This window comes from Aureispira sp. CCB-QB1 (assembly GCF_000724545.1).
Taxonomy (GTDB): domain Bacteria; phylum Bacteroidota; class Bacteroidia; order Chitinophagales; family Saprospiraceae; genus Aureispira.
On sequence record NZ_JHBV01000039.1, the window covers coordinates 1 to 115,343 of the forward strand.

Genomic DNA, 115,343 nt, shown 5'->3' on the forward strand with positions numbered 1-115,343 from the left:
TTTGTATAGATATTGAACACATCTTACAAATATAGTCTTCATTGTCTTTTTTTCTAACTTATCATACAATCTACATCACTACCGGAATGAGATTGTTTATAAAAATAAGAGTATATTTTTCCAAATTCAAATTATAGCTCTAAAAAAGTAAAGAATAATACATTCGTATTCCTAAATAACTAACATCTTGTTTATCATATATAAAACGAAACGACCTTTTATGTTCCTATAAGTTCGTAGCAATAATACTATATAACAAGCAAATTTTTTTTATCTTTATGAATTGGCAAAAGTAGAAGTTTAACAGGATGACTACTTTAAATGCTATTGTAAACCAAAATAGGATAGGGTGGATACCTCTCAAAACATAAATTTAAAGACAAGAGAAGAAATTCTAGAGACTAAGTTAACTTTGCAACAGTTACAATTTAATCGTGTGCTTGAAATTACACAAGCGATTAATAATAATATTGCGATTGCAGACTTGTTTAACCTATACAAAGGGTTGTTAACTTGGGAGATGGGCATAAAAAAGTTTGCTCTGTATACTAGAAATAAGGATGCATGGGTTTGTGCTACATCGGCAGGAATAGAAGAAAAATGTTTGGAAGAAAATATTGAAGCTTATTTGCCTCATTATCAACGTCGACAATCTGTTGATGAACCTAGTCATCCTTTGCTACAACATTTTTCGGTGGTGGTACCTGTTTACCACAAAGAGTATGCAATTGCCTACACATTCTTGGGATCAGATACCTTAGATGATTTAGATTCTCAAGGATATGATCCTATTTCCTTAATTTCAGCAATCACCAATGTCATTGCCGTAGCAATCGAAAATAAGCGTTTGTTTAAGCGTCAACTCGATCAAGAGCGTTTGAAGCGTGAGATGGAATTGGCGGTGCAGGTTCAAAATATGCTTATTCCAAGCGAGCTACCGAATAACGATCAATACGAGTTTGCAGGAATTTATCAGCCGCATGAAGGAGTAGGTGGAGATTATTATGATTTCTTTGAAGTAGGAAGTGGTGAAGTTGCTTTTTGTATTGCTGATATTTCGGGCAAAGGAATTGCTGCTGCTTTATTGATGTCTAATTTTCAAGCAAACTTGCAGACTTTAGTGCACCGAAAATATTTGAGTGTCAAGAAGTTTACCAATCGCTTGAATTCTTTAGTATTACGAACAACGCAAGGGGATAAGTTTATTACCTTTTTTATTGCTAGATACCATGTTCGTAAGAAACGCCTTCGTTACTTGTGTGCAGGGCATAATCCTCCGTTCATGTATACGCAAGGCAAAATCCAACGACTAGATAAAGGTTGTACTATTTTAGGAGCATTCCCTAAAATTCCAGTGATTGAATTTGGAGAAATCTTCTTAGAAGACGATGCTTTGTTCTTGTTATATACAGATGGATTGACCGATTTGCAGAATGAAAATGATGATTATTTTGATGATGATCATGTTGAACAATTCATTCAAAAAAACAGCGATTTGCCTGTAAAAGCTTTTAATGAGAAACTAATGGAAGAAGTCAATACATTTAAGGGAAAAAGAAGTTTTCCAGATGATATTTCTGTTCTTACAGGTCGTTTGTTTGTCAACTCAAGTAAGAATACCGAAGCGTAATTTTGTCCTTTTTTACTAAGGTTTTGTTAACAAAAATCGTCATTTTGGCTATTTGAAATGCTGCTATATAGACGTTTTGGCAGTTTTTTGAACATGGTGCATCCTTTGATTGTTATATAGGTGTAGATAGAATTTTATAGATGTTATTTTTAAAATTCTAATTGTTGACCAATTTAACCTATTATGACAGCGATATTCTTAATTTTTTTCAGTGTTCTTTTTTATCAATTATTGATTAAACCAGCGTTTAATCCAACAACAATTCCTCATACGAATAGTAATTATAGCCGAGTACAGCAAGATGAAAATTTTATGCGTATGTGGCGTAATTTGCAACAATTTCAAGAAGAACGGAAAGAAAGAAAAGAGAAAACTAAGACAAAACAAGCCCAAAAAGAATCAGGTTCTAATAGACGTCCTGAAGGATTTCAAGGAGGAGAGTATATTGATTACGAGGAAATTTAAACTCCTAGTTTAGACAAAAAGAAAGCAACTTCTATATCGAATACAATAAAAGAATAGAGTAGCCTTATTAGATGGATGTATCTGATAAGGCTATTTTTATTTTTTCTGCAAAAAAGCCATTAAGTCTTTCCCCGAAAGAGCAGGAATTTCTTCCATGGGTAAATGTCCAACACCTTCGTAAATGACTAACTCAGGGTTAGGGAGCATTTTTTCAAATAGATAGGCATGTGCGGCACTAATCCAAGCGTCTTCTCTTCCCCACATAACCAAAGTAGGATGTTCAATTTGCTTCAAGAAATCGGTATTGTCTTGAAAAGGGGCATTGACCAAATCAATAAACGCTTGACTATTTCCTTCTCTAGTAAATAAATCAAAATAACGATCTACCAATTTGGTATTTACTTTAGAAATATCATAATAGACTTGTTTGACAAATTGCTCTAAAATAGATTTTCGAACAATAAATTTTAAAACGCGTCCAGCCAGTGGCGATTGAGCTAGCTTGAAGGGCAAAGGCATGGTCTCTCTATCTACAAAGCCAGCAGCATCTATCAAAATAAGCTTGTGAATTCGTTGAGGATAACGGTATGCAAATTCCCAAGCCAACCAGCCTCCAAGGGAACTTCCGCCTAAATGTGCTTTTTTTAGCCCTAGGATATTAAAAAATCGCTTGAGTACGCGAATATGATTTCCTATGGTATAGTCACCCGTACTATTAGGACCTGTTAGACCAAAACCCATCAAATCTAAAGAAATGACTCGATAACGTTTTTGTAGAATCTTGGACCAATCATTAAATGTATGTAGGGACGAAAAGGCACCATGCAATAATACGATAGGAGTTCCTTTTCCCTCGTCTCTGTAGTGCACTAGCATATCGTCAATGACAAGAAATCGAGATTGATCGGTTGTGTATTTGTGAATTAATTCTTGAAATGTCGCCACAGTAATTCGCTTTGTAAAATAGTAATTGATTGTACTTCATTTAAACCAATAAACCTTACATTTGTTTTTGTAATACTTCGTGGCTTTTTACAAAAAAGCTAAAAAAGTATTTTTGGATTAGTTTAACTACGCTACTACAGCGTGGTTTTTACGAAGTAATATTCATTAGTCAATGAAGGAGAAGTGTCACATGATACGACATATTTCTTATTTAGACAATATTGTTTTGATAAATTAGGCGCACTATTCATTAAGTTAGTCAACGAATTAAGCATCGTATTCGATTATTTATTTTATGGACTCTGTTCCATGAGGTTGTTTTGTTAGCTATATAATCAGGCTGATGCAATTTTATCCTGAAACAATGTAAGATCAATAGTTTGTTGAAATTACGCAGTAGCAGCGAACCGAGCTATGCGAGCTCACGACCGCAGGGAGTGACAAAGCTAACTAATAGTGCAGCGCTCACGAAGTAATTAACGACCACAAAGTAGCAGCGCAGCTAACTACTATGAGATACAATAAATCTTAAAATAATTGCCTGCCATAGTTTTGTGAATGGAAGGGCTTATTATAAAATAAAATCTATAGTTCTTGAAGGATGGTGTGAAACTCATTATTGCTTTTAATTCAAGAACTCAAATTATTAAAAATAGAATGAAGGATACATTAAAAATTGTTTCTTATAATTTAAATGGCATTCGTGCCGCTATCAAAAAAGATTGGATCAATTGGGTTGGAGAAAATGATTTTGACATTATTGGAATACAAGAGACCAAAGCACAAGAAAATCAAGTAGACTTAGAGGAGCTAAAGGCACTGGGATTTGAACATTTATACTGGCACTCTGCTGAAAAAAAGGGATATAGTGGGGTAACTATTTTTTCTAAAATAAAGCCAGACTACGTTGAAATAGGAATGGGCGTAGAGCGATTTGACAAAGAGGGGAGAGTGATTCGAGCAGATTTTGGGGATTGGACTTTACTAAACTGTTATTTTCCCTCAGGTACTTCTGGTGATATCCGCCAAGATGTGAAATATGATTTTTTAGATACGTTTTATGATTGGGCTCAAACGTTAAAAAAAGAACGCCCCAATTTAATTATCCAAGGCGATTACAATATTGCACATACCGAAATGGATATTCATAATCCTAAAAGCAATAAAAAAACCTCTGGCTTTTTGCCAGAAGAACGTGCTTGGATGGATAAGTGGTTTTCGGAAGGTGGTTTTGTGGACGCCTTTAGAAAGCAACATACCGATTTAGAAAAATACAGCTGGTGGAGTTATCGGGCTGGTGCTAGAGGCAAAAACAAAGGTTGGCGCATCGACTATCAAGCTGTTGCAAATAGCATGGAGGATCGAATTGTCGCAACAGATTTGCTAAATGATGCCGTTCACTCAGATCACTGCCCTTGTTTACTAGAAATAAAAATATAAAATACATTATTCCGTTTTTTTAAAAAAAAACATCTTGTATTAGTATATATATATTAACTTTTTATTCATAAATTAGCCTTATTAAATAATAATCCATTGACTAGTTAGGGTAATTATTTGATTTCTAATAAGTTATTAATGGAGAGTTGCCAGAGTTTTATTAAGAATTAGAGCAACTCATAATAAGAAACAATTAGAATATGAAAAGTTTAGTTGGGTGTTTTACGGTTTTAGTAATTTTGTTAGGCGCTACGGCTTGTCAAACCACACAAGGATTACAAAAAAAGCTTCCCGATGCTTTGGTATACCAAAAAGCAATAGAAGATGCTATGTACGCTACAGAAGAGAAAGTTTATGACAAATTGGTCGTTATAGACAAGCAGAACAAAGATTTGGTTTGGAAAGAAATTAATGGTGAGGACTATTTGTTAGTCGTAACGTGGAAGCAAAATATTTCTTATTACGAAAAATACTTAGACTCTAGTTTTTATAACACAGGAAACTATCCCATTTGGATTACAACAGCTCCCGAATTGCTGAACAGAATGAAAAAAGACCCAACAACTGATGTTAATCGCCGATTAGTTCAGTTGTTGGGTTTGCCGCCGAATGCTACCTATTCTTATTTTGTCGAATTTTGGGTAAAACCTGAAGATTTATTTCGTCCTTGTCCAGATCCAGAAATTACAGACTCAAAATGCTCTGTTTGTTTTCCTTCAAAAATAGATGAAAAACACATAACGTGGATTAACCAAAGCAGAATTGACCGTTATTACCCTTGTGATTTATACGATCAATACCCTTGGTCACAATTAGGGTATACGTATGACTGGAACCCTAAGAATACTCAACATATAGGACTTAGTGAGTTTGTTATTGGGAAGAATAAAAAAATCGTTGTGCATAAGATTTATACAACGGAAGAATATCTTAAACAGTAGAAAAGGGATATTAAGTAAGTGGGCAGAAAAAAATATAGCTAAAAAATAGGCTTATTTTTAGTGCTAATCTAAGAGGAACAGTGCAGCTTTAGCGGGCTAAAGCAAGATGTTTCGATGAAGAGTAGCGCAAAAAGAAGGTTGTTTTTTATATAGTTTTTTCTGAACGATTACTTATTTATTCTTTTACATAGGTTTCGGCTACCTGCGTAGGCTTTCTATTTTCATCAATCGCAACAAACGTAAACATTCCCGTAATTGCTTTCATCCGACTTTCTTTGTACATTTCTTCTAAGTAAATCTCAACTTGGACTTTGATGCTTGTATTACCAACGTATACGACTTTGGCAACTAACTCTATCAAGGTGCCAGCAGGAATAGCATGTTTGAAATGAATTTGGTCTGAAGTTACCGTAACCATTCGTTTGCGGGCAAATCTTGTGGCACAAATAAAGGCTACCTCATCCATCATTTGCAAAGCTGTTCCACCAAATAAAGTGTTGTAGTGATTGGTCGTATTAGGCAATACTGCCTTGAATATTCTAGTAATAGAATTCTCAATTTTATCTTTTACTGTCATGTGATTGTCTGTTTTTGCCATTTATAATATAATTGGAGAAACTGCGTGTATTAGATTAGGGGAAGACTTTTGCAAAGCTAGTCTTTTTTGTGAAAGAACCCTATTTTTGAAAATTAACTTTGATAACCTTCTATCGATCTAATTCCATTATTCAACAGAAATAGAAACCAAACCAAAAGCTTAAGATGTTGGAACTGAATAAAATTCACCATATTGCAATTATTAGTAGTAATTATAAACGATCAAAATTTTTTTATACAAAACTACTAGGATTAACCATCAAAAATGAAGTCTATCGGGCAGATCGAGACTCTTACAAATTAGATTTGGAACTGAATGGCGAATATATTATTGAATTATTTTCTTTTCCAAAACCGCCCGCACGTTTGTCAAGACCAGAAGCAACTGGATTAAGGCATTTAGCTTTTGAAGTAAAGGATGTGGCGCAAGCCGTTCAGCAATTAGAGGATAATAATATAGAAGTGGAACCTATTCGAATAGACCCTTATACACACAAAAAGTTTGCTTTTTTTACAGACCCAGATGGCTTGCCTATTGAGATTTATGAAGAATAATTGTACCCGTTCTAGCTCTACTGACAGATAGTTGTCAGTGGTCGAGCTTATATTTGTATCGTAAGTTATTATAGTATGCTACTTCGTGGTCGTTGTTTACTTCAGGAGCGAAGCTAACTATTGATTAGTAAAACTAAATTTTAAATGCACTATAGGGGATGATAAGAGAGTTAGATCAGTTTTATGCTAAAAAAGAAGAACCCAATAAAAGTTGCTTGTTGGCTTTAAGAACCATTATTTTGGGACAAGATGAGGCTGTTTCTGAAACAAGAAAGTATGGGATGCCTTGTTTTTGTTATCAAGGGAAAATGTTTTGCTACTTATGGGTAGACAAGAAGACCACAGAACCTTATTTGTTGATGGTAGAAGGAGATAAATTAGAGCATACTGAGTTGGAACAGGGGAGTCGTAAGCGAATGAAAATTCTGAGGGTTAATCCAACAAGAGATTTAGAGATCGAACGAATCCAAGTCATTTTGCAAGATGCCCTAGATTTATATCGAAAGGGAATTGTTAAAATTTAATAACAGGCAATTTGAAAAAAAATCGGAGTATCCTTTTACACGACTACATGACAAAATAGACTTATACATTGCACCTATCAAACTTAATACAGAACTATGAAACCGACCGTTGCTGCTGTTATAAAGGAATTAAGAGCGTTAGCCAATCCAGAAAAAGTTGATTTTAAACAAAAAAAGTTTGGTGTAATTGCTCAGAATGCTTTGGGCATTTATCAAAAAGATTTGAAAGAATTAGCAAAGGAAATAGGCAAAAATAGTGCGTTGGCAAAAGCACTTTTCGAGACCAATATTTACGAAGCAAGATTGCTGTGTAGTAAATTGTTCAACCCAAAAGATTTGACAGAAGATTTGATGGAAAAATGGGTGGTGACGTTTGAGAATTGGGAAATTTGTGACTCTTTTAGCATGGGAGTTTTTGCTCGAAGTCCTTTGGCAATTCCCAAGGCAATCGAGTGGAGTACTCGAACAGAAGAGTTTGAAAAGCGAGCTAGTTTTGCCACGATAGCAGGCTACTGTATGGCAGATAAAAAAGCAGCGAACAGTACTTTTGAACAATTTTTTCCTTTGCTTTATCAAGCTGCAGACGATCAACGTATTTATGTGAAAAAAGCGGTTAATTGGGCTCTAAGAAGTATTGGAAAACGCAATGTGGACTTGAATAAGCGGGCAATAGAAGAAGCTCAAAAAATAAAGCAATTAGAATTTAAATCAGCTCAATGGATTGCTAAAGATGCTTTAAAAGAATTGGAAAAAGAAACGGTTAATATCTTAGATTATCCTAGATCAATTTATAGACCCAAGAAATAAATTGAACGTTGTACACGTATTATTTGCTATAAGGCAGCACAGTCTCTATTAAGGTGTTGATAATTATTTTTTTTGAAACAGGCAGCGCATTGCCCATCAAGGAATAGCCCTCTACATAAGGCATTAATAAGCTAACAATTACCGCTGGTTGGGTACTATAAGGAGCTAGTTGTTGGCATAGCCAATCGTTGTATTGTTGATAATAGGAACGAACCAGTTCTGCTATACTTGGCATTTTAGTTGCCAGTGCCCAAATTTCTCGAAACATAGCACAGCGAGGGCTTGAATTGCCATCTATCAGTGATTCTTCTAATATGATTTCTAATAAATTAGAGAAGGTAATATTATCAGGAAGTATCGCCAAATTTTCTGTTACGACCGCTTCATTTTGACGAAAATAATCTTCAATCGTTGCCTCTAACAAGGCATCTTTGTCCTTGTAGTAATATTGCAAGTTACTTAGCCTTATGTCGGATAGTTTGGCAACTTTCCGCATCGTTAAGCCACCAGCTCCTTCTGTGCAAAGAATTTGAATGGTAGTTTGTATAATTTTAGATGTCTTTTCTGTTCGCTTGCTCATTTCTTTCAATTATGGAAATCATTATGCCAAGTAGTCTGCTAAAAATCGTATTAGGAGGCGGTTGATTTTTAAATGACAGATGCTAAGGTACAAAGTATTTTTGATTAGTTGTTGGTCGTCTTGAACACTTTTGAGAGGTATTATTAGACAAAAGTAAGTATAAATTTGCAAAAGTTGGTCGAATGACCTATGTTTGTAAAAGTTGGTCATTTGACCAACTTTATTTTTGTTCTAATATTTACCAAAGTTTGTCTAGTTAATTAGGCTACTAGATAGGCGATTAACAATAAAAACAATGAATGTATTAATTATTAATGGGCACCCAAAAGAGAAAAGTTATAATGATGCGCTTGCCCATGCGTACGAACAAGGTGCCTTGAGTTCCAATGCAGCTGTAGAAGTCCTGACACTTCGAGATTTGAAATTTAATTTAAGTCTAGAAAATGCTTATGAGAAAGAAATGGATTTGGAGGACGATTTAAAAATGGCGATAGAAAAAATAAAATGGTGTCATCATATGGTTTGGGTGCATCCGTTATGGTGGGCAGGTTATCCAGCTCTTATGAAAGGATTTATAGATCGAGCATTTTTGCCTGGAGTAACTTACAAATACGAAGGTAAATCCATTTTTCCTACCCCCTTGCTTAAAGGAAAAACAGCTCGAATTATTTGTACTGCCGATTCACCAAGTTGGTACAATACTTTGTTATTGGGAGCGCCCGCAACCAAGCAGCTCAAGAAGAATACATTAGAGTTTTGCGGCGTAAAACCTGTTCGTACGAATTTTATTGGACCAATTCGAAACTCTACAGTAGAATTTAGAGAAAAGTGGTTGCAAAAAATTACCAATTTAGGAGCGCATTTGAGTTAATAAAATGTACAAGTAGTCAATTGGCAAATGTTTTTACTTATCTTAAAGCAAGAACCATACTTGAGATGAATGACAAGGCAACAAGCAAGTGCATTGCAAATAAACAACAGAAAAGGTTTTAAGGATAGGAGAGGAATATTGATATTCGTATTGTAAAGATGCCACGCCTTTTGAAAGAATAGTTGGTAGCGGTTCTTGTGGTATAGATAAATAAGTAATCGTTCATAAAAATTTATAGGCAAAATAGAATTCTTTTTGCACTGTTCTTCATCAAAAAATCTCGTTTTAGCCCGCTAAAACTTCAATTCTTTTCTTTGAACAGCACTAAAAACAATTACATTTTTAACTATACTTTTTTCTGTCCACTTACTTACATTGAAAAATTAAACGATATAGACAATGAAACAGTACATTGCAAATGTTGCTTTAGTTGTAAAAGATTACGACGAAGCCATTGATTTTTATACAAAAAAACTGAATTTTAAATTACTGGAAGACACCCAATTGTCAGAGACTAAGCGTTGGGTTGTTGTTGCTCCTCCTGGAGCTAAAGAGTGTTGCCTTTTATTGGCAAAAGCAGCAAAAGTAGAACAAGTAGCTGCTATCGGAAATCAAACTGGTGGTCGAGTTGGCTTCTTTTTGTTTACAGATGATTTTTGGAGGGATTACAAAGAAATGCAGGCGAAGGGAATTCATTTTGTACGAGAAGCGGTAGAAGAACCACATGGATGGGTGGCGGTGTTCGAAGATTTGTATGGCAATTTGTGGGATTTTATACAGCCTAGTCCTCAAAATAAAACTCGTTTGGTTTAACCCAGCTCATAAATAAGGACTTGTATAGGAACACCCCAACGATACAGTAGTATGAAGTTAATTGTTAGTTACCTATTGAAAAAATAGTATTCTGTCTTTTATCTGGTACGAACGGCATGATTCTAGTTCTAATTTAGAATAGAATGGATTAAACCCGTATTGAGATGGAAAAGGAAAATAAAACTATCATAAATAGTCACAGCTCCATACTTAGAAAGGTATTAGCAGTTACTATCCCTATATCATTTTTTGGAGTTTCTTTATGGCTAATTGCATGGATTGCTGATGGGCTAATGCTGCGAAATGCCAAAGAAACTCCTAAAAGCAAACGAGCGGTATTGGCAATACGAGATAGCGTACCCTCTTACGAGCAATTTGGGACAGAAATTTTTACAGAGCCTTACTTAAATGCGTATTACGACGAATCGTATTATTTTACTCAAAAAGGACGTTATGACCAAAAAGAATTGATTCTAGAAAGCCTAGAACGATTGACAAAGGATTATGAGTGTGTGGATATTTTTATTCTAGCGCATACCAATCCTTATCTATATTGGTTCGAAACTTTGCCTAAAAAATTGCGTAAAAAAATACGATTGGTTTATAATACTGGTTGTAAAAATGCCAATCAAGGAAAACGATGGCTAAAATTAGGTGCTCAAGCTTATATTGGTCATAAAGGCAAAACTAGTCTGTCGCCTTTCTTCTATGTTTACTTCTTGAGGCGTTGGGTCAGTGGTTATCGCCTAGACAGAGCTGTAAAGGAATCGAACAAAATAGCTAGGGACGAAATTAACTTGTTTAAGGATAAATTGCCTGACCCTGGTGAAATGGACTATACCGTACAAACTCATGCCCACCTTTTTGGTGTGCCCACCTTGCAAATTGATGAATTATGAGGCATAAGGCACTGCTGCATAAAATTTTGAGAAAAACGCCTTGGGCGTTGCTGTCCTTGCTCATTCAGCTATTCGTTGTATGGGCAGCTTACTATTTGTATATCAATGATTATGGTTATGCTAGTGGTCGTTCTTTTAGTTACTTTTTATCTTTTAGTTATTTTGTGTTAGGAGTTGCAGGAATATTAGGACTTTGTTGCAGTTTGATTGGAATGAGTTATTCCATATTAACAGAACCTTGGTACAAAGTTTTGTTTAAACTACTATTTTATGTGCCTTCTTTATTTTTATCTGTAGTGTGGTGTTATCTATGGTTGGTTTTACTAGCTTGGATATAGGGATATAATTTAGTTTTGTAGGATGATTCTTATATAGAGCAAAAAAGGAGTGATCGTTCGGCACTAAAATACACGAACTACCACACCTTTTTTATCGCTTCATTAGTTAGTTGGATACACCAGACAAATGTTCTTCAAATACAAAATCAAATTTCAAATCAGGATTATGTACTAAGCTACTCTTAAACAAATCAACCTCATTTTGATTGAATCGAATGTCAAGCTTTCCTTCTGTATTGGTATAACAAAGTAGTTTAAGCAAGAAATTTCCTTTAACCACAACATCTTTTTCTTTTACCTTATGGCTATTAGATGAGGATTGAGTGCTTTTTTTAGCAGTTATTTTCTCTTCGTACTCATTAATTACTTTTTCGTAATTTTCTTGCGCTTTTTCAAGGTCTTTGTCTTCTACTTTTAGCGCTATAGTAGTTTCGCCAGAAGAAGAACTACTGCCTTTTCCAACGCCACCATTGCCAACAATGACCCCCTTTGCATCAACTTCTAATTTAAGTGCTAACATAACCTTTGTTTTTACTTCATTGGTTAATGCGGTGCTGAATTCTACAGACCTTGAGTCAATTTCAGAGAGAACCAGTTTCCAACCTTTGTGTAACTGAACAAGTAGCTCTTTAAGTTCAGTTTTGGTGGTTGTAATAGTTTTTGGAGAAGCATCCTTCTTTTTGAACATGTCGTAAAGTTGCAAAATTTTGTTATTGACCGTCAGTAAAGTGTTGATGCGTCCAATAGGCAAAATTTTAATGATCTTACGCAAATAGTTCATTTTTTTAGGAATCGGTAGAATGTTGAGAATATTCTTGATTTTATCAATCTTACGCAAGACCTTTACCCATCTAGGCTCTTCGGTGCCCTTGGTTGGCGTTTCAACAGAAGTTACTACTTCTTTTTGTTTAATATCTAAGGTGGTATCGTGCAATACCGTAATTTCACGAATAAAGTTTTGAGTAACAGTTAGTGCATTAGAGTATTCTGTCGAAAATTTATGTTGAAAATCAGCTTTGGTACTACCATCCAATTTGGCTTTTACACTGGCTCCCAATCCAAAATTAAGTCCCCATTTGCTTTGCTTGGTTTTGCTACTACGTTTATCTTTTACATCATTATAACTTTTGTGCATAAATTCCTGCATAATCTTAAACGATTCTTTGCGTTCCTCTTCCCATTCTTCTGTTTCGGTAGTGCTAAAAACGTGTGTAGCACTTTTAGATTTTTCACTGGTCAAGTCCAACTCATCCATAGCAAGCGCAAAGTCAGATTCTATCGAAAAGAAGCCTTCTTTCTTATTGTATTGCGTAGTATTTTTGATGATAATATCATCAATGAACGACTCTCTTAGAATTTTGTCGGTATTGTCATTAATCAAATACCAATGCCCTTCCTTGTCTTTTTGAAAATTGAATTTATATTTCAAGTTGGCAACCGTCTTAATACCATGTAGCGTACGAGTAACAGCAAGCTTAAAGTAGCGCTCTGTTTGATCATAAACAATATCATTAAAGAGAATTTTCCAATCGGTATCTACCTTTTTAATTACCTCTTCAATATGTTGTAAATGATCTTGATATTTGCCAATAATCTCTTTGCTTTTTGTAATCTTATCTTTGGAATTTTTGAATGCCAACTGGCGATTTTCGGAAATTTTCTTTTTCTCTTCAACTAGAGCTTGATAAGAAGTATTAAAACTATAAATCACGCCGTCCAATAGGCTATATTGAGGTTCTAACTCTTTAAGAGTCTCCATTTTTTGTCGAGAATGCTGCATATTAGCAAGACTATTCAACAACTGCCCAAAGATTTTTTCAGATTTTTCGAAGGCTTGTTTTGTTTCCGTAATCAGTTGTTTACGCTCTTTGATAGCCTCTACAAAAGCACTGCGATTGGATTTTTTGTAGCAAACCTCACGAACCATCTTGAATACCTTTTCTTGAGGATAATCGGTAATTTTTCCACCACCTAAGTTTTTAATAACTAATTTCTTAACTTCCTCGATGTTTAAATTTATAATTGGTAACATGATCAAATGTTATTTTGTAGCGTTTAGTGTTTCGTAAATGGCTTTTAGACGTTTTAAATCGGCTTGAAATTGATTGTGATTGTTGTTGAACTCACCCTCAATGGCTAGTTTAGTTTTTTCAATCCCTTGATCTTTCAACTCGGATTTCAGCTCCTTTTTTAAATCTTTGTCCTCTTCTTTATCTAAATCCAGATTGTTGAGATAATCTCTAATCTCTTGAATATCTTTATTAAATTTAGCAGCTAGCTTTTTGACCTGTTCTGCTGCTTTGTCAATGGTGTAGTCGACTCCTTGTGCTAGTTTTCTATCAACATCCTTTTCAATGTCTTTAAGAATAGAGCGTACTTTTTTAGGTCGAATTGTGTTTGCCTTTAGTTTTGCTACCAGTTCTTTTAGTTCTGTTGCAATACTTTGCGCATTAGCTTTTAGAGTATTTTGAAGGTTTTCTAAAGCAATTTTTTCTGTTTGTAAAGCCTCCTTCTCAATAGTGTTGTCATAGTCGTTGGTCTCAGAGGTGTAGTCGTTAACTTCGTCCAACTGAATGTCCTCATCGCTAGTTGTATTGGTATCTTCCAAATTTTCAGATTTGGGATCTACATTTCCAGTAGCATCCACAAAACGCAACTGAAGTTTAGCCAAAGGAACAACCTCTTTAAAGCTTTTTCGAATTTTTTTGAATTGTTTTTTTGTTTTTCCTTTTTCACAATAAATAAACAACTCGATATGATTTCCATTTTCAGCTGGAGCGGCATAACATAATCCACTAACAGATTGTTTGCTTTGATCTGCAACGGATTTTTTAACATATGACCTCCAACCAGTTAAACGACCAAAGACCATTAAGCAATAGGTTTTGTCTGGACTATCATTGTATTGAGCATTCAGGTCAAAATAAAAGGAAACAGCATTCTCAAAGTTATTGGCAACTTTTGATAATTTTTTAACCTGTTTTAAAAAATTACCCTTAAAAAAACTAAAGGAGCGTTCTTCTTGAGGCGATTTAAAAATTGGTTTCATAAGATAGGTTTGATTAAATTTTAATAAAACAAGCTGCAATATGGAGGAAAGACCTATTGATGCCCTATGCCTATATTACAAGCTTATTTAGCTCACTGAATAAAAGACAATATTCTTTAAACAGTGTTGTTTATAAGTTAACTGGATATGTGCAGTTGATGTTAATATCTCAACTACATAATCTATTTCTAGTATCAAAGAGCAAATATAAATGAATTAATCATTTAAGTCAAATAGAAAAAACAAATTAGTGATAATCCTAGCCTCCAAAATTTTACTAAAAAAAGAATTGCAAGCCAATATAATTAAATGTTTTTCTATGCTATTGCATTGATAAACAGAGCTAGATCTGTTTTTAGAGAATGATTTTTTTGTGATAAAAAAGATAGGTGCAAATAGCTTGAAATTAGGAAAAAAAATAACCTTTTAACATTTTTTGAAAGACAAGGAGAGGTGTATTGGTCTCATGACGAGATTATAGACCATAGAAAGCAAGACTGTAAAAAACTTATTTTACTGCTTTTTAGCAGCCAAGTGTTCCAACAACCATTTGATGGCAGCCTCTTTGTCTCTGAATACTTTTGATGGTTCTGGCGTTTCATTTCGCAATGTTAAGACTCGGCTTCTCATTGTTAATAGTAAATTACCAATGATTTGAGAGGAAAAAGAATGGGTTAACATGGCAACAGCAACAACTTCTACATCTCGATTGGAGGCATATCCTTTTATGATACTTTTTTTTACATAAAAAGAAGGCATATGCATGAGCGCAGCTTTGGGGGCATTGGTAGAATGATGGACTTCATTAGTTGCAGCGATGACTTCGGGAACGCCTTCTAAGCTTAATTCTGTAATATCGTCATTGACTTTTGTTTCAACAATATTATCAGGACGAAGTGTAACGGTGATTTCTTTTGTTTTGCGTTGCATTTTTTTCTATTTTTCTCTGCCCACTTACTTATTTTTTCAATTGACCACTATTTTTAATAGAACTGATAATATCATGGTACTGATGCAGCATTTCGGGAGAAGTTTCGGCTTCTTTGTAAGTGATTGAAATTAAAACCAGTACATTTTTTTTTCGATTGAGCCAGAATTCCCAAAGAAACTCACCTTCTTTAGAAGTTTCTTTGCAGGTTTGTTTCCAGACATTTTCCCTAATCTTAACAGGTTCACTAGTTGGTTCGTAGCGTTCAGTAAACATATTTAGTGTACTGACCATAATTTCATCTGTGACACCTTGTGCAAAGTAATAACTAGCTACAGTCATTGCAGAGCTGTTGTCGCCAGGGTTGATATTTAAGATATTCTTTTCGTAGGTCTGTTGAAGGGTTTCTGGGTATTCCAAAGAATAAAAACCATTGGCACTTTTAAACTCCTTTTTGACAACTTCGGATGCACAACTACTTATAAAAAAACAAAAAATAAAAAGGAATTTAAAATATTGGAACATAATAAAATATTAAAAATGGTATCTAAAAAATAAGTATGTCATTGTAGCATTTTGTAGCTGTTTGATTTTTTGTCCAAACAACTACAAAATAATGTTATTCAAAACGTTTGCTTAATTCTACCAAATCCATAGAAATAAACGTTTTATGTCCATTGGGACCAACATAAGGAACTTGACAGGCAAATAACTCATTAATTAATTGTTGCATTTCAACAGGCTCTAATGGTTTACCTGCTTTGATAGAAGCTTGATAGGCGAGAGAACGTGCAATATTATCATAAAGATCAATTTTTAGATCAATATTTTGCTTGAACTGTTCAATCAATTTGGTAATAATGGTTTGTTCATTTTGTTGGCTTAGCTCACTAGGCAAGCCGTGAACAATAAAGCTATTGGTACCAAACTCTTTAATATCTAAGCCCAACTCATTTAATTGTGGCAGCAAATCTTTGAGCAAGGTAGCATCAGATACCGAAAGCTCTACAGTTTGCGGAAATAGAAGTTTTTGAGTGGTAGCTCGTTTGTTTTCAAATTGATATAAATAGCGTTCGTACATGATGCGCTGATGTGCTGTATGTTGGTCTATCAGCAAGAAACCAGACTTAATAGGACTGACAATATAGCGATTGTGCAATTGATATAAATGCTTGGTTGTGGCACTATCTACTGCTTGTTTAGTAGGGGGAGGTGTCGCAGAGGCTTTGCTAGAGAAAGTCATTTCTTGCGAGTTATCGTTGTCCTCGTGTCGTTCCTCGTCCCCAATAGCAGAAGAAAAGAGTGTTTGTTCCTCTTGTTCTAATTTTTGTCCTTGTTCCAGGGCCTCATTCTCGATATTTTCATACAGTTTCTCCCAATTTTGCAAATTGGAGAGTTCTGTTTCTGATTTTTGACGCTTGTGTTGCGTTGAAAAAGGCTGTTTGGAGGCACTCATTTTAGAACTAAATGTTTGTCCTTCTTGTGCCTCTTTTTTCGAAAAATTAAGATTTAATGCTGTTAGATCTAGGTTAGCATCGTCTAAGTGCTGCGAAATACCACTTTCTACTTCAAAGTCAAGGGTTGGAGTAATGCTGTTTTGAGCCAAAGCATGGCGAGCGGTAACTCTCAAATAATTGTAAACCAAACGTTCGTCTTCAAACTTGATTTCTTGTTTGGTAGGATGAACATTAACATCAATTTTCGCAGGGTCAATTTCAAAAAAAACGACATACAAAGGATAGACTTTTTCAGGCAACAAATCCTCGTAAGCACTTAAAATAGCATGATTTAGATAACCACTTTTGATGTATCGATTATTGACAAAGAAAAACTGATCCCCTCTAGTTTTTTTAGCCGCATCGGGTTTCCCAATATAGCCTTTGATTTTGATAATATCGGTATCTTCTTGGATTGGAATTAAGTTCTTATTGACCTTGTTGCCCAAAATACCGACAATACGTTGTCGCAAATTGGAAATAGGAAGGTGGTATAACTTAGCAGAGTTATGATGCAAAGAAAAGAAAATATCAGGATGAGCTAAGGCCACGTGCTGAAACTCATCGATAATATGTCGCATCTCAACCGTATCAGACTTTAAAAAGTTACGACGAGCAGGGACGTTAAAAAACAAATTTTTAACAGAAATAGACGTACCTGCTGCTGTTTGACAAGGCTCTTGAGTAACAATTCGAGAGCCTGCAATTTTAATTTGTATGCCCAACTCTTCTTGTTGTTGTTTGGTACGCATCTCGACTTGTGCTACCGCCGCAATCGAAGCCATTGCTTCGCCTCGGAAACCTTTAGTTCGGATAGAGAACAAATCTTCTGTTTGGCGTATTTTGGAAGTCGCATGACGTTCAAAACACATACGGGCATCCGTTTCAGACATTCCAATTCCATCGTCAACAACTTGAATAAGCGTTTTACCCGCATTTTTGATGATTAGACGGATGTTTTTAGCGCCTGCATCAATCGAGTTTTCTAGCAATTCTTTGACAACAGATGCAGGGCGTTGAACAACCTCTCCTGCTGCAATCTGATTAGCAATGTGGTCAGGTAATAATTGTATTAAATCTGCCATGTATTGTTTAATGTGGTTAATTATACTCTTCTAAAAGTTCGTATTCTTGGCTTTCTAAAGGAAACCATTGTTTCATTAACTTAGGCAATAAACTATCTAATATAAAATAGCTAGCAACAGACAAAGCAATGATAATCAGCAAAAGTCTAAAAGAGGAAGAACTAGTGAAGCCTTTTCTTTTGTGTTTGCTGTCTGAATATTTATAATTTCCAAACTCTTGGCGAATGCGCATTTTTGTCAAATCGCCATCTGCATTTTGGTTTTGTCTACTTTTTATACGACGTTCTAAAGCTTCTTTGTCAGCGTCATAAAAACGAGGCTTATAGCCAAATTCTCTGGGTTTAAATTTTGTAGTACTATTAAATAACTTTAACATAAGGTCATTTTTTGAACAAAATAATACAATCAAGCATCTAAAACATAGGATTCATACGATGCATTGCAAATAGCAAAATGATAATTATAAAAAACATCATCGCAATTAAAACATAAGCAATCCCTTGTTCTCCACGTCGATTGACAGCTTGTTTTTGAGCAACGGAAGTAGAAGCTGTTGATGTTGCAATAGGTTTACGGGGAGATTTTGTTTTTGTTTTTTTCTTTTGGGGCTTTTTTTCTATTGTGTGTTTGTCTTTTTGTTGTTTCGTTGTCTCCAAAAGCCCATCTTGACGTTGTTTGACGGCAGCTTTTTGAGGTGAATAATCTAAGTTTTTGAGGGCTAGGTTTTTGGTACTTGTCTTGTTAGAATGGCTATTACTAGCTTTGAGTGTTAATGTTAATCGTTCTTGCGTAACATCTATTTCAGAGAGTCGAATGGTTTGAGTACCATTCGAAGCAACCTGCCCAATTAAATTAATTTCAACCAACTCGGCATTTAAAACTTCCCAAGAAATGGTTAACAAGTCGTTTTTTCGGACCGATTTTTTGGAAGCAAAAAAAGAAGCAATGACAGGGGCAGGTCCCGCTAATATTTCATTGACTTCTGCATCCAATTCTTTGCTCAAAGCTTTGTCATACCTAAATCGTTTGTGATCATCACTCAATACTTCATAGGCTTCTTTAATTTTGCCATAATGCATGACAAAAAAGGGATCGTTACCGTTTTCTTTAGGATGAAATTTGAGCGATAGTTTTTGATAAGCTCGTTGAATTTCGGATAGGGTAGCGTTTTTGGAGATGCCTAATATGTAATAATAGTCTTTCACAGAACAAATATACATTTTTTTAAGGGAAGAAGGAAGTGGTTTTTTAAGTAAAACTACTCAAAAGAAAAATTTAATCTAAGCTTAATTCGTTGTCGGTTGTTCTGGCGGGATACCACAAGGCAAGGCAATGCTAGCCAATCGACCAATGAATGCCAAATCATCCCTTAGTTGTTTTCTTCTAAGCTCTTCGGCATAAAAAGCAGCTTGATATTCTAAGTCTACACGAATCTTGTTAAACTTCGTATGGTTTGATTCCATTTTTTGTAACGTTTGGTTCAAGGCTTGTGCCGTTATCGGTTGAGGATTTAGGCGTACTCGAATGGTGGGGGTGACTTTAAAATTAGTTTGGTCATGAAAAGCCTCTTTTCCCTGATAGGCAACAACGACAGCCTGTGCGGTTTGCATTTTTTTATAGAGCAGAAAAGGGTCACCACGATAGCCCTCTTTAAATAATTCTTTATCGGCACTTTTGAAGGCAAAAATACTACTGATATTGGGATCGACACTATAAACGTGTACTCGATCGTATTGTTTGCCATTGGTAACACGAATTTCTAAATCAAACTTATCCAAAGGCTTTAGAGTTTCGGCTACAGTGATCCAACCCATTTTATCTAGCTTGAAACCAAATTTATTCAAACGGTAAGTTGCTCGTTTTTGTAAAACTTTTTGATAGTCTGTTCGTATTTTTTTTGCAGCCTTAGCTTTCTTTTCAAGCTCTTTATCCAATGCTTTTTTGAGTTCAACTAATTGTGTTCTTGTTTTTTTGAGCTGTTGGCTATAATAATTACCTAAATTCTTAACAGAAGGAGGCAAGTCTTTTATATTGCCCAAGTTTTCTCTAGCAAAGGCTTTGAATTGCATCTGATAATCAGAATTGCTGCCTAGTAATTGAGCAACTTTTTCGTCACAACGTGCCATATCCCAATCTAGGTGGTTGATATAAATATCCAAGGCAGCTTGTTCTCTAGCCAAATGGAGGTAGTGCAGGCGTTGTTCAAAAGCTTTGGTGGCAATTAAGGTATTGGCAAACTGTCTTTTTTTGATCACTTTGATGGCACTAGGGTCTATACCTGTGCAGCTTATAATGGAATCTATACCATGGTCAGCATGACTGCCTTCATCTTGAAAAAAATTAAAACTTGTGTTGGGCAAGGCTGGTTTTTTCTGTGAATTTCTATCATGAGGATACATGGCACCAAAACTATAATACAAGCTATCTAAAAGTGCTGTAGTCGCTACTTTATAATTGCGAAAAGGCAAATGTTTTTGTGCGGTATTGGCAAAGTTTGGGGGTAAAAAATCAAGTTCTTCCAGATCAACAGGAATTAAATATTGTTTGGGTGGGGTAGGCTTTAGCCATTGCATTTCTCCTTGAGGATTGCGAATTCCTTCAAAAATAAGCGGATTTTTTAGTTCTGTTTGTCGATTAGTTGCGATATAAACGGGATTACTTTGATTAAATGCGAGTTGTTCACCATCGGCAGTAGCATTGATAAAAAGTGTTGCCCCATTTTTTAAGACAGCATCTTTGTACTGACCACTAATGTTTGACTGAATTTGCTCTTCTAAATTAGCAATATCTGTTACCTCTATGGTAATTTCTTTTTCTACGATACGTCCATTTTTGTCTCGAAATGCTCCCTTGGGAATAGACAAGATGGTGCCGTTGGTAGTTTCTACAACATGATCCTCCAAGCCACTTAGCTTAAAAAATTCACTTTTTTTGAATGTTTCTATAAAAGGGTCGCCAGGGTGGTATTTTATTTTTTCTGTGAAGGCATTTATATCAATGGCAACCTTAGAATCGGTATTGGAGTCATCAGAGTTACAAGCTATAAATGCAATCGTCAGTAGGCAGAATATTAAATATGGTTTCATGAGTATGGATTTTATTATGATTAAGATGAGTGTCGTTCTCTAAAATGTTATTAATAAAGATGTATTTATGATCGTTTTTGGTGCTTTTGGGAATAAGAACTACATCATTTGCAGTTGCACCAACCGTTGATAAATGCCTTTGGCTGCCAACAATTCCTGATGAGTGCCCTGTTCAACAATTTTTCCTTCTTGCAACACCACAATTTTGTCTACATGTTGGATGGTCGAAAGGCGATGTGCAATGACAATCGAAGTTCGATTTTGCATCACTCGAAGCAATGCTTCTTGAACCAATCGTTCGGAAGCAGAATCTAGGGCAGATGTTGCTTCGTCTAAAATGAGGATTGGTGGATTTCTGAGAATGGCCCTTGCAATCGTAATGCGCTGTCGTTGTCCTCCACTTAGTTTATTGCCTCGATCTCCAATAGAGGTTTGATACCCTTGTTCCATTTGAACAATAAACTCGTGGGCATTGGCAATTTTGGCAGCCGCTTCAACTTCTTCTTTTCGAACATTTTCTAAGCCAAATACAATATTATTATAAATGGTATCATTAAAAAGAATTGCTTCTTGAGAAACCATACTCATCAATCCTCGAAGCGCTTTGAGTTGGTAGTTTTTGATATTAATACCATCCAACAAAATTTCACCTTCTGTTAAATCATAAAAACGAGGAATTAAGTCAATTAAGGTTGATTTTCCAGCGCCAGAAGCTCCAACTAAGGCAATCGAGCTGCCTTTGGGAATAGTTAAGTTAATATCGTGTAGGATTGTTCGCTCTTGGTTGTACTGAAAATGGACATTTTTAAAGCTGATTTCTTTGGAGAAATTTTGTATGTTTTGAGCATTGGGCAAATCATCAATACCAATAGGCGCGTTCAAAATGTCGTTGATACGCTCAATTGCTGCGCTTCCTTTTTGAATGGCATAATAGGCACTAGAAAATGATTTTGCAGGATCAATAATATTGTAAAACATACTAATAAACACCACAAATGTAGAGGCTTCAAAGGTACCTTGAAAAACTAGAGAACCGCCAAACATTAAAAGTACGACAACAACCGAAACGCCTAAAAATTCAGTTAGGGGAGAGGATAAATCTTTGCGGCGCATAATGCGTACCATCGTTTGTTCATAATGATGATTTTCTGTTTCAAAGTTATTTTCTTGATACCTTTCTGCGTTAAAAGCACGCACAATTCTAAGTCCTCCTAGTGCCTCGTCCAAAATAGAAAGTAAACGACCTTGAGATTCTTGGGCAGCAGTAGATTTTCGTTTTAATGTCCGAGCAATCCCTCCTATAATCAAACCCACAAATAAGATTAAAATAAATGAAAATCCAGTTAATAAGGGGCTAATATAAAGCATGACAAGCAAAGAGCCTATAATCATGATGGGAGAACGAACAACTGTTTCTACAGATTGCAAGACAGACCATTGAATTTCCTGCACATCAATGGTTATCCTTGACATTAAGTCCCCTTTGCGTTCTTCTGAAAAATAGGAAAGTGGCAAGTACAAGAGTTTTTCAAAAACCGCTTTTCGAATTCTTTTTTCAATGCCATATCGAACCGGTGTCATGACGTACAGTGCCAAGTATCGAAATAAATTTTTGAACAAAAAAGTACCCACTACAATAGCAGAAACTAAAATCAATCCCGCTTCTTTGCCGTTTTCAATGATGTACTGATTCAAACTAGTATTAAAATACTGTTTCCAGCCAGCAATAAAACCTTGTTCCGTTACAGCACTATGTGTTATGGCTTCTGTTGCAAATAAAATGTCTAAAAATGGCTTTAGAACCAAAAAAGAAGCAATGGTAAATAAGGCGGCAAGAATATTAAAAAGCACATTTAGAGCCGCATAAGATTTATAAAATTGTAGATAGTGTAATGTCTTTAGAAAATGCTGCATTCATTTTGGTTTATTAGAAAAGTAATACGCTATAATTTGTGGTGCTATTCTATCGAAATAGAATATTTGAGAATGTACTAAGCCAAAGAACGTTATTTTTTGGTTGGTTAGAGAGAATACGGTCTGGATTTTTTGATTCGGTACTTATTTCGGTACTTTTTTGAAAGCCCAATCAACTTAGTGGATTTGTTGTTCATTACTCCGTTGAAAAATCGTATTAGTTTGATTATCAGTAAGATGTACTTTTGCTAACCTTTGCACTAAAAGACTGATAATCAAACTAATGCAAGATGCTTTTTTACGTTTTTCGTAGGAAAACTAAAAAATCAACGGAGTATTAGTTGTTGTAAGATGAGGAATTAATTGGTTTGGTTTTAATGTTTTGGTTATCATTGTTTTATGTGTTGGTTTCGTTCTCTTTAAATGATTGTAAGTATACTGTTCAAAAAAAATAAAAAAAAAGTAGACGAAAAAGCAACTTTATGAAAACAATTATCGTTTATGGGCATATTCTGATCGTGTTCAGTGTAATTTTATTAAATTAATTTAATTATCCTATGCGTTGAGTTTTATGTAAAAGTTGTTGGTAATTCATTAATAAAAATAACTTTTAGAAACAGTTCTCCCCTCAACGCTTTTATCCTTTTTCTTTTTAATTTTAAACTTAAAATCTAAGTACTATGAAATACTTGGTAATGGTCGCTGCTACGCTTATGTTAAGTGTAGGGCAAGGAAATGGACAGATGGCTACTTCTATTGATGTGGTAGATGTTCCTAAAAAAGTGCTGGCTACTTTTAACAAAAATGGCAAGGTTGAGCAAGTCGATTGGACATTGGAAAAAGAGCAGTATATTGCCAGTTTCTACGATGAAACGAAATTGGTTTTTCTGCAACTTTATTATAATGAAGAAGGCAAATGGTTGAAAACTCAAAAAGAGTTGGAAGAAGATAAGTTGCCAACGCCTATTGCGACTAGTTTGAGCGAAATTTATGGAGAAAATTATGCCATTCTGTTGATTACAGAAGCTTCATATCCAGACAAAGTAGAGTATCAAGTTGAGATTGAGTATTCAGAAGAAATGCTACAATTGTTGTTTGATAAGAATGGCAAATTGCTATCAAAAGTAGCGCTTGAAGAAGAAATTGAAATATTTGAAGATGAGGATTGATGTTATTACTGCTATGTAAATATTAGAACAATATAGAGTAACTGATCGTGTAATGAACTTATTTCGGAATAAAGCAATTTTGTTTTATTCCGATTTTTTATTTTTTTTAATCCGAATTTTAGAATGAAATACTATCCAATTTGCACCTTTAAAGAATTTTATGTAGATGTCTCAGTAGCAAAGAGGGAGCTAACGGAATGGTGGAACTGGAAATTATGGAATCCTTTGTGCCTTGTTGAGACCAACCCTAAAGATGATTCGTTGAAACTTCGGTTTAGTACAGAATTATTCAAAGATATACGTACTGTATGGACCTTGTCTATAAACAGTCTGTCAGAAGATGTTGTTATAACAAGTAGACCTTTAGGGAATGGAGATTTAAATTTGACGTGGAACATAACAATTAAAGGAAAAAATAAGGAACAATTATTAATTAGTACTATTTTGCTAGAGGGTAATTTAGCAGGGCTTTACTACGAGCGTTATGCCGTTTGTTGGACGAAGCTGTTAAAAAATATGAATCGCGATTTTATTCATTATTTGAATCGAAAATATTTAAGTACAACCTTTATGGTAGAGGATGGATGTACGGAGTATTATCCTATTGTGTGAGATTAATATTTCATAGAATTTAATGCTTAAGGTGGTTGTCGATGAACTATATTCCTACTGCGTAGTATTGATTTTGTACATTTTGTTTCATGAGCGTTACGCCATTGATTATTTGAATCTTCTGGAAGGAAATTCGCCAAGTATTAATAACAAAAGCTAGATGAAAAAAACATTTATACAAGCCTTAGCCATTGTAACGATTATGATTTTTAAGCGTTACAAAATCCATCTGTTAAACAACAATCAGATAGAATGGGTAAAAGAAATAGATGTTGCTTTTGTGGATGTTTTGTTAAATTATGTTTATTTTCTTTTGATACTTAGTTTTGCCAAAGGAGCTATTTTCTTTTGGTATCGAAAAAGCAAGAAAATCCCTCAAGAAAGATCTGACAATATTATTTTGGGGGTGAACAATATTCATGCTTTGGTTGTCGGAGTGGTAACTGTCCTAACAGGGCTTGCCTTGATGGGAATTGATGTGAAAGCCTTTTTTGCTTCATTGAGTATCATAGCAGCCGCTATTGCTATTATTTCGAAGGACTATATTTCCAACGTCATAGGAGGAATGCTGATTGCCTTTTCGAATGATGTGAATCTTGGAGATTATATCAAGGTAGGGGGCAACAAAGGGAAGGTAATAGATATGTCGATTACCATGTTTAGTTTGTTGACGGACGATGATGATGTGGTTATTATTCCGAATAATATGGTATATGCTTTGGATGTTATTAATTATACCAAAAGAGCTATAAAAAAGACCAGTATAGAGTTTGAAATAAGTTTAGACGCAATTGCTACAGTGAGTCAGTTAGAAGCAGATTTAATTGCTACTTTAAACGAATTTGACCCTATTATTCAAAGTGATTCTTACAACCTAAAAGCAGTGGGAATTAAAAAAGACTATGTAGAATTTAAGTTTCAATATATTTTAGATATACCCGACCGAGAGAAAGAAAAAGATATTCGAAAGAAAGTAATTCGGAGAGTAGTACAAATTATCAAAAAAGTTGATTCTTCTCTGTAAAGAGACATTGACAGACATATATATTTAGCGAACACACAATTCCATTTTTGGAAAAAAAACAATCATGAACAGAAAAATCCAAGTTATTCAACCAGGCACTTTTGAAGGAGAAAATCATTGGTATCCAAAGGCTTTAAATGCGACCATTCATCCAATGGTTAGCTTTTTTTTGAACCTAGATACTAAGCGAATTATCAATCGTTATTGCCATTTGCATCCCAAAGTGAATCGAGAAAAGCTATCAGAAATTTTAACATACAAATGCAAGCATTTTTTGTGGTGTGGGGCAGATTTAATTAATGCTACTTCTGCGAATGGTTTTAAAAGAATGGTTGTGATTGAAAATAATTCAAGTCCATCAGGGCAAAAATCAATGCCATTGTTGGATGATAACAAGGAAGATGGTTCGTACCGTTTGTTGGTAGAGCGAACATTTAAGCCTTATATTAGAAATAAAAAAGGGAAAGCAAAGGTAGAGGGGAAACTAGCTGTCCTATATGATAAAAACTTCATGGAGGTATCTGGTTATGGACATGTTATCTCTGATGTAATGGGAGAAGAGTGCTTTTTGGTACCTTACTTCTATGGAGAAGACAACAAGCATATAAAAGTAGAGGATGATCAAATGCATTTTCAAACAGAAGATGGTACTTGGCATCCATTAAGAGCTGTTTTTCGCTATGTAACTCAACGTCCTTGGACAAGGTTTCCGTTACATTCTAAAACTAAGATTTTAAATCCAATTGCTGCTTGTTTGGCGGGAGGTCGTAACAAAATGGTTGCTGCCAAAGCTTATGATTTGTACAATGCACAATTAGAGCCTTATGGTTTGCAAATTAATATTCCAGAAACAATATGGGATGTGAATAAAGCTGAAATTCCATTATGGGTAACCAAAATGGGAGGGCATGCGGTTATTAAAATTCCTTATAGCAACGCTGGGCAAGGTGTCTTCACGATTACGAGTGAAGAGGAGTTGGATGCTTTTATGGAAATGGAGTTTGATTATGAACGTTTTATTGTTCAAAGTCTAATAGGGAATTATAATTGGAGTTCGACAGGCAATAAAGGAAAGTTTTATCATGTAGGGACAATTCCCAATCAAAAAGGCGAAACTTTTGTCACGGATATTCGAATGATGGCAAGCAGTACTGTAGATGGTATTCGCCCTTTGTGTGTTTACTCTCGAAGAGCAGCAAAACCGTTGGTAGATCACCTCAAAGAAGGTGCTGAATCTTGGGATATGCTAGGTACCAATTTATCTGTAAAAGAAGGAACTAATGTTTGGTCAAGTGATACCAATCGCCTGATGTTAATGGATCGTCGAGACTTTAATAAATTAGGAATAGGTTTAGATGATTTGATAGAATGCTATATTCAGACGGTATTATCTATGGTTGCTATTGATAAAATGTGTATTAAGTTATATAATAGCAAAGGTAAATTTAGAATGCGTTTGTTCAAATCTTTAAATGACGATGCCACTTTGTTGAATGAAATATTAGAAGGAAATGAAAAAGTATAATTTTTTGGTGTTAACAGAACATACAAAGCACAGCGATCAAAATTCTTTGTATGCATTGGTAGCTGAACTTGCTAGACATGAAGAATCAGGGCAAGTATATGTTGCCAGTCGAGGCAATGCTAAAAATAAGTGTTTTTTTGAAGACAGAACATCGTCTGAAGTAGAAGCTACTCTGGCGACTTCTTCTTTTGCTTTTCAAAGCGATGGAGCTCAGTTCTTAGAGGACACTACGACAATAGACATTCAATCGGTCGATGTTGTTTTTATGCGCTTGCCAAGACCTGCTACGGATGAGTTTTTGGAGCATTTGGTAAGCATAGCACCAAAGCAAGTATTTGTCAATAACCCCAAAGGTATTGTCAAAACAAGTACCAAGGAGTTTTTATTGAACTTCCCATCGGTATGCCCGCCAATGAAGTTTTGCCGATCTGTCATAGATGTGCTCAACTTTGCTTCCAAATATCCTATTGTGCTGAAGCCATTGCGAGAATATGGAGGAAAAGGGGTGGTAAAAGTGCAAGACCATTATGTTTTTGCAGGAGATGGTCGTCCTCAACCTATCAAAGAGTATTTGATGGAAATCAAACAAGAATTGGAAACCAATGGATATTTGGCAATGAAATTCTTGAAGAATGTATCGGAAGGTGACAAGCGCATTTTGGTTGTAAATGGTGAGATTCTAGCGAGTTCTTTGCGCTTGCCTGCACCAGATTCTTGGTTGTGTAATGTTGCACAGGGAGGAACTTCGGTGCCTTCTACTGTTAGCCCAGAAGAAGTGGAAATTATTGAACAAATAACTCCTACGCTATTAAAAGAGGGAATTGTAATGTTTGGTGCAGATACCTTGGTGGGAGATGATGGAAAACGGATCTTGTCGGAAGTAAATACGTTGAGTATAGGCGGTTTCCCACAAGCAGCAGAGCAAACAGGAACTCCTGTCGTTAAAAAGGCAATTAATAATATAATAGCTTATGTCAATAGTCAACAACCTAGGGCTTAAGTTCGTTGCAAACACGCAGTAGCAGCGCAGCTAACTAAAAGCAAAGTGCTCATGAAGTAATCTACAGCGTATTAATTTTACTAAATTAAGAATTTATAGTTAATGGAAGAACCTAAGGTAATTCAGCAATTTAATTTGTCTGATACCCCCCCTAAATCTATTCGACACTATTGGGTCGATTTAATTACGGATGGCATGAACAATCCTATGCGTGTGCCGATTATGGTAGCAAGAGGTAGTCAAGATTTTCCGATCTTAGGACTCACAGCAGCCGTTCATGGCAATGAATTGAATGGCATTCCTGTGATTCAGCGTTTGTTTTCAGAAATAGAGGTAGAGGATTTAAAAGGAACAATAGTGGGAGTTCCTGTTGTTAATATTCCTTCATTTGTACGCAAAAAAAGGCGTTTTAATGATGGAGTCGATCTCAATCATATTATGCCAGGCAAAGCAGATGGAAACGTGAGTCAAGTATATGCTTACCGTTTCTTTCATAAGCTAGTCAAGCATTTCGATTATTTGTTGGATTTGCACACTGCTAGTTTAGGGCGAATCAACTCTTACTATGTTAGAGCAGATATGAAACATCCTGTTACTAGAAAATTAGCGATGCTTCAAGGAGCGCAGTTGATTGTGCATAATCCTCCTTCAGATGGTACATTGAGAGGGGCAGCAGATGAAATTGATATTCCTGCTATTACACTGGAAGTGGGGAATCCCAATACGTTTCAACGTAAGATGATTAAGTCTGGAATTATTGGAGTACACAATGTGTTGTCTTATTTAGAAATGACAGACGACGAAGCAATAATGCCTGAAATTCCAACTGTAGTATGTCAGCGATCTTATTGGATTTATACTGATATAGGGGGCTTGCTGCAAGTGCATGTAGATTTGATGGAAAGAGTAGAGGAGGGAACATTGATTGCTTCGATGCGAGATGTGTTTGGCAATTTGGTAAAAGAGTATTTTGCGCCAGAAGATGGTGTTGTAATCGGAAAAAGTGTTAGTCCTGTGAATCAAACTGGAGGACGTATTTTACACTTGGGCATCGTTAGGAAAAATACATAATCTCAAAAAGAAACAAATAACCCAGTTAAGTGTATCAATAAACTTAACTGGGTTGATAAATTTTATACCTGTATTCTAAAAAAAGTTTTGATTGCTGAATTAAAATGACGAATTTCGCTCTGCCAAATTCAAATGTTTGAATAGGGTGGAAAAATGGATTATTGGATATAGCTATTCTTGCCTTAAGCAAGAAAAGAATGCTCTAAATAGATAAATGAAGAACACGTATACAGACTTAATAGAACAAAGCTATTATTTTCCTCAAGAGGGCTTTGATTTGAACAATGAATATTTGACTTTTCATGGGGTGTCTCTCAAATATTTGATTGAAAAATACGGCACACCCTTTAAATTTATATACCTGCCCAAAATCGGGGACCAGATAAAAAAAGCTCGAAATCTATTTAAACGAGCCATTAAAAAGAACAAATACCAAGGGAATTACCACTTTTGTTACTGTACTAAGTGTAATCACTTTTATCACGTTGTTAGTGAGGCTTTAAAGCATAAGGTCAATTTGGAAACTTCTTCTTCTTTTGATATTGATTTAATTCTGAAATTATACAAAGAGAAAAAACTCAACAAAAAGTGCATCATTCTTCACAATGGTTATAAAACAGATGAATATCTACGAAAAATCCTAGAGCTAAATGAAATGGGATTCGAAAACTCTGTTATCATTTTGGATAGTACCGATGAGCTGACACGAATCGAAGCGATTAGTAAGGAGAATACCAAAAAAATTAAGATTGGCGTTCGAATGGCAATCAATGAGGAAGCTCAATCGGCTTATTATACGTCTCGATTAGGTATTCCACAAAAAGAGATGTTGGACTTTTTTCACAATCGAATCAAAGATAATGACAAATTTGAGTTAAAAATGTTGCACTTTTTTGTCGATTCGGGAATCAAAGATACTTTGTATTATTGGGGAGAATTTCAACGTGCCTTGAGTCTGTACATTGAGATGAAAAAAGATGCGCCCAAATTGTCTTCTTTTAATTTAGGTGGTGGCTTCCCAATTCGAAATCACTTAGGGTTTGAGTATGATTACGAATATATGATCAATGAAATAGTGAGCAATATCAAAGAAGCTTGCGCCCAAGAAGGGATAGAAGAACCTAATATTTTTACAGAGTTTGGAAAGTATACGGTAGGAGAGTCAGGAGCGATTATTTTTGAGGTTTTAGAACAAAAACAGCAGAACGATACAGAAGCTTGGTATATTATTAATAATAGCTTGATGAATACGATTCCTGATGCTTGGTCTATTCACGAAAAATTTATTCTGCTGCCAATCAACAAATGGTCAAACAACTATCAGCGAGTCAATATAGGAGGTATTAGTTGCGATCACTCAGATTACTACAATTCCGAAGATTTTAATCAAGAAATCCTTTTGCCCAAATATCCCAAAGATGATAAGGAGCCATTGTATTTAGGCTTTTTTCATACGGGAGCTTATCAAGATGCGATTAGTGGATACGGAGGCATCAAACATTGCTTAATTCCTTCGCCCAAACAAGTAATTATTGATCGGGATGAGAAAGGAAACTTCATAGATTATGTTTATCGAGAGGAGCAATCTGTTCAAGAAATGTTTAAGATTTTGGGCTATTGAGTGTAGCACAAGACTAGTGTTAATTGAGATTCGTATGGCTTATTCTGTCGTGTTTGGTAATGGTAAAATTTACTAGAATAAGTTAATTGTTTAATGCATTGGTAGTGAGAAATATAGTTAAAATAAAACAGTTTATGAAATATTTAATTTGTTAAGAATAGAAGATTTTTTTCATAAAATCACCCAATTGGCTTGGAAGTGTAAAATATTTTATATCTTGAGCCTATCATGGGTTTTAGGGTTTAGTTTTCTGGTCAAGTTGCTCCTGCAACTTGGCCTTTTTTTTTAATTTAAATAAAAAGGAGACCAGTGAAAATACTACTAACAAAAATAGGGATTTATTGGCTATTGTTACTGGGCTTAGTCCCGATTGTAACAGCCCAAGAAAAAGCCACACCTCCTAAAATCCCTTATGCACCTTATGGAGGCGTATTTACCCCCAAAGGAACCTTGCGAGTACTGCTAGTTTTTGTTACTTATAAAGATAATAATACCGCAAATCCTGCCTTTGAAAATCAAAAAAATCCACTACCTCGTTGGAATTATAGCGAAAATAATAAACTACCCGATTTTGTTAATCCGAAAACAGGAGCTTGCCCCAATTACATTTTTAATTCTGCTTCCGATTTTGAACAAGAAATGGATTTGGTGGCAAATAATTTTTCAAAGGAATTTGCCTTAATGTCTAATGGAAAATTTAAAATGATAGGGGAGGTATTTACAAATGCAGAAGGAAAACCCACAGTGGTAGAAATTGATCCAGCTGGAGGTTATTCGTGGACGCACCTTAATGGACGTGCTGTAGAGGCAATGCAAAAGATAAATCCTAAAATGGATTATTCCCGTTTTGATCAGCGTAAAAACTTACCTAATTTTAAATTTGATAATTCGGATACCACACAACATAAACCAGATAAAATTATAGATTTTGTCGTATTTGTTCATCGCTACAACAAAGGTTGGAATCAAGAACCCAAGCCAGGAATGCGAGGATGGGTTGGTTCAGGAGGTGGTTTTGCATCTACAGGTGTCTTGCCCCAAAATACAGTGAATGGCTATCGGATAGCAGAAGGATTCACGATGACGTATAATTCTGGAGTTTTTATACACGAAGTTGCTCATGTTTTGTTTAATGCACCTCATATAATGGGAGTTAATAATGTTGTTGGGAATTATTTTTATCTGCTGAGTGCTGGTTGGGGGGTTATGGCGCCGAATAGTATCTTTTCTGGGTTTAATGCTTGGGAACGTTGGTATGTTGGATTTATTGATTTGGTAGCAGACATACAGAAGCCAAAAGATGTGGAAGAACAGCCTATTTTTGTCTTGAGAGATTTTTTCACAACAGGTGATGCTATGCGAATCAAAATACCTTTTTCGGGTGGGCAATATCTTTGGCTAGAGAACCATGCTAAGTTGCACGAATTGGATGAACATCCATGGAGTGGCAAAGTATTGGGCAAAGGCGACACGGTTGCTCGTTCTGCAGCAGGAATTTATGCTTATGTAGAAGGGATTGAAAGCAGCCGAAATACGATCTTTTCGGCTTTGTCGGATCGAGCCAATGGAATTAAAGTACTGCATGCTGGAGGAAATTACGACTACTACATGTACGAAGATATACCAGACCAAAGAAATAATTGGGGAAATGTGATGAAAAGCTTTCGGAGATTGGAAGAAAATCCTATATCTGGAACAAACAATTTGTATCGTTATCCTTATGATAACAACAAAGATGGCGTTATTAAGATTGATCCCAATTACAACTCTAGTAAAACAGAATGGTATGCCCCTATTTTTAGAGAGGAAATTAGTCCTGACTCTTTTGTTAATTTGTATGGTTGTTTTGGAGTGTACGATGCCAAGAAGTCGGAAGGTTATATAGGTCCTGTTGCCTTTAAAGATGGGGACTATCTGGATTTGAATTCTAATCCAATGCCTTTGAATTATCCTCGTTATGACCTTAAAAAGAACAAATTAGCCCCTTACATTTTGAATGGTTTAGCGTTAAAGTTTTCTGCAATAGAAAATAGTTCTGATATGCAGGTAGAGGTACGATTTGAAGAAGTTAAGTTATGCCAGAATAAGCGTTGGACTGGAAATATAGAATTGCCTGATATAACCAAAGATGAACGCCCAGACTTGGAACTCGCCAATTGTGTGCAGTTGGTGTTGAATAAAAGTGGTACTGTCAACACACATGTTCAAACAACAGCAGGTGACTTTATTCATCCGACGGTTTTTACAGTAAAAAAAGGAGCCACATTGTATTTGAATAAACGCTCAAAACTAATTCTCGAAGATGCAACTACGTTGATTGTAGAGGAGGGAGGAAAGGTCGTTTTAGGTCAGCAGGCTCAAATTGTAGTTAAACCAAATGCAAAACTAATTATAGATGAGGATATGCTTCAAATGGGGAAGCATGCAAAAGTCATTAGACAAGGGCAAAAATAGGTTTTCGAGCCTTTGTTTAGATTTATTCTAAATAGAGATAGGTGTTAACAAAACGCTAAAATAGATACAGGAAAACGAAACGAAATTTTATATTTGCAGCACGTCTGATATCTATTGTCAGAATTTAATCATTTATTTACATTATATTAATTTATATACAAGCTATATGACACTCTCAACAGGTCTTATCTTTGGTATAATTTTCATTTTGATGTTTATTGTTGTAATGGCAACAGTATCAGAAGGTTTGGTGAAAATCGCAGCAAAACATCACGGTGAAAATCCAGAGAACTACGGCGTCTTACCAAATGACTTGCCAAGTATGCTTAAACGAGGTGAAGGTTCCCCTGATTATGTTTCTCACAACGATCATTTTATTGATTTAAAAAAGGGTTTTGATATTAACCTTTTAGGAGAAGCATCATTGGAGCGTGGAATTGAATCCGTACACTCCTCAACTTATGCGCTAAAACCAAAGGATTTTATAGGCATGATGCCAATTCCTAAAGTGGTTGTAGAAGAAGGAGGCGCTCTAAAAGCTGGAGACGTTCTTTTTTATGATAAAAAACGCCCAGAAATTAAATATGCAGCACCTGTTAGTGGAGAAATGCTAAAAATCCAAAGAGGAGAAAAGCGTTCGATTAATGAGGTGGTTATTTTGGCAGATAAAGAGATTGAATACCGTTCGTACAATCTTCCAGATTTGAATACTGTAAGCCGTGAAGAATTAGTGGCTTTCTTGTTAGATTCTGGAGCTTGGCCTTTTATTCGTCAGCGTCCATTTGATATTGTGGCAGAGCACGAAAAAACGCCTAAGTCTATCTTTGTAACAACATTTGACACGGCACCATTGGCACCAAGTTTCAACCTAACTGTTCAAGGGAAAGAAGCTGACTTCCAAAAAGGTTTGGATGTATTGGCAAAATTGACAGATGGTGCTTTGCACTTAGGATTGGACGGTAGAGGAAACCAAAACCCTTCAAAAGCATTTACTGATGCTACGGGTGTTGAAAAACACTGGTTCAATGGTCCTCACCCAGCAGGAAATGTAGGGGTACACATTCATCACATCGATCCACTAAATACAGGTGAAACAGTGTGGCACTTGGACGTACATGGAGTATTAGTGATTGGTACTTTATTTAATAAAGGTATTTTTGATACAGAACGTGTCATTGCGTTGACAGGATATGAAATGCCAAATCCTCGTTATATCAGAGCACACCAAGGACTTTGTATTGAAAAATTAGTTGCAGAGGTTAAATTTGAAGAACAAATAGCAACAACAGATAAAGAAGGAAAACCAGTAAGTGGAACTAGAAAAGCAGTTCGTTTAATTTCTGGAGATCCATTGACTGGAAAAGAAATTACTCCAAATGGTTATTTGGGCTTCTTTGACGACCAAATTATGACCATTGAAGAGGGAGATTACTACGAATTATTTGGTTGGTTATTGCCAAGAACAGGACACCCAACACAGAATCGTACTTTCCCAGGTGCTTTTGTACCTAGCTCTGTCTACAAAGCGGATACTCAACAAAATGGAGAGCACAGAGCATTTGTGGTTTCTGGAGAATACGAAAGTGTTTTGCCAATGGATATCTACCTACAATATTTGCTAAGAGCTGTTCAAGCCAATGACTTTGAAAGAATGGAAGGTTTGGGAATCTTAGAATTGGGTGAAGAAGATGTGGCTTTGTGTGAGTATGTATGTACTTCTAAGCATCCTGTTCAAAAAACACTTCGTCAAGGATTGGATATGTTAAGAGAGCAGGGATAGTTACTTGCTGCTGAGATAAAAATAAAATTAATAATAGAAACGAATACTAATAATAAAGTAACCTTATGGGACTTTTTGATGTAGAATTTTGGAAAAAGATAGAGCCTAGCAAAGATAAAAAATTTGCTCACGGTCTTTACGACGGTGTATTTACGCTCTTTTTTAAGCCGAATGAGGTAAACCACACTGGTACTCATATTAAGGGTCCAATGGACCTGAAACGTTTGATGATACATGTTGTAATTGCATTACAAGCTTGTTATCTAATCGGGTCATACAATATTGGCCACCAACATTTTTTAGCACTAGGCGAACACACAGGTGTTTTGGATGCAGTCCATCTAAAATTAGTCATTGGTTTGATGTCTATTTTGCCTTTGTTTATTGTATCTAACTTAGTAGGTTTGGCTATTGAGTTTTACTTTGCGTCACAAAAAGGGCATCCGATAGAGGAGGGGTATTTGGTAACAGGTGCCTTGATTCCTTTGATTATGCCACCAGATGTTCCGTTGTGGATGTTGACACTGTCTATTATTTTTGCTGTATTGTTGGCAAAAGAGGCTTTTGGAGGAACAGGAATGAACGTGGTTAATATAGCTTTGATGGCACGTGCCTTTATTTTCTTTGCTTATCCTACTGAAATTTCTGGAGATGCTCCATGGGTATCTGCAATTGATTTTAATAATGGAGTAACAGACTATAGCTTCTTGCATACTATGTTTAATGGTTTGTTTGAGAGTTTGGGATGGAGTACTTTTATTAATGGACAACCTTTGTTAGAGTCTTTTACTGGTGCAACACCATTGGTATTGGCTAGAACAGGTGGATGGGAAGCCGTTACAGAAGTGTATTCTTCTACAGCAATGTTTGTTGGAGGAATTCCTGGTTGTGTTGGTGAAACTTCAAAATTAGCCATTATTCTAGGTATTGCTATCTTGTTGGTAACTCGTGTTGCTAGTTGGAGAATTATGTTCTCAATGGCATTGGGAGTTGCTGTAACAGGTATGTTGTTTAATGTATGGGGCTTCAATGCTTATATGGATGTACCTTGGTATAACCACTTCTTGATGGGAGGTTTGATGTTTGCTTTGGCATTTATGGCAACCGATCCTGTTACTGCTTGTGGAACCAATACAGGAAAATGGATTTATGGATTCTTGATTGGTTTCTTCGGAATGGTTATTCGTGTGATGAATCCTGCTTACGCAGAAGGATGGATGTTGGCAATCTTGTTGATGAACGTATTTGCGCCAACAATTGATTTCTATGTAGTAGATGCAAATATTAATAGACGTTTAAAAAGAGCTAAAGCTGAATAAAAATGGGAGAGAAAAAAGAAATGAATGTTTACGCGTATGTATTTATGATTACATCCGTAACCGCTTTAATCTTATCGCTTTTGTATACTAGTCTCAATCCAATTTTTGAAGCTAATAAAGCGGAAGCTAAAAAAGTAGCTATTTTGAGTTGTTTACCCGACTCTATGGATTTAGACAAACCAGAAGTTGTACAGGATGCTTACGGAAAAGTAAAAATGTATGCTGTAACAGAAAGTGGTAAAGTTTATACCAACGATGATTTAGAAAAAATCAATGACTTGGCTACCAATGGAGCCAAAAAATACGGTGCATTAGCAGAGCTAGACTTGGCTAATGAGGAAAAAAGAAAGGAAGAAAACCGTTTGTATCCAGTCTATGAGTACGATGGTGCAGAAGGAAAAACTTACGTTGTTGCTATTCGTGGAAATGGTCTTTGGGACAAAATCTGGGGATACATTGCCCTTAAATCTGATTTGAATACAATTGCTGGTGTTTACTTTGACCACAAAAATGAAACACCAGGTTTGGGTGCCGAAATTAAGGATAGCGATAAGTTCAAGGCTCAATTTATTGGGAAGAAAGTTTTTGAAGGAGAGAATGTAGCGTTGACGGTACTAAAGCGTCCTAAAAAAGGAGAGCATTATGTAACAGGTATTTCTGGTGCCACAATTACTAGTGATGGGGTTACTGAAATGTTCCGAAAAGGAATGAGTAAGTACGAAACGCACTTTGAGCAGTTGAAAAATAAAAAATAAATTGCGATTCGCAATCGAATAAAAAAAATTATAAACTATAAATAATTATAGCGCAATGGCTGATACTATAGTTGATTCAAAAAAACAAGGAGGATTACTTGGAAAGCAAGAAATGAAGCTTCTTAAAGATCCATTACACAGTAATAATCCAATTACCATCCAAGTTTTGGGAATTTGTTCTGCTTTGGCTGTAACAGGTTCTGTTTACAAATCTTTGGTTATGGCAGTAGCACTAATTTTTGTATGTGCTGCTTCTAGTTTAATTATTTCTTTGTTGAGAAATTCTATTCCTAGTTCTATTCGTATGATTGTACAATTACTTGTTATTGCAGGTTTGGTACAAATTGTAGAAATTGTATTAGGAGCATTTGCTTATACTGCGTACGTAGAACTTTCTGTATTTATTGGTCTTATTATCACCAACTGTATTGTAATGGGGCGTTTGGAAGCCTTTGCTATGGGAAACAACCCTTGGCAATCATTCTTAGATGGTGTTGGTAATGGACTAGGCTATGGTTGGATTTTGGTAGCTATGGCAGTAGTACGTGAGTTGTTTGGTAAAGGTACATTCATGGGATGGGAAATTCTATCACCAGATTGGTACGTTGCCAATAACTTGATGGTTTTACCTGCTTCTTCTTTATTTGTAATTGGTGTCTTTATCTGGATACAACGTGCATTAGATCCTGAATTAGTAGATAAATCTTAATTCATACCAATCAACTTAACATCTTGTAAAAATAATATTACTATAAATCTAACGATAAAATGGGCGAGACATTAAATATATTTATCAAAGCGGCCTTTATTGATAACATGATTTTGGCATATTTCTTAGGAATGTGTTCTTATCTGGCAGTATCCAAAACAGTTAAAACAGCTGTAGGTCTAGGATTAGCAGTTATCTTTGTATTGGGAATTACAATGCCTATCAACTGGGCAATCAATACCTATCTTTTGTCTGATGGTGCAATCATTGAAGGAATCAACCTGACTTTTTTGCGCTTAATTTTGTTTATTGCTGTAATTGCGTCTATGGTGCAATTGGTAGAGATGATCATTGAGAAGGTCTCTCCTGCATTATATAACTCACTAGGAATTTTCCTTCCTCTGATTACTGTAAACTGTGCCATTCTTGGAGGTTCTCTGTTTATGGTATCTAGAGAGTATGGATTTGCTGAATCAGTTTCTTTTGGTTTAGGATCTGGATTTGGTTGGTTCTTGGCGATTGTTGCAATTGCTTCTATTCGTGAAAAATTGCGTACTGCTGATGTTCCTCCTGCATTGAGAGGACTGGGTATTGCATTTATCATTACAGGACTAATGGGAATTGCCTTTATGAGCTTGGCTGGATTAAACCCTGGCGATTTTAATTAATTATGACTTCTTCTTTATAGAGAAGACTTAAGAGCTGATTAGTAAAAAAAATCATACTTATGTTATTAATATCTAATATTTACTTAATACCAATATCAATAGTTGTATTCTCTGTATTGATTTTGGTTCTATCATCAGGATTGTTAGCCGCAAGAAAACGACTGTTGCCACAAGGTGATGTAACGTTGTCCATTAATGGAGATAAAGAAATTGAGGTTAAGCCTGGTGCTACTTTGTTGGGCGCATTGTCAACAGATAATATCTTCTTGCCATCTGCTTGTGGTGGTGGTGGAACTTGTGCCATGTGTAAATGTCAAGTAATCTCTGGTGGTGGAGAGCCTTTAGCAACAGAAATGAATCACTTGACACGTAAAGAAGCTGCTGAACATTGGCGTTTGGCTTGTCAGGTAAAAGTTCGTTCTGACATGGAGGTGGAAGTTCCTGCCGAAATCTTTGGTATCAAAAAATGGGAATGTGAAGTTATTTCAAACTACAACGTGGCTACATTTATCAAAGAATTCGTCGTAAGAGTTCCTGAGCCAGTATCTTTTGAAGCTGGGGGATACATCCAAATTGATGTACCAGCAATTACTGTAGATTATAAGGATATGAACATTGATTCGCATCCAAGAATGGGGAAAGCCAAAGATGAGTTTGAAGCAGAATGGAATGCTTTGGATATGCGTCAATTTACAATGGTTAATGAGGAGCCTATCTTCCGTGCTTACTCAATGGCCAACCACCCTAAAGAGGCAGAAGAGCAACAAATTATTATGTTGAACATTCGTGTAGCACCACCACCACCAATTTTCCATGTGGTAGATGGTAAGCGTCAATTCAAAGAATACATGGATGTAAATCCTGGAATTTGTTCTTCTTATGTATTTGGTTGCAAACCTGGAGATAAAGTTACTATTTCTGGTCCTTATGGTGAATTCCATATCAAGCCAACCAAAAAAGAAATGGTTTATATTGGAGGTGGTGCAGGTATGGCTCCATTGCGTTCGCACTTATTCCACCTATTCCATACCTTAAAAACAAGAGATCGTAAAGTTTGTTATTGGTATGGAGGTCGTGCTCCTCGTGAGTTGTTCTACATTGATGACTTTAGACAAATTGAAGCAGAATTCGATAACTTCTCTTTCTTCATTACTATTGATAGAGACCCACAAGATCCTAACTGGGTAGAGAAAAAAGATATCCATGATGAAAATGGAAACTGTTTCTTTGGTTTTGTAATGCCTGAGTTGAAGAGACATTATTTAGATCAACACCCTGAGCCAGAAGAAATCGAATACTACTTCTGTGGTCCTCCAATGATGGCTCAATCTATCTTTACAGCCCTAGACCAATTGGGCGTTCCTAAAGAAAACATTGCATTTGATGACTTTGGTGAGTAATCCTTGCTAGAATTATCATAGTTCAAATATAGGCACCTTTCACATCTTGTGGAAGGTGCTTTTTATTTTTTAGATATTAGAATTGGGAGAAGTAATAAAACTGATTTTATAGGTTTAATGTATTGTTTTTGTGTAGTACAATGTTTTGGCTACCAATTTCTTATACTTATTGAAAAAGATTGAATTGCTGAAAAAGACATTATTTTTGACTTTTATGATAGTGGTAGAGGTTTTACTTTTGTTGGTTTATAGAGTATTGGTAGCACACTAGGTTAGTTTGTGCTCTATTAATAATTTGATAAACAACCTATTAATTACAATTTATAAGGTGTATTAACAACAAGATAATAAATTCAAAATACCACAAATGAACTCAAAGATTTACTTTATATGTTTAATTTTATTATTCAGCTTAATAAAGGATGGGACGGCTCAAAAAACAATAGAGGAGTCTCCAATAATGTTAAAAAATTACCCAGATAAAATTGATTTTATTTCTAATCAAGGACAATGGGAGGAAGCTATTCTTTATCAAGCAGAGATTGCTAAAACACAAGTTCGATTTTTAAAGGATAAAATCAGCTTTGGGGCATTAACAGAGTGCAATATCCCTGAGCGGTCTAACTTAGATAGCATTGAAAAAGCGAGTAAAACAAAAGAGGAGGCTTTATTAAAAATAAAAGAAGTAGAAGAAGCTTATGCTCAAGAAAAAGGTAGTATTAAAGGCTTTGTTTGGAATATGCATTTTGACGGTGCTAATAGTAAGAGTCAAATATTGGGAAAAGAGGAAAAAGAAGCTCAATACAATTATTATTTAGGGAGTTTAAAAGCAGAACGCATTGGTGCAATGGGGGAAGTTTGGTATAAAGATATTTATCCAAATACAGATGTACGCTTTTATAGTGCAAGGGAAGGACTAGAGTATGATATTATTTTGTACCCCAAAGCTAAATCAGAAAATGTTAGAATAGAACTAGAAGGAATCGAAAAAATTCGTTTGGATGAAGAAGGAAATCTAGTCTATAATACTCCTTGGGGGGAAATGGTGAAGAAGGCGCCTTACGCTTATCAAATGATTGAGGGGCAAGAAGTAGCTATAAGTACAAAATATCGATTGGATGGCAACTATATTGGGTTTGAAATACTAGAAGATTATAATCAAAACAAACCATTAATTATAGATCCCCTAATTTTAAAGTGGAGCACGTATTTGGGAGGCGCAGGAAATGATAATTTGCGTTCATCAGGAGTGCATAATGAGGAACTATATCTTCATGGAACAACGCTTTCTATAGCTTACCCAACTACAGCAGGGAGTTTTCAACAAATTTATGGAGGTGGCTCAACAGATGTTTTCTTTTCTAAGTTAGACAAGGATGGTAATTTGTTGGTATCTACTTTTATTGGTGGAAATGATGAAGATTATACAGGTTGGAGTATGTTTCAAAATGGAACGTGGTACGTAGAAGGTTCCGTTAAATCGACGGATTTTCCAGTTACGGCAGGTGCTTATCAAACTACTTATGGAGGAGGAAGTAGCGATGCTTTTTTCCTAGAAGTAAACTCAAATTTGCAATTAGAATATTCTACTTATTTAGGAGGTGGAAACTATGATGGACTTGCTCAAGGTATTTATCACACAGGAAATAATATGCTTTATGTAGAAGGTAGCACAGGTGATAACACAACTTTTCCTTCCACCAAGAATGCTTTAAATAATCTATCTGGAAGTAGCAACTTTATCCTTGCCTACAATACGGCAGGTCATCAAGTAGAAGAAGTGGCAATGGTTTCTCCAGAATTTAATATAGATGATTTAGTATTTGATGGTACAAACGTTTTTGCATTAGGAAGAATTGATGCTAGTGCTGTTGGTTATACGACACAAGGAGCTTTCCAAAGAACTTATGGTGGAGGTTCACAAGACGTTTATATACTAAAATTGGACAATGTGCTAGATCCAATATTTGCAACTTATATAGGAGGAAGTGGATATGAGGAGATAAAGTCTTTTGAAATTAAAAACAATAGTTTATACCTTTTGGGAGTGTCAACTTCTAATGATTTCCCAACAACGGCAGGAGTATTTCAAACTACTTATGGTGGTGGTTATAGAGATTTATTTGCTGTTAAAATGGATTTATTAGGAAATGTACTTTATAGTACCTACATAGGAGGAGGAGATGTAGAAGACCTTAGTGTTTTTGTAGGTTATAGGGGAATAGTCGAAGGCGATGATTTTTATGTATTGGGACGGACTGAATCTGCAGACTTTCCTACAACAGCAGGAGCTTTTCAACCTAATTATAGAGCGAGCGAGGATAATTTTATCGTAAAACTCAATTCAAGTGGACAAGCGGATTGGGCAACTTATTTTGCTGGATATGGAATAGATGGGTTATTAGATTATACCATTTTAAACAATGAACTAGTTATTTTAGGCTACAGTACTTCATTTACTTTTCCAACAACAGCAGGGGCATATCAAACAAGTCGAGGTGGTTCTTTCGATTGGACTTTCTCTAGATTAAATTTGTCAACAGGCTATCCTAACTACAGTACTTATATTGGAGGAAGCCGCAGTGAGTTTAGTGGAGATGATCACTTGTATATAGATGGAACAGATATTTATATTGTAGGAGAGACCAGATCTAGTGACTTCCCTGTTACACCAGGAGCTGCTCAATCGAATAGTGGGGGGCGAGATGATTGGGCAATTGTAAAAATTAATCAAAACAATACTTTTGAGTATGCAACCTATTTAGGAGGAAATGCCTCAGATGTATTGGGTGATAACGTGAGATTGGAAAATGGCAAAATACACTTGTTGGGAGGAACCAATTTTTTTAGCACGCTTAGTTCTTTTAATACTTATCCGACTACGGTTACTGCTTTTCAAAATACTCATAGGCAAACGACAGAAGGTGATTTTTATTACTCTCAACTAGATGCTTCTACAGGAACCTTGTTGTACAGTACATTGATAGGAGGAAGTGGTGACGACTCTTATTTAGATGGGCTTGAAATGGTTGTTTCTGGAGAAGATATTTATATAGTCGGAGGAACCAAATCGGTAGATTTTCCTGTCACGCAAGGTGCCATACAGACAATTTACGGAGGAGGTAAAGATATTTTTGCTTTAAAATTATCTCCTTGTGTAGACAGTATCCAGCCAGACACCATATTGCCATTATCACAGACTGTATGTCGAGAAGCGACCGTAGAGCCTTTGATTGGAGGTAATACAATGACTGCGTTCCCAACTGTATTAAGAAATAATGTTCTTGATAATCATACTCCAGGTTCTCCATCCTTTCCATATCAATGGCAAGATAGTATAGCAGGAGGAAATTGGACGATTATTACAGGAGCTACAGGCAAAGATTATTTGCCACCAGAGTTGACAATAACTACTTATTATAGAAGAGTTGTGTTGAATACCTGTGGGGATGTTATAGGTTATTCTAATGAATCTGTTATCAATGTAACGAGTGATCAAGCTCCTGTCGTAGATGGGGGTGATAATTTATTGGTGTGCACAGGTGGAAGTATCCAAATAGGTGCTCCAACAACAGGAGGAACTCCAGGGTACACATATGCATGGACTCCAACACTTGGGCTAGATGATCCGACTATTGAACAACCAACCGCTACCGTTACAAGTTCTACGGTATATACGGTACAAGTAACGGATGCCAATGGTTGCATACACAAAGATCAAGCCCTTGTAAATGTAATGACGGCTTCTGCTGGACCAGATGTATTTGCTTGTCAAGGATCAGGTGTCAGAATCGGAAGTCCTGCGCCAGCAGGAGCAACAATACTGACTTATGCATGGTCTCCCACAACAGGTTTGAGCGATCCTTCTATTGCGCAACCAATAGCCAACCCCGTCAGCACAACAACGTATACCGTAACAGTTACAGGACCGAATGGCTGTCCTTTGGTCGATGACGTTGAGGTAACTCCAGTAAGCTTGCCTACGGCAGGAAGCAATGAAACGACTTGTTTGGGAACAAGTGTCACCTTAGGGCAACCAAGCTTGGCAGGGTATAGTTATGAATGGACGCCAAATTTGTACCTGAGCAACTCTTCTATCGCACAACCAACTTTTACAGCAACGAGTATTCCCAATCCAAACCCATTAACTTATAGTTTAACAGCGATTCACAATGCTTCGGGTTGTGTAGCGACATCATCTATAGAAGTGACGGCAAGTGGTGCCAATGCTGGCATTGATGGTTGTGGACCTAGAACAATCGGCACGCCAGACGAGTCGGGAGGAACGGCTACTTATTCATGGTCTGTGGTCTCAGGAGATGCAGCAAGTTTGACAACGCCTACTGTTCCAGAGCCTATTGTTAACCCTACGGTTAATACTATTTATGAACTGAGTGTTGCTCGAAATGGAATAGTTTGTACGGATCAAGTATTGGTAACAGCCAATTGTGGTTGTCCTGCCTTTAGTTTAACAGCAGATTCAGATGTAAATTGTGCCATTGGAGATTCGTTGGCAAATACTACTTTGAGTGCTACTTTTACAGACACTGCCAATTATTTATTTAGTTGGTCGCCTGCTACAGATTTAAGTAGCACAAATATGCCAAACACTTCCATTGTAGGTACTTTTACTAATAATCGTATTTATACTTTGACAATTACTAATAAATTAGATCCAGCTATAACTTGCTCTCAAAGCATCCAAGTTTTTGGAAGTAATACCAGCTTACCAGAAGTACAAATAAACGATACGATAGCTTGTATAGGCGTTGGTGTGCAGATTGGGACGAGTCCTGTTGCAGGACGTTCGTATCAATGGTTTCCTTCTACCGACCTAAATGACCCTAGTATTGCCGACCCTATCGCAACATTAGACCATTCAAGATTATATGTTCTAGAAGTTACAGATAATGCCACAGGTTGTTCGGGACGAGATACGATGATTGTCGTTGTGCGTGCTGTTGGCGCAAATGCAGGAGAAGATGCAGAGTTTTGTGATGGAGCAGTTATAACATTGGGAACATCGGCACTACCGAACCGAACCTATGCTTGGGAACCAGCTAACGCATTGGGAGCCCCTAATGAGGCACAACCTACAGATACTATCTTTATTACCACAGATTATTACCTTACAGTAACAGATACCCTAAGTGGTTGTATAGAACGTGATACTATTACCTTTACAGAGAGAACGGCACCTGTTGCTGATGCAGGAGTTGATTCCGTAAGTATTTGTCGAGGAGGAGGAGTAAGAATTGGAACGCCAGCTGTTGCAGGTGTGACATACACGTGGCTGCCAACAACAGGTTTAAGTAATCCTAATATTGCCCAACCAATTGCTAGCCCAACCAATACAACAACTTACCAATTAATTGCAAGCATAGAAGGCATTGGTTGTTATTCTGTTGATGAAATAAAAGTCAAAATATCCTCTAATAATGCACCACCAATTGGCGCAGGAAATGACCAAAATATTTGTTTGGGAGGTTCGGCAACACTAGGTATTGTAGGTAGCCCTAACTTGGTTTATGCTTGGTCACCAGCTACAGGACTAAATGATTCTACTTTAGCTCAGCCAACAGCAACGCCAACTGATACAACGGTTTATAGCTTGATGGTTACAGATACCATAACAGGATGTACCAATGAGGACGATGTAGTTTTGTTTGTAGGAGACTTGCCAACAGTAGATGCAGGGAGTAACAAAACGATTTGTGCTAATTCTTCGTTTGCAGGAATAGGACCATATTCATCGAAGCCTGGGTATACTTATAGCTGGAGCCCAACGACTGGATTAGATGACCCGAATACCAATAGGGCTTATATAGAAGGATTGAGTCCTAATAGTAATATATTGTATACCTTACTAGTGACAGACGCTGCGGGGTGTATGGCAAGTGATACTGTTCGAGTGATTGTACGGTCTAACCCTATTGCAGACGCAGGACCAGATGTTACGGCTTGCTCTTCGGCTCAAATTGGGACAGCCGCTATTAGTGGCTATTCATACAGTTGGATCCCTTCTACTGGCTTAAGTTCTAGTTCTGTTGCACAGCCAACGGCTACCATTCAATCAGAAATGACGTATATAGTAAGAGTTTATGACTCTAATTTTTGTTCTGTAGACGATACTGTTGTTGTAAGACCAACTACTGTCGCTAATGCTGGAAACGATGTCGTAATTTGCAATGGAGAACGTTCATTAATTGGTACTCCTGCCAAAACAGGAACAACTTACACATGGTATCCAAGCGCAGGGTTAGACAACCCCAATATTGCACAGCCAATGGCTAGCCCTACAACAACGACAACATATGTTGTTATGGCTTCTAATAATGGCTGTGTAAAAATGGATACAATGGAAGTAACAGTATTAAACCCAACCATTGATTTAGGAGGTGATGTATTGGTTTGTAATGGGAGTTGTACTACAATAGGTATTCCTGCCAAAGCAAATAAATCCTATCAATGGTCGCCTAACACAGGAGTAAGTTTGCCCAATAATGCAACAACCAATGTTTGCCCAACAGCAACAACAACATATACTTTGGTTGAAACAGATCTTATATTGGGATGTGTCGCTACAGATGATATTATTGTAGAGGTAGGAACAGCTATCCCACCAGTTGCGAATGCAGGAAGAGACACAAGCATTTGCCCAGGGAATGCTACTTCTATCGGAAGTGTTGCCATGCCGAATTATACGTATACTTGGTCGCCTGTTGCGGGATTAGACAATCCTTATATTGCTCGCCCAATCGCAACACCGAGTGCTACTACTACTTATGTGGTAACGGTAGTTGATAATGCAACAGGTTGCTCAGATACCGACACCATTCGAGTAGAAATAGGAACGACTCCTACTGTACCAACATGGAACGATATAACGATTTGTTCTGGAAGTTCTTCCTTGATAGGAACTGCTATGAGTGATAATAATATTAGATATAATTGGAGTCCGACAAGTGGTTTGAGTAATCCAGCTATTTCTAATCCCATAGCTTCTCCAAATGCTACAACAACATATCAGTTGACGGTTACTGATACACTTTCTGGCTGTACCAATTCGACAAGTTTAGTGGTTAATGTTGTTAATGGCACACCAGTTATTGCAGATGCAGGTACCGACATCAACGCTTGTGTTGGAGATGTGGTTACATTAGGTTCGACTAATACAACTAGTGGCGCAACGTATACTTGGTCACCAAGTACACTTTTATCTTCTGGAAGTGTGGCACAACCGAATAAAACGATTCCTAACTACTGGACATCTGGAATCTATCGCTTGACAGTAACTTTAGGAGGTTGTACTTCTATAGATGAAGTGGTTGTGAATGCCAAACCAGAAGTTATTATAGAGGCAGGAGATGACAAAGTTATTTGTAATACAGCAACGGTACTAGAGGCTGAGCCAACTTCTGTAACGAATCAGTGGTCTGTTGTTTCAGGACCGAATACACCTATCTTTGGAGATATTAATAACGCTGCTTCGACATTGAGTGGTTTGATTCCTGGGGTATATGTTTTAAGATGGAATGTTTCTGGAAGTAATATTTGCAATGCGGGATATGACCAAGTGCAAATTACAGTAGGTGCTGTTCCTCAGTTGAATATTACCAATCCTGCAACTGCTTGTCCAACGGTAGATATTACAGCACCATTGGTGACTTCAGGGAGCACATTGCATGGCGCTACACTTTCTTATTGGACAGATTCAGTAGTAACTATTCCTGTCAACAATCCTACTGATGTCGGTTTTAGTGGTACTTATTTTATTCAAGCACGTACTAATTTAGGTTGTAAGGCAGTTGAAGCGGTTCAGGTAGATATTGATTGTAGTAATATTTTCTTGCCAATTGAATTATTAGAATTTACGGCTCAATTACAAAATAAAAATACAGCTTTATTAAATTGGAAGGCGATTGAAGAACTTGGAGTGGTAGGGTTTGAAATTGAGCAAGCTATGCCTTCGTCAGGAACACCTACGTTTGAAAAAATTGCTTGGGTTGAAAGTCAAGCCATGAAAAACACCTTGCAGCATTATTATTATGAGGTACCTAACTTAACAGAAGGAACGCATTACTTTAGATTAAAACAATTGGAGGCAAATGGCTTGTATTCTTATTCGGAAATAAGGGCTCTAACAGTGGACAAAAGTACAGCAACGATTGTGATGTATCCTAATCCAGCCAAAGATCAGGTGATAATTGAATTGTCTGAAATGCCTAAGGGAAAAGTTCATATTCAAGTCATGAATGCATTAGGACAGATGCTTTGGGAACAATATCATGAGCCAACTCAGTTCTTGAATTTGAACCTTACGGATCTAGTGCCTGCCAGTTATATGGTTAAAGTACAATTTGAAAATGAAGTAAAGGTGTTTAAATTGATTAAAGAATAATATGCTGTGTTGTTTTTTAGCAATTCTCGGTTTGTAAAATAAATTTCATATGTTATTTTTTGCAAATCGAGAATCGCTGATTAAATCCTAAACAGATATGAAAAATTACTTATGTAATCTTTGATTTATCTTGCTCATTTTATTGATATGTAGTATACTAGTGGTACTTCTTCTGCAAGTTTTATTGTCATGGAAGTTAAAACTTCTTCCAAAGATGCTTCTTTAGTTGGAAAAACTGGAATAATGAAAGTAGAAGAATTAGAAGACAAAGAAGCTATGGTAGGAAATGCCTATCAATTTAGGGTAAAGGATTTTGCGGCGTATTATATTTGTAGAATTAAGAATATAGAGGCTGTTTACCACGAAACACAGGCAGCTCGGGATGTGGAAATTGAGGAATTAAAGGCGTTATTAAAAGAAGATAAGTAATCAATCGTTCAAAAAATAAAGAACTTTCTAGGAAAGCCTCTAAAGCTTTCCTAGAATTAAAATCTACTCATGTATAGCTACCAAAATATCAACCTCTGCATTGGCTCGATCCATAGATTTTGGTCCATGAATTTCAAAATCTGCTGTAAATTTACGATCTAAGTCGGTATTCCAAATCTCTAACCATGTCTGATAAATAATGTTATCGTCCAAATTTCCTTTGGATGTAAATTTAGCCATTTTACCACCTTCAAATGCTTGCCCAATCATTCCTTCAGGAATTTCATCCAAGGTGCTTACTTTGCAGCCCAAAATAGTGTCATAGGGTTGTGTATGGTCTCCTTCATAATTTGTATAAATAGAATAAACCTCTAATCCTGTTCTATTGGGAATTTTCTCCATAATGTTTTCAGAGATAAATCGATTCCAAAGTGCAGGAATATCTTTGGCTGCTTGATTCTCTTGATTGCTTGTGCGAACAGCAATACCAATAATTTGAAAAGGGGCAATTGTTTCTTGTTGCATGATGTGTTATTTTTGATAATATTTAATACGCTGCAAAAAGTTAAAAGCTTTTGTTGCAGTGTATAATTCCTAATGAAGATTTATTCTTCATCCCAAAAGTAGGAGTACAAGATGACAGCCCTGTGTCAGTAGGTGAGTAGAATTTATAAAAAGGTGGGTAGGTAGTTGATCATGTTTTTACTAAAAACAAAAAAAGCGTTCAATCCAATGGACTGAACGCTTTTTATAATAAGGTTATTACGCTTATTTTACTGCATCGATGATTGCTTTGAAAGCTTCTGGCTCATTCATTGCTAAATCAGCTAGAACTTTACGGTTCAACTCGATACCTTGTTGGTTTAACTTGTGCATGAACTGAGAATAAGAAAGTCCATACTCACGAGCACCAGCATTGATACGAGTGATCCACAAGCTACGGAAATTGCGTTTCTTTTGTTTACGGTCGCGGTAAGCATATTGTAAACCTCTTTCAACAGCATTTTTGGCTACCGTGTAGACTTTTGATCTAGCACCAAAGTAACCTTTCGCTTGCTTTAATATTTTCTTTCTTCTTTTTCTTGATGCAACAGAATTAACTGAACGTGGCATACTAATTAAATTTTAAAAAAATAAACTAATTTGAAAAGCAGGGGTGCTAGGCAAAGAAGACGCCCACACTTGTCCTCTGTTTTCAATCTTTCACGATGGAGATAAACTCCTACACTTCTTTAATGCTTAAAATTACTTAGCAAGTAATTCCTTAATACGTTTCTCATCATGTTTGTGTACAAGAGCATCGTGTCCTGCTAACAATTTACGTTTTTTCGACTTTTTAGTCAAAATGTGACGCAAACCAGCTCTACGACGTTTGATCTTGCCAGAACCTGTTAATTTGAAACGCTTTTTAGCACCAGAATGTGATTTCATTTTTGGCATAATAACGAATTCTTTATATTAGGGAAACCCTAATGGTTTATTAAAAAGCGTTGCGAAGATAATGATTTTGCTTGGAAATAACAATAGTTCGTTGAAAAACTTTATTAGTTTACTTCGTGAGTGCTGCGCAGTTGATAATTAATAAATTATTATTTTATTGCATTTTGTGTTAAAATTTTTATTATCAAACTAATATAAATGTGCTTTTTTATCTTTTTGGTAAAAAAGCAAACAACTAAGCGATAGCGATCTCACGACCGCAGGGAGCTAACTAAAAGCGAAGCGCTCACGAAGTAATCAACGAACTACTAAAATAAAAAACGAACCACTAAAAGTTTGCACGATAATGCATTTTTAACGGTTCGTTTTGTGCTTATTAACTAAGCAACACCTTTATTGTTGATGTATTAGGAGCATTTTTAAGTTTATGCAGAAAATGAAGTTCCACATCCACAGCTTTCTTTTGCATTGGGATTGTTGAAGGTAAACCCTCTATTCTGTAAGCCATCTAAGAAATCAATCTCGATGCCTACCAAATAAATTGCATGTGCTTTGTTCATAATAACACGAAGTCCACCTGTTTCAAATTCATCATCATTTTCTTTCTTCTCGTCAAAACCCAAAATATATGTAAATCCAGAACATCCGCCACCTTTGACACCTACACGCAATCCGTGTTTGTCTGTAACGTTTTGTTCTGCCATGATCTTCTTTAGCTGTGTGATCGCTCCTTCTGTTAATTTTACTGGAGTTTCCAAATCAGTCATAATTTTTTATTTTATATAATTAGCAGTCTACTGGTTTTAGTTCTTTTAAAAAAAATAACCATCAAATTAATTATGATGTAGCAACAGACTATTGATAATAATACGATTGTTTGTAAAATTAGATGCGTTTTACCCAACAGTTTGTCAAAAAATAAGAAATAATTAACAAACTATTACGACACATTACTCCGTTGAAAATTGTATTGGGTTATAATTATCAGCATAACTTGTTTATGGAATACTCAACGAAGTATTAACGACAAATATACAAATTATATACTAAACACAGTGTAACTAAAATTAGTTCATTGCATTTTTATATAAAAGCGTACAAAAATACGCCTTAAAACGCGTTTAATTGCTTATCCTGAAGATACTATTTAATAATAAGACGAAAAAATGACATTTTATACCTCTAAGACCAAAAGAGATTAGGATAAAAAAACAACGAACTATTAAAAAATAAAAAACAACCTATTATCTTTGCATCGCTCACGTTTAAGGGTGGAAAATAACTATAAATATTTATACTTATATATGGAAGCTACGATTGAAATATTAAAATTATTATTGCCTTCACTTTTTGTGTTTTTGACAGCTTGGTTGGTCTTGCGTGCTTTTCTGAATCGAGAAACAGATGTTGTACAAGGCTTATTGGCACGTGATGCTGAAAATAGAAGAGTCGATTTATTAAAAACAACAAATGAGACCTTATTACCCATGCGTTTGCAAGCCTATGAACGCATGACTTTGTTTTGCTCTAGAATGGAAATAGGGCAGTTGGTAACGAATACAGATGCCACTCCTAATATGACAGCAGAGATGTACAAGACGGCTTTAGTTTTGCAAGTAGAGGAGGAGTTCAATCACAACATTACACAGCAAGTATATATGACAGATGATTTGTGGAATATCATTTTGTTGGCTAAAAAGGAAGTGACTCAAATTTGTCAAAAAATATACAACGACTTGATGAACGAGCATCAGAACAAAGGACAAGAAGGAGTGCCTTCTGCAAAAGATTTTTTAGATGCTTTGGTTGCTTATTTGCAACAAAATCCACAAATTGGCTATATTCAAGCATTGGGAGCAATCAAGAAAGAAGTGGGCGTGTTGTTCAACTAAAAGATAATAAATATCAATAAGTAGGATACAAAACCAATCCTAATTACAAAGCTTAATTTAGAGTAGAAGGCGATAAAAGGGCCACTCTAAATTAAGCTTTTTTATTTTTATAATAATACTTAATTGAGCGGCTATTGTGTGGGCGTTAAATATTTATTTTCAATAACCGTGGAATTATTTTGAACAAGATGTTGTTTCTATGTTTTGTGCTCAAAAAAACATTTACCTAGAATCGTCTCAAAATGAGTTGTATTCTATTTTCAATCAAAAGAATCTAAATCATGGAACCTTCTGTTTTTCAAGTCAACCTGACTGGAATATTAAAAATTTTATCTGATAATCTTTATAGCCAAAAGGAGGTGTTTATACGGGAGTTGCTTCAAAACTCTGTTGATGCCATCCAAGCTCGAAGAAAAATGGAAGCCTTTGAGCCTTATATTCGGGTAGATTATTACCAAAATAATGAAGGCAAAGGCTTGGTTTTGAGTGATAATGGAATTGGTTTGACATTGAGTGAAGTAGAAGAGTTTTTATCAAAAATAGGTTCTAGCTCCAAATCAATAGATGTTGTTCAAGGCCAAACCGATGATTTTATTGGGCAGTTTGGGATTGGATTGTTGTCTTGTTTTATGGTTAGTGATGAGATTGTAGTAAAAACACAGGTAAAAGAAGCAACTGAAACAGTAAAATGGGTTGGACACATCAACGGAACCTACGAGACAATTGTATCTATTCCACCAGAAGAGTTTGTCGGGACACGTGTTATCTTAAAACTGAGACCCGAATTGGATTTGAATCCTTCCAAAATTCAACATTTATTGGAACTGTATGGAACATTTTTACAAATACCGATTCATTATGAAGTGAATGGTCATCCTCAGGCTACTATAGGACGTAGTTTTCCTTGGGAAAAGCAGAAAAATGGCGATGCTATTTTGAACTTTGGACGAACTGTTTTTCAACAAAACTTTTCTAATTATATCGAATTGTCTGATCGTACTGGGCAAACAACTGGGGTAGCTTATATTTTGCCCCATCCAGTACATTTTGCCGCCATTCAGAATAACCATGTTTATATTAAAAATATGTTTATTACTGATCACGCACAAGATTTGCTGCCAGATTGGGCGTTTTTTGTTCGGGGAATTGTGAATTCCAAAAACTTATCTCCAACAGCGTCTAGAGAAGAAATTTATAAAAATGAGACAGCACAGCAAGTGCAAGAAGATTTAGGCAATTGCATAAAAGATTATTTAAAAAATCTGAGTGTTGAGCATCCCGAACAGCTTACGTACATCCTTAAGACGCATAGCAACGCGCTCAAGTCGCTGGCTTTGGCGGATACCAATTTTTTAGAATTTATTGCCAATTGGTTTGTCTTGCCTACGACAGAAGGAGAATATACCATTAAGGATATTAAGACAAAAAGTAAGACAGTTTTGTTTGTTCCCGATTTGGATGAATTTCGTCAATTGGTGCCGATTGCTAGAGCAAATGGACAATTGGTAGTTAATGCTGGCTATATTTACGATACCGAGCTTTTAGAACGCCTAAAACAGCAAGATACGAATACTTTGTACCAACGTATTGATGTCAATTATTTTGGTAATATTTTGCAAGATGTGGCGGTGGAAGATTATGACTTGTATGCTGATCAATTGGGAGTACTTCAAGAATATATGGCAGCATTTGATTGTGAGCTGGAGTTGAAACAGTATTTGCCGGAAGAAATTCCTGCTATATTCCATTTGTCACAAGAAACCTTACGAAATCGAGACCTAAATCAAATTAAAGACAACAGCAACGCACTTTGGTCAAGTGTAACGGATTCTCTTTTTCAAGAAACACAGTCGTATCGTTCTAAGTTATTTTTGAATTTTAAGAATCCAATTGTTCAAAAAATTCTTCAAGACCAAAAAGGACAAGAGCGGCTGTTTCTCGAAACGGTTTATATCAATGCGATGTTGATGGGGCATTATCCTCTCAATCAGATGGAGTTGGATGCTATGAATCGCAATCTATTATTATTACTAAACAAAACCCTATAAGTATGAATTGGCAAAATCTTCAAAGCATAGAAGATTTAGAATTGGCTTTGGAGCATTTAGAAGGAGCTAAAGAATCATTTGAAAATAGAGATTTGGCGTTCAAGTGTATCCAAAAAGCTAAAGCATTTAAGAATGTACACTTGGAATTTGATGCCCGAATGTCTTATGTTCGACAGTCTGTCTTTTTGAATCAATATCAAGAAGCGATAGGAATGTTTCCTTGGTTTTTGAATGAATGTGATAACAAAGAAAACTATTTTAAATACATACAAGTCTTGTGGACATTCAAGTGGATTATTAATTCACTGACAGATTTTCATACGATCTCGCTCGAAAAAATAGAAGGCTTGTTTCAGGAGTTTGAACGCCGTTTCAAAGAATTTGGAACAGGAGATCGGGTAATCAATTATTTTAAAGCGCAACGAGAATCACAGCTAGGAAATGTTGAAAGGTCGTTGGAATTAGCAGAGCGCTATTTTAATGACACTAAAACATGTATGTTGGATGATTGTGCCGCTTGTCAACCTAATAACATTTCCAGAGTGTTCTTAGTAGCAGAACAATACGACCGTATGATGGAGTGCATCCAACCTATTCTAGATGGACGATTGACCTGTCATGTTGTGCCTCATACAACATTTCCAAAAGCAGCGTATGCAAGCATGAGAACAGGGGAATGGGAGAAAGCAGGGCATTACGTACAATCCACGTACAAGCATTTGGATTTTTCAACACCAGATTTATACGAAGCTTCGGTTTTATTACTCTACCATGCTTGTCAAAAAGAATTCTTAAAAGGACGAAAGTTGATGCAAAAACAACTTTCTTTTGCTTTAGAATTGAATTCTAGCGGGGAGGTATATGATTTTTATTTTAGTTGTGCTTTGTTTATGCAAGCGTATATCAAGGCAGGGCATAAGGAGATGAAAATACAGGTGAACTCCAAAACGACGGATTTTGTCACAGCATTAAAGGAAAACTCCTATGATGCTGCAACGTTACAAAAATGGTTTAGAGAAACAGCATACAAACATGCAAGTCTGTTGGACAACCGAAATCGAAATACTTTTTTGAACGATTATTTTGAGAAAGTAGAAAAGTGGTTTGAAGCCTTTGTTTGAGTTGGTTGATTAATACATAACATTTTTGAGGTAGGAAGGTTTTAAGAGATGTTTGGTAGTGGTAACACTATATTAGGACAAGGCATCATAAAGATAAAAAAGAAAGTACAAGCTTCTTGCAGGTGCTTTTTTTTTGTTATTATGGGGCTGCTAATTTCTAAAGGCTTAAAAAAATAAAAGTCTAATAGATTAAAAAGTTGGTTGTTAGTTAGGTATGTTATGCTAGCAGCTTATTAATGTCATCAATGTTTAACGCATCAATCATGTTTAAATCTACTTTTATATCCTTATGCTGTATTTTATTTTTTGTGTCTTGTCAACCACAAGTACATTTGGTAAAATCAGATAATCACTACCAAGAAATCAAGACAATAGAAGGGGAGGATACCAGTATAGTATCTTTGATTGCTCCTTATAAAAAAGATATGGAAAAGGAGATGAATACCGTTATTGGTGAAATGGCAAAAATGTTGACAAAGGCACAACCTGAGTCTACTTTAGGGAATTGGGCAACCGACTTGGTGCATCAAAAATGCGAGGATTATTTGGATCGTAAAATTGATTTTGCTGTTTTGAATTATGGAGGTTTGAGAATTACTTCTATTCCTAAAGGTCCCGTAACAAAAGGAAAGATTTTTGAATTAATGCCTTTTGATAATCTTTTGGTCGTAATAGAGATGAAAGGAAGCGAACTGCCCGCTTTGTTTAATCATATTGCTGCCAATGGCGGTTGGCCTCTAAGCAAGCAGATAGAAATGACAGCGCACCGAAACAAAGCAGTGGATGTGCGGATTAATGGTCGAAAAGTAGAAAATGATCGAATTTATAGTTTTGCTACCAATGATTATATTGCTAATGGGGGAGACAAATGCACTTTTTTAAAAGACAAAAAACAAATTCCTACGGGTGTTTTGTTTAGAGATGCCATCCTTCAATATGTTCAAGAGCAAACAAAAGCTGGTAAAAAACTAGATGCGAACCTAAGTAAACGTATTTTTGTTTTAAAGTAGACTTTTGACACAAATGAACGACCAAGTAGTAGCAACACAGTTAGCTATTCTTAAAAAATATAAAACATGAAAAAAGCTGAAATTGTAGCAACGATTCAAGAGCGCTTAGAGGCACTTTATCCAGAAACTCCCGTACCATTGGATCATAAGGACCCTTATACGTTATTGGTCGCCGTTTTGTTATCTGCTCAATGTACCGATGCTCGTGTCAATACGGTTACGCCTGCACTTTTTGATTTAGCAGACAACCCAAAAGATATGGCAGCTGTAGAAGTAGATAAGATTCGTGAAATTATCCGTCCATGTGGTTTGTCTCCTCGTAAGTCTAAGGCTATTTCAGAACTTTCTAAAATATTAATTGAAAAGTATGATGGCAAGGTGCCCCAAGATATGGCGGCACTGGAAGAACTGCCAGGAGTTGGGCATAAGACTGCTTCGGTTGTGATGTCTCAAGCCTTTGGAGAGCCTGCTTTTCCTGTTGATACGCACATTCATCGTTTGGGGTATCGTTGGAAATTGACGAATGGTAAAAATGTAGCGCAAACCGAAAAAGACTTAAAGCGCTTATTCCCCAAAGAAAGCTGGAATAAGTTGCATTTGCAGATAATCTTCTTTGGAAGAGAATATTGTCCCGCACGAGGGCACAACCCTTATGAATGCCCTATCTGTAAAGATTTTGGTCGCAAAGAAATGTTCAAAGAATACGACAAGGCGCAAGCAAAAAAGAAATAAGTGACCACATTCTACCTCAAAGGCAATTCTAAAAGATTATACAGCGATAATCTGAGTAAATGTTTCAAGGCTGGGGCGTAGGGTTGTTTTTTGTAAAGGGGTCATTTTTAGTGTTTGTAAAGGGTTCTTAGTAAAATCTAGACCAAATAATTTATGATAAGGACTGAGGTCAAAATGACTTAGATGATTAGAAGTGGCATACAAGTGGGTGAGGAGAGGAGCTTCAATTTGTAGTTGGTTTAATTGATTGTTGACACAACTTAGATAGATTAAACTAGGACATTGTTCGACATTTAATTGGTTGAGATGATCATTATTACAACAATATAAATAGGTCAAATTGGGGCAGTTCGAAATATGAAAGTTGCGCAACTGATGATGTTTTTGACAACTTAGTGATCGAACATTGGGAAGATTTTTGACATGGATTTGTGTGGTATTTTTTTGATTGCATACAATATGAGTCGCTAGCAAAAGTTCTTCGATTGCCCTACTTGCTGTTTGGCGCAAGAGGTCGGCATGTTCAACTTCTAGTGCTTGCTTAACTCTACCGTGATTTTGAGACTTGTCCAAAAGCCAACCCAAATCTTGAGTTTCTTTTGAAGAAGAAAAGAGTAAAGACCGAATTTTTTTTTCTATTGAACGCATAAATATAGATGATTTTTGATAGTTCCGAATGGTGTGGAAGTTATCAAAGAACAATTTTTAGAAAATTATGGAGTTCAAATAAGCTTTAGCTCAAGTTGTCAAAGAGGAACACTTTTGGACAGCTACTCAAGTACAGGTTTAGTGACGTTTCTTTTTTTTCTTACTAGGTTTTTTGCCGTATAGTTTTTGTTCTAATTCAATTTGTTTTAAATCTTCTTGGATTAACTTTTTCCAATCCAATCCTTTGGTATCTTTGGTAAAGTCAAGTGTATCGGCATAATCTATTTTGTCAATATTTAAGACCTCAATTTTGCCACCAATATAAAACTCAATTTCTGCTAACAACTCCTTTTCATCAGAACTGCAAAAAGAAATAGCATTTCCTCTATTATTACCCCGACCAGTTCGACCAACACGATGTACGTAATTTTCTGCTTGTTCTGGCAAGTCATAATTGACAACATATTCAACTTTTGGAATGTCTACTCCTCTGGCGCTGACATCGGTTGCAATAAGCAAACGAATTTTACCACTTTTAAAGTCATTTAATGCAGAACTTCGTTCCTTTTGCGATTTATCGCCATGCAAGGTTCGACTAAAAATATCGACTCGTTCCATTGCTTTTAACAAGCGTTCAGCTCGAACTTTTGTCCGTACAAAGACCAGTATTTTAGCATTTTTTTGCTCTCTATACAGACGTTCTAAAAAATAACGTTTGTCCTCCATTTCGATAAACCCAACCTTGTGGTCTACATTTTTGGCAACTGGATTCTTGGGGGCAATTTGAATACGAATGGCATTGCTCTGAATTAAAGAATATGCTAACTTTTTGATTTCTTTGTCGATGGTAGCTGAAAAGAATAAGGTTTGACGACGTTTGGGTAAATAACGCAGGACATCTTTTATATCTTTGATAAAACCTTTGTCTAACATATGATCTGCCTCATCTAAGATCAAGGTCTCTACACGATGCAAATCTAAGTGTCCTTGACTGCGCAAGTCGAACATACGTCCAGGGGTCGTTACTAAAATATCAGCCCCTTTCTCTAGTAGTGCAATTTGGGGATCTTGTTCCACACCACCAAAAATACAAATCGCTTTTATTAACGTATGTTTGGATAAATTGTTCAACACTTCGGTCACTTGAATGGCTAATTCATGTGTTGGCACCATAACCAAGCACTTGATGCCATCTTTGCGACGTGCTTTGGCTTTCCAAGTTTGTAGTTTGTGAATGATTGGAATACCATAAGCAGCTGTTTTTCCAGTTCCTGTTTGTGCAATAGCCAAGACATCTTCCCCTTTTAAAATATAGGGAATGGACTTAAATTGGATGTCTGTTGGACGTTTAAAGCCTAGTTTGTTTAAATTCTTCTTAAGTTCTGGGCTAATATTATATTCTGAAAATTTCATGATTTCTTTTTTAGCTTACAAAGATAAGCTTTTCACAAAGAAGTCGAAGTAAAAAACAATCGAAATATTGGAAGTAAAAAAAGTAGACTGCAAAGAGTAGCCTTTTCGATTTTTATTGAATACGATATAAGAACAGCATTTATGGTATAATAACACTTGAATTGGAGTCAACAATGAGTTCGCTGCAAAATGTCAAATCTTTATCCAATCGCCGTGTAATGGATTGATAGACTGTTTTGATTTTTCGAGAGACAAGCCCTTCAAATATTTTATTTCCTTGGTATTGAATGATGATAGGTTGGTCTAAATTTAGCATTTCATCGTTGAGATAAATAGATAGTTTAGGGCTATAGTTCTCGAGTATATTGATGGTGTTATGCTTACGTTCAACGACGATTCGTTTGCCTGTTTGAATGTATTGATTGGGAACTCCAAGCCAATAAAAATTATGATGATGACAATCATCTTGTTTCCACACAATTTTATTGGGCAAAGGAGTTCTTGTAAATTGAGCCATCCATTCCATCGCAATGGTATCTGCTCTATCCATCCAATGTCCTTTGTTGGGAACCAGCTGTACTTGATGAACATAACCTTTAGGGTCTAGTGTTTGTAAACTATCTAGCCAAATACCCCAATCTTTAGCCCGTGCATTTCGTTCGTAGGCAGCATCATTAGCACCCATAAAAATAGCAAAAGGTAAGTTTCTAAGACCATCGGGAGTAGTTTCGTTTGGGTGTCCTGCCATCATCGCTGCTGCGGCAAAATAGTCCGCCATTCTAGGAGCTAGTTGAAAGGTACCGTCACCACCAGCTGAGTATCCTGTCAAATAAATTTTATTAGGATTGACTCCTGCAACAAGAACAGCAGCTTGAATTAACTGTTCAAACAAGGCATCAATATGAGCCTGATGCCAAAGATTCCATGTATTGGTTGGTGCACGTGGAGCAACATAAATACCTTCTTTAAGTTGATAAAGATTGATTTGATTGTTCCATTGCTGGTCGTTTGCGTCAGAAGTAGTGCCACCACCACCATGCATCGAAATATAAAGTGAGTGTCCATCAACTGGGGCTTTTCCAAATGTTTTGATCTGAATAGGCATGCTAAATTCTTGGTAAGAGAATAATTTATTATCCCAATTTTTCTTTAACTGCTCAAATCGTTGATGGGTTATGTCGTTAAATAGTAATTTTTTTGCCTCTTTTATATCTTGTTTGGTACTATTTTGATTGTAAAAAGGCTCTTCAGAAATAGGCTTGCGCTCATTGATAGGAGTAGACAACCAATTTTCTAATGTGGAAATAGTAGTGTTATTAGCTTTGTTGGAGGTTGTTTTGGCAGGCGTGCAGCTTGTTTTTAGAGTGCAAATACTGATAAAAATAACAAGGGATAAGAAGTAGTGCATTTTATTGGTTTTATATTTAGACAAGTTCTAAACAAAGTTATAAAATTGCAACTATAAATTTGTATCTTTGTTCTATTCTATACAAGTTTAGAAAAATACAATTAGGTCTTTGTGAATCGATGGATTCAAAAATGAAGCAAGAATAAAATGGAATTTGACAAATCAAAAATTATAGAAGCTTTGCGTACAGTTAATGATCCTGATACTGGACAGGATATTATCAGTGTACGTATGGTGGAAAACTTACAAGTAAAAGGGAAGGATATTAGTTTTACAATCATTGTTCCCTCTTTAAAATCTCCGATCAAAAATCAATTGACTTTTGCCTGTATTGGTGCTGTTAATTCGGTTTATCCAGAAGCAGAAGTACATGTACATTCTAAGCCTAGAGAAGGAGGAGAAACGAATCGACCTCAAAGCCCTGTTCCACATATTAAAAATATTATTGCAGTGGCATCAGGAAAAGGAGGGGTAGGAAAATCTACGGTAGCAGTTAATTTAGCATTGAGTTTGAAAGCAATGGGAGCTAGTGTAGGATTGATGGATATTGATTTGTATGGTCCATCTATTCCGACAATGTTAGGAATGCAAGGTCAACGTCCTAAGATTCAAGATGTTCACGGAAAGCCTAAAATGGTTCCAATTGAAAAGTTTGGGATCCCTACGATCTCAATTGGATATATGATTGAACCGCAACAGGCAGTTGTGTTGCGTGGTCCTCGTTTGGGAGGAATTGTTAAGCAGTTCTTTCAAGAGTGTTTGTGGCCTAAATTGGATTATCTAATTCTAGATTTGCCTCCTGGAACAGGAGATATTCACTTGACATTAGTGCAAACGGTACCTGTTACAGGAATTGTTATGGTAACAACACCACAAGAAGTGGCGTATACGGATGCAATTAAAGGAATGAACATGTTCCGATTGGAAAATATTAACGTGCCAATTTTGGGTGTAGTAGAGAATATGGCTTGGTTTACTCCTAAAGAGTTGCCTAATAACAAATACTATATCTTTGGAGAAGGGGGCGGTAAGCGATTGGCAAAAGAAGCAAATACCATGCTACTTGGGCAAATTCCAATTGTTCAAGGAATTCGAGAAGGAGGAGATAAGGGAGTACCTGCGGCAGTAGGTGAGGAACCTATTTCTAAAGAGGCTTTCTTGAATGTTGCTAAAAATGTATTACGCCAAGTTGCAGTAAGAAATGAAATGATAGAAGCAACAAAAGTCGTTAAGACTACTTAGTAGTTTGTTCGATAAATGATGAACCTTTTTTACACGGTTACTGCGTGGTTTTAACAGAGTGATGTTATAGAAACAGGAAATCATTGAACGAATTATTATGCGAATGTTGCATCAAAAAATAATATTATGAGTTTAGAAAAAGAAGAAATTTTACAACGAGTAGAACAAGCATTAACTACGTTGCGTCCTCACTTAGAAATAGATGGCGGAGATATCGAAATCGTTGAATTGACGGATGATATGGTCCTTCGTTTCCGATGGTTGGGCAACTGTGAAACTTGTTCGATGAGTACTATGACAATGAAAGGTGGTGTCGAACATACTATCTTGTCTTTTGTACCAGAAATTAAAGCAGTAGAGGCTGTTAATGGACTTTTTATTGCTTAAATTCAAAGACTAGTATTGACAATTGGTTCTCTTATGTTATCCATAAACGATTAAAACTATTTTATGCATCCATCTTATTCTCAGTGGTTTTTATGGGTTTGGTGTTGCCTTATGGGAGGCTTTACTTCTTGTGGAGGAAAGCCAGAACCGCCAATAGTAGAAGAAACTCCAATAAAAACGTCTTGGACACAATCCGAATTGGATAAAATGGATGTATATGCAATCGCAGGAGATTATTATGAGATTCAAATTGGTATCAAAGGCAAAGAGTTAACAGGTGTGTATCGAGACCCTAAGGCAAAGAATGTGCAAGATTGTCTTTTCTTTTTTGAAGGTATCATTGGAAACAAAAATCCTATAGAGGTACAATGTTACAACCCAACCAATACAAAGGCTGCTTTTAAGGGGTATTTTAAAATATTAGGCGATGCAATGATTATTCAGTTGGCAACCTTGCCTTCTGCACAGTGTGATACAGAATTTACCGATAATGTAGGGCATTCTGTTGTTTTGGATTCTAAGAAAGAATGGTCGGCTATTCGAATGGTACAACACTCTACAGGTTTGCACGAACAACCAATTGTAGAAAGCCCAAAATTAGGAGAAGCACTTCAACGAGGTGTTGCGGTTGGGGTATTAGAACAGCGGAATACTTGGTTTCGAGTAGAAGTACTTGATGGAAGTGACTCACAAGGCTGGATTTCTGGGCATGGTTTGTATCCATTAATAGAATTATAAAAACATGGGAATATATCTACCAGCGCCACCCGATGGGCGCCAGTTAGTTATTGGAGATGTACACGGCTGTTTCGACACGTTAAAAGCTCTGATAGAAGAACAAATTCAATTGACGCAATCTGACCAATTGATTTTTTTAGGAGATTTGATTAATCGTGGCAAAGACAGCAAGAAAGTACTGGATTATTTGATGCAGTTGGAGTTAGAGTATGAATTGTATTGTATCAAAGGAAATCATGAGCACAATTTATTAACCGCTTACGATTGTGGAATGGATTTTTTCGAAAACTTTTTGCACGAGTACAACTCAGATGACTTAATGCAAGGGGATTTGTATGCCTACTTGGATTTTTGTGCACAGATGCCTTATTTCATAGAAACACCAACTCATATTTTTTCTCATATGGGATTTACGTTGAAAGAACCTAGACCGATTACCGATACTCGGGCTTATTTTCACAATCAATCGTTGCAGATCTCAAACGATTCTATTCAGAGTAAAAAACAAGTACAGGGACATACCACAATGGCATTAAGCCAAATCAGTAAGGTAGTAGAAGCAGAACAAGCTGTTGTGAATATTGATGCAGGGTGCTACTATAAATCTGTTGATGGATTAGGTTATTTGTGCGCCTTAGAGACGAAGAACAACTTGTTATATGTCCAACGCAATATAGAAAAGATAACTAAAGTAGGAGCGCATCAAAGCGACCTTCCATCAATCCAATAGTGTATGAAAATTTTAATTATCAATGGCCCTAATTTAAATCTATTGGGTAAACGAGAACCTGAGATTTATGGGACAACAACCTTTGATGGATATTTAGCCACGTTACGAAAGCTATTTCCTCAGTTGGAGTTAAGCTATTATCAAAGCAATGTAGAAGGACATTTGATAGACAAGTTACATGAAGTCGGTTTTGATTGGGATGGAATTATTCTAAACGCAGGGGCATATACGCATACATCTTTAGCATTGGGAGATGCTATTGCTGCAATTAAAACACCTGTTGTAGAAGTGCATATTTCTAATGTGTTTGCACGTGAAAAAGTACGCCATCATTCCTTTATTGCTCCCAATTGTATTGGCAGTATTTCTGGTTTTGGGCTACGTAGTTATGAGCTAGCTTTGCGTTATTGGCTTTAGTGTGTGATTTTTCGCTCCAATCTTTTAGCAGCTCGAAGTTGTCGCTTAGTGCATTGTTTTTTAATCTGTTGTTGTGTCTGTGACGTAGTAGTTTTTTGGAATTCATTATATGTAAAAACAATGGTGTCTTGATCAAAGCCATGGGCTTCAACTGTTGCGGTTAATCTCAAAATTTTATTAGGAACAATAGTAACATCGGTTATTTTTAATGGCGAAAATCCTAATTTAGAAACAATCAAATCATAGGAGCCAGCTTCTATATTTATGAAAAGAAAACCTCCATTTACATCCGTACGGGCTTGGGCAACTAAAGAGCCATTGCGTTGTAAGTAAAGGGAAGCATACTGGATTGGTTCTTGAGTGTAGTTTTCCATTAGATAACCTCTTAAACCTCCGTAATGTTGAGCAGATGTTATTAAAGTGATGAATAGAAAAAAAAGACAAGTAAAATATTTCATACGCAAAATGGGTTTAGCTGTAGTCTATAGAATTTTGGAGAACTGTTAATAAAAGTTTAAATTTAGTTGGAGACTAAATCAATCTTTCGCAAGGTGCATCTAATTTGAATGTTAGGTGATGATTCAATTTAGGTGTGTCGCTCATCGACTCAATCATTACTTTGTGGGAGTTACTTTGTAGCAACAACGCTAAATTCCACCAATAAGATTCATTAAAAAACTAAAAGTTCCCTTTCAAATTATGAAAACAATCACAATGTTGTTACTGTTTTGTTCTTTTTTTTGCTCTGTATTAATGGCTCAAAGTGAGGCTCCTATACCTATTAAAACCAATATTCATGCCGTTAAATTGCATTTGCAAGGAGCTGAAGTCATGCGAAAAACCTCGATTCCTTTAAAAGAAGGTAGAAATCATCTTGTATTTACAAATTTATCTCCTAAACTATATGAGCAAACAATCCAAGTTGCTACCAACAAAGCCGTAAAAGTTATTTCTGTTACAAGCAAACAGAATTTTATAGAACGCCGTCAAGCTACCCCCAAAATCAAACGCTTAAACGATTCTTTGGATATATTAAGAGATGCGATAGATTTGCTGGAGAACGAACGTGGTTCTTATGAAGAAGAACAAGCATTGTTAAAGCAAAATCGTTCTATGAAATCTTCACAGCAAAATTTGACAGTGACAGAGCTCGAAAAAATGTCTGAGTTTTATCGAAAACGAAATTTTGAGATCAACAAAAATATTACCAGACTAACCAAGCGTATTACAACATTAAGCCGTCAGGTATTTGATTATAAATTGCAACTGTACGAATTAAATGCCGATAGGAGGGCAATGGCAGAAATTTATCTAGTCGTAGAAGCGGCAACTGCTGCAAAAACAGACTTCGATTTGAGGTATGTTGTTAGTGATGCTGGATGGGCTGCAATTTATGACTTAGAAGCCAGTAATTTTGGAAGTACAATTGACTTAGCATACCGAGCATTGACTTATAATAATACAGGAGTAGATTGGAATGACGTGGAACTAACACTTTCGACAGGTGACCCCTTACAAAGTATGTTACAGCCAACTTTAAACGTCTGGAATTTGACAGGATCGTCTTCTTACCAAATCAATACAATTGCTAATATTGATATTAGTGTTAATAATAATGCTCCGATTCAACAGCAAATAATTCAGCCAAACAATTATTATGAGTTATCCAAAACAGATGAAATTAAAGCAATCTTGGGCAAAGATTACTCAGAAACAATAGATTATAATACAGCAGAATTTGAACGTTATAGAAATAACCAGCCAGATATCCCAAACATGGTTACTGCAACATTGGAAGTGCCAGAGTTTAATGCAGATTTTAAAATTAAAAAGCCTTATACCATCCCTTCTGATCGAAAGCCTTATTCGGTAGATATAAAGCAATTTGAACTGCCTGCGACTTACAAGCATTATGCTGTCCCTAAATTAGACAAGGATGCTTTTTTATTAGCGCAAGTTGTCGGGTGGGAGGACTTGGATTTGGTTAGTGGTCCTATTAATATTTATAACAATAAGAAATACATGGGACAATCTCGATTGAGTATTGATAATTTGAGCGATACGTTATCTGTTTCGTTGGGTCGAGACCCCAACGTTGTTCTATCTAGAAAAAAGGTAAAAGGTTCTTCTAAAAAAGTATTTTTGGGGACTTCTAAAAAAGCAACAATTGCTTATGATATAGTGGTTAGAAACAATCATTCAAAGCCAATTAATATTGAAATTTTGGATCAAGTTCCGATCTCTTCAGATAAAGATGTTGTTATTACCGTTGATGAAAAGTCCAATGCTGCTTATGATGAAAAGACAGGGGTGTTATCTTGGAATTTGACGATTCCTTCCACTCAAAACAAAGCGTTGACATTTGGCTTTTCTATCAAATATCCGAAAGATAAACAGGTGAAAATTGAGTATAAAAAATCACGCACAATGGAACAGATGCGTTATTTTTAGAAAGAGTAGACTTGCCCAATATAATATTCTGTATTCAACTCTATTTCGTATTGTGTGAAAAAAAAAGTTACTACAGAATATTATATTGATTAATTTAATTAAATTTTTTTTTTGTTTTAAAATATCTTTCTTGCTTTAGGTTTTATTTTGTTTTAATGATTGTTTTGATTATTATTGTATGTAATCCTTATTCTTTAACTAAATACTAAATCGATTTAGATGGAACTATTTAAGTGTTTTGTACGCTTTTTTAGACAAATAAAAAATATAAAATTTTGCTTCAATTCTAAAAAAATGGTTTAATGAATAACTAAATCGTTTTAGTGTTATTTGTAATACGAAAATATATGTACGGGAAATTTTACTTAATTTTAATAATTGGTTTATGGGCAAACCTTCCCCTAATAGGACAATATTGTTCCTCAAATTCCACAAATTCTAATGCTTCTAAAATAGACAACATTCGCTTGGTGGGAGAGACCGTGACCATTAATCAAAACTCGGTAGGACCCTGCGAAACCTACACTGATTATACTGCTTTACCTGCTGCCGATTTGATGCTAGGCAATAGTTATACTGTAGAGGTGACATTGGGGACTTGTAATAATAATAGAGATAAATCAGCCAATGTATACATTGATTTTAATCAAGACAATGATTTCAACGATCCTGGCGAAGATTTAGGTAATACAGGACTAACGAATGGAACAGCGACCTTATCTATTAATTTTACTATTGGCATGTGCCCACAGCCTTCACTAGGACTAACAAGAATGCGGATTGTTGCCGTTCAAGGAACAGGAGCAATTTCGCCTTGTGGGACGTATACAAGAGGTGAAACAGAAGATTATTCAGTGCGAATCATTACCCCTGCTGCTAGTGGTGCATTTTATTTGGTTGGTAATGCAGTCTCTACAGGGGCTTCTTGTGTACAACTTACTAGTGCTGTAAATAGTCAATTGGGAATGGCTTGGGATATTGGGGCACCACTTAACTTTACACTACCATTTTCTTATGATTTTACAGTAAATCTAGGGAGTGATAATGGAGGGGCAGATGGGATTATGTTTATTGTGCAGAATGATCCTAACTTGCAGTGTGTTACGCCAGCAGGAGGCTGGGGGGCTGGAAATATATCCAATTCACTATGTATTGAAATTGACACCTATCTGAATTTTGAAGATAGAGACGATGGCTTGCCTGGTGTTGTTTGTACAGGTTCAGGAACGGAACCAGATCATTTGGATATTTGGCTAAATGGAAATATAAACCCGACAACAGGAACTTGTGGAACAGGGGCTAGAATTATTCCTGCGGCAATTCCTTTGCTGGATGGTGGTGTAGATTATAATATAGAAAATGGGTTGAATCATATTTTTAGAATTACGTGGATTCCAGGCTTACCAGGAACATTAACCGCTACGATATTAAATGCTGCGGGAACTACCAGTTATGGAACCGTTAGCTACTCGTTTGATCCGATGACGGTGTTTGGAACGAATACGCCAATGTATGGTTTTTCGGCTTCAACAGGTGGCTTAAACAATCAGCAGTCTTTTTGTTCTCCTACAATTCTATTGAACAATGATTTGATGGCTTTTGATGCGCAGATGAATACTGAAAATACAGTTTATTTAGAGTGGTTGGCAATGACTCCTAACAATGGGGGGTATTTTGAAGTTGAGAAAAGCAGAGACGGTCAAAACTTTGAAATGTTGACAACTGTGCTGGCACAAGGTAATGCTCAACAACCTTATAAATACAATAGTACAGATCCATATCCATTCATAGGAGATAATTATTATCGATTGAGGCAAGTAGATGCTCAAGGAACCTCAATTTACTCTCCAATAAAAGTTATTCATAGAAAAGAAGGGACTGCTATGATTAATGTTTATCCTAACCCTGTACAAAATCAAGTTACAATCGAGTTTCTGGATATTGAAAAAAAAGAGGGGACAGTTGTATTATATAACCACTTAGGGCAAACTATTCAAGAACTGTCTTTGTCCCCGACTTCTAAAATGACAGTAGATGTCTCTACCTTGGTTGCTGGCGTTTATTTTTTACAAATAAAGAATGTTCATTATACCAGTAAACTATTTAAACTGATCAAACAATAAGGAGCGTTTATAGTTTTTGTGACACAATCTTGTTCTCAATGAGCAAGATTGTGTGTTTTATAGATTATCTATCGTTGTAGCCCTTCCCGTTGTTACTAAATCAGTTTCTATTGAATGTTAATGAATGTTGAGGCTTAATGTTCCTAAACAAACTGAAAACCCAATGATTGCAATTAATAATCCTGCTAAAATAAGCGACATCCCTCTTGAACGATTGGGGTCGTTGCTAAAAATAGCCATAAAAAGCCCTACAACGAATATACCTCCAGCATGAATGTAGGCAATAATAGCGCCCGCCAATGCTGCATCACCATTATCACCTGCATGAATTAGTAAGGTATAGAGTATAAAAAGAAGTAGATTGATACCAATAATTTTTCCTGAATTTTCCATAATACTAGGCTTGTCGATTTCTGTTAATTAGGCAGAACTTCTTGTCGAAGAACGTTCAATATTAGCTTTAATTCATCATTTCTATAAAATAGATTCATTGTTTCAAAAGGAATTATTTTTCCATCTGTATTGACGATATGAACACAAGATTTTTTAATTGCTCGTACATCAAAGTCATAAGCATCCATAAAATTCATGATAATAATTCTAAAAAGGTTGCTATAATTTAATTCAGGAGCAACGATATTGGGCAAACAGCACAGTAAATCGTGAAAACCTTCTTGAACTGTATCAACCGATTGAGCCGTACTAAAAACGTCTAATATTTTTCCTTTTAGAACTTGATCGTGTTCATAAACGATGGTATTTTTAGAATTATTGAGCAAGGCTTCTGGGTCAACCAAACTAGTTAGAGGAATGACTTTGTCAGCTACTTTCAAGGCATAGCCCATCACCAACGCATCTGGATTGCAAGGTACAGGTATTAAGTCGTTGGGTTTAAAAATAGGTGCTTGTTCTAAAATTTTGCGACGAATTTCTGTATTGGTCAATCTGTCTTTGCTAGGATCAAACTCTTCTAAACGACCACTAATTTGTATGGGTTGAAAGGTCACTCCTCGAACGCATTTTTGTTTTAATGCATAGTTGATAATTGTCCCAATTTCGTCATCGTTCAAACCTTTTTGAAGGGTTACTACTAGCGTGGTAGATAGATTGAGTTGATTGAGGTTGTCTAGTGCTTTTTGGCGAATTTTAGTCAAGTCCTTGCCTCTTAATTTCAACAATGCTTCTGGTTTAAAAGAATCAAATTGTAAGTAAATTTCGAAGCGAGGCATATAACTTGCTAAGCGTTTGGCAAACTCAAAGTCTGTTCCAATTCGAAGCCCATTGGTATTGAGCATTAGATGCTTGATGGGTTTTGATTTTGCTAAGTCTAATATTTCAAAGAATTGGGGATGAATGGTGGGTTCTCCGCCACTAATTTGAACGACATCAGGCTCTCCTTCGCTGGCAACAATGGCATCTAACATGTTGTTAATTTCCTCCAAACTTCGATGATTGCCACAGGAAGGAGAAGAACTAGCATAACAAATGGGACAGGTTAAATTGCAGCGATCTGTAATTTCAATTAAGGTTAGGCAAGAATGTTGTTCGTGATCAGGACAAATCCCGCAATCATACGGACAACCGTATTTGGTCTCTGTATGAGGTTTTAAAGGATATTCTGATGCTTTGTTATAATTTCTTATTTGCTTGTAATAGGCTATATCGTCTGCAATTAATACTTTTTGGTGACCGTGTGTGGGGCAATGTTTGCTTAAATAAACATTCTCATCTTCAAAAATAACTTTGGCGTTGATGGTGCGATGACATTCATTGCAAAGGCTTTGTGTATGGTCATAATAAATGTAGTTGCGCATAAGGTTGATATAGCTTGAGGGTAATGTTAAATGAATTTTCAAAAACAATTGGCGACCTATTGTAAAGTATAGTTTTTTCTGGACGACTACTTATTGTGTAATAATTGTTTAGGATGAAAAAATAACTGATAAAAGGTTCGACTATAGTAAAGCATTCCTAATAAACAGGTAAGTTGAATGGTACTTAGCCCAAAAGAAAATTTATAACCAGGCTTGATGAAATCAATCATAAAACGGAAAATAAAATAAGCCATTAAAAAGAATTGAAAACGAATGCCTTCTCTAAAGTTAACGTTTTTTTCAATACAAACAAAAGATAGCCAAAGCGTTCCTAAGAACAGAATTTCGTAAAGTGCTACTGGATGGCGGCGAATACCATCTCCCAAATACAAAGCCCAAGGTAAATCAGAGGGAAGACCGTAGGTTTGTTCGTGAACTCCCATGGAAAGGCAACCTATTCGACCAATCATCATGCCCAATAGGAGGGGATAAACAAATAAATCTCCAGAAGATCGCTTTTCTCCAATGATTTTTTTTACGATTTCAACACAAATCAAGCCCCCGAACAAGGCGCCAACAATGGTTTTGTTCAAATAAAAATAGAGTAGTCTATTTGGTGAATTAAAAAATTGAACAGGATTTTCTAAACTACCAATTAATCTAGAAAAAATGAGTGCCCCTAATGCTGCCCCAACTAATATCCAAAGCCGATTGGGTTCTGAAATAGTGTCTTTTTGTTTTCGACGTAAATACAAGAAGTATTGAAACCCAATTGCAATGCCTAGCACTTCAAAAACCAAATGTGCCAATATGCTGAATGGACCAATTCTAAAAACTAAAGGAAATGTTATCTCCATGTGGTGGTTATTAATTACTTAAAAAGTTATTAGGCTAATAATCAAAAATGTGCTCTATCTCAATTTCTTTTTGCTCCAACTCCAAAACCAAGGCACTTAAGTTAGCAACGAGAACGACTAAGGCAACACGTTCTAATGTTTTATGGGTGGCAATGGTTTGTCTAAAAATAGCTTTAGAATACTGTTGTGGGGCTTCCCAGTTTTGGGGTACCACAACGGTCAGTAAAATCGCTGAACGATTTCCTGCAATCTCTATAATACGAGCCCCCGCTTTTATCAAAGCACATAACGAAGGGTTGAAGGCTGCATAGCGGGGCAATGTGATTAACGTAGCTTCTGGTGAAAGTACCTTTATAAGTGCCAAACCTAAGTCGTTTTGATCGACTTCGGGTGGTAGTTGGTTAATGACAACAGCGGTAACTGGTGCAGCAACGCCATAAGCAGATTTTGTTCCCATGCCCAACAAAAAGCCATAAAAAGCCTTAAAAAGCAATTCACCACTAATAAAAACTCGACGTTCTATCTTGCGTATCCAATTCCATTCTAAGCAAGTTGTTTGAAACCAAAGCTGCCGAAATTCCTTTAAAAAAGAATAAAGATACCAAGGTTCTTTTTTTATAAAATCAACATAGCGTTGCGTATAAGCAGCATAAAAGCGATCTTCTGCCGTCATTTTAGAAGGAATGAGGTCTGTTAAACGCCCCACACTACCTTCATACAAAAGCTTGCCTCGATACTCGATCAATGTGCTATATCCAATCACTTGGATCATTGTGTGGTATTGCTTATTGTAAGGAAAGTAAGGGGCAATGGCTTTAGACAAAGCATGGTAGCTGTCCCAAAATTGTTCTACGTGTTGCTCATAAGGAAAATGAGTAGCGGTCTGCTGTTTAAAATAAGCGGCTTGTTCGGCAGGGCTAAAAACTAAAAACCATTCAGGATAGGTTAAAAATGTCTGGTCGCCAGGTCGTTGATAGGCTGTTGGTGTCAAGGGCGAAACGTTTGTCGGAAACCAATCCTTGTTCAATTGTATGGTCGGTTTTATTTTCTTTGCTCGAATTCTTGTTTTAATAAAAAAAAGAAGGAAAATAAGAGCTAAAAATAAGAGTAAAGAAAGCAATATAGGCATTGTGGTGAAAATTGGTGATGGTGTTGTCAAATCTTATGCAACAAAGATACTTGTATTTAAATCAGGGCAAACAAAACAATACTTCGTGTATTGTTTATAAAAACACACGAAGTATTACAAATGAAAAATGATAATTAGCTAACTACTAATCTAAGAAACAATGTACTAAGTTTTCTTAAAGATAATAGATTCCTTTTGTTTTCTTAGAATGGCTTCATAAAAAGCTTTTAGCTCAGGGTAGATACTACTAGGAAAATACCTTTGTTTTAATTGATAACTATACACTATTTGGATGTTTTCACCAACAACGGATGCGCTATAACTATACTGTGCCGCTTTATTGGGCAAACGAATAATCTCAGATTGAGGCAACGATTTAACTTGATACCCTTGCGGAATTTCAATACTCATAACAAAACTTTGCTTTTCTAATACGGGAAATTGTATGGGACAGACTCTAGTTTCTGACGTAAAGAATGCTTCGTCCAACACCTTTAGGTAAGTTGGGGTGAAACTAGCCGTTTGAGCATTTATTTTATAGTTGTTTTTGATGCGAATTAACAAATCCAATGCAACCGATTGGTGATTACCTTCCATGTTTTTAATACTACCAGATTGAATGATTAAACCCTGATGATCCCGCTCCAATTGCTTGAAAAAACGCAGTTGATTGCCTGCTTTTTTCCACATATTGCGCAACTCATAAGCACCATAATCCTTTCCAACATATTGCAAGGTTCCTGTTGCCAAGCCATCCTTGGTCAATTTAATTTTAGAGACATAGTTCTTAACAAATTTTTTGTTGGGTAAATCAACCCAATTGGAGTATTCGCCTAAGCGCAATCCTTGACTGCTCAAACAATAGTAAGGCAACAAATCTAAGGTGCTGAATGGCGTATTAGCATCCAAAAAATGAAATTTTTGATCCTTGAGTTCTACCCCTGCAATTACATAGTTAAAAGAACTGATGGATGGTTTTAAAGGATTGACAAAGCGATTTCCTGTTGTACTGAGCATGATGGGATATGCTTTTAAGCCAGCTTTTTTTAATGCAGCTACCAATAAGAGATTAACATCACTAATATTTCCAACTCCTTTGTCATAGACCATTCGAAGCGGCTTTTCACTATACATTTGCCACTTTTTGTTCCAAATGACTTTTTTTTGCAAATGCCCTAAAATCGCCAAGGCTTTTTCTTTAGGAGTTTCTAATCCTTTTGTTAGACTGTCGATGACAGGCTCTAAGAACTTAACTTCTCGCAAGTGTCGTCCAAAAGAAGCCCCTTGAAGCAGTCGCTGCCCAACCTCTTCCCAAGAATAAGAGAGTTGTTGTTGAAAGCCGCCAGGAATTTGATAACCTGCTATATTAAAATCCAAGAAACCAATGTAGTTGAGCGAAGAACCAATAAAAGGCTCGGTTTTAAAAGCAGGAACATTAGATGCCGAAAAACGTTTGTTAATTTCGGTGTACTGATTGTTCATATCTCCGCCATTAAAATCGGAATTGATAAGCGTACTATTTTCTTCCTTTTTAAGCTCTACCAAACCATTTGCAGTGACTTTATAATCAATGAACTCAGGGTACATAAATTCATAAAAGGAAAATTGAATGGGAATATAGGATTGATAGTACCAAGTGGGAAGAACAACCAGGTTCGGAGTACGGACACTATATTGTATGTCAACAATACTCCCTACATAGACATCTTGAGCAGCATATTTTATAATATGATAATCCTTATGGCGCTTGTCAATGATACAATCTTTTTCTTTAAGAATGGTTTTTACTACTTTATCATCTTGTAGATTATAAGTTGTAATTGTCAAGCGAGACAACTTATCAATGTTCAAATCATCACTGATAGAGATGTAAATGCTGTCTTTGGTATATTTTATGCCTTTGTTTTTGTAAATCTTAATGCGATTTCTATACGTTATATCTGCCTTAAAACCATCTGGTTCTTGTAAATCTTTATAATAAGATATTTGGGTATAGCATTCTTTTTTTAAGTAGGCAGCAGGAACACTGGTGTCGCCTTGGTAGGAGGTTGATAATAATGCTTCTTTAGATGGTGCTTTAAATGGTTTGTTTTTTTGCGCAAAACTGGTGTTAATACTTACTAATAGGCAGCATAAGACAATGCCCAATGAATAGTACTTCATGGTGAATGGTTCGGTTTAAGTTTAAGAAAGTAAAAAATGTTAAATTAAGAGCTAATTTAATGTTTATTTATAATAAAAATAAGCAAGCGAGTATAAAAAAGTATGGATAAAGTTATAAGATAACTTTAATTGTCTATTAGATTGACAGCCTACAACTAAAACAAAAGACCATCTAATTTTTTGCTGAATAACTGATCTAGTATTTTAATTAAATGTGGTAGCTGCTCGACTGGACGTAGCTCTCGTTTAGGGGATTTGAATACGGTGTCCTCTAGATGAGTCGGAGAGTAGGTCCTTCTAGGCTTTTTGTATTGTTGGAAAAAGTTTTTTCGATGTACTTCTTCAGGAGTAGGTTGTTGGTTAGGACTTGCTTGAACCCAATAAGTATATTTATTATCTGCGTTAATAATACGATGCCAACCACCTTCTTGGTCAAAATAGATGTTAGCGCCTAGACCATTGATTAATAACTCAATTCCTAGTAAAATGTCATCTTTGTGTTCTTTTTTCTGCTCGGGTTTCCAGCGATTTTTATCTTCCAAAGAGAACGGTTTTTTGTGGTATTGGCGTGCTTTGACTTTGGGAGTAGCGTTTTCTTCTTCTGTTTCCAGAGCATCTACCATTTTATTATAAATCGCCTCATTATACCATACCGTACGTGCTGTCCATTCAAACGATTTTTCTTTACAAATATCAATATAGTATTGCAATAAACGTTGAGGATGTTGACCATAAATGCCTAAATAGATTCCGCCACTGTCTTCTCGAAGCATTCCATACAATTCCAATTTAAGATCAAAATAATCCTTTTCCCACTGTTCCATTTTTTTATAAACAGTGGTATTTAGAGTAGCTAGTCCCATTGATGTTAGTGCCATGTCTAACTCGTAATTTTCAATAATTTTTCGATGCTGCTCAAACTTATCTTCTAATGCCAAGAAATTGGTATACTGCAATGATTTTTTTTCATCTGCCCAGAATCCTTTGGCATTTTTGCGTTTAGAACGTTTTAGAATGTCCAATTCACTCAACAAGCGAACATAAAATTTCCCTTCAAAGAGCTGAACAATGTTTTGACGCAACTCGCTGGCAAAATCCATGTATTCGTTTTGAGTCAACTCTTCTAGCATCAATTCTAGTTTGAGAGGATCGGCTTCAATATCAATAACTAATGCCTCGTCTTGAATGTCAACAGCAATGACTAATTTTTCATCAAAACTATATTGATTCAATTGGTGGGCTAGTGGGATAATAAGAATCTCTCTAAGCGTTCGTTGCAATGCTCTTGCGCCATATTTGGGGTTGTACCCTGTTGCACACAAAAAGTCGTACAAGTCACTAGATAGTTTAAACTCCAAGTTTCTATGCAAGATTCCTTCCCGTTTCTTAAATATCTCTAGTTCTCTTTCAACCACAAATCGAACAACATCTTGGGTCAAAGAATAAAAAGGAACCACTTGATCAATTCTATTAAAAATTTCAGGACGGAAATAGCGACGGACTTCATTGGTGAAGTGTTCGGCTTCTCTTTTTTCTGTCTTATCTTCTACCCAACCGATGTCATTATTTTGAAGCTTTTTAGCACCAATATTAGAAGTCATGATAATAATAGAACTACAGAAATTAACAACTTTCCCTTGGCTATCGGTCAAGCGCCCTTCACCCAAAATTTGCAAGAGCAAATCATTGAATAAAGGATGTGCTTTTTCTAATTCATCAAATAACAAAACACAGAAAGGTTCTCGTCGAACGGCAGAAGTCAGTAAACCATCTGAAAAATAGCTCTCTCCAGTTAGTCGAGTAACAGCATAAGGAGTAGAATATTCACTCATGTCAAAGCGAATCATTTTGTCCCTACTTCCAAACATAAACTGCGCTAAAACTTTTGCCATTTCTGTTTTTCCAACACCTGTAGGTCCAACAAAAAGCATGGAGGCAATGGGTTTACCTTGGCGCAAGAGCGCTGTTTTGACAGAGGCTAAGATGTCAACTAAAATACCTACGGCATGATTTTGCCCAAAGACATTGCTATGAAAAAAATGCTCAACAGAAGGCAAATCCATGGGAATCGAAGGGTCTACCATAAAAGGAGGCATTCCTGTTTCCTCACAAAATGCTTGGATAACTTCTGTTCGGTTTAAAACATACAACTGTTTTTGTTGCTGCATTTTTTTCTGTTTCGCTTTAGAACCAATAAGAATACTCTCTAAAAATCGGATTGGTTTTCCAGGGAAGCCAGAATAAGGCGTATAACGTTTGTTCAGTCGAATGGTTTCTTTAATGGCTTCGTGTTCAATAACTATTTTCTCTGTATGAGCAATGTGTTCCACCTTCTGAAGGATAATCGACTCTAAGGCGGTACTGCTTTGTGGTTCTGATAATTGAATTATTTGAAAATTATTAACATAGTTAGGACTACGCGCTTCTATTCGTGCAAACTCTTCGTCGGTACATTCTGAAATAATAATGATTTCACCTCGTGCAATATATTCCCTCAAATAATCTGCAATACTAACACTATTACCTTGGTATTGACCAACTTCAAAGAGTTCTAATAAATTTCTAATGAATAAAACATCACCTCTTTGAGTCAATTCTTTGCAAAGCAACGTTAAGTTTTCTTGCCAACCCACATTTCCACTCAACTCTTTAATCAAAGTAGAAGCAGTTGTTTCCCAAATAGTAGGAGAAAGTTTGAAGCGTTTGCGTTGATGTGCCAGTTCCCAGACCAAAGTACTCTTTCCAACTCCAGAACGACCTACAATCAAAACATTTTTGTTGTATCTACCAGTAACAATATCGGCTAGTTGTGTCAGTTCTTTTTCATACCCAAAAAGAGATGGAGTGTCAATTAAGACTTTCTGAGCAACTTTAGGCAATAATTCCTTTTTCTTTTCTTCTTGCAAGGAAGCAATTTCACTAGGTGTATAAGTACGCAAATCTAGCAGCTCTGTACTTAGAGTTGTTTTTTCAAACCACAAGGTAGAGATAACATCTTGCAGCAAGTTCAACCGTTGTTTACGCATAAAATCCAAGCGAATGGCTTCTTGAACAGCAGTTTCAATTTCGGCTTCCTCTGTTGTAAACGCTTCTACACCCAGTGCAGGAACAATAGCCCAAAAACCTTGGTGATGTGTTTGTATGAAGTAATCAAAAGTGACCTCTAAATTTCGAAACGCAATTTGGGATTTACCTGCTTTGAAATGAACGTTTACTTTCTTTTGTTCGAAATCTCCTTGAACGTAATAGTCCAGTAAAGTGTCATATTCTCCTTTGTCCAATAATTTATCTTGATAACTATCGCCAAATTTTCCAGCCATCATAGGAGCGGGAATATTGACCCAAAGCACCCCATTATCTAGTATAGGGGTAGTAATAATATCAGGATTATGCTCCATTTGGAGTTGAACAATGTGAAAGGGTAGTTTTATCTTTTGCATGTAATAATCTATTGATTTGAGAATCTTAATTCTTCTCTTTTCAGGATTGTATAGAAACTAGAACTAAGTAGGGCAACTTTGTAAATATACAAGATTTAAAAAGAACCAATGCGAAGTTGCTGGATGAATTAAAACAAATATAAATAAAAGAATAAAGAAGGATAAATCAAATTTTTATTTACATTTGGGGGCATTTTAAGCAAGTCTACAACTAGATAAAATATATTATGTCAATTAATGCCTTGAGCAACAATTTTTTAATGATGTCAAAATAGTGTGTAGATACTTAAATAGTATTTTTTAAAATTTTATATAAAAACTAAAACCATGAAAAAAATTACACTGACAGCATTCGCTGTTGTTGCATTTTTATGCCAACTACAGGCACAAATCTACTCTGGAGTAGCAGAATCTCATTATGCAGGAGAACTTGGATTGGGGATTAACCCCGCCAACGTTGTCACCCCTTATTTCAAAGCCGATGTTAGTTTTATTGGATATAATTTATCGTTTGTTAACGACTATGCTAGTATTAGTCAAGATAGTCTTTTTAATGGAAGAGGAGACTTTTTTGATCGATTGACCTATAAAGATAATGGGAGCGACCAAGCAAATTTAGCTTTTAATGGTGAAATTAATTTGGTAAGCGGTCTAGTTTCTATTAATGATAAAATGGGAATAGGCTTTGGTATCAAAAGTAAGTTCTCTTTGAATGCAAGAGGAATTAATAAAGACCTAATTCGAATGAGTGCTTCTGGGTTGGAAGATTCTACTTATTATGGTTTTTCTTATCAAGATGATTATTCTTATTTGTCGGCAATGGCTTGGAATGAGTATAGCGTTACGTTTGGAGCTGAGATTTTCCAAAAAGATAATCATTATGTAAAAGTAGGAGGGGCATTGAAATTGTTGCAAAGTGTCGGTTCTTTTTACGTACATGCAAGAGACATTTCTTATGAGTTTTATAACTCAGACACGATAATTAATGCTTCAGGACAAATTTCTTTTGGAGGAAATGAAGCATTTTTAGATGCCTTTAATGGAAGAGGTTTCCCTAATTTCCAAAATCAATTTAGTGGTGGAAACTTTGGGTTTGCAGTTGATTTTGGAGGTGTCTATGAATACCGACCAGACAGCGAACAAGAATATAAATTGAAAGTAGGGTTATCGTTTCATGACATTGGTTTTGTGGCAATGTCCAAAGATCAAACATCTTCTAATACAGTAACATTTAAAAACTCAACATTTGATGTTAATATGTTTGATGGTATCCAATATCTTTATAATATCAATGATATTATCATCCAAGATACCAGCCAATTTAATCATAATCAAGGAGAAGATAGTTATTTGATGCAAACACCTTCAAGAATGAATCTTTTTGTGGATTACAAAGTCATCAAAGGATTTTATGTTTCATTCTTGAGCGAAATTTCTTTGTACGACAGAAATAATCCTTACAAAGTAGTCGGAATCAATTCATTTCAGTTGACACCAAGATATGACTTTAAATGGTTTGGTTTCTCTATGCCTATTTCTTATGTTCAAAACTCAGGCTTTCACTTGGGCTTAGGATTTAGAGCAGGGCCTGTATTTGTAGGGTCATCCAACATATTGGATTTATTTGCGCTAGGTAATAAATTAGATAAATTCAACGCTTACTTTGGCTTTAGAGTACCTTTGTATAAAAAATTGAAGTAATCTGTATTGTATAATTTTTTCTGAACGATTACTTACATAAAAATGGCTCCTTGTTAATAGAATAAGGAGCCATTTTTTTATAAATTTTTCAACGAATGCTATTGATTAAAAATAGCCAAAGAGTACTCATTTGTTTTGAGTTGTAAATAAACTTCTTGGGTGTACAAATCCCTCAATCCATTGGGAGTTACTTTGAATCGATGTTCTTCTAAGTGTGCAATTTTTAAATCTTCCCATGCTTCATTGGGCAATGGTTGATGTAACACGATCTGTTGATCTTGGTCTTTGTATGAAAGTTCCCAAGAACCTTCCAAGACAACCGATTCGCCAGAAGGCTTTGATACACTATATCGGTAAGTGTAGGTAGAATCTAAAATTAAATCTTTAAAACCAGTGACACTATTGCTCGTTTGATAGGTTCCAGGCAAGGTGTCATTTCGATTAGAGGGAGTTTGGGAATAGGCTTGACCTTGTGATGTCGTGGAAGAGGAAGAGAGAGGAGAAGGCGTTACTGTCCAAAATTGCATATAAAAACACAAAAAAATAGCAGTTGCTAAAACTCCATAGGTAGCATTTTTCATGATAACGAGTGATTTATGTAAGTGAATAGGAAGCTTGTCCAAATTACTAAGTATAAGCCTCAGAATGTGTTTTAGAGATGTTAATTTTTTTTTAAGGGATGTTAAGAGGTAAGGAGAAAATTAGTACAGGGTGGAATATATGAATTGAGCATTGTCTTATTTTGTTTGTCATAACTAACGTTAACGCTACAGGTTGCTGACAAAGTTTTATGAATCGCACTGGATATTTTGATTATAAATCACTAAATTAGCTACAACAGCCTCAAAAAAAGCACAGAAAGCTTTTTTGAAAAAATCTCCCTTTATTTTATAAAATAGATTGCCCAATTATGGATGAATTCGAACAGAATCAAGAATTTTTAGAAAGTGTATTGGAATTGCCTTGCCCCAATTGTGGGAGTGAATTGAGCTACTCTGCTAGCAAAAAACAAATCAACTGTGATCATTGTGGTTTTGTCAAACCTTATGACCAAGCCAATGACTTAGTAGAGGAACAGTCGTTAGAACATGCTGTTCAATCAATGTCTTATTTTACACCTCAAGAAATACATAAAAAAGTAATTGATTGCAACAACTGTGGTTCTCGAATTATGATAGAGGATGATAAAGTGTCTGTTCGTTGTAACTTTTGCGGTTCTGAAAAAGTGAATGAATCGGCTCTAGAGAAAAACTTAATTCAACCACAGGGAATTATTCCTTTTCAAGTAGATGCCAAAGAGGCAAAAAAGAAATTTCAAGATTGGATAAAAGAGGGCTGGTTCAAACCCAATAAACTACAGACTTTGGCTGAATTGGGTGATGTACATGGCATTTATGTTCCCTTTTGGACATACGATACGAAGACCTATACGAAATGGTCGGGCGAAGCGGGATATTATTATTATGAAACAGAACACTACACCGATAGTGATGGAGAATCTCAAACCCGTCAAGTTAAAAAGACACGTTGGGAATACGATCGTGGTAGCTTTGATCACTTTTTTGACGATGTATTGATTGTTGCTTCCAAAGGCTTGCCTCACAAAGTAATCACGCCCATATATCCGTTTGATTTGGATAAAGTAGTTAACTATTCCAATACATTGATGGTAGGTTGGGAAGCAGAAATTTATAGTTTGGATGTTTTGGAAGGTTACCATGTTGCAGAAAAACAAATGACAAAGCAATTGAGAGAAATGGCTAGTGAAGCTTTAGGAGGAGATACACAAAGAGGCTTGTCGATCAATGTACAGCGCTGGGGGCAGACTTTTAAGCATATTATTTTACCCGTTTGGATTTGTTCTTATATTTACAACGACAAAACCTATCACTTTGCAGTTAATGGTCAGACAGGAAAAATTAGTGGAACGAAGCCTACATCTTGGTTTAAAGTAGCTGGATTAGTTCTATTGATTGTCGCAATTATTGCATTGATTGTATTCTTTGCTCGATAGTGATATGGTAAAAGCATTATAAAAAAATAGATCAAATCAATGAAAAAGTTATTGGTAGTTTACCTTCTTTTACTTAGTTATTGGGGGAGCTTTGGGCAAGATAATTCAACTACATTTTCCTCTCCATACCGTCTATCTTGGGCAGTGGATGTTCCAATTATCACTACAGCAGTAGGCGCAGGGGTAACTTATTTAATCTTGGATAGCCAAACACCTGTTTTGTCAGAAAGTTATATCAATTCTTTGAACCGAAGGGATGTGTGGGGCGTAGATCAAGCAGCGACTTATAACTGGTCGATGCTAGTGGCGAGGGTTAGCGATGTTTTTTTGTATACAAGTTTTGCGGTACCGTTTACATTGTTAGCAGATCGCAAGGTTCGCAAAGATTATTTAAAAATTGGATTGATGTATGCTGAAACGATTGCTTTGACAGGAGCTTTGACTAGTTTGACCAAAAATATCGTTAGACGTCCTCGTCCATTTGTGTACAACGAAAATGTTGCTCTGCATTATAAACAAGAAAAAGATGCCCAATATGCTTTCTTTTCTGGGCATACCTCTATGACGGCAGCAATGTGTTTTATGACGGCTAAAATTTTTCAAGATTATAACAAAGGAAGCAAAGCTATTCCTTGGGTATGGGCAGCAGCAGCTACTTTTCCTGCCGTAACAGGGGTGTTGAGGCAACAGGCAGGCAAGCATTTTTGGACAGATGTGGTAACAGGTTATTTAGTAGGGGCGGCAATTGGTTTTTTAATTCCTGAATTGCATCGAATTGATTTGTTTCAGAAAAAGAAAGCTGTTAAACCTTCTGTGAGTTTTTAAAAGGCAAAAAAGTTGATTACTAAAAAGATAGAAAGGGCAATAGTAATAATAAGAGGATAAAATAATAAAAATAAAATAACTTTGAAGCTGGTTTTGATTGCTGATTGTTGATAAGCGTTTTTTAACGAAAGAATAAAATAAACGCCAATAACAATTAAAGTATATAGGATAGGACCAAGTAGGTGATTGTTGTTAATTAATAAGTAAATAAACAAGATCGTACAAGCCATAAAGATAAACGTATGAAGGTGCAATGCATATACGATGTGCTCAATATAAGTTCTCTCGCGTCGTATGTATAATGATTTTAGTAGCAGCGCAATAAATGGGATGGAAACTAAAATAATCCAAGAAATATGGCTTAGCAAGTAAATTTGAAAATTTCCTGGTGTCTTGATTGCCTTAGATAGTTGTATGACAAATTGTTTTTGAAAGAAACCTCTTATGTTGTACTTGTTAATAATTTCTTCCCCATCTAGCTTGTATAAATCTTCCATAAGAATATTATCGTCGCTCCCAAAGGAAAGAAATGAGTTGCCAAGTCCCTTTAATATATTGTTTTGATCTAATAGACTATCAATCATTTGGTGGTCAGTAGAATCTGGAAAGGCAAGAAAAAATTGCGTGCGAAGGGAGTCTTTATACAATTCAATCTGGACATTCTTATCCATATCTTGTCCAAATTTTTGGAGGTCAGCAAGGACAAAGTTGAGCAGAATAAAGGCAATAGTTAACCCAAATAAAAATAAACGAATGGGAGTGTAATAGAGTTGGCGTCTACCTTTTGTATATTCTCTAGTTAACTTACCAGGAGAAAATATTAATCCACCATATGTGCGAAAAAACTTGGAATCTAATGAAAATAAATTAGAAAAAAAATCTCCTACTAGTTCTTTAAAAGAAAGTGGTTTGGTAATCTTTTTTTGTCCACAAACACTGCAAAAATTAGAGCCTTCATCAACTAAGCAATGGCAACTTTGGCATAAGTGTTTGGTTGGTTTCATTGGATACGGTTATTAGAATGGAGTAGTAGCGTAGCTAACTGTAGAATTAATACATTGCATTTAACTCGAATATACTCAAACTAATTTTTATTTAGTAAACTTCTAACAATTAAGTAATCGTTCATAAAAATTTATAGGCAAAATAGAATTCTTTTTGCACTGTTCTTCATCAAAAAATCTCGTTTTAGCCCACTAAAACTTCAATTTTTTTCTTTGAACAGCACTAAAAACAATTACATTTTTAACTATACTTTTTTCTGTCCACTTACTTAAATACTTCTATCTTTGTATAGAAAAAACATGGATGGTCTCAAAATACGAGACCGCTACGCCAGACAATTTGCAACACTATTCATATAGTCGGTGTCTATTTACAATACTTCATGGATTTTTTATCTTTTTGGTAACTAAGCTTGCCGAGTAGGCTTGTGCTAGTAGCACAAAAGCCCAAGCTCGTGACCAGAGGGAACTAGCCTTGCGCTCTCATGAGCGAACCGAGCATAGCGAGCTCACGACCGAAGGGAGTAACAAAGCGAATAATAATCAACGGAGTATTATTTATTATCATCAAGATAAATCTGTCAATGTACCGAATACTCATTATCTTATTATTTATAGTCAATAGAACAAATGTACAAGCTCAAAATGTTGTAGAGCCTTACGCATTTTCTTGCCATTCAGGGTTTTATCAGTTGGTTGATAATCAGTTGCATATTTTGTCCGTAAATGCGAAAGGAGAAATACTTTGGGTACCCATACTCCCTCGATTTGAACGCTCTCTAAGTGCATTAGCGTACTGTACAGACGATGGCTTGCTGTATAGTTTTGATACCACCACACATGAATTACTTCGCATTTATCAATCTGGCGCTATACAGCCTTTATGGGTTCCTATTGATGAAAGAAATGGCAATCCATTATCTGTTCAATTAACTAAAGGTGCATTGATTGAGGGGATTTTTTGTGCCTATGCTCCTCAAGAAGATAGTTTGTATTGGGTGGATATACAGACAGGACGATTTACCAAAAGTAGAAATCCGATGAGAGGGGCTTTGACAAATTTATCTTATCATCCAATTAAAAAGGTTTTATATAGTATTGGTGTAAAGTCCAGAATACAATATTTGGATTTATACACCAAAGAAGTGGTTATTGGAAAACAAGTCTATGACTTACCAACAGGACATACAAGGGAGCAAGCCAATACATGGATGACGAAGGATGGACGTATGTTTATGACACGCAAAGGGGGAAGCTATTTTGTGGAAATTAATGAAAAAGAAAATGTATTTTATCATTATAATAACCCTTTGGATAAAACGATAGGAGATGGGACTAGTTGCCCAAATGCTTCTCCGCCTGTTTTTATACAATCAGATGTTTTGGAATTGCAATTAGACATTCCTAAGCTGGATCGAGTGATGTTGCGTTGGATTGGTGTACATGAATATAGCAACGAAGACTATGTTATAGAGCACAGTACAGATCATCAACAGTGGTCTAAAGCGAGTGAAAAGCCTAGTATAGGAATCAATAATTTTCAAAACCCTTATGGTGCTCGGTTGGTTTTTGATCAAGAGAAGGACAATTATTATCGTCTAAAAAAAGAGTATCAAGATGGGAATCGGTTGGCTTATAGCCCCACTGTATTTATTGCCAAGCAGCCGACAGAGCATAGAGTGGTATTGTCTCCTCAATTAGTATTAGATCAAATTAACTTAGCACTATACATACGTGCCGATAGAGGGGAAGTGTTGGAAGTTGTTATCAAAAATTCATTGAATCAAGTAGTTGTTAGAAGAACTTATCAGATGTACACTACGGAAGCGACTTTTGATTTGACAGTAGAAGAATTGCCGACAGGATTGTATTGGGTACAGATTAGTAGTAAAAACCATCAACAGCAGGAGTGGATTTGGGTTGATTAGAATGAAAAAATGCCTAAAACTTTGGACTAGAATCCTTTTCCAAGCTTAGGCAAATATTTTTATTATTTGGTTCTAACTCTTTGGTAGCACCTAAATAAGGACTGGCTAAAAAGGAATGTAGGACATGGCTCCTAAGACAACTCCTGTAACTTTTCCAATTAAACCAATAATGGTATTACCTTGGATAAATTCTTTGGTTTGATCCTTTAATTGATTTTTCATTTGTTCGTTGAGTATTTTCATAGGATCTTGTCCTAATGGCTCTGTTGTTAAGTTGTCTTCTATTTCTGGGTTAATAATAATAGTCGTTTCTTGTCCTTCCGAGTCGGTAGTGGTAATTCTATTGTCAACATTGACTTTCGCAGGATTATTAATGCGTTTGATGCCAAACCAAATGAAGGTGAAAATTAAAATTCCAGGTAGAAATAAATCTAGTTTCAAATCCATTCCATTAAAGAAAACAACCCCCATCCACAAAGCTGCAAATCCATGAAATATAGCTGTTGTAAAGCCAATAGGATGTGCCAGTTTGATCGAAAACTGTAACAAGTTGACAGGAGACTTATTGCCCGTAAAACCCCAGTAAATTCTGGAAAAGAGCATAATTAAAAGCATTCTCAAAAAGAAAGCAACTAAAGGTATTATGGTAAAAGCCATAAATAGTGTTAATAGATAACCAATGGCGGAATAAAACATGATTTTAGATATTGTTATGAGAAATAGCCCTAAAGGTATAAAATTAATTCAATTGTTTTGATAATGTTTATTAGAACAATAAAACAAGGCAAAAGTTTCCGAATTATATCTATTAGTCAAATCTTTGAAAATAAGAACTTTAGAATAGTTTAGGGAAAAGGTCTTTTAGTTGTAAAAAAAAACGTACCTTTGCGGTCAATTTAAGCATGTTCTTAATGCGCTTTTGCTTTATGGTTTTTTTGAGTACGGGGGAATTAAGCGGCTATATTTAATTTTTAGTACTTCGTAGCTTTATTGCTCTGCTATCACAGCAACAAAAAAGCATCTTTGTATCAATTTTCTTTACGAAGTATTGTATTTTTACACGTTGAAACAGAAAAAATGTCAACATTTGAGGATTTGGGGTTAACCCCCAATGTATTAAAAGCTCTAGATGATTTAGGATTTGAAAATCCAACAAAAGTACAAGAGCAAGCTATTCCCTTTGTCTTAGAGTCTGACCAAGATTTGGTTGCTTTGGCTCAAACAGGGACAGGCAAAACCGCCGCATTTAGCCTACCCATTATTCATAAATTAGATAAAAAATCCAGAACCATTCAGGCTTTGGTATTGTGTCCTACGCGTGAGTTGTGTATCCAAATAGCCAAAGATATTGCCGATTATACAAAATATGAAAGAGGGATTGAGACTGTTTCTGTTTATGGAGGAGCGCCAATAGATGGGCAAATTCGTCAATTGAGAAAAGGTTGTCATATTGTTGTAGGCACACCTGGGCGTGTTCGAGATCTTATTGAACGTCGCAAATTAGATATTAGTGGTATCAATTTCTTGGTGTTGGATGAAGCCGATGAAATGTTGACAATGGGTTTCAAAGATGAGTTGGATGCTATTTTGGCTTCTACTCCCGAAGACAAGCAAGGGCTATTATTCTCAGCAACCATGCCTAGAGAAATTGATGCAATTGCAGAAAATTACATGCGTAATCCCGAAAAAATTGAGGTAAGTTCAAGAAACTCTGCCAATTTAGACGTTAAACATGTTTACTGCGTTGCTCGTTCTTCGGATCGTTATCGTGCGTTAAAACGCATCGCAGATATTTCTCCTGAAATGTATGGAATCGTTTTTTGTCGTACTCGTGCAGAAACCAAAGAGGTGGCAGATTGGTTGATGGCGGATGGTTATTCAGCAGATGCGCTACATGGGGACTTGTCACAAGCTCAGCGTGATTATGTAATGGGGCGTTTCCGCAAGAAAAATATTCAATTATTGGTAGCAACTGATGTTGCTGCTCGAGGTATTGATGTGAACAACTTGACGCATGTTTTGCATTACAAAATCCCAGATCAACTTGAGAATTATATTCACAGAAGTGGTCGTACAGGACGTGCTGGAAACAAAGGAACTTCCATTGCTTTGCTAACAGCCAAAGAAACGCATAAGATTCGTATCTTAGAAAAGAAAATTGGTCAAAAATTTGAACGTCGATTGATACCCACGGGAGAGCAAGTTTGCGAAAAACGTATGTACACGACGATTAATAAGATTGCAACTACTGAAGTTGACCCTAGTATTGAGAAGTTTTTGCCAACAGTATACGAACAACTTTCAAACTTCTCAAAAGAAGAAATTCTTCAAAAATTTGTTACTCTAGAGTTTGAGCGTTTTTTGAGTTACTACAAAAATGCACCAGATCTAAACATAACACCAGGAAAAGAAGGTAGACGTTCGCGTGAAGATCGTAGAAGACGTGACCGTGGTGACAACTCTAGTTTTGCTCGTTTTTATGTCAATGTTGGGTCGAAACACAAAATGACTGCTCCTAGAATGATTGGGCTGATCAATGACAGTTTAAGAGTAAAAGGTGTTGAAATTGGAAAAATCGAAATCATGAAAGGGTTTTCCTTTTTTGAAATTGATAAGGCATACGAAGATAAGATGTTGGCTAGCTCTAGCAAAAATAAGATAGCTGGTGTTGACGTATTGATTGAGCGTACATCAGACCGAAGAGAGGGAAGAAGAGATGGTGGCAGTAGAGGTCGTTCTGGTGGCGGCGGAAAATTTAAGAGAAATAAAGAAGGGAAATCAAGAGATGGGGGAAGAAGTGGCAAACGTGGGAAGTCTTTTAAATCAAAGAAAAAACGTTATTAGATATTTGAAGAATAATTTTTTTCAATAGTTCGTTGAAACCACGCAGTAGCAGCGCAGCTAAACTTTATTAGTTTGATAATCAGCAAATTGTGCTTTTGTTGCGTTTTGTGTTAAAATTTTGATTATCAGGATAATATAAATGTGCTTTTTTGTCTTTTTGGTAAAAAAGTAAAAAACTAAGCTTGCGCCCTCATGAGCGTAGCGAACTAATCAACGAACTACTATTTTTTAACAACTTCTAAAAAGTCTAAAGAAACGATTCTATAAAAAATAGAAAAATGCCTCTACTTCTCAGAAAGAATAGAGGCATTTTTAGTATTAAATTTTATATAGTAGCAAAGCTAACTATTGAGTATTAAGGTGCTTTTTTGACAATACGCTCCGTTGCCATAATTTCGCCTGTACTATTTTGAACTTTGATTAAATAAGTTCCCGCAGGATAAGCTTCTAAGTCAATTCTTTTAGTGTTAATACCAGGAGTAGTTTGATAAAACGTTTCTGATACTGTTTTTCCAAGCACATCAATAATAGAGATATGAAGTGTTTCTTCTTTAGTGGAACTAAATTGGTAACTGACAACGCCCAATGTTGGATTAGGGAAAAATACCTGAGTTCCCTTTAGACCATTGACATTGATCGCAATGATTTTTGAATAGGTATAGGTGCCATCAAAATCTACTTGGCGCAAACGGTAATAATTGGTTCCCAACATAGGAGCCGTATCCTCAAATAAGTAAGTTAATTTTTCCGTGCTATTTCCAGCACCACTAACTACACCAATTGTTGTAAACCCATTTTGTGGGTCTATACTACGTTCAATCTCAAAACGTTCGTTGTTAAGCTCCGTTTCTGTAACCCATTGCAATACATTCACAGCATGATCGTTCCAACCTTTAAAATTGGCAAACTCTACTGGTAAGTCTGTATCAGGAGATAGAGCGATTCCTCCTGCACCACCAGAGAAACTGGTGATACCTGTAATTTCTGAATAGTTGATTCCTCCAATGGTGCCTGTTGTTGCCGATAATTTGGTTGGTTGATCAAATAGAGGAGGAAGATAAGTTGTTCCTTCATTTTTAAACCAATAGAAACCATTTGGGTTAGGATATTTGTAGGTATAATTACAAGCTGTATTCGCTGCAATATGGTTGGCAGCAGCTGTCTCTAAATCTGTTTTTTCACTAGCAGGGAAGTAGTAACGAACATTGTAAGGAGGATTTAAGGTTCCCAAGAAGTTTACATTCCAACTGCGAGGCAATTCAAAAAATTCTTCACCAGGACTCAAGCCATTGATACAAAGACCCGCAGCTCCAACAGTAGTTTGATAATAGCTACCATTATTGGTAATTGTTACAACAGGAGCTACAGTTGCCCCTGTCAAATCGCCTTCTATTGAAAAAATAATGTTATCATTTAAATCATAAAAATGGTTCCATCCTGCATTGTCTGTACAATAACCTACAGAAGTAGTGCCACCAATGGGAGTGTAGACAAAGTCTTTTACCGTTACTAATTCGGTATCATCGTTGGTTGTATTGCAAGTGCCTTCTCTACGAGCATAGTAAGTTGTCGAACTATTAGGAGTAACGCTAATTGAATTTCCAACACCTAGCGCTGTTCCCGTTCCATTAGGACCAGTATACCAAACGATATTAGATCCAGTTCCTGCCGCACCTCCACTGGCTGTTAAGGCGATGGTAGAGTTAGGGCAAGCTTTGCCCGAAACACTAGCAATGGTAGGAGCAGTAGAATTGGTATTTACAACAACGGTTGTTGGACTACCTAATCCCGTCGTTCGCACACATCCATTGTTATCAGTAATAGAGCTTAATGTATAGGTAGTTGTACTTCCTGGAGTAACAGGAATGTTGGTGCCAGCAGCAATATTGTTTAATGTATTACCATTATAAACAATATCCCAAGGTCCTGCCCCCGCAGTAGGGTTGAATGTAATTGTACTCGAATTGCCTTGACAAATTGGTGCACCACTTGACAAGTTTCCATTAGGCAATGGATTTACCGTAACTGTAACCGTATTGGTATAACTTACCAGTCCGCAACCATCCAAAAGTCGTCTTCTATAATAACGAGTTTGTGTTAACCCAGCAGGAGGGTCGTAGGCTAGTCCCGTTGCTCCCCCTATATTTGTCCATGTGCTATTGTTATTACTATATTGCCATTGATAATTAAGGGTAGTCGTATAAGCTTGCCCCGCAGTTGCAGAAGGGAAATTGCTAGGGTTGCCTCCAGAACAAATGCTTTGGTTTCCTGTGATGCTGCCTGGGTTATTATTGGTGGCGTCAATAAAACGGATTTCATCCACATAACCTCTATCTTCCCCTGAAGAAACAGAGCCATCTTTGTCATAACGCCATTCTACGGTATTATTTCCAAAATCTAAATTTATGGTTCTAGTTGCCCAACCGACAGTCCCTGAAATTCGGTCTCTACGTACCCCATTGACATAAATTTCTAAATAGTCATAATTGGCTTCTGAAGATACTCTCCATCTAAAAACGACTTGACTTTTGCAAGAAACAGTGGTCGAAAAGCTAGAAGTTTGGTTGTGTGTAATTGTTCCAGAAGTGGCACAATCGCCACCAACACTTGACCAAGCACCTCTAGAACCCCAGAAAGGTCTTGAGCCACTAGTTGTGAATGTTTCCGCTGTGTTTTCAACAGCATTAGGAATACTTGTTGTAGCATAGCGATAACGATAAAATGTATTCATATTGTAATCGCCTGTACCACAAGTCCTATTTGTGTTGGTCCATTGATATTCTAATGGGGTGGTAAAATTATAAGTACAAGTTTGGTTGGCTCGACAGTCATCATCATTGAAGAAACTTGTGTTAAAATCACAACGATCGCCGATGTCGTCTTCCCAAGAATCAATTCTTGTTCTAATTTGAGTAGCGGTGACATTGTATCGATTTCTAGTAGCCCATGAACCCGTGTGTGTCACAGCGCCGTTGTGATCTCTTGTAACACAACCAGAGTAAGTTTCGGCTGTATTTACGTTGTCACTAATCCATCCTTTCCAAGTGTGTTCTTCGTTGAATGCCTCTCCGCCACAGTTGCTACCGTAGAATTGTGTAATTCGAGATTCATAATCAATGTTTTGAGCTAGTAGGAGAGAAGCACTAGCCATTAACATAACTATTGTAAATAGTGGTTTCATAAGTAAATTTGTGTAATAATTGTATAAGGGAATAAAATCAAGCAAGTTTAAAAATACGTTATTAATACCTAATAAACAATACTTTAACTTTAGTAAGGGAAATAAACTTGAAATTATATGATTTTTTGACACAAAAGTGTGAACATTATTAGGGAATTAATCCCTAGCAGGAGATAGAACAATAAAAAAAGCTCACCTCGAATGAGATAAGCTTTTTCATTTGATATTTATATCAAATTTCTAATACTATTACTCCGTTGCAAAATCGTATTAGTTTAGCCTCGCTGCTACTACGTGGTACTTCGTGAGCGCTACGCTTTTAGTTAGCTTTGCTGCTACTACGTGGTATTGCAGGAGTGCTTCGCAGTTGATTATTAGTAAGATGCGTTTCTGTTATTTTTGCACTAAAAGACTGGTAATTAAATCAATGGAGTATTATAACAATAGTTCGTTGAAAAACTTTATTAGTTTGATAATCAGTAAGTTGCGATTTTATTGCGTTTTATGTTAAAATTTTGATTATCAAACTAATATAAATGTGCTTTTTTATCTTTTTGGTGAAAAAGTAAAAAATCAACGAACTACTATTATAATATAAAATATTTTTTTAATAAAGGGCTTGTGACGGACGAATTACTCTATGTGTTTTACAATTTTTTCTGTTGCAATTACCTTGCCTTGATTGTTTTGAATTTTGACAATATAAGTGCCAGAAGTATAATCGCTCAAGTCAATCGAAGTCGTGTTAATACCTAGTGTGATTTGATAATTTGTTTGATACAATGTTTTTCCTAGAATGTCCATAATTGTAATGGATAACATTTCTTCTTGGCTGGCATCTAATTGATAATTAACTATAGCTGATGTTGGGTTAGGGAAAAACATTTGTTTGCCTTTTGTACCTTCAACCTCAATAGCGATAATATTAGAATAGGTATAAGTACCATCAAAGTCTATTTGTCGTAATCGGTAATAATTAACCCCTAACATAGGATTTTGATCTTCAAATAAGTAGCTAAGAGGTTGGTTGCTTGTTCCTGCTCCATCAACCGTAGCAATTTTTACAAATCCTTCTTGTGGATTGATGCTGCGCTCAATTTCAAAACGGTCATTGTTTAGCTCTGTTTCTGTCATCCATTGTAAAACATTAGAAGTTTTCTCGTTCCAACCTTTAAAGGTTGTTAATTCAACAGGCAAACCTGGATCTGGCGTTAATGCAACAGCACCTGATCCTCCAGAGAAGCTTGTAATACCTGTTATTTGTGAATAATTAATGCCATTGACACTACCATTGTTGCCTGATAGTTTTGTCGGCTCATCGAATTGAGGGGCATTGTAAGTAGAACCAATATTTTTGAACCAATAAAAGCCATTGGGATAAGAATACTTGTAGGTATAATTACAATCTGAATTTGTTGCCATATGATTGATTGCAGCATTCTCTACGTCTGTTTTTTCGTTGAGAGGAAAATAATAGCGTACCTCGTAAGGAGGATTTAATGCTCCTGAAAACTCAACATTCCAACTACGAGGCAATTCAAAAAATTCTTCTCCTGGTGTCCAACCATTGGCACAAGAACCAACAGCACCAACTGTTGTTTGATAGTAACTGCCATTGTTGTTAATGGCAATAGTAGGCGTTGACGTTGCTCCAGATAAGTCGCCACTGACAGAGAAAATAATGTCGTCATTCGCATCAAAGAAGTGATGCCAGCCATTATTATCCGTACAATAATCGACAGATTGTGTTACGCCTACAGGAGTATAGATATAGTTTTTTACATCAACAACTTCTGAATCGTCATTTGTTGTGTTGCATGTTCCTTCACGACGAGCGTAGTAAGTAGTTGTACTAGTTGGAACAATATTAATAGTGTTACCCGTTCCGATATGACTGCCTGTCCCATTGGGACCCGTGTACCATTGGATGTTAGAGCCTGTACCTTCGGTTCCTCCATTCGCAGACAAGGTCATGGTTGTGTTGGGGCATTGTTTGCCAGAAACGGGGGTAATGGTTGGATCGGTTGAATTTGTATTAACAATAACTTTGGCATTGGAACCAAAACCAATTGTCCTAACGCAACCATTGTCATCCGTAATAGAACTTAGACTATAAGTAGTTGTACTGGCTGGAGCAACGTTAATATTTGTTCCAGAAGAAATATTATTTAAGCTAACTCCATTGTAAACAATATCCCAAGGTCCTGTACCAGCATAAGCATCAAAAACAACGTTAGCAGAACCTCCAGGGCAGATAGCAGGCGGGCTTAACAAATCGGCATTGGGCAGAGGATTGACAGTAACCGTTACCGTATTAGAGTAAGCTGTGTTTCCACATCCATCTTGCAAACGTCTTCTATAATAACGAGTTTGAATCAAGCCACTAGGTGGATCGTAACTCAATCCATTAGAGCTACCTATATTAATCCAATTAGAATTATCGTTGCTAAATTGCCACTGATAGATTGGGGTATTGGAATAGATTTCTCCTGGATTAGTAGAAGCCAAATTACTAGGGTCTCCTTCAGAGCAAATAGTTTGATTACCAGAGATACTACCTGGATTAATGGTGTTGGCATTGACAAACGCTACTTGGTCAATATAGCCTCTATCTTCGCCGACAGAAATAGCTCCATTTTTAGCATATCTCCATTCTATTGTATTATCTCCAAAATCTAAATTAATTGTTCTTGTTGTCCATCCTTGTATACCCGATATTCTATCTCTGCGAACACCATTGATGTAGACTTCTAACCAGTCAGCACCTAATTCAGAGGAAACTCTCCATTGAAACGTAATTTGACTTTTACAGCTAACCGTTGTCATTAAACTAGATGTCTGATTGTCAGAGATAGTACCAGAAGTAGCACAGTCGTTACCTACATTAGACCAATTGCCTCGTGAGCCCCAAAAAGGACGATTTCCTCCTGTAGTGTATAATTCCGAATTTTCAACAGCATCAGAAAGAGCAACCGTAGCATAACGATAACGATAGAATGTATTCATGTTATAATCACTTGTTCCACAAGTCTGGTCGAAGTTGGTCCATTGATACTCAAGAGGATTAGTAAAATTATATACACAAGTTTGATTGGCTCGGCAATCATCACCATTTCCACTTACATCAAAATCACAACGAGCACCAGCATCGTCTTCCCAAGCGTCAATACGAGTTCGAATTTGTGTAGCAGTAACGTTATATTGGTTGCGAATAGCGTAACTTCCTGTACGGGCGCAATCACCATTTCTGTCACATTGAATACATCCAGAGCTAGTTTCGGCAGTATTAACATCATCCGAAATGTAGCCATGCCAAGTATGTTCTTCAAGACTTGCGTTGCCTGGATCATTTCCGCAAGAAGAACTACCAAAAAAACTAGTAATCCGAGATTCGTAATTGATATTTTGTGCTGATAGTAGGGAGCTAGTTATGATAAGTATGAATAGTGTAAATAGTGGTTTCATTTATTGTATCTTTTTTTTAGTGAAAAAATAGGATTTCATACATTTCAAAAATCAATACTTCAATATAGGGTATAGCAAGCCCTACAAAATTGTTTCTTCCAATATGATCCAAATTTTAAGATCGGACACAAGGAAGCCTTCCAATTTTGCATTAGATTTACTATAAAAACAATTTGTTTTTTTGCTTAGTCTAAAATATTAATTTTTGTGCTCATGATGCCCTTTGGTGAAGGTTAAGGGATTGATAGAATATCATGAACGTTAATTTGATCAGATATTAGTAAAACACATTGTTGTATTAAATGTTCATAGAAAAGCAGCTTTTCTAAAAAAAATACAATATAAAGGCATATAAAAGTAGCAGATATATTGGTACCTGTAGAAAAAAAAGAGACCAATTTCTACCTAGAAATTGATCTCCTTAACAGCTTGTTTGCCAAGCTATAGAAGCTTAATAATAGCCATATATTATTTAACCAGTTTCATTTCTTTAATCAAATGCCCAGCTTCACCATATTTGTCGATGACCCAAAGAACATACCGAGCATCTACCACAATATTACGACATCTTGACTCGTCAAACATAAAGTCACTCATGGTACTTTCCCAACTTCTATCAAAGTTAATACCCATCAAATTTCCATCAGCATCAATTACAGGGCTACCAGAGTTGCCACCCGTTGTGTGATTAGAAGCCGTAAAGCAAACCCAAAGTTCACCATCTTGTTCGTAGGCACCCCAATCACCTTCTTTGTATAATTTTAAGAAGCGATCTGTCAATTGGAAATCAGGATTATTGGGATCATATTTTTGCATAATTCCCTTCATCGTAGAGTAATGCAAATATTTCATGCCATCAACAGGGGCAGAACCTTCTACTTTTCCATAAGCAATACGCATGGTAGAGTTGGCATCGGCCCAAGTTTTTTTCTCAGGGAACATAGTCAAAATTCCTTCGACATAAATTTTCATCAAAGCCTGTTCTTCTCTTGCAAAGCCAACATAAGAAGGGTTGGTATTGCTAACAAAATGATTGTACAACTCATTTGCCATCATTAGAGCAGGATCTTTTTGCAGTTTTTTGCAGGATTTTTCAGAAAATTTGGAAAGCATTGATTCAATTTGATCCAAATTCATGAGCATTGACTTCGCATAGATTTTTTCCCCATTTTTCTTCCAATTTTCTTTGAATCCTTTGGGTAGAAATTCACTACTATTTAGAAAGTCAATGTACATTGGTGTCAACTTATTGAAGATTTGTTCGTCCAAGTTTTTGTCATAATCTTTGAAAAAGCTTTTGGCTTTTCCTTGTAGACGCTTGATTTCGTCTTCTACCTTTCCTTTTTCTTCTAGTTCTTTGTAGTTGTTGGCTAAGGCATTAAAATCGTGTGCAAAACGTAGCATTTCAGGTCCAACATAAAAGTACTCTATGAACATAGAACGAGCAAACTCATAATTGCTATTTTCTTCTTGAATACGGTTCAGCTCTGCCAAAACGTTTTTATAGCGTGTCCAAGCAGATTTTTCAGAAGCTTTTTCACGATACGTTTTTTCCCAAGCAATCTTTTTATCCAAGGCATTTAGTTCTTTCAACCCACCAATTTGCCCAATCCATTTTTTCCAAGCATTAGCAATACGAGCTTGTTTAGAAGCGTATTTGATGCGAATTTCGTCGCTGCTATTCATAGCAGGTTTGATCAAATCTAAACTTGCTTGACGCATCGCAATTCTTGCAGGACGTTCTACGTCCATATAAAAGCTCAATTTTTCAGAAGGAAAATGTTGATCGGTGCTACCAGGAAAACCATATACCATAGTAAAGTCGCCCTCTTTTTTAGGTTTTAGGCTAATAGGCAAGAAATGAGCTGGTTTGTAAGGTACATTTGCTTTGTCGTGTTTTGCAGAGTTATTGTTGTTGTCGGCATAAATTCTGAACACCGCAAAATCACCTGTATGGCGAGGCCATACCCAGTTGTCAGTATCGCCACCATATTTGCCAATAGCAGAAGGAGGAGCACCTACCAAGCGAATATCATTGTAATCTTGAGTGATTAACATATAGAACTGATTGCCCAAATTAAACGCTTTGATCTTAGCAGAAATTGAAGCATCTGATGCTTCCGCAGCTTCTAGTTTTGCGATATTTTGCATGATAATTTTGCCACGTTCTGCGCCAACAATTTCGTCTGTAAGTCCTTCAAGTACTTCTTTCGTAACATCTCTAATTTCTTTGACAAAGGTAACTCTCAACCAAGGGCAAGCAAGTTCTTCTGCTTTACTTTTTGCCCAAAAACCATTCTTTAGATAATCGTTTTCTAATGAAGAATGGCGTTGAATAGCACTAAATCCACAATGGTGGTTGGTAAATAGTAAGCCTTCTTCAGAGACAATTTCTGCTGTACAGCCACCGTTAAATTGTACGATAGCATCTTTTAAACTAGATTTATTAGTCGAATAAATTTCTTCGGGACTCAACTTTAATCCATACGTTTTCATATCAGAATGAAACATATCAATCAAAGAGGGAATCCACATGCCTTCTACGGCAAAGAGGTTGCTTTGAAAGGTGAATAATAAGGCAACTAAAAGAACAAAATTTTTCATGTTGAACACTTTTTTACAAATCAGATAAGTATAATGGCTAAAGTTACAAATTTTAATTTTATTTTAATTTTAAACCTGCTCTTATTGCAATTCTATTCGACGAAGTGATGAGTAAAAGCGCTATTCAAAAAATTGGTAAAATTAGTTGGCACTATAATTTAAGTCGATAATTCTTAATCAAAAATTGTTCTTGAAATCCTAATTTTAGATAAAGCCCTTTTCCCATATTAGAGGCTTGAAGTGTGATGGATTGTCTGTTATTTTGTATGGCGCGATTGATTAAATTTTTCATAATTGCAGCTGCAAAACCTTTTCTACGCATAGAAGGCGGCACACCAATAGAGTGAACACCTACTGTTTGGTGGGTAACATTGGTTAAACCTGTTCCAACAGCTTGCTCATTATCATAGGCAATATAGTAGGTGAAGTGTTGTTTGTTGTTAAGAATACTTGATATGCCAATGGTATAACCAAATGCCTGTTTGAATAAATGAGCCCATAGATTAGCTTGTTGTTCATTTTGAACAGGAGACAAGTAGAAGTTAGCTTTTTCTTCAAATGTTGTCGTTGGTTTTAAAAACATGGCTATTTGCTCAAACATCAATTCAAAGCCTGCTGCTTCTAGCAATTCAAAAGAACGACTCTTGTAAATGTCGAAATAGGGAATTACTAAGGGGGTAGGAGTTTGTGTTAAGATTGCTTTGGCGGTTTGGATGCTTTGAGAGCTAAGATCTTGATGAAACCAAAGGCGGTTGGGCCAGTCTGATTTTTCTATATAACAATAATCAAAAAGAGGGGTTGCATGATAGGTCTCAGAAGCTAATGCAGCTGTTTTCCATAAGGAAGTAAGATTGTGTATGTTTGTGGTATTCATAAGATTAATGGTGTTCTTACTTATTTTAGATTAATTAATAAAATGCCTACTATCATGGCTGCTAAGCCCCCTAATCGTTGCAATGACATAGGTTCTGTGGGTAACCCAAACCAGCCAAAATGTCCCGCTATAACAGCAAAAACCAATTGCCCACACAATCCAAAAGAGATCATAGTAGATAACCCTAGTTTGGGAATGGTGTAGTAATACAAGCTAATACCAATTAGGCTAAATAGACCACCTGCAAACCATAAATAAATGGGTACTTCTCGAACGATTATGGCATTAGGATAATGTTTGGTTGTTAGTAAAACCAAGCAAAAAGCAAAGCAAGTACTGCTACAAAATGCTATTAAGGATGCTAACAATGGATTTTTTAAGAGTAAACCCAATTGAGCATTTAAAGAACCTTGAAGAGCTAAAAATGCGCCTCCAATTAGTGCTAGTAGAGATAGTAAGTATTGATTCATACCACAAACATAAGGCAGGAAATCAAGACTTGCATTTACATATGTTGATAGGAGGAGATTTTATCGAAATTTGTTGCGTTTTAGGAGAGGGGAATTTGGAGTAGAATTAAGTCGGTGGGTTAATTAGTGTCATTTTTTGAAGTGTTCATCTGTTTTCGGATTCGACTCAATTGGGTGGGAGTGATGCCTAAATGCGAGGATAGGTGTCTTTGAGCGATTCGTTGGTCAATGTTGGGGTGTTTCTCCAATAATTTTAAATATCGTTCGGTTGCGTTTTCCATGACAATAGATACTTCTCGTTGCTCTTTTTCAATAATCCACTGTTGTTCTATATACGCAATATAGTAATCTTTAAAGTCAGGATATTCTTCAATTAGTTTTCGGTAGCGCACATAGTCTATATTAATTAAAATACAATCTTCTAATGCCTCAATGGTAAAGTTGGAAGGAGCGGTTTGAAGCAAAGATACGGTTGAACAAGCCAAATCATTTTCAAGAAAAATATTCTTATTATAAAAATCACCCTCTAAATCTGTAAAATAGGCACGCAAGGCACCTTGGGCAATAAAGTGCAAGTTGCGAGCAATCTGACCATGTCTCAACAGCAAAGTCCCTTTTTGAATGGTTTGGAACTGAACAATGTTTTTTAATGCTTCCCAAGTACTAGGTTTAATTGGGGCGTAAGATTCTATTTTAGCTTTTAATTGAGCTAGGTGCTTTTCTTTTTCTAACATATTAAGCATTCTATTTTCCAAAACGATTCCATAGCGTCAAGCGCAAACCTGTACTAAAACTAATGGTTCCAAAGGGGGCAGCGCCAGCTCGGAAAAAAAGCTCTACTTCTCGAAGGTGTTGGCGTTTGTGTCCCACTGCCGAGATGTGAATGCCTGTTTCTCCTACAATACTAGCAAAAAAAGGATTGTACGTATTTTGATAAGCACTCGGACGAGCGTAAATATCGGTGTGTAGTAATTGAGTTCCTGCGCCAAAATGAAGCATCAGCCACAAGCTTTTTTGTTTTGCAACAGGAAATTGTACTTTGGCTAAAAGAGGGATGCTTAATGCGCCTAAACCTTTGTAATGATCTATGTCTAATGCAAAAGGAAGGTACTCAATTCCTCCTTCAATCGAAACTATCCAACGGTCAACATCACCCACCCAAAAATTGACTCCAAGACCGGGTAAGATATTTAATACTTGTCCAGAAGCACTAAGTGGAGACTCAATTCTACTTGGCTTTTGATACCAACTATAGAGGTTGTAATTCATAAAAAAAGCCGAACCAACATATATTGGAGAAGTCGTTTGTGAATTTTCCTGTGCTTGGAGTTTTCCGAATAATAATCCAATAAGAGAGAGGCAGAGTAAAGTATACTTCATATGGTTTGGTTGAAAAACATCTCATTCGAATTTCTATTAAAAAGTGATAGGCATAAGAATGAGATGTAGTATGGCAGCATAAAATAAGTGAATGGCTTTTAATCTATGTATTAAGATGCCCCTTTCATTAAATCGCTAAGAGCAGGGCCAGAAATACAAACGACTGAAGGTTTTGGCTGTGCCGAACCGCCTTCTGGCCAATGACTCGTCAAATTTTCTAAGTCTTTGGAACGTTCGCCAGGGTGTTGAACACTCAAAAACAACGTCTCGCCATCAGGTGCAAAAAATGGTCCTGTAAATTCTGCGTCAGTAGGAGCAGAGGCAACTTGGATAACTTTTCCTTTTTGCTCTCCCCAAGATGGCACCATAAACAAGCCATTATTACCAAAAGGAAGATAAGGTCCTGTATTCACAGAACTACCTGAAATGTCGGAGGTAAACCAAAGATTACCTTTGGGATCAAAAGCCATGTTATCAGGACATGCAAAACCAGTGTCCTCTCCGCCAGCCAAGAAGGTAGAAGCTTCAAATGTCAGAGAAGTTTTGTCTTCTAAGTCTGTCTCAACAATTTTCAAAATTTCTCCTAAATAATCTCCTTTGGGCTTGTTATTAGTCAAGGCGACTAGAACATGCCCCGTGATGGGATCAATTTCTATATCTTCAGGTCGATTTAGTGGCGTGCCACCGACCAATTTAGCCGCTTCTCTTAAACGAATTAAGACTTCCGTCTGATTGGCAAAATTATCTTGAAGTATTTTTTGTTCGTTGTAATTCAAAGAGACCCATTCTCCTTTGGTGGTATTGGCGACATAGAGGGTCCCTTCTTTTAGATTTTCAGGTTCTTTGCTAATAAATTTATACAAACACTCATCATTTGAATCATCGCCAGAATAAACAACCAAACGGCCATCTTTGGTCTGATGAACGGTGGCACATTCATGCGCACAACGTCCCAAAGCCACTAATTTTTTAGCTTCTCCAGTCAATGGATTGACTTCCACCACCCATCCATAATGCTCTGGAGGATAGTCATAGTGTTGCGACCAACCGTAATAATCTCCGTCCAAATCTCGGAAGGGGTTTTTTGGGTCAGAGCGATTGGTTTCACCATAGAACATATCATAGTTCTCTTCGCAAGTTAAGATGGTTCCCCAAGGCGTGACCCCTCCAGAGCAATTTGCAAAAGTACCAATGGCACTAGTACTGCCCTCGATAGGCTCGTCCCAATGGAAAGGAATTTCTGTTTTTGCTGTTAGGCGTTTATTGTGTGGATCGTTGTGTACCACTTCCCATTTTCCTGCATCATTTTTTCGAATGCGTACCAAAGAACCTCCAACAGAATACATCTCTATATCTACGAGTTCTTTTGTTTTTTTGCTTTTATCTTTGTCGTTGTAACCACTGATAAAGATCTCTTGAAAATACTCGTGATTAACCCACAACATACCATCATTGGGGGTATTTTTATCAAAGGGAACAAAAGCCAAATAATCGTTGTTGAAACCAAATTTATCTTTCTCAGAAATTGGATCGTCCCATTTGATCAAAATATCATATTCCAAGCCATTGGTAAGGACTAATTTATCTTCCAACGAATGCTGCATATCTTGGAGCGGAAACGGGCGAGGATCAGATGGTTTGGTTTCAGGATTTTGAGGTTTTTCGGTTGGTGTACAAGCTTGTAGATTGACCAAAAACGCACCAGCGCCTAAGCCAATTCCTGTACGACCCAAAAATTGTAAAAAACTTCTTCTATTTTGTTTTTTCATGTTTGTCTCTTTAGATTTTACCCTGCAAATGCTCTTGCAAGGTGAACTTTTTATCAAATATAAAATAGCATTGGCATCGACATAAAGATTGGATACTAAAACTATTCATTTTGAGATTTTACTTTCAATAAGCGTCAAAATCTACAATACTCCGTTGAAAAAGCAACGGAGTATTAAATCTTAGTACTCTGTAAAGTGAAATTCTTTCATTTTTATAGAGTAGTTCACCTTACAGAGTACCTAGCCTAAAATTATAAAAAATGAGGCAGAATTTGGATTCTATATTGCTATTATTTACTTAATAATTTTAAGACTAAAAGAATTTACTGAACAATTGGTTGTGAAAAAAAATAGGACAAAACATCAATGTTTTGTCCTATTGGTATCTTTTAGGAAGTCGTCCTGAGCCAAAGAAGGAATCTAAGGTGTTTCAAGTTCTACTTCAGGTAAATTTCTTTCAATAAAATTCAGTGCATTTTTATACATAATTTTATCAACAATTTCTTCAGGAGTTAGATTATACATAAAGTTTTGAATTTCCTTAACCGAGTACAAGCCATTAATATCTCTAGGATTCTTAAAAAATTCTAATAAATCTCTGTACAAAGTAGTCATATCGCTAGAGGAATCAAATACGTCCAAATGACGAGCGTGTGCATCAAATTGAGAACTAATACAAAGCATATTCCACGCTTCAATATCATTGCTCATATGAATGGCTTTACAAATGTTACTAACCAAAGCTTCAATTGCTACACGACGTCTATCGGCAGAATTAGGAATGGTTTCATCATAGCGTTTTTGAAATTCCTTTCCCATTAATTTGTTCTTATCCAAAGAGATAGCAACCAATCCTCTAGATTGTAAGATTGACGTTAAGTCTTGGCGGCATAAGTTGGTAAATTGATGATTAAGCAATTCTTTTTTATCTTCACGACCATAGGAATTATCTTTTTTAGACAAGCCACTAATTCCAACCCCTGCAGCGATAATAGGGATACTGTCTTTGCGATAGCGTAAATCTTTGACGTATTTGTAATACCATTCTCTGCCACGTACGCTCATTCCTCCGACATCAATTAATATTCTACGACCTCTTTTTCTATCTAATAATTCTCTAATTGCTTTTTGACCTAAACTTGTAATTTCATCACCTATTGTCGTCGGTCTTTTAAACGCTTCTTCTTCGCTGAGCGAAAAACGAGGTGTTTTTCCTGAAATTCCATCCCTAAAATAATTTCCAAAATTAATTGAAAAAATAGGAAGATCTAAATAATCTGTTGTGCCTGTTTCTAAAGGTGTAGAACCTTTTAGTTTTCGAATATTTGTTAGCACAATATTTTGATATTCTTCTGTTTCTACTTGATCTTGCTCAATGTACAAATAGTTCCCTAAACTATGTCCCCCTCCAATGCTAATCAAAAAACCTACTTTGGTAGGATCCTTTAAAACTTGGCGAATGTCTGTTTTGTTGCGAATCAAGACCGCTTGATAAGTGCGACCATTCTTGTGATAATTATATTGCAACTCTTCTTTTAAGTAATTTAAATTAGCCAAGACCAAATCAAAATACCCTACATTATTAAGAATAAAATTTTCTTCTCGATAAGACATTCCTGTTAAGCAACCAAATATTTTAGAACTAGAGCCAGGTGTTAAAAAGGGGCTGTGCATGAATTGGCGTTCGGTAGGACTAATGATTTGATTAGAAATTTTGACATTTCCTTTGACCAAATCATAAATCGAACTTTGGTTCCTACGAGCAATACCCGCAAAAGCATTGGTCAACTCAATTGGAATTTCCTCCAAGTCCAAAGCGCAATCATTTTCGATACGTTCCCACATGCTATGACGTTTTACTTTTCGAGATTTGAATGCTTTTTGAGTAGAGTAGACCCCCATGTCAAACATTTTGACAGGGTCTTGTTTTCTAGGTTTTTCTTTAGGAGGAACACTATCTTGCAAATTAAACCCATTTAATTCTTCAGCAACAGGATCAACAGGGTCTGTATTGGTAGAGTCATCTTGTGCCAAACTAGTATTGCTAAAACCCATTAGCAGTACAAAGAATAAGCTGTATGTAATGTTCAATTTCATTGATTGATATTTAGATGGCTTTAGAGAGTCTGTTAAAAAAATATGTTCAAGCTATAAATGATTGATTTAAAATCTATCTGCGACTATTTGAGCTTTGCTAGCATAGCGGTTATCTCAAGAGGAATTTACCTCTAAAATCAATACATTTTTGCATAAAGAACCTAAAACTTAGACAAACTCTAAGAGGATTGAATTTTGAATCAAAATGGTTTTATCTAGTTGTATAGAAGATAATGCCATATTGTGATAAAACAAGGTAAAAGGCTGATTTTTAACCTGATTTTCACAAAAATACCTAAAAAGACTGTTTCTACAAGCTAAATAACAGATAGATTCTATCCAATAGGTTGTTCAATTGTCTTGCTCTAGAAGCAGTAGCTATAAGATGAATTTTTTTTGTTGAATAATATTTTTTTGTAATATAGGTTCGTACTCTTTTTTTGCAACGTCTGTATAAAACTGAACGTGTTGAAGGAAATTGTATTGTAAAAGTTCCCATTCTTTATTGGAATAAAACAATGCCAAACAAGCCTCCCATTCTTGGCGTAACAATGTTCCTGTTTGAAAAAAGCGTTCTGTTACCCCGTAGCCAATATCGGCATCTTTTATAATTTTTTCTAGTTGATTTCTAGGTGTCAAAGACATTTTTGTAGCTTCTATACAAGCTTTAACAAGGTTAATAGCAGCAGAATTAACCGATTTATTTTGTAAATAATCTATGGCAATTACCATCCCTCTGTCTTCGTGCTCATCATAACCATAAAGGTATCCTACATCGTGGAACCAACCTGCTATTTTTAGCAACAGTAAATCAGAAGTCTCTAAACCAGCAGAAAGTGCTTCAATCCGTTGTACCACCTCAATAGTATGAGCATAATTATGGTAACAAAGATTGGACGTATCTGTTTGTTCAAACAACTGTTTGACATGTTGTTGTACTTCCTGTTCTAATGCTTTTAGCATATGTATCAAGGATTGGTTTGCGACGTACTTGGTACGTAGTTGGTTGATTCTTTTGTGTACAATCAACCAACTAAGAATAATTTTAAACGTTTAAATAATGCTTTTTGTAAGATTTTAAAGTATTCATAATTAGAGCTGTTACGGTCATAGGCCCCACTCCACCAGGAACAGGAGTAATAAAACTACACTTGGGGGCAACGGCATCAAAATCCACATCACCAACCAGTCGATACCCTCGTTTTTTGCTACTATCTTCTACGGAGTTAATACCAACATCAAGAATAACAGCCCCTTCTTTGACCATATCAGCAGTTACAAAATTAGGAATTCCAATTGCAGCAACAATAATATCTGCTCGCTGGACTTCTTCTTTTATATCTTTGGTTCGACTGTGTGTTAGCGTAACGGTACAGTTACCAATTTTTGCTTTTCTAGACATCAAAATACTCATGGGGGTTCCAACAATATTAGAGCGCCCTAATACAACACAATGTTTGCCTGATGTTTCAATTCCATAACGTTCTAGCATGGTTACCATCCCAAAAGGAGTTGCTGGAATATATTGTGGCATTCCTTGTGCCATGAGTCCAAAATTGGTTGGATGAAAACCATCCACATCTTTGCTTGGGTCAATTGCCAACGTAATTTTATCCTCAGAAATATGCTTAGGAAGTGGCAGTTGCACAATAAAACCATCTACTTCATCATCTTCATTTAATTGCTGAATAATTTTTAGCAAAGCTTCTTCTGTAATGTCACTCTCTTCTTTGATCAATGTAGACTTGATTCCTGTACGCTCACAAGAGCGCATTTTGTTGCGAACATAACTGGCACTAGCAGGGTTGTCGCCAACCAAAATAGCAACCAAATGAGGTAGACGATGTCCTTTTTGCGACCATTGCTCTACGTCTACACGCATTTCTTCTTGAATGTCAATAGCTAGTTGTTTGCCGTTAATTAATTCCATGATAATGTTGTTGTTCTTTATTGGTTGAAAAACTAGTTTTATTAATTTTTTATCTTTAAGATTTGGCTTAAGAAATGATTCTGAAAAGTATTTCCTTTGCCTTTTATTTTATGTATAAATCAGTTTATTTAAGCGTTCAACAAAGCATAGATCTTATTTAGAAGAAAAGACATGTCCTGTTTTAATGACAAATTAAATACAAAATTTTTCGTTAATTTATGGAATTAGTGACAAACAATTGTAAAAAGGACAAACAATTATTTATAATTGCGAGAACTGATCGTATCTGTTTTGTTGGTAAATTAATAATAAAAACATGCAAAAGCCTTTTCTAATTGGCCTAACAGGAGTGAGTGGCTCTGGGAAAACCACTTTTTTAAAACGTTTGGAAACGAGTTTTACCAAAGAAGAACTTTGTGTCATCTCTCAAGATAATTATTACAGACCTAGAGAGGAGCAAATGGTAGACAAGGAAGGAGTGCATAATTTTGATTTGCCAACATCTATTAATCGGGAAGAATTTCATCGTGATATTGTCGCTTTATTAGAAGGAAAAACAGTTTTGCGAGAAGAGTATACCTTTAACAATGCTTTGGCAACACCCAAAATGTTAGAATTCCCGCCTTGTCCTATTATTCTAATAGAAGGAATTTTTATTTATCATTATAAAGAAATAAAAGACCTCATGGATTTAAAGCTGTTCTTACACGTCAAAGAAACAACGGCTTTGAGTCGCCGTATTCGACGAGATAGAATTGAACGCAACTATCCTTTGGACGATGTGTTGTATCGTTATGAGAAACATGTATTGCCAACTTACGAGCGATATATCAAGCCTTTTGAATACGAGGCAGATTTGATTATTAATAACAGCACGAATTTTGATACGGGCTTAGATGTTGTGGTAAATTACCTAAAAGGTATCTTGGCAGAGCGATCAAAATAGGTTGTTATTGTAAATGGCTTCACAACCAAAATCCATAAAAAATGCTATTATTACTACAAGGTGTTTTATTGTTGCTTAGCTTTTATGCTTTGGGCTGCTGGGTAGCATATTGGATGCAAGAAACCTTAATTTTTCACCCTACGGTATTAACAAAGGATTATGTATTTCATTTTGAAACAGACTTTGAGGAACTGTTTATAGAAGTGGCGCCTGATATTCGTCTACATGCCCTACACTTTAAGGCCGAAGCATCTAAGGGAATTGTATTTTATGTGCATGGTAATGCTGGTTCCTTGCATGATTGGGGCGGGTTGTCTAGCTTGTATATTCACTTGGGGTATGATTTGTTTATGTTTGATTATCGAGGTTTTGGAAAGAGCGATGGAAAAATTAAGAATCAAAAGCAGTTTTTTAATGATGTACAGGCTTTGTACGATTATGTAAAACAAGGGTGGGAGGAATCTAAAATTATCGTAGAAGGCTTCTCTATCGGAACGGCAACAGCGGCTAAAATTGCCGTTGAGAATAATCCTAGACATTTGATACTCAAAGCTCCCTATTATTCTTTGCCTCATTTGATCAAATCAAAACATGCTTATTTGCCATCTTTGTTGTTGAAATACCGATTTATGACAATTGATTTCTTAAAAGCAGTACGTTGCCCAACAACCATATTTCATGGAACAGCAGATGAACTCATCCCTGTTTCCAATGCAGAACGTTTGTTTCAAGAGGTGCCTAGCGTTGATTTTGTCATCATTCCCAATTGTTTGCATAATGATATCCCATATACAAGTCTATATCAAGAGAAGATGCAAACTATATTGGTGTAATCTTTGTTCTTTTTTATGATTTGATACTACATTATTACAGAAATGATTTTGTTAAATAGCTGCTTATGAAGCAATTATGCTCCGTGCTTGTTTTGGTGTTAATTGTCTTAGCAACAGTGAGGACATCCGCTCAAGACTTTCGTTCACCAGCCGTATGGCAAGATGAAATTGTAGTTGATGGGCAGAATGAGGATTGGCAACAGCCGTTTAAATTACACAATAGTTTAGCAGGTCTTTCTTTTGCCATTGCTAATGATTCGACCAAACTATACCTTTGTTTTGAAGCAATAGAACCACTTTATATTGTCAAAATGTTGCGAGCGGGCTGGTCTTTTCAGCTTAGTTGTAAGGAACGAAAGAGGCGCTTTAATACCAGTGTTGTATTTAACCCAATGTATATCGAGTTGGACCCTAAACATGATTATGTAGAAAAGAAAGAAAAAAAAGAACCTACTTTTGAAAATTGGTTAGACGATTATAAATTGGAATCTAACACCTATACAACACAAGGATTTAAGCATTACCAGAAAAATGCTTTAACCTTATCAGACACTAGTCAAAATATCATCCATGTTCAATTGAATTACAATGAAACAAAAGCTGTTTATGAAATTGCAATTCCTTTAAGAGAATTGATGCCTTTGAATCATGTAAAATGGAATGAACGGATGAAATTGAAGGTTTATATCAACAATTTAGAAGCTCCTCCAGAAAAGGGAACTTTAACATTAGAAACAAACCGATTGCAGCCAATCGGTCGTCAAGGAGGACAAGTAGTTAGCCCTTCTAATGCGCCTACAGATATTGTACAGCCTAAAAAATTAACAGAGAGAGTTACCAAAGAGGTCTTGTATTACAAAGCAAGCTTTAGCCATGATTTTTATTTGGCAGCTCCCCCAAACACAACTCCGTAATGACTTTATAGTTGATTGTATAATGCGTTTTTGGCAACAAAAGTAAATTATAGAAACACAGGTGTTTATTTTAATCTTGGTTTCGTGGGGGCAATTCAAATTTTCGCTTGAGTGTAAAACTCTGCCCAAGATAAACCTCTCGTACTTTTTCATCACTGGCTAGTTCTTCCGATGTACCTTCTCTAAAGATACTCCCATCAACCATAATATAGGAACGATCGGTAATCGATAGTGTTTGTTCAACGCTATGATCTGTGATTAAGATGCCAATATTTTTTTGTTTTAGTTTAAAAACAATGGATTGAATATCTTCTACTGCAATGGGGTCGATGCCAGCAAAGGGTTCATCAAGCAAAATAAACTTAGGGTTGACCGCCAAAGAACGAGCAATTTCAGTGCGTCTACGTTCTCCTCCTGACAATGTATCTCCGTTGCTTTTACGTACCTTATGCAATCTAAATTCATCAATTAAATCTTCTAATTTTTCGGCTTGTTCCTTTTTAGATAAATTGGTCATTTCTAGAACAGCAGAAATATTGTCTTCTACGGATAATTTTCTAAAAATAGAAGATTCTTGGGGCAAGTAGCCAATACCTAGCTTTGCCCGTTTGTACATAGGGAGTTTGGTAATATCCAAATCGTCTAAAAAAACGTTGCCTTGTAGTGGTTGTACGAACCCCACAGTCATATAGAAACTAGTTGTTTTGCCAGCACCATTAGGACCCAGCAAACCAATAATTTCTCCTTGTTCTACTTGTAAAGAAACGCCTTTAACAACCATTCGGTTGCCGTATTTTTTCATTAGATTTTCTGCTCTAAGCTGCATATAGAAGTATGAGTACGTTGGTGTGAAAGAATTATGCTACACAAGAATTCTTAAGTTGGATAACTTAATTTTTGAATCAAATGGATATCGAATTGTAAGAAAGTCTAATCAAAAAGCATCTAAACTAAAATACTTGATCTATAGGTTTATAAATTAGAAGCTAATAGTAAATTCAAATCTGTATATTTGACATTAAAAAAGTCACTCAAGTACTTGTTGGTTAAACAACCCTTGTACATATAAACCCCATTTCTAAAGCCAGGGGAAGAATGGAGCAACGCTTCAATCCCTTGAGTACCTCCAGCTTCTAAAAAGAAAGGAATTAAAATATTACTAATTGCCTTAGAGCTTGTTTGTGGGATTCTTGCTACGATATTAGGAACACAGTAATGAATAACATCATACTCAATGAAGGTAGGCTTGTCGTGAGTCGTCATTCTGGAAGTAGCAAAGCAACCGCCTTGATCAATACTAACATCAATAATAACAGAGCCCGATTTCATATTTTTAACCATAGAATCACTGACAATAATTGGTGTTCGACCAATTTCTGAGTGAATGGCTCCAATGACGACCTCTGCATCTCTCAATTCAACTTCTAGTTCTGGCGAGTTAAAAGTGCCAGTGTATATTTTTTGTCTCAAATTGCCTTGTAAGCGCATGAGTTTTCGAATATTGTTATCAAAAACTCGTACCTCTGCACCATAACCTAGAGCTACTCTTGTCGCAACTTCTGCAACGACTCCAGCGCCTAAAATAACGACCTTGGCTGGAGGGATACCAGGAATGCCCCCCAATAAGATACCCAGCCCATTTCCACTTTTAGAAAGCAATTCTGCGGCTGTTTGCATGGCACTAATTCCGGCCATTTCAGACATACTATGTACAAACGGAAAAATACCAGATTGATCTTTCATATATTCCATCGCCAAAGCTGTGACCCGTTTCTTTTTGAGGCGATAGATATATTCTTCGGATAAGGAAGGCAAGTGAATAGGAGAGATGATAATCTGTCCAGGATGACACAAATCGATTTCTTGAAGAGAGGGAGGAGCGACTTTTATAATGACGTGAGCTTTAAAAACTTGTTCAGAGCTGTAAGCAATTTCTGCACCTGCCTCTGAATATTCAAAATCTAAAAAGCCAGCTTCCAAACCAGCATCTTCTTCGACCACTATCTTATGACCTGCATTGACTAGTGTTTTGACAGCAGCAGGAGATAGGGCAACTCTATTTTCTTGAAAAGACCTTTCTTTAGGAATTCCAATAAACAACTTTGCTTTTTTTTGAGGAATTTCTAAACATTCTTCTTGTGGCGTTAACATATTTTGCGTTAACCGTTGAGGAATATCAATCTTTCTTTTTTCCATATGTGGATGTGTGTTTGCCAAGGGGAGTTATAAATATAGAATTATGATCGTTCTATGTACACGATACTAAATTCGTTTATTAGGACTAGCTTGAGAATTTAGAATCTTAATAGTAATTTATAACGAATTAATAATCTTTATGTTAAGGTTTAATAGTGCTAATTTTTAGCTTTTTATTAAAAACTCCCTTTAAGATACGTAAGAAAATAGATTAATAGTTTAAAAATGCTCAATTTTTACAAAGGATTAACAAGAATTAAATTTTCCTCTATAAAGGCTGTGGATGTAAAAAGTTATGAAAGCAGTTGCTGTATTTTTTGATTTTCAGCAGCAGGAAATAGTTAACATTTTTGTCGTTCTTTTTTTATAAAAAATGGTTCTTAACTCGAGGGGACATCTGGTTTGCGTTCCCAAATAGTAATCATAGGAGGTGGAGGACCGCCAGCCTTGCCCTGTTTTTGTAAAGCAGCATTTTGTTGTTGCCACTGTTGCATACGTTGGTTGTAATAAGGAAGGGCATCCTGATTCCACTTGTAAAATGTTTGATATATGATGGGGCCGTTTTGAATGTTCCTTGTGGGGATACACTCAGCAACACCAATAAGATTATAATACTTTTGATGGTATTGTTCTATAAACTTAAAAATTCGTCCTGTTGGATCTCGATTTAACCAAGAAGTATTCATCCAAGTGTAAACCGAGAAGCGCGGTTTTCCTGTCTCCACATCCTGAATAAACTCATCCTGCAATTGTTTCATGTAAACGCCATTGTATACAAGAGGGTAACCAAAGGCTTGTCCAGTAACACTTTCACGTTTGGCATAAAAGCTAATTTGAGGTTCTGAGCAGGCAACAACAATTTTATCTTCAGGGGTTGAAATTTGTTTTAAGTATTCTCCGATAATCTTTGATTCAGGAAAAGGATTCGTGCCATAGGCATTACGTAAAATTTTATCTTCATCAGGAGCAAAGAAATAACTAGAATCTACTCGTATAATTTGCGTCCAAGCAAAAATAAAGATTACGGTAGGAATGATAATCCCCCAGTTGATATTTAGAATGTTATTGATTAAGATTCCTGTATTTCTTACAAACATACCATTCAAAAGTGCCAAAGCAGGTATGAATACAACAAAATAATGGGCATAAAAGTGGAAACCTGTGGCTAAACCAAAAGACATGAATAGGGCAAACATTAAGGTAAATACACGCCACCTATTGTCAATTTTGACTAAAAACATAGAAATAGCTCCTCCTAAACCTAGATACCAGATCCATTCTTGGTCTGGAATGACTTGGTTGATTTGCATTTTAAAAATCTCATAATTAGCTCCCGTCTGCGAGGAGGTTGCAAATTCAGTAGGCCAAGCAACGGTGTAGAACCAAAAATCATCAAAATGCCCTCGAGCTAGCATATACAATACAACCGATAAGTAAGGTGTTACCGAACCAATTACTAGCAGAACTTCACTGACAAACCAATTTTTCCAATCGATGGGCTTTTGTCTAAAAAATGCAAAGATAACATAGAAGCCAGAAAAGAGCATGAAATGAATGGCTTGCTGCTTGATTAAAAATGCAGTACCACAGGCTAATCCTGCGAATAGAAAAAGGCTTTTTTTCTGAGAATCAATTGCTTTGGTTAAGATGAATAAGCCAATTAATCCTGGCAAGATAGCGAAATGAGTGGCATGTGCAGCAAACCCCAATAAATTGGGACCTAGACTTAAAATAGCAAATGCAAAAGCAGCGACGACAGCAATTGTTTTGTCAAAGAAATATTTAGCGAAAGCAAAAAGAGTTATAATATAAGCAATATCAAAGATGAGTAGCCCTGTGTGAATGCCCTCAACAGAATGCCCAAAAACACGGATAAAAAAGGCATAGGTAATATAAAGTAAAGGGGGTTTGATTTCGTATAAGTCAGTATAAAGACTTTTGCCTTCTAACATTTGATAAGCAATATAGGCAAAACCACCTTCGTCTCGTTCAAAAGGAATGCTTAGTAGTTTGAATCGAATTAGTAAAACAAAGAGAACTAGACCTCCAATGAGCAACACATCCCATGTTAATTTGCTAGGCGTTGTCGTTGTATTGGCAGCGTCTTTGGGCAAAACTGGTTCTGCTTTTTTTGTCTCTTTGCTAGTAATTGTTTTTTTCTTCTGACTTTCTTTGCGATTCTTTTTCTTTGCCATGCAATTAATGTTGGTTCGTGTGTTAGAGTAAGTACTAAAAACAACTTGTTGGTCTTAGATACGCTCTATAGGAAGATTAGAATGATATGCAAAATAAGATATTTGTTTTTGATTCAAAGGAATATCTGTTTGTTTTTTAAGAACAAAGTATATGATAAAAGGCAAAATTTAGATTTTAATTCCCAATTATATAGGGCATTTATACAAGCGGAATAAATGGCTGGTTTTAAACAAATAAAACTCAAATTTATAGTCTTAAATGAAGGGGGGGGACAACAGATAAAGGGTAGAATAATTAAAATTATAGAAAACTATTCAATACTCGAACCAAAAAAACTTACCTTTGTATTTACTTGAATTGATTATGAAGTGAAACATTTTTTTTTTGTCCTTCTTTAAAAGCTTAACTACACATTCATGGATAATAAGAAATTGATCATTTTTACAGCTCCCTCTGGAGCAGGGAAAACCACTATAGTTCGTCATTTGTTAAAAACACGAAAAGACGTCTCCTTTTCCATTTCGGCATGTACTAGGACTCCTCGATATGGAGAAGTAAACGGAATGGATTATTATTTCTTGAGTCCAGATGAATTTAAAAGAAAAGTTAATGCTGGTGATTTTGTAGAATATGAAGAAGTCTACGAAAACCAGTTTTATGGTACTTTGCGAAGTGAAATTGATCGTTTATGGAAATCGGGCAAGCATGTGTTATTTGATATTGATGTAAAGGGTGCCTTGTCTATCAAACAAAAATATGGTGAGCAAGCTCTGTCTATTTTTGTGAAACCACCTTCTTTTGAAATACTAAAAGAACGTTTGATGAATCGAAAAACAGAAGACGATGCAAGTTTGAGAAAACGAATCAATCGAGTAAAGGAAGAAATGACTTATGAGCGCCACTTTGATATTACCTTAGTTAACAGTGACTTGTCATTGGCTTTGCAAGAAGCAGAAGAAATTGTAGAAAATTTTTTAGCTTTGGAAACTAGCTCATAAAACAATCTAAAACCTGTGGAGAATTTATGACCTTAAAAAGAGTAGGTTAATGTCATTGGATTAAGAGCCTGTTTAAATTCTATCTTTAAGTTACAAATGTTTGATTTAGCCGCTATTGGCAGCTTTTTGGAGCCTTGATAGTAGCACTCTATCAGCCTAAAAAAGAGCGTTGTTAGGCACTAAAATCAACTCATTTTTGCCAAAACTATTGGTTTTGAAGAACATAAATTTTAAACTTGCTCTAACTATTTTGAACACAAAAAGGCAATTACCATGGAAACTGCAATTACGCATGATATAAGGGTTAGCGTGGAAGCCATGTATCAATCAATGTATTCCAAGCCATTTGCAAGAGAATACGTACATGCATATCGAGTAACTATTGAAAATCTGGGAACAGAAACAGTTCAGTTACTGAGTAGACATTGGCATATTTGGGATTCTACGGGAATGCTTAGAGAGGTCAAAGGAGATGGCGTTATTGGTTTGCAACCTGTTTTGAAACCCAATGATGTGCACCAATATGTATCTGGTTGTCCTTTGAAAACAGACTTAGGAAAAATGTCTGGTAAGTATACTATGAAACGAGATGCTGATGGAACATTGTTTGATGTGACAATTCCGACCTTTTATTTGGTGCCTCCTTTCAAGTACAACTAATATATTACTTTTGTAATATACTGTTTATTTAATAGATATTTTAATTGCATTTTAATTCATGACCCAAACACATATATTCGTTCCTTGTTTTATCGATCAACTTTATCCTCAGACGGCTGTAAATATGGTGACAGTTTTAAAACAGGTTGGTTGTACGGTGGAGTATAACCCCAATCAAACTTGTTGCGGACAGCCAGCCTTAAATGCAGGGTTTTGGAACGAAGCGTATGACGTTGCTAAGAAGTTTGTGGCAGATTTTGGAGACAAAAAACAAGTGGTTTGCCCTTCTGCTTCTTGTGTAGGATTTATTAAAAATCATTATAAAGAATTGTTGGGGACCGATGTCGAGCAGCCTATATTGGAGCACTTGCAGAAGCATATTTATGAATTTTCTGAATTTTTGGTGGAACA

General features: G+C 36.1%; 93 protein-coding genes (1 of these 93 running past the window's edge). 50 read left to right on the forward strand and 43 right to left on the reverse strand.

Features of this window, described 5'->3' with window-relative positions:
- Positions 1-349: 349 nt before the first annotated feature.
- Both CG11_RS19440 and CG11_RS19445 read left to right on the forward strand, forming a co-directional pair.
- On the forward strand, positions 350-1,630 hold the full coding sequence (locus tag CG11_RS19440) for a PP2C family protein-serine/threonine phosphatase (RefSeq protein ID WP_052598507.1): 1,281 nt from the start codon (positions 350-352) through the stop codon (positions 1,628-1,630).
- Between the two features lie 183 nt (positions 1,631-1,813).
- Positions 1,814-2,095, forward strand: coding sequence for a DUF4834 family protein (locus tag CG11_RS19445; protein ID WP_052598508.1), 282 nt, complete (start codon positions 1,814-1,816; stop codon positions 2,093-2,095).
- 96 nt (positions 2,096-2,191) lie between these two features.
- Here the strand turns inward: CG11_RS19445 and CG11_RS19450 are convergent, their stop codons facing one another.
- The gene (locus CG11_RS19450; RefSeq protein ID WP_052598509.1) at positions 2,192-3,040 is read right to left on the reverse strand and encodes an alpha/beta fold hydrolase; all 849 of its coding nucleotides are present in this window, start codon (positions 3,038-3,040) and stop codon (positions 2,192-2,194) included.
- Positions 3,041-3,697: 657 nt separating this feature from the next.
- Here CG11_RS19450 and CG11_RS19455 point away from each other — a divergent pair.
- Positions 3,698-4,480: an exodeoxyribonuclease III gene (locus tag CG11_RS19455; protein ID WP_052598707.1), complete on the forward strand. Its 783-nt coding sequence runs from the start codon at positions 3,698-3,700 to the stop codon at positions 4,478-4,480.
- A gap of 200 nt (positions 4,481-4,680) precedes the next feature.
- Positions 4,681-5,421: a hypothetical protein gene (locus tag CG11_RS19460; RefSeq protein ID WP_052598510.1), complete on the forward strand. Its 741-nt coding sequence runs from the start codon at positions 4,681-4,683 to the stop codon at positions 5,419-5,421.
- Between the two features lie 175 nt (positions 5,422-5,596).
- On the opposite strand, the gene CG11_RS19465 is transcribed toward CG11_RS19460, so the two are convergent.
- Positions 5,597-5,998: an acyl-CoA thioesterase gene (locus CG11_RS19465; RefSeq protein ID WP_052598708.1), complete on the reverse strand. Its 402-nt coding sequence runs from the start codon at positions 5,996-5,998 to the stop codon at positions 5,597-5,599.
- A gap of 185 nt (positions 5,999-6,183) precedes the next feature.
- On the opposite strand from CG11_RS19465, the gene CG11_RS19470 reads away from it, so the two are divergent.
- From CG11_RS19470 to CG11_RS19480, 3 genes are all read left to right on the forward strand, one after another.
- Complete coding sequence (locus CG11_RS19470) at positions 6,184-6,573, forward strand: VOC family protein (RefSeq protein ID WP_052598511.1); 390 nt, start codon at positions 6,184-6,186, stop codon at positions 6,571-6,573.
- A gap of 158 nt (positions 6,574-6,731) precedes the next feature.
- Entirely contained in the window at positions 6,732-7,097 is a 366-nt protein-coding gene (locus CG11_RS19475) for a DUF1801 domain-containing protein (protein WP_052598512.1), read from the forward strand.
- Between the two features lie 96 nt (positions 7,098-7,193).
- Positions 7,194-7,904: a DNA alkylation repair protein gene (locus CG11_RS19480; protein WP_052598513.1), complete on the forward strand. Its 711-nt coding sequence runs from the start codon at positions 7,194-7,196 to the stop codon at positions 7,902-7,904.
- A gap of 19 nt (positions 7,905-7,923) precedes the next feature.
- Here the strand turns inward: CG11_RS19480 and CG11_RS19485 are convergent, their stop codons facing one another.
- Positions 7,924-8,484, reverse strand: a complete 561-nt coding sequence (locus CG11_RS19485) for a TetR/AcrR family transcriptional regulator (RefSeq protein ID WP_052598514.1) — start codon at positions 8,482-8,484, stop codon at positions 7,924-7,926.
- A 295-nt stretch (positions 8,485-8,779) separates the two neighbouring features.
- On the opposite strand from CG11_RS19485, the gene CG11_RS19490 reads away from it, so the two are divergent.
- The 4 genes from CG11_RS19490 (at position 8,780) to CG11_RS19505 (ending at position 11,405) form a co-directional block, all read left to right on the forward strand.
- The gene (locus CG11_RS19490) at positions 8,780-9,355 is read left to right on the forward strand and encodes an NAD(P)H-dependent oxidoreductase (RefSeq protein ID WP_052598515.1); all 576 of its coding nucleotides are present in this window, start codon (positions 8,780-8,782) and stop codon (positions 9,353-9,355) included.
- A gap of 399 nt (positions 9,356-9,754) precedes the next feature.
- Positions 9,755-10,168: a VOC family protein gene (locus CG11_RS19495; protein ID WP_052598516.1), complete on the forward strand. Its 414-nt coding sequence runs from the start codon at positions 9,755-9,757 to the stop codon at positions 10,166-10,168.
- Between the two features lie 164 nt (positions 10,169-10,332).
- Positions 10,333-11,067 (forward strand): hypothetical protein, encoded by a 735-nt coding sequence (locus CG11_RS19500; RefSeq protein WP_052598517.1) that lies wholly within the window; start codon positions 10,333-10,335, stop codon positions 11,065-11,067.
- Positions 11,064-11,405: a hypothetical protein gene (locus tag CG11_RS19505; protein ID WP_052598518.1), complete on the forward strand. Its 342-nt coding sequence runs from the start codon at positions 11,064-11,066 to the stop codon at positions 11,403-11,405. The genes CG11_RS19500 and CG11_RS19505 overlap by 4 nt, the downstream gene beginning before the upstream one ends.
- Before the next feature lie 106 nt (positions 11,406-11,511).
- On the opposite strand, the gene CG11_RS19510 is transcribed toward CG11_RS19505, so the two are convergent.
- The 9 genes from CG11_RS19510 to CG11_RS19550 all read right to left on the reverse strand — a co-directional run bounded on the left by CG11_RS19510 (position 11,512) and on the right by CG11_RS19550 (position 22,963).
- Positions 11,512-13,437 (reverse strand): hypothetical protein, encoded by a 1,926-nt coding sequence (locus CG11_RS19510; RefSeq protein WP_052598519.1) that lies wholly within the window; start codon positions 13,435-13,437, stop codon positions 11,512-11,514.
- Between the two features lie 9 nt (positions 13,438-13,446).
- Complete coding sequence (locus tag CG11_RS19515; protein WP_052598520.1) at positions 13,447-14,454, reverse strand: hypothetical protein; 1,008 nt, start codon at positions 14,452-14,454, stop codon at positions 13,447-13,449.
- 513 nt (positions 14,455-14,967) lie between these two features.
- Positions 14,968-15,384, reverse strand: a complete 417-nt coding sequence (locus CG11_RS19520) for a hypothetical protein (protein ID WP_052598521.1) — start codon at positions 15,382-15,384, stop codon at positions 14,968-14,970.
- A 28-nt stretch (positions 15,385-15,412) separates the two neighbouring features.
- Positions 15,413-15,907, reverse strand: a complete 495-nt coding sequence (locus CG11_RS19525) for a hypothetical protein (protein ID WP_052598522.1) — start codon at positions 15,905-15,907, stop codon at positions 15,413-15,415.
- Positions 15,908-16,001: 94 nt separating this feature from the next.
- Positions 16,002-17,963 (reverse strand): DNA mismatch repair endonuclease MutL, encoded by a 1,962-nt coding sequence (mutL, locus tag CG11_RS19530; protein WP_052598523.1) that lies wholly within the window; start codon positions 17,961-17,963, stop codon positions 16,002-16,004.
- A gap of 16 nt (positions 17,964-17,979) precedes the next feature.
- On the reverse strand, positions 17,980-18,339 hold the full coding sequence (locus tag CG11_RS19535) for a hypothetical protein (protein ID WP_052598524.1): 360 nt from the start codon (positions 18,337-18,339) through the stop codon (positions 17,980-17,982).
- Between the two features lie 37 nt (positions 18,340-18,376).
- A complete protein-coding gene (locus CG11_RS19540; protein ID WP_197043888.1) occupies positions 18,377-19,168 on the reverse strand; it encodes a J domain-containing protein in 792 nt (263 codons plus the stop codon).
- A gap of 81 nt (positions 19,169-19,249) precedes the next feature.
- The gene (locus CG11_RS19545) at positions 19,250-21,049 is read right to left on the reverse strand and encodes a hypothetical protein (protein WP_052598526.1); all 1,800 of its coding nucleotides are present in this window, start codon (positions 21,047-21,049) and stop codon (positions 19,250-19,252) included.
- 99 nt (positions 21,050-21,148) lie between these two features.
- Complete coding sequence (locus CG11_RS19550; protein WP_052598527.1) at positions 21,149-22,963, reverse strand: ABC transporter ATP-binding protein; 1,815 nt, start codon at positions 22,961-22,963, stop codon at positions 21,149-21,151.
- Between the two features lie 680 nt (positions 22,964-23,643).
- On the opposite strand from CG11_RS19550, the gene CG11_RS19555 reads away from it, so the two are divergent.
- The 16 genes from CG11_RS19555 (at position 23,644) to CG11_RS19630 (ending at position 48,900) form a co-directional block, all read left to right on the forward strand.
- Positions 23,644-24,132 carry a PepSY-like domain-containing protein gene (locus CG11_RS19555; RefSeq protein WP_052598528.1) on the forward strand — a complete coding sequence of 163 codons (489 nt, stop codon included), beginning with the start codon at positions 23,644-23,646 and terminating at the stop codon, positions 24,130-24,132.
- Positions 24,133-24,255: 123 nt separating this feature from the next.
- Complete coding sequence (locus tag CG11_RS19560; RefSeq protein ID WP_052598529.1) at positions 24,256-24,744, forward strand: hypothetical protein; 489 nt, start codon at positions 24,256-24,258, stop codon at positions 24,742-24,744.
- A gap of 160 nt (positions 24,745-24,904) precedes the next feature.
- Complete coding sequence (locus CG11_RS19565; protein WP_052598530.1) at positions 24,905-25,768, forward strand: mechanosensitive ion channel domain-containing protein; 864 nt, start codon at positions 24,905-24,907, stop codon at positions 25,766-25,768.
- 64 nt (positions 25,769-25,832) lie between these two features.
- Positions 25,833-27,293 (forward strand): hypothetical protein, encoded by a 1,461-nt coding sequence (locus CG11_RS19570; RefSeq protein WP_052598531.1) that lies wholly within the window; start codon positions 25,833-25,835, stop codon positions 27,291-27,293.
- On the forward strand, positions 27,280-28,293 hold the full coding sequence (locus tag CG11_RS19575; RefSeq protein ID WP_052598532.1) for a RimK family alpha-L-glutamate ligase: 1,014 nt from the start codon (positions 27,280-27,282) through the stop codon (positions 28,291-28,293). The genes CG11_RS19570 and CG11_RS19575 overlap by 14 nt, the downstream gene beginning before the upstream one ends.
- Before the next feature lie 102 nt (positions 28,294-28,395).
- On the forward strand, positions 28,396-29,364 hold the full coding sequence (locus CG11_RS19580; RefSeq protein ID WP_052598533.1) for a succinylglutamate desuccinylase/aspartoacylase family protein: 969 nt from the start codon (positions 28,396-28,398) through the stop codon (positions 29,362-29,364).
- 214 nt (positions 29,365-29,578) lie between these two features.
- Positions 29,579-30,985 (forward strand): decarboxylase, encoded by a 1,407-nt coding sequence (locus CG11_RS19585; RefSeq protein ID WP_052598534.1) that lies wholly within the window; start codon positions 29,579-29,581, stop codon positions 30,983-30,985.
- A gap of 309 nt (positions 30,986-31,294) precedes the next feature.
- Complete coding sequence (locus tag CG11_RS19590; RefSeq protein WP_052598535.1) at positions 31,295-33,439, forward strand: hypothetical protein; 2,145 nt, start codon at positions 31,295-31,297, stop codon at positions 33,437-33,439.
- 166 nt (positions 33,440-33,605) lie between these two features.
- A complete protein-coding gene (locus CG11_RS19595; RefSeq protein WP_052598536.1) occupies positions 33,606-35,219 on the forward strand; it encodes a Na(+)-translocating NADH-quinone reductase subunit A in 1,614 nt (537 codons plus the stop codon).
- Positions 35,220-35,284: 65 nt separating this feature from the next.
- Positions 35,285-36,538: an NADH:ubiquinone reductase (Na(+)-transporting) subunit B gene (locus CG11_RS19600; RefSeq protein WP_052598537.1), complete on the forward strand. Its 1,254-nt coding sequence runs from the start codon at positions 35,285-35,287 to the stop codon at positions 36,536-36,538.
- Positions 36,539-36,540: 2 nt separating this feature from the next.
- Positions 36,541-37,293: an NADH:ubiquinone reductase (Na(+)-transporting) subunit C gene (gene nqrC, locus CG11_RS19605; protein ID WP_052598538.1), complete on the forward strand. Its 753-nt coding sequence runs from the start codon at positions 36,541-36,543 to the stop codon at positions 37,291-37,293.
- Between the two features lie 55 nt (positions 37,294-37,348).
- Complete coding sequence (locus CG11_RS19610) at positions 37,349-38,002, forward strand: NADH:ubiquinone reductase (Na(+)-transporting) subunit D (RefSeq protein ID WP_052598539.1); 654 nt, start codon at positions 37,349-37,351, stop codon at positions 38,000-38,002.
- A gap of 59 nt (positions 38,003-38,061) precedes the next feature.
- The gene (gene nqrE / locus CG11_RS19615; protein WP_052598540.1) at positions 38,062-38,670 is read left to right on the forward strand and encodes an NADH:ubiquinone reductase (Na(+)-transporting) subunit E; all 609 of its coding nucleotides are present in this window, start codon (positions 38,062-38,064) and stop codon (positions 38,668-38,670) included.
- Positions 38,671-38,729: 59 nt separating this feature from the next.
- A complete protein-coding gene (gene nqrF / locus CG11_RS19620; protein WP_052598541.1) occupies positions 38,730-40,070 on the forward strand; it encodes an NADH:ubiquinone reductase (Na(+)-transporting) subunit F in 1,341 nt (446 codons plus the stop codon).
- A 367-nt stretch (positions 40,071-40,437) separates the two neighbouring features.
- Positions 40,438-48,471, forward strand: a complete 8,034-nt coding sequence (locus tag CG11_RS19625) for a T9SS type A sorting domain-containing protein (protein ID WP_156039836.1) — start codon at positions 40,438-40,440, stop codon at positions 48,469-48,471.
- A 189-nt stretch (positions 48,472-48,660) separates the two neighbouring features.
- Positions 48,661-48,900, forward strand: a complete 240-nt coding sequence (locus CG11_RS19630; protein ID WP_052598543.1) for a hypothetical protein — start codon at positions 48,661-48,663, stop codon at positions 48,898-48,900.
- Positions 48,901-48,963: 63 nt separating this feature from the next.
- Here CG11_RS19630 and CG11_RS19635 read toward each other — a convergent pair whose 3' ends face one another.
- The 4 genes from CG11_RS19635 to CG11_RS19650 form a co-directional block, all read right to left on the reverse strand.
- Complete coding sequence (locus tag CG11_RS19635) at positions 48,964-49,425, reverse strand: GyrI-like domain-containing protein (RefSeq protein WP_052598544.1); 462 nt, start codon at positions 49,423-49,425, stop codon at positions 48,964-48,966.
- A gap of 243 nt (positions 49,426-49,668) precedes the next feature.
- On the reverse strand, positions 49,669-50,013 hold the full coding sequence (gene rplT, locus CG11_RS19640; protein WP_052598545.1) for a 50S ribosomal protein L20: 345 nt from the start codon (positions 50,011-50,013) through the stop codon (positions 49,669-49,671).
- Positions 50,014-50,145: 132 nt separating this feature from the next.
- Positions 50,146-50,340 carry a 50S ribosomal protein L35 gene (gene rpmI, locus CG11_RS19645; RefSeq protein WP_052598546.1) on the reverse strand — a complete coding sequence of 65 codons (195 nt, stop codon included), beginning with the start codon at positions 50,338-50,340 and terminating at the stop codon, positions 50,146-50,148.
- 425 nt (positions 50,341-50,765) lie between these two features.
- A complete protein-coding gene (locus CG11_RS19650) occupies positions 50,766-51,107 on the reverse strand; it encodes an iron-sulfur cluster assembly accessory protein (protein ID WP_052598547.1) in 342 nt (113 codons plus the stop codon).
- Positions 51,108-51,644: 537 nt separating this feature from the next.
- Between CG11_RS19650 and CG11_RS19655 the strand changes: the two genes are divergently transcribed.
- From CG11_RS19655 to nth, 5 genes are all read left to right on the forward strand, one after another.
- Positions 51,645-52,232 (forward strand): hypothetical protein, encoded by a 588-nt coding sequence (locus CG11_RS19655; RefSeq protein WP_052598548.1) that lies wholly within the window; start codon positions 51,645-51,647, stop codon positions 52,230-52,232.
- A gap of 281 nt (positions 52,233-52,513) precedes the next feature.
- A complete protein-coding gene (locus CG11_RS19660; protein WP_052598549.1) occupies positions 52,514-54,280 on the forward strand; it encodes an HSP90 family protein in 1,767 nt (588 codons plus the stop codon).
- 2 nt (positions 54,281-54,282) lie between these two features.
- A complete protein-coding gene (locus tag CG11_RS19665; protein ID WP_052598550.1) occupies positions 54,283-55,401 on the forward strand; it encodes a hypothetical protein in 1,119 nt (372 codons plus the stop codon).
- Positions 55,402-55,664: 263 nt separating this feature from the next.
- On the forward strand, positions 55,665-56,411 hold the full coding sequence (locus tag CG11_RS19670; RefSeq protein ID WP_052598551.1) for a 5'-nucleotidase C-terminal domain-containing protein: 747 nt from the start codon (positions 55,665-55,667) through the stop codon (positions 56,409-56,411).
- A 66-nt stretch (positions 56,412-56,477) separates the two neighbouring features.
- Positions 56,478-57,143, forward strand: a complete 666-nt coding sequence (gene nth, locus CG11_RS19675; RefSeq protein WP_052598552.1) for an endonuclease III — start codon at positions 56,478-56,480, stop codon at positions 57,141-57,143.
- Between the two features lie 36 nt (positions 57,144-57,179).
- On the opposite strand, the gene CG11_RS19680 is transcribed toward nth, so the two are convergent.
- From CG11_RS19680 to CG11_RS19690, 3 genes are all read right to left on the reverse strand, one after another.
- The gene (locus CG11_RS19680; RefSeq protein ID WP_052598553.1) at positions 57,180-57,791 is read right to left on the reverse strand and encodes a hypothetical protein; all 612 of its coding nucleotides are present in this window, start codon (positions 57,789-57,791) and stop codon (positions 57,180-57,182) included.
- A gap of 138 nt (positions 57,792-57,929) precedes the next feature.
- The gene (locus CG11_RS19685) at positions 57,930-59,204 is read right to left on the reverse strand and encodes a DEAD/DEAH box helicase (RefSeq protein ID WP_052598554.1); all 1,275 of its coding nucleotides are present in this window, start codon (positions 59,202-59,204) and stop codon (positions 57,930-57,932) included.
- A 139-nt stretch (positions 59,205-59,343) separates the two neighbouring features.
- Positions 59,344-60,612 carry a hypothetical protein gene (locus tag CG11_RS19690; protein WP_052598555.1) on the reverse strand — a complete coding sequence of 423 codons (1,269 nt, stop codon included), beginning with the start codon at positions 60,610-60,612 and terminating at the stop codon, positions 59,344-59,346.
- 147 nt (positions 60,613-60,759) lie between these two features.
- Here CG11_RS19690 and CG11_RS19695 point away from each other — a divergent pair, with 147 nt between their 5' ends.
- The 5 genes from CG11_RS19695 to aroQ all read left to right on the forward strand — a co-directional run bounded on the left by CG11_RS19695 (position 60,760) and on the right by aroQ (position 64,126).
- Positions 60,760-61,854, forward strand: a complete 1,095-nt coding sequence (locus CG11_RS19695) for an Mrp/NBP35 family ATP-binding protein (RefSeq protein WP_052598556.1) — start codon at positions 60,760-60,762, stop codon at positions 61,852-61,854.
- A gap of 126 nt (positions 61,855-61,980) precedes the next feature.
- Positions 61,981-62,241: a NifU family protein gene (locus tag CG11_RS19700; RefSeq protein WP_052598557.1), complete on the forward strand. Its 261-nt coding sequence runs from the start codon at positions 61,981-61,983 to the stop codon at positions 62,239-62,241.
- 63 nt (positions 62,242-62,304) lie between these two features.
- On the forward strand, positions 62,305-62,979 hold the full coding sequence (locus CG11_RS19705) for an SH3 domain-containing protein (RefSeq protein ID WP_052598558.1): 675 nt from the start codon (positions 62,305-62,307) through the stop codon (positions 62,977-62,979).
- A gap of 4 nt (positions 62,980-62,983) precedes the next feature.
- The gene (locus CG11_RS19710) at positions 62,984-63,709 is read left to right on the forward strand and encodes a metallophosphoesterase family protein (protein WP_052598559.1); all 726 of its coding nucleotides are present in this window, start codon (positions 62,984-62,986) and stop codon (positions 63,707-63,709) included.
- Between the two features lie 3 nt (positions 63,710-63,712).
- Positions 63,713-64,126, forward strand: coding sequence for a type II 3-dehydroquinate dehydratase (aroQ, locus tag CG11_RS19715; protein WP_052598560.1), 414 nt, complete (start codon positions 63,713-63,715; stop codon positions 64,124-64,126).
- Here aroQ and CG11_RS19720 read toward each other — a convergent pair.
- Positions 64,123-64,584, reverse strand: coding sequence for a carboxypeptidase-like regulatory domain-containing protein (locus tag CG11_RS19720; RefSeq protein ID WP_052598561.1), 462 nt, complete (start codon positions 64,582-64,584; stop codon positions 64,123-64,125). The genes aroQ and CG11_RS19720 overlap by 4 nt on opposite strands.
- 241 nt (positions 64,585-64,825) lie before the next feature.
- Here CG11_RS19720 and CG11_RS19725 point away from each other — a divergent pair, with 241 nt between their 5' ends.
- Entirely contained in the window at positions 64,826-66,577 is a 1,752-nt protein-coding gene (locus CG11_RS19725; protein WP_052598562.1) for a DUF4139 domain-containing protein, read from the forward strand.
- A gap of 347 nt (positions 66,578-66,924) precedes the next feature.
- Positions 66,925-68,700, forward strand: coding sequence for a GEVED domain-containing protein (locus CG11_RS19730; RefSeq protein ID WP_052598563.1), 1,776 nt, complete (start codon positions 66,925-66,927; stop codon positions 68,698-68,700).
- Positions 68,701-68,817: 117 nt separating this feature from the next.
- Here the strand turns inward: CG11_RS19730 and CG11_RS19735 are convergent, their stop codons facing one another.
- From CG11_RS19735 to CG11_RS19765, 6 genes are all read right to left on the reverse strand, one after another.
- Positions 68,818-69,093: a hypothetical protein gene (locus CG11_RS19735; protein WP_052598564.1), complete on the reverse strand. Its 276-nt coding sequence runs from the start codon at positions 69,091-69,093 to the stop codon at positions 68,818-68,820.
- Positions 69,094-69,116: 23 nt separating this feature from the next.
- Entirely contained in the window at positions 69,117-70,514 is a 1,398-nt protein-coding gene (locus CG11_RS19740; RefSeq protein ID WP_052598565.1) for a radical SAM protein, read from the reverse strand.
- A gap of 86 nt (positions 70,515-70,600) precedes the next feature.
- Positions 70,601-71,371, reverse strand: coding sequence for a prolipoprotein diacylglyceryl transferase (locus CG11_RS19745; RefSeq protein WP_052598566.1), 771 nt, complete (start codon positions 71,369-71,371; stop codon positions 70,601-70,603).
- Between the two features lie 34 nt (positions 71,372-71,405).
- On the reverse strand, positions 71,406-72,398 hold the full coding sequence (locus tag CG11_RS19750; protein ID WP_052598567.1) for a hypothetical protein: 993 nt from the start codon (positions 72,396-72,398) through the stop codon (positions 71,406-71,408).
- A 267-nt stretch (positions 72,399-72,665) separates the two neighbouring features.
- Entirely contained in the window at positions 72,666-74,663 is a 1,998-nt protein-coding gene (locus CG11_RS19760) for a hypothetical protein (RefSeq protein ID WP_052598569.1), read from the reverse strand.
- A gap of 155 nt (positions 74,664-74,818) precedes the next feature.
- The gene (locus CG11_RS19765) at positions 74,819-78,103 is read right to left on the reverse strand and encodes an AAA family ATPase (protein WP_052598570.1); all 3,285 of its coding nucleotides are present in this window, start codon (positions 78,101-78,103) and stop codon (positions 74,819-74,821) included.
- 327 nt (positions 78,104-78,430) lie between these two features.
- On the opposite strand from CG11_RS19765, the gene CG11_RS19770 reads away from it, so the two are divergent.
- Positions 78,431-79,804 (forward strand): DUF5723 family protein, encoded by a 1,374-nt coding sequence (locus CG11_RS19770; protein ID WP_052598571.1) that lies wholly within the window; start codon positions 78,431-78,433, stop codon positions 79,802-79,804.
- Positions 79,805-79,902: 98 nt separating this feature from the next.
- Here CG11_RS19770 and CG11_RS19775 read toward each other — a convergent pair whose 3' ends face one another.
- Complete coding sequence (locus CG11_RS19775; RefSeq protein WP_052598572.1) at positions 79,903-80,385, reverse strand: hypothetical protein; 483 nt, start codon at positions 80,383-80,385, stop codon at positions 79,903-79,905.
- A gap of 329 nt (positions 80,386-80,714) precedes the next feature.
- Between CG11_RS19775 and CG11_RS19780 the strand changes: the two genes are divergently transcribed.
- Complete coding sequence (locus CG11_RS19780; RefSeq protein WP_052598573.1) at positions 80,715-81,818, forward strand: hypothetical protein; 1,104 nt, start codon at positions 80,715-80,717, stop codon at positions 81,816-81,818.
- A gap of 39 nt (positions 81,819-81,857) precedes the next feature.
- On the forward strand, positions 81,858-82,643 hold the full coding sequence (locus CG11_RS19785) for a phosphatase PAP2 family protein (RefSeq protein ID WP_052598574.1): 786 nt from the start codon (positions 81,858-81,860) through the stop codon (positions 82,641-82,643).
- Here CG11_RS19785 and CG11_RS19790 read toward each other — a convergent pair.
- Complete coding sequence (locus CG11_RS19790) at positions 82,640-83,647, reverse strand: DUF3667 domain-containing protein (protein ID WP_052598575.1); 1,008 nt, start codon at positions 83,645-83,647, stop codon at positions 82,640-82,642. The two genes, CG11_RS19785 and CG11_RS19790, sit on opposite strands and share 4 nt — an antisense overlap.
- Before the next feature lie 584 nt (positions 83,648-84,231).
- Between CG11_RS19790 and CG11_RS19795 the strand changes: the two genes are divergently transcribed.
- Positions 84,232-85,575, forward strand: a complete 1,344-nt coding sequence (locus CG11_RS19795; protein WP_052598576.1) for a hypothetical protein — start codon at positions 84,232-84,234, stop codon at positions 85,573-85,575.
- A 105-nt stretch (positions 85,576-85,680) separates the two neighbouring features.
- Here CG11_RS19795 and CG11_RS19800 read toward each other — a convergent pair whose 3' ends face one another.
- Complete coding sequence (locus CG11_RS19800; protein ID WP_052598577.1) at positions 85,681-86,271, reverse strand: hypothetical protein; 591 nt, start codon at positions 86,269-86,271, stop codon at positions 85,681-85,683.
- Between the two features lie 381 nt (positions 86,272-86,652).
- On the opposite strand from CG11_RS19800, the gene CG11_RS19805 reads away from it, so the two are divergent.
- Positions 86,653-88,419, forward strand: coding sequence for a DEAD/DEAH box helicase (locus CG11_RS19805; protein ID WP_052598709.1), 1,767 nt, complete (start codon positions 86,653-86,655; stop codon positions 88,417-88,419).
- A gap of 355 nt (positions 88,420-88,774) precedes the next feature.
- Here CG11_RS19805 and CG11_RS19810 read toward each other — a convergent pair whose 3' ends face one another.
- The 11 genes from CG11_RS19810 to folD all read right to left on the reverse strand — a co-directional run bounded on the left by CG11_RS19810 (position 88,775) and on the right by folD (position 106,189).
- The gene (locus CG11_RS19810; protein WP_081909606.1) at positions 88,775-91,600 is read right to left on the reverse strand and encodes a T9SS type A sorting domain-containing protein; all 2,826 of its coding nucleotides are present in this window, start codon (positions 91,598-91,600) and stop codon (positions 88,775-88,777) included.
- 633 nt (positions 91,601-92,233) lie between these two features.
- Positions 92,234-95,065 carry a T9SS type A sorting domain-containing protein gene (locus CG11_RS19815; protein WP_052598579.1) on the reverse strand — a complete coding sequence of 944 codons (2,832 nt, stop codon included), beginning with the start codon at positions 95,063-95,065 and terminating at the stop codon, positions 92,234-92,236.
- 468 nt (positions 95,066-95,533) lie between these two features.
- Positions 95,534-97,669, reverse strand: coding sequence for a S46 family peptidase (locus tag CG11_RS19820; protein WP_052598580.1), 2,136 nt, complete (start codon positions 97,667-97,669; stop codon positions 95,534-95,536).
- A 151-nt stretch (positions 97,670-97,820) separates the two neighbouring features.
- Positions 97,821-98,543, reverse strand: coding sequence for a GNAT family N-acetyltransferase (locus CG11_RS19825; protein ID WP_052598581.1), 723 nt, complete (start codon positions 98,541-98,543; stop codon positions 97,821-97,823).
- 20 nt (positions 98,544-98,563) lie between these two features.
- A complete protein-coding gene (locus tag CG11_RS19830) occupies positions 98,564-99,013 on the reverse strand; it encodes a DMT family transporter (protein WP_052598582.1) in 450 nt (149 codons plus the stop codon).
- A gap of 119 nt (positions 99,014-99,132) precedes the next feature.
- The gene (locus CG11_RS19835) at positions 99,133-99,747 is read right to left on the reverse strand and encodes a Crp/Fnr family transcriptional regulator (RefSeq protein ID WP_052598583.1); all 615 of its coding nucleotides are present in this window, start codon (positions 99,745-99,747) and stop codon (positions 99,133-99,135) included.
- 10 nt (positions 99,748-99,757) lie between these two features.
- Complete coding sequence (locus tag CG11_RS19840; protein ID WP_052598584.1) at positions 99,758-100,393, reverse strand: hypothetical protein; 636 nt, start codon at positions 100,391-100,393, stop codon at positions 99,758-99,760.
- A 110-nt stretch (positions 100,394-100,503) separates the two neighbouring features.
- A complete protein-coding gene (locus tag CG11_RS19845) occupies positions 100,504-102,162 on the reverse strand; it encodes a PhoX family phosphatase (RefSeq protein ID WP_052598585.1) in 1,659 nt (552 codons plus the stop codon).
- 420 nt (positions 102,163-102,582) lie between these two features.
- Complete coding sequence (locus CG11_RS19850) at positions 102,583-104,259, reverse strand: hypothetical protein (protein WP_052598586.1); 1,677 nt, start codon at positions 104,257-104,259, stop codon at positions 102,583-102,585.
- Between the two features lie 378 nt (positions 104,260-104,637).
- Positions 104,638-105,222 carry an HD domain-containing protein gene (locus CG11_RS19855; RefSeq protein ID WP_052598587.1) on the reverse strand — a complete coding sequence of 195 codons (585 nt, stop codon included), beginning with the start codon at positions 105,220-105,222 and terminating at the stop codon, positions 104,638-104,640.
- 82 nt (positions 105,223-105,304) lie between these two features.
- Entirely contained in the window at positions 105,305-106,189 is an 885-nt protein-coding gene (gene folD, locus CG11_RS19860; RefSeq protein WP_052598588.1) for a bifunctional methylenetetrahydrofolate dehydrogenase/methenyltetrahydrofolate cyclohydrolase FolD, read from the reverse strand.
- Positions 106,190-106,490: 301 nt separating this feature from the next.
- On the opposite strand from folD, the gene CG11_RS19865 reads away from it, so the two are divergent.
- The 3 genes from CG11_RS19865 to CG11_RS19875 all read left to right on the forward strand — a co-directional run bounded on the left by CG11_RS19865 (position 106,491) and on the right by CG11_RS19875 (position 108,882).
- A complete protein-coding gene (locus CG11_RS19865; protein ID WP_304413028.1) occupies positions 106,491-107,135 on the forward strand; it encodes a uridine kinase in 645 nt (214 codons plus the stop codon).
- Between the two features lie 41 nt (positions 107,136-107,176).
- Positions 107,177-107,968 carry an alpha/beta hydrolase gene (locus CG11_RS19870; protein WP_052598590.1) on the forward strand — a complete coding sequence of 264 codons (792 nt, stop codon included), beginning with the start codon at positions 107,177-107,179 and terminating at the stop codon, positions 107,966-107,968.
- Between the two features lie 65 nt (positions 107,969-108,033).
- Positions 108,034-108,882, forward strand: a complete 849-nt coding sequence (locus CG11_RS19875) for a hypothetical protein (RefSeq protein ID WP_052598591.1) — start codon at positions 108,034-108,036, stop codon at positions 108,880-108,882.
- Positions 108,883-108,952: 70 nt separating this feature from the next.
- Here the strand turns inward: CG11_RS19875 and lptB are convergent, their stop codons facing one another.
- The 3 genes from lptB to CG11_RS19890 all read right to left on the reverse strand — a co-directional run bounded on the left by lptB (position 108,953) and on the right by CG11_RS19890 (position 113,273).
- On the reverse strand, positions 108,953-109,708 hold the full coding sequence (lptB, locus tag CG11_RS19880) for an LPS export ABC transporter ATP-binding protein (RefSeq protein ID WP_052598592.1): 756 nt from the start codon (positions 109,706-109,708) through the stop codon (positions 108,953-108,955).
- A gap of 146 nt (positions 109,709-109,854) precedes the next feature.
- Positions 109,855-111,078 (reverse strand): alanine dehydrogenase, encoded by a 1,224-nt coding sequence (locus CG11_RS19885; RefSeq protein ID WP_052598593.1) that lies wholly within the window; start codon positions 111,076-111,078, stop codon positions 109,855-109,857.
- Positions 111,079-111,458: 380 nt separating this feature from the next.
- Entirely contained in the window at positions 111,459-113,273 is a 1,815-nt protein-coding gene (locus CG11_RS19890) for a glycosyltransferase family 39 protein (protein ID WP_052598594.1), read from the reverse strand.
- Between the two features lie 417 nt (positions 113,274-113,690).
- Between CG11_RS19890 and gmk the strand changes: the two genes are divergently transcribed.
- From gmk to CG11_RS19905, 3 genes are all read left to right on the forward strand, one after another.
- Complete coding sequence (gmk, locus tag CG11_RS19895; RefSeq protein ID WP_052598595.1) at positions 113,691-114,272, forward strand: guanylate kinase; 582 nt, start codon at positions 113,691-113,693, stop codon at positions 114,270-114,272.
- A 273-nt stretch (positions 114,273-114,545) separates the two neighbouring features.
- Positions 114,546-114,932: a Co2+/Mg2+ efflux protein ApaG gene (gene apaG, locus CG11_RS19900; protein ID WP_052598596.1), complete on the forward strand. Its 387-nt coding sequence runs from the start codon at positions 114,546-114,548 to the stop codon at positions 114,930-114,932.
- A gap of 58 nt (positions 114,933-114,990) precedes the next feature.
- Positions 114,991-115,343, forward strand: partial view of a (Fe-S)-binding protein gene (locus tag CG11_RS19905; RefSeq protein ID WP_052598597.1) — the 5' end (the start) only. 367 nt of this gene lie beyond the right edge of the window; only the first 353 of its 720 coding nucleotides appear in the window; the start codon lies at positions 114,991-114,993; the stop codon falls past the right edge of the window.

Coding starts and splice junctions, on each gene's coding strand:
- CG11_RS19445 (WP_052598508.1), top strand. CDS start 1,814: ATGACAGCGATATTCTTAATTTTTTTCAGTGTTCTTTTTTATCAATTA.
- CG11_RS19455 (WP_052598707.1), top strand. CDS start 3,698: ATGAAGGATACATTAAAAATTGTTTCTTATAATTTAAATGGCATTCGT.
- CG11_RS19460 (WP_052598510.1), top strand. CDS start 4,681: ATGAAAAGTTTAGTTGGGTGTTTTACGGTTTTAGTAATTTTGTTAGGC.
- CG11_RS19465 (WP_052598708.1), bottom strand. CDS start 5,998: ATGACAGTAAAAGATAAAATTGAGAATTCTATTACTAGAATATTCAAG.
- CG11_RS19470 (WP_052598511.1), top strand. CDS start 6,184: ATGTTGGAACTGAATAAAATTCACCATATTGCAATTATTAGTAGTAAT.
- CG11_RS19475 (WP_052598512.1), top strand. CDS start 6,732: ATGATAAGAGAGTTAGATCAGTTTTATGCTAAAAAAGAAGAACCCAAT.
- CG11_RS19480 (WP_052598513.1), top strand. CDS start 7,194: ATGAAACCGACCGTTGCTGCTGTTATAAAGGAATTAAGAGCGTTAGCC.
- CG11_RS19485 (WP_052598514.1), bottom strand. CDS start 8,484: ATGAGCAAGCGAACAGAAAAGACATCTAAAATTATACAAACTACCATT.
- CG11_RS19490 (WP_052598515.1), top strand. CDS start 8,780: ATGAATGTATTAATTATTAATGGGCACCCAAAAGAGAAAAGTTATAAT.
- CG11_RS19495 (WP_052598516.1), top strand. CDS start 9,755: ATGAAACAGTACATTGCAAATGTTGCTTTAGTTGTAAAAGATTACGAC.
- CG11_RS19500 (WP_052598517.1), top strand. CDS start 10,333: ATGGAAAAGGAAAATAAAACTATCATAAATAGTCACAGCTCCATACTT.
- CG11_RS19505 (WP_052598518.1), top strand. CDS start 11,064: ATGAGGCATAAGGCACTGCTGCATAAAATTTTGAGAAAAACGCCTTGG.
- CG11_RS19510 (WP_052598519.1), bottom strand. CDS start 13,437: ATGTTACCAATTATAAATTTAAACATCGAGGAAGTTAAGAAATTAGTT.
- CG11_RS19515 (WP_052598520.1), bottom strand. CDS start 14,454: ATGAAACCAATTTTTAAATCGCCTCAAGAAGAACGCTCCTTTAGTTTT.
- CG11_RS19520 (WP_052598521.1), bottom strand. CDS start 15,384: ATGCAACGCAAAACAAAAGAAATCACCGTTACACTTCGTCCTGATAAT.
- CG11_RS19525 (WP_052598522.1), bottom strand. CDS start 15,907: ATGTTCCAATATTTTAAATTCCTTTTTATTTTTTGTTTTTTTATAAGT.
- mutL (WP_052598523.1), bottom strand. CDS start 17,963: ATGGCAGATTTAATACAATTATTACCTGACCACATTGCTAATCAGATT.
- CG11_RS19535 (WP_052598524.1), bottom strand. CDS start 18,339: ATGTTAAAGTTATTTAATAGTACTACAAAATTTAAACCCAGAGAATTT.
- CG11_RS19545 (WP_052598526.1), bottom strand. CDS start 21,049: ATGAAACCATATTTAATATTCTGCCTACTGACGATTGCATTTATAGCT.
- CG11_RS19550 (WP_052598527.1), bottom strand. CDS start 22,963: ATGCAGCATTTTCTAAAGACATTACACTATCTACAATTTTATAAATCT.
- CG11_RS19555 (WP_052598528.1), top strand. CDS start 23,644: ATGAAATACTTGGTAATGGTCGCTGCTACGCTTATGTTAAGTGTAGGG.
- CG11_RS19560 (WP_052598529.1), top strand. CDS start 24,256: ATGAAATACTATCCAATTTGCACCTTTAAAGAATTTTATGTAGATGTC.
- CG11_RS19565 (WP_052598530.1), top strand. CDS start 24,905: ATGAAAAAAACATTTATACAAGCCTTAGCCATTGTAACGATTATGATT.
- CG11_RS19570 (WP_052598531.1), top strand. CDS start 25,833: ATGAACAGAAAAATCCAAGTTATTCAACCAGGCACTTTTGAAGGAGAA.
- CG11_RS19575 (WP_052598532.1), top strand. CDS start 27,280: ATGAAAAAGTATAATTTTTTGGTGTTAACAGAACATACAAAGCACAGC.
- CG11_RS19580 (WP_052598533.1), top strand. CDS start 28,396: ATGGAAGAACCTAAGGTAATTCAGCAATTTAATTTGTCTGATACCCCC.
- CG11_RS19585 (WP_052598534.1), top strand. CDS start 29,579: ATGAAGAACACGTATACAGACTTAATAGAACAAAGCTATTATTTTCCT.
- CG11_RS19595 (WP_052598536.1), top strand. CDS start 33,606: ATGACACTCTCAACAGGTCTTATCTTTGGTATAATTTTCATTTTGATG.
- CG11_RS19600 (WP_052598537.1), top strand. CDS start 35,285: ATGGGACTTTTTGATGTAGAATTTTGGAAAAAGATAGAGCCTAGCAAA.
- nqrC (WP_052598538.1), top strand. CDS start 36,541: ATGGGAGAGAAAAAAGAAATGAATGTTTACGCGTATGTATTTATGATT.
- CG11_RS19610 (WP_052598539.1), top strand. CDS start 37,349: ATGGCTGATACTATAGTTGATTCAAAAAAACAAGGAGGATTACTTGGA.
- nqrE (WP_052598540.1), top strand. CDS start 38,062: ATGGGCGAGACATTAAATATATTTATCAAAGCGGCCTTTATTGATAAC.
- nqrF (WP_052598541.1), top strand. CDS start 38,730: ATGTTATTAATATCTAATATTTACTTAATACCAATATCAATAGTTGTA.
- CG11_RS19625 (WP_156039836.1), top strand. CDS start 40,438: ATGAACTCAAAGATTTACTTTATATGTTTAATTTTATTATTCAGCTTA.
- CG11_RS19630 (WP_052598543.1), top strand. CDS start 48,661: ATGGAAGTTAAAACTTCTTCCAAAGATGCTTCTTTAGTTGGAAAAACT.
- CG11_RS19635 (WP_052598544.1), bottom strand. CDS start 49,425: ATGCAACAAGAAACAATTGCCCCTTTTCAAATTATTGGTATTGCTGTT.
- rplT (WP_052598545.1), bottom strand. CDS start 50,013: ATGCCACGTTCAGTTAATTCTGTTGCATCAAGAAAAAGAAGAAAGAAA.
- rpmI (WP_052598546.1), bottom strand. CDS start 50,340: ATGCCAAAAATGAAATCACATTCTGGTGCTAAAAAGCGTTTCAAATTA.
- CG11_RS19650 (WP_052598547.1), bottom strand. CDS start 51,107: ATGACTGATTTGGAAACTCCAGTAAAATTAACAGAAGGAGCGATCACA.
- CG11_RS19655 (WP_052598548.1), top strand. CDS start 51,645: ATGGAAGCTACGATTGAAATATTAAAATTATTATTGCCTTCACTTTTT.
- CG11_RS19660 (WP_052598549.1), top strand. CDS start 52,514: ATGGAACCTTCTGTTTTTCAAGTCAACCTGACTGGAATATTAAAAATT.
- CG11_RS19665 (WP_052598550.1), top strand. CDS start 54,283: ATGAATTGGCAAAATCTTCAAAGCATAGAAGATTTAGAATTGGCTTTG.
- CG11_RS19670 (WP_052598551.1), top strand. CDS start 55,665: ATGTTTAAATCTACTTTTATATCCTTATGCTGTATTTTATTTTTTGTG.
- nth (WP_052598552.1), top strand. CDS start 56,478: ATGAAAAAAGCTGAAATTGTAGCAACGATTCAAGAGCGCTTAGAGGCA.
- CG11_RS19680 (WP_052598553.1), bottom strand. CDS start 57,791: ATGCGTTCAATAGAAAAAAAAATTCGGTCTTTACTCTTTTCTTCTTCA.
- CG11_RS19685 (WP_052598554.1), bottom strand. CDS start 59,204: ATGAAATTTTCAGAATATAATATTAGCCCAGAACTTAAGAAGAATTTA.
- CG11_RS19690 (WP_052598555.1), bottom strand. CDS start 60,612: ATGCACTACTTCTTATCCCTTGTTATTTTTATCAGTATTTGCACTCTA.
- CG11_RS19695 (WP_052598556.1), top strand. CDS start 60,760: ATGGAATTTGACAAATCAAAAATTATAGAAGCTTTGCGTACAGTTAAT.
- CG11_RS19700 (WP_052598557.1), top strand. CDS start 61,981: ATGAGTTTAGAAAAAGAAGAAATTTTACAACGAGTAGAACAAGCATTA.
- CG11_RS19705 (WP_052598558.1), top strand. CDS start 62,305: ATGCATCCATCTTATTCTCAGTGGTTTTTATGGGTTTGGTGTTGCCTT.
- CG11_RS19710 (WP_052598559.1), top strand. CDS start 62,984: ATGGGAATATATCTACCAGCGCCACCCGATGGGCGCCAGTTAGTTATT.
- aroQ (WP_052598560.1), top strand. CDS start 63,713: ATGAAAATTTTAATTATCAATGGCCCTAATTTAAATCTATTGGGTAAA.
- CG11_RS19720 (WP_052598561.1), bottom strand. CDS start 64,584: ATGAAATATTTTACTTGTCTTTTTTTTCTATTCATCACTTTAATAACA.
- CG11_RS19725 (WP_052598562.1), top strand. CDS start 64,826: ATGAAAACAATCACAATGTTGTTACTGTTTTGTTCTTTTTTTTGCTCT.
- CG11_RS19730 (WP_052598563.1), top strand. CDS start 66,925: ATGTACGGGAAATTTTACTTAATTTTAATAATTGGTTTATGGGCAAAC.
- CG11_RS19735 (WP_052598564.1), bottom strand. CDS start 69,093: ATGGAAAATTCAGGAAAAATTATTGGTATCAATCTACTTCTTTTTATA.
- CG11_RS19740 (WP_052598565.1), bottom strand. CDS start 70,514: ATGCGCAACTACATTTATTATGACCATACACAAAGCCTTTGCAATGAA.
- CG11_RS19745 (WP_052598566.1), bottom strand. CDS start 71,371: ATGGAGATAACATTTCCTTTAGTTTTTAGAATTGGTCCATTCAGCATA.
- CG11_RS19760 (WP_052598569.1), bottom strand. CDS start 74,663: ATGAAGTACTATTCATTGGGCATTGTCTTATGCTGCCTATTAGTAAGT.
- CG11_RS19765 (WP_052598570.1), bottom strand. CDS start 78,103: ATGCAAAAGATAAAACTACCCTTTCACATTGTTCAACTCCAAATGGAG.
- CG11_RS19770 (WP_052598571.1), top strand. CDS start 78,431: ATGAAAAAAATTACACTGACAGCATTCGCTGTTGTTGCATTTTTATGC.
- CG11_RS19775 (WP_052598572.1), bottom strand. CDS start 80,385: ATGAAAAATGCTACCTATGGAGTTTTAGCAACTGCTATTTTTTTGTGT.
- CG11_RS19780 (WP_052598573.1), top strand. CDS start 80,715: ATGGATGAATTCGAACAGAATCAAGAATTTTTAGAAAGTGTATTGGAA.
- CG11_RS19785 (WP_052598574.1), top strand. CDS start 81,858: ATGAAAAAGTTATTGGTAGTTTACCTTCTTTTACTTAGTTATTGGGGG.
- CG11_RS19790 (WP_052598575.1), bottom strand. CDS start 83,647: ATGAAACCAACCAAACACTTATGCCAAAGTTGCCATTGCTTAGTTGAT.
- CG11_RS19795 (WP_052598576.1), top strand. CDS start 84,232: ATGTACCGAATACTCATTATCTTATTATTTATAGTCAATAGAACAAAT.
- CG11_RS19800 (WP_052598577.1), bottom strand. CDS start 86,271: ATGTTTTATTCCGCCATTGGTTATCTATTAACACTATTTATGGCTTTT.
- CG11_RS19805 (WP_052598709.1), top strand. CDS start 86,653: ATGTCAACATTTGAGGATTTGGGGTTAACCCCCAATGTATTAAAAGCT.
- CG11_RS19810 (WP_081909606.1), bottom strand. CDS start 91,600: ATGAAACCACTATTTACAATAGTTATGTTAATGGCTAGTGCTTCTCTC.
- CG11_RS19815 (WP_052598579.1), bottom strand. CDS start 95,065: ATGAAACCACTATTTACACTATTCATACTTATCATAACTAGCTCCCTA.
- CG11_RS19820 (WP_052598580.1), bottom strand. CDS start 97,669: ATGAAAAATTTTGTTCTTTTAGTTGCCTTATTATTCACCTTTCAAAGC.
- CG11_RS19825 (WP_052598581.1), bottom strand. CDS start 98,543: ATGAATACCACAAACATACACAATCTTACTTCCTTATGGAAAACAGCT.
- CG11_RS19830 (WP_052598582.1), bottom strand. CDS start 99,013: ATGAATCAATACTTACTATCTCTACTAGCACTAATTGGAGGCGCATTT.
- CG11_RS19835 (WP_052598583.1), bottom strand. CDS start 99,747: ATGTTAGAAAAAGAAAAGCACCTAGCTCAATTAAAAGCTAAAATAGAA.
- CG11_RS19840 (WP_052598584.1), bottom strand. CDS start 100,393: ATGAAGTATACTTTACTCTGCCTCTCTCTTATTGGATTATTATTCGGA.
- CG11_RS19845 (WP_052598585.1), bottom strand. CDS start 102,162: ATGAAAAAACAAAATAGAAGAAGTTTTTTACAATTTTTGGGTCGTACA.
- CG11_RS19850 (WP_052598586.1), bottom strand. CDS start 104,259: ATGAAATTGAACATTACATACAGCTTATTCTTTGTACTGCTAATGGGT.
- CG11_RS19855 (WP_052598587.1), bottom strand. CDS start 105,222: ATGCTAAAAGCATTAGAACAGGAAGTACAACAACATGTCAAACAGTTG.
- folD (WP_052598588.1), bottom strand. CDS start 106,189: ATGGAATTAATTAACGGCAAACAACTAGCTATTGACATTCAAGAAGAA.
- CG11_RS19870 (WP_052598590.1), top strand. CDS start 107,177: ATGCTATTATTACTACAAGGTGTTTTATTGTTGCTTAGCTTTTATGCT.
- CG11_RS19875 (WP_052598591.1), top strand. CDS start 108,034: ATGAAGCAATTATGCTCCGTGCTTGTTTTGGTGTTAATTGTCTTAGCA.
- lptB (WP_052598592.1), bottom strand. CDS start 109,708: ATGCAGCTTAGAGCAGAAAATCTAATGAAAAAATACGGCAACCGAATG.
- CG11_RS19885 (WP_052598593.1), bottom strand. CDS start 111,078: ATGGAAAAAAGAAAGATTGATATTCCTCAACGGTTAACGCAAAATATG.
- CG11_RS19890 (WP_052598594.1), bottom strand. CDS start 113,273: ATGGCAAAGAAAAAGAATCGCAAAGAAAGTCAGAAGAAAAAAACAATT.
- gmk (WP_052598595.1), top strand. CDS start 113,691: ATGGATAATAAGAAATTGATCATTTTTACAGCTCCCTCTGGAGCAGGG.
- apaG (WP_052598596.1), top strand. CDS start 114,546: ATGGAAACTGCAATTACGCATGATATAAGGGTTAGCGTGGAAGCCATG.